The 115,343-nt window shown below is 58.4% G+C and carries 86 protein-coding genes and 41 pseudogenes (2 of these 127 cut by a window edge); 84 read left to right on the top strand and 43 right to left on the bottom strand.

All coding sequences use genetic code 11. From position 1 onward, the window contains the following. Positions 1-806 (bottom strand): annotated as a pseudogene (hmpA, locus tag AC6I8M_RS00945) (NO-inducible flavohemoprotein); it reaches 380 nt to the left of the window's first position. Between the two features lie 337 nt (positions 807-1,143). Between hmpA and glyA the strand changes: the two are divergent. The 3 genes from glyA to AC6I8M_RS00930 all read left to right on the top strand — a co-directional run bounded on the left by glyA (position 1,144) and on the right by AC6I8M_RS00930 (position 3,332). Beyond that, entirely contained in the window at positions 1,144-2,397 is a 1,254-nt protein-coding gene (glyA, locus tag AC6I8M_RS00940) for a serine hydroxymethyltransferase (RefSeq protein WP_010617645.1), read from the top strand. A 207-nt stretch (positions 2,398-2,604) separates the two neighbouring features. Further along, complete coding sequence (locus tag AC6I8M_RS00935) at positions 2,605-3,090, top strand: MFS transporter (protein WP_498013627.1); 486 nt, start codon at positions 2,605-2,607, stop codon at positions 3,088-3,090. Continuing rightward, positions 3,036-3,332: an MFS transporter gene (locus AC6I8M_RS00930; RefSeq protein ID WP_498013626.1), complete on the top strand. Its 297-nt coding sequence runs from the start codon at positions 3,036-3,038 to the stop codon at positions 3,330-3,332. Before AC6I8M_RS00935 ends, AC6I8M_RS00930 begins: the two co-directional genes overlap by 55 nt. Here the strand turns inward: AC6I8M_RS00930 and csiE are convergent. Continuing rightward, a pseudogene (gene csiE, locus AC6I8M_RS00925) lies at positions 3,329-4,577 on the bottom strand (stationary phase inducible protein CsiE). The gene AC6I8M_RS00930 and the pseudogene csiE overlap by 4 nt on opposite strands. Positions 4,578-4,734: 157 nt before the next feature. On the opposite strand from csiE, the gene AC6I8M_RS00920 reads away from it, so the two are divergent. The 3 genes and pseudogenes from AC6I8M_RS00920 (at position 4,735) to AC6I8M_RS00910 (ending at position 7,544) form a co-directional block, all read left to right on the top strand. Further along, on the top strand, positions 4,735-5,361 hold the full coding sequence (locus tag AC6I8M_RS00920; protein ID WP_010617643.1) for a DUF1007 family protein: 627 nt from the start codon (positions 4,735-4,737) through the stop codon (positions 5,359-5,361). Then, positions 5,352-6,330: pseudogene (locus AC6I8M_RS00915) on the top strand (nickel/cobalt transporter). Before AC6I8M_RS00920 ends, AC6I8M_RS00915 begins: the two are co-directional and overlap by 10 nt. A 200-nt stretch (positions 6,331-6,530) precedes the next feature. Continuing rightward, on the top strand, positions 6,531-7,544 hold the full coding sequence (locus AC6I8M_RS00910) for a hypothetical protein (RefSeq protein WP_498013625.1): 1,014 nt from the start codon (positions 6,531-6,533) through the stop codon (positions 7,542-7,544). Between the two features lie 52 nt (positions 7,545-7,596). Here AC6I8M_RS00910 and suhB read toward each other — a convergent pair whose 3' ends face one another. After that, a complete protein-coding gene (suhB, locus tag AC6I8M_RS00905; RefSeq protein ID WP_010617640.1) occupies positions 7,597-8,400 on the bottom strand; it encodes an inositol-1-monophosphatase in 804 nt (267 codons plus the stop codon). 122 nt (positions 8,401-8,522) lie between these two features. Here suhB and trmJ point away from each other — a divergent pair. The 5 genes and pseudogenes from trmJ to sseB all read left to right on the top strand — a co-directional run bounded on the left by trmJ (position 8,523) and on the right by sseB (position 13,300). Continuing rightward, positions 8,523-9,266: pseudogene (trmJ, locus tag AC6I8M_RS00900) on the top strand (tRNA (cytosine(32)/uridine(32)-2'-O)-methyltransferase TrmJ). A gap of 110 nt (positions 9,267-9,376) precedes the next feature. Continuing rightward, a complete protein-coding gene (gene iscR, locus AC6I8M_RS00895) occupies positions 9,377-9,874 on the top strand; it encodes a Fe-S cluster assembly transcriptional regulator IscR (protein ID WP_010617639.1) in 498 nt (165 codons plus the stop codon). Positions 9,875-9,963: 89 nt separating this feature from the next. After that, positions 9,964-11,136 (top strand): IscS subfamily cysteine desulfurase, encoded by a 1,173-nt coding sequence (locus tag AC6I8M_RS00890; protein WP_010617638.1) that lies wholly within the window; start codon positions 9,964-9,966, stop codon positions 11,134-11,136. A 57-nt stretch (positions 11,137-11,193) separates the two neighbouring features. Next, a pseudogene (pepB, locus tag AC6I8M_RS00885) lies at positions 11,194-12,480 on the top strand (aminopeptidase PepB). 52 nt (positions 12,481-12,532) lie between these two features. Further along, entirely contained in the window at positions 12,533-13,300 is a 768-nt protein-coding gene (sseB, locus tag AC6I8M_RS00880; RefSeq protein WP_010617637.1) for an enhanced serine sensitivity protein SseB, read from the top strand. A 206-nt stretch (positions 13,301-13,506) separates the two neighbouring features. Here sseB and sseA read toward each other — a convergent pair whose 3' ends face one another. Beyond that, positions 13,507-14,346 (bottom strand): 3-mercaptopyruvate sulfurtransferase, encoded by an 840-nt coding sequence (gene sseA / locus AC6I8M_RS00875; RefSeq protein WP_022548309.1) that lies wholly within the window; start codon positions 14,344-14,346, stop codon positions 13,507-13,509. Positions 14,347-14,493: 147 nt separating this feature from the next. Here sseA and AC6I8M_RS00870 point away from each other — a divergent pair. The 14 genes and pseudogenes from AC6I8M_RS00870 to AC6I8M_RS00805 form a co-directional block, all read left to right on the top strand. Next, positions 14,494-19,373, top strand: a pseudogene (locus AC6I8M_RS00870) (alpha-2-macroglobulin family protein). Positions 19,374-19,400: 27 nt separating this feature from the next. Next, positions 19,401-21,670, top strand: a pseudogene (gene pbpC, locus AC6I8M_RS00865) (peptidoglycan glycosyltransferase PbpC). A 169-nt stretch (positions 21,671-21,839) separates the two neighbouring features. Further along, positions 21,840-22,271: a nucleoside-diphosphate kinase gene (ndk, locus tag AC6I8M_RS00860; protein WP_010617635.1), complete on the top strand. Its 432-nt coding sequence runs from the start codon at positions 21,840-21,842 to the stop codon at positions 22,269-22,271. Positions 22,272-22,451: 180 nt separating this feature from the next. Then, a complete protein-coding gene (gene rlmN / locus AC6I8M_RS00855) occupies positions 22,452-23,621 on the top strand; it encodes a dual-specificity RNA methyltransferase RlmN (RefSeq protein ID WP_021506556.1) in 1,170 nt (389 codons plus the stop codon). Between the two features lie 125 nt (positions 23,622-23,746). Continuing rightward, complete coding sequence (locus AC6I8M_RS00850; protein WP_010617633.1) at positions 23,747-24,265, top strand: pilus biosynthesis protein PilW; 519 nt, start codon at positions 23,747-23,749, stop codon at positions 24,263-24,265. Between the two features lie 17 nt (positions 24,266-24,282). After that, positions 24,283-25,302, top strand: coding sequence for a cytoskeleton protein RodZ (gene rodZ, locus AC6I8M_RS00845; protein WP_010617632.1), 1,020 nt, complete (start codon positions 24,283-24,285; stop codon positions 25,300-25,302). A gap of 38 nt (positions 25,303-25,340) precedes the next feature. Then, a complete protein-coding gene (gene ispG, locus AC6I8M_RS00840; RefSeq protein ID WP_058948694.1) occupies positions 25,341-26,462 on the top strand; it encodes a flavodoxin-dependent (E)-4-hydroxy-3-methylbut-2-enyl-diphosphate synthase in 1,122 nt (373 codons plus the stop codon). A gap of 105 nt (positions 26,463-26,567) precedes the next feature. Then, on the top strand, positions 26,568-27,842 hold the full coding sequence (gene hisS, locus AC6I8M_RS00835) for a histidine--tRNA ligase (RefSeq protein ID WP_010617631.1): 1,275 nt from the start codon (positions 26,568-26,570) through the stop codon (positions 27,840-27,842). 39 nt (positions 27,843-27,881) lie between these two features. Continuing rightward, the gene (locus tag AC6I8M_RS00830; protein WP_010617630.1) at positions 27,882-28,499 is read left to right on the top strand and encodes a YfgM family protein; all 618 of its coding nucleotides are present in this window, start codon (positions 27,882-27,884) and stop codon (positions 28,497-28,499) included. A 19-nt stretch (positions 28,500-28,518) separates the two neighbouring features. Then, positions 28,519-29,700: an outer membrane protein assembly factor BamB gene (gene bamB / locus AC6I8M_RS00825; protein WP_010617629.1), complete on the top strand. Its 1,182-nt coding sequence runs from the start codon at positions 28,519-28,521 to the stop codon at positions 29,698-29,700. A 177-nt stretch (positions 29,701-29,877) separates the two neighbouring features. Next, the gene (gene der / locus AC6I8M_RS00820; protein WP_010617628.1) at positions 29,878-31,368 is read left to right on the top strand and encodes a ribosome biogenesis GTPase Der; all 1,491 of its coding nucleotides are present in this window, start codon (positions 29,878-29,880) and stop codon (positions 31,366-31,368) included. Positions 31,369-31,453: 85 nt separating this feature from the next. Beyond that, positions 31,454-31,682, top strand: a pseudogene (locus tag AC6I8M_RS00815) (zinc ribbon domain-containing protein). Positions 31,683-32,001: 319 nt separating this feature from the next. Further along, positions 32,002-32,199, top strand: a complete 198-nt coding sequence (locus AC6I8M_RS00810; protein ID WP_022548299.1) for a hypothetical protein — start codon at positions 32,002-32,004, stop codon at positions 32,197-32,199. After that, positions 32,199-33,553, top strand: a pseudogene (locus AC6I8M_RS00805) (outer membrane protein assembly factor BamB family protein); the annotation flags it as partial. The gene AC6I8M_RS00810 and the pseudogene AC6I8M_RS00805, both read left to right, overlap by 1 nt. 86 nt (positions 33,554-33,639) lie before the next feature. On the opposite strand, the gene AC6I8M_RS00800 reads toward AC6I8M_RS00805, so the two are convergent. From AC6I8M_RS00800 to xseA, 4 genes and pseudogenes are all read right to left on the bottom strand, one after another. Next, on the bottom strand, positions 33,640-33,822 hold the full coding sequence (locus tag AC6I8M_RS00800) for a con-10 family general stress protein (RefSeq protein WP_058948695.1): 183 nt from the start codon (positions 33,820-33,822) through the stop codon (positions 33,640-33,642). 102 nt (positions 33,823-33,924) lie between these two features. Continuing rightward, a complete protein-coding gene (locus AC6I8M_RS00795) occupies positions 33,925-34,254 on the bottom strand; it encodes a protealysin inhibitor emfourin (protein WP_010617626.1) in 330 nt (109 codons plus the stop codon). Then, positions 34,251-35,264, bottom strand: a pseudogene (locus AC6I8M_RS00790) (M4 family metallopeptidase). Before AC6I8M_RS00790 ends, AC6I8M_RS00795 begins: the two are co-directional and overlap by 4 nt. Positions 35,265-35,388: 124 nt before the next feature. Beyond that, positions 35,389-36,756, bottom strand: a complete 1,368-nt coding sequence (gene xseA, locus AC6I8M_RS00785; RefSeq protein ID WP_010617624.1) for an exodeoxyribonuclease VII large subunit — start codon at positions 36,754-36,756, stop codon at positions 35,389-35,391. 168 nt (positions 36,757-36,924) lie between these two features. Between xseA and guaB the strand changes: the two genes are divergently transcribed. Together guaB and guaA are read left to right on the top strand one after the other, a co-directional pair. Further along, positions 36,925-38,391, top strand: a complete 1,467-nt coding sequence (gene guaB, locus AC6I8M_RS00780; protein ID WP_010617623.1) for an IMP dehydrogenase — start codon at positions 36,925-36,927, stop codon at positions 38,389-38,391. A 72-nt stretch (positions 38,392-38,463) separates the two neighbouring features. Beyond that, on the top strand, positions 38,464-40,044 hold the full coding sequence (gene guaA / locus AC6I8M_RS00775; RefSeq protein WP_010617622.1) for a glutamine-hydrolyzing GMP synthase: 1,581 nt from the start codon (positions 38,464-38,466) through the stop codon (positions 40,042-40,044). A 124-nt stretch (positions 40,045-40,168) separates the two neighbouring features. Here guaA and AC6I8M_RS00770 read toward each other — a convergent pair whose 3' ends face one another. Next, the gene (locus AC6I8M_RS00770; RefSeq protein WP_010617621.1) at positions 40,169-41,080 is read right to left on the bottom strand and encodes a LysR family transcriptional regulator; all 912 of its coding nucleotides are present in this window, start codon (positions 41,078-41,080) and stop codon (positions 40,169-40,171) included. Positions 41,081-41,282: 202 nt separating this feature from the next. On the opposite strand from AC6I8M_RS00770, the gene AC6I8M_RS00765 reads away from it, so the two are divergent. The 3 genes from AC6I8M_RS00765 (at position 41,283) to AC6I8M_RS00755 (ending at position 43,056) form a co-directional block, all read left to right on the top strand. Further along, on the top strand, positions 41,283-41,621 hold the full coding sequence (locus tag AC6I8M_RS00765) for an ester cyclase (RefSeq protein ID WP_010617620.1): 339 nt from the start codon (positions 41,283-41,285) through the stop codon (positions 41,619-41,621). A 20-nt stretch (positions 41,622-41,641) separates the two neighbouring features. Then, a complete protein-coding gene (locus AC6I8M_RS00760) occupies positions 41,642-42,562 on the top strand; it encodes an NADP-dependent oxidoreductase (protein ID WP_498013624.1) in 921 nt (306 codons plus the stop codon). A gap of 125 nt (positions 42,563-42,687) precedes the next feature. Then, complete coding sequence (locus AC6I8M_RS00755; RefSeq protein WP_010617618.1) at positions 42,688-43,056, top strand: hypothetical protein; 369 nt, start codon at positions 42,688-42,690, stop codon at positions 43,054-43,056. A 6-nt stretch (positions 43,057-43,062) separates the two neighbouring features. On the opposite strand, the gene AC6I8M_RS00750 is transcribed toward AC6I8M_RS00755, so the two are convergent. From AC6I8M_RS00750 to AC6I8M_RS00740, 3 genes are all read right to left on the bottom strand, one after another. Beyond that, positions 43,063-43,239: a type 2 periplasmic-binding domain-containing protein gene (locus tag AC6I8M_RS00750; protein ID WP_010617617.1), complete on the bottom strand. Its 177-nt coding sequence runs from the start codon at positions 43,237-43,239 to the stop codon at positions 43,063-43,065. Next, a complete protein-coding gene (locus AC6I8M_RS00745) occupies positions 43,240-43,503 on the bottom strand; it encodes a LysR substrate-binding domain-containing protein (protein ID WP_010617616.1) in 264 nt (87 codons plus the stop codon). It abuts the gene before it with no gap. Between the two features lie 67 nt (positions 43,504-43,570). Continuing rightward, the gene (locus AC6I8M_RS00740) at positions 43,571-43,972 is read right to left on the bottom strand and encodes a LysR family transcriptional regulator (RefSeq protein ID WP_010617615.1); all 402 of its coding nucleotides are present in this window, start codon (positions 43,970-43,972) and stop codon (positions 43,571-43,573) included. A gap of 140 nt (positions 43,973-44,112) precedes the next feature. On the opposite strand from AC6I8M_RS00740, the gene AC6I8M_RS00735 reads away from it, so the two are divergent. The 5 genes from AC6I8M_RS00735 (at position 44,113) to AC6I8M_RS00715 (ending at position 48,258) form a co-directional block, all read left to right on the top strand. Continuing rightward, positions 44,113-45,342 (top strand): amidohydrolase family protein, encoded by a 1,230-nt coding sequence (locus AC6I8M_RS00735; protein WP_498013623.1) that lies wholly within the window; start codon positions 44,113-44,115, stop codon positions 45,340-45,342. Between the two features lie 53 nt (positions 45,343-45,395). Further along, a complete protein-coding gene (locus AC6I8M_RS00730) occupies positions 45,396-45,803 on the top strand; it encodes an MFS transporter (RefSeq protein WP_498013622.1) in 408 nt (135 codons plus the stop codon). A gap of 39 nt (positions 45,804-45,842) precedes the next feature. Beyond that, a complete protein-coding gene (locus tag AC6I8M_RS00725; protein WP_010617612.1) occupies positions 45,843-46,583 on the top strand; it encodes an MFS transporter in 741 nt (246 codons plus the stop codon). A 10-nt stretch (positions 46,584-46,593) separates the two neighbouring features. Beyond that, positions 46,594-47,358, top strand: a complete 765-nt coding sequence (locus AC6I8M_RS00720) for an SDR family oxidoreductase (protein WP_058948699.1) — start codon at positions 46,594-46,596, stop codon at positions 47,356-47,358. A gap of 123 nt (positions 47,359-47,481) precedes the next feature. Further along, positions 47,482-48,258: a DUF3750 domain-containing protein gene (locus AC6I8M_RS00715; RefSeq protein WP_022548296.1), complete on the top strand. Its 777-nt coding sequence runs from the start codon at positions 47,482-47,484 to the stop codon at positions 48,256-48,258. 54 nt (positions 48,259-48,312) lie between these two features. On the opposite strand, the gene AC6I8M_RS00710 is transcribed toward AC6I8M_RS00715, so the two are convergent. From AC6I8M_RS00710 to ppk1, 6 genes and pseudogenes are all read right to left on the bottom strand, one after another. After that, positions 48,313-48,492 (bottom strand): GDFGVC terminal motif YodC-like protein, encoded by a 180-nt coding sequence (locus AC6I8M_RS00710; protein ID WP_010617609.1) that lies wholly within the window; start codon positions 48,490-48,492, stop codon positions 48,313-48,315. 47 nt (positions 48,493-48,539) lie between these two features. Continuing rightward, positions 48,540-49,872, bottom strand: a pseudogene (locus AC6I8M_RS00705) (magnesium transporter). A gap of 124 nt (positions 49,873-49,996) precedes the next feature. Next, positions 49,997-50,182, bottom strand: coding sequence for a YfgG family protein (locus tag AC6I8M_RS00700; protein WP_022548292.1), 186 nt, complete (start codon positions 50,180-50,182; stop codon positions 49,997-49,999). 198 nt (positions 50,183-50,380) lie between these two features. After that, positions 50,381-50,980, bottom strand: a complete 600-nt coding sequence (gene tehB, locus AC6I8M_RS00695) for a tellurite resistance methyltransferase TehB (protein ID WP_010617607.1) — start codon at positions 50,978-50,980, stop codon at positions 50,381-50,383. A 27-nt stretch (positions 50,981-51,007) separates the two neighbouring features. Beyond that, entirely contained in the window at positions 51,008-52,531 is a 1,524-nt protein-coding gene (gene ppx, locus AC6I8M_RS00690; protein WP_010617606.1) for an exopolyphosphatase, read from the bottom strand. Between the two features lie 5 nt (positions 52,532-52,536). Next, on the bottom strand, positions 52,537-54,597 hold the full coding sequence (gene ppk1 / locus AC6I8M_RS00685; RefSeq protein WP_010617605.1) for a polyphosphate kinase 1: 2,061 nt from the start codon (positions 54,595-54,597) through the stop codon (positions 52,537-52,539). Positions 54,598-54,780: 183 nt separating this feature from the next. Here ppk1 and AC6I8M_RS00680 point away from each other — a divergent pair. Next, positions 54,781-56,804: pseudogene (locus AC6I8M_RS00680) on the top strand (ABC transporter permease subunit). Positions 56,805-56,816: 12 nt separating this feature from the next. Continuing rightward, positions 56,817-57,583: pseudogene (gene pstB / locus AC6I8M_RS00675) on the top strand (phosphate ABC transporter ATP-binding protein PstB). Positions 57,584-57,667: 84 nt separating this feature from the next. On the opposite strand, the gene purN reads toward pstB, so the two are convergent. After that, entirely contained in the window at positions 57,668-58,306 is a 639-nt protein-coding gene (gene purN / locus AC6I8M_RS00670) for a phosphoribosylglycinamide formyltransferase (RefSeq protein ID WP_010617602.1), read from the bottom strand. Beyond that, positions 58,303-59,343, bottom strand: coding sequence for a phosphoribosylformylglycinamidine cyclo-ligase (gene purM / locus AC6I8M_RS00665; protein ID WP_010617601.1), 1,041 nt, complete (start codon positions 59,341-59,343; stop codon positions 58,303-58,305). The genes purN and purM overlap by 4 nt, the downstream gene beginning before the upstream one ends. 239 nt (positions 59,344-59,582) lie before the next feature. Between purM and upp the strand changes: the two genes are divergently transcribed. The 3 genes from upp to hda all read left to right on the top strand — a co-directional run bounded on the left by upp (position 59,583) and on the right by hda (position 62,470). Continuing rightward, positions 59,583-60,209 carry a uracil phosphoribosyltransferase gene (gene upp, locus AC6I8M_RS00660; protein ID WP_498013621.1) on the top strand — a complete coding sequence of 209 codons (627 nt, stop codon included), beginning with the start codon at positions 59,583-59,585 and terminating at the stop codon, positions 60,207-60,209. Between the two features lie 186 nt (positions 60,210-60,395). Further along, positions 60,396-61,676: a uracil permease gene (gene uraA / locus AC6I8M_RS00655; protein WP_498013845.1), complete on the top strand. Its 1,281-nt coding sequence runs from the start codon at positions 60,396-60,398 to the stop codon at positions 61,674-61,676. Positions 61,677-61,768: 92 nt separating this feature from the next. After that, a complete protein-coding gene (gene hda, locus AC6I8M_RS00650; protein WP_041387204.1) occupies positions 61,769-62,470 on the top strand; it encodes a DnaA inactivator Hda in 702 nt (233 codons plus the stop codon). Here hda and arsC read toward each other — a convergent pair. Further along, positions 62,467-62,814, bottom strand: coding sequence for an arsenate reductase (glutaredoxin) (gene arsC, locus AC6I8M_RS00645; protein ID WP_010617597.1), 348 nt, complete (start codon positions 62,812-62,814; stop codon positions 62,467-62,469). The genes hda and arsC overlap by 4 nt on opposite strands. A gap of 145 nt (positions 62,815-62,959) precedes the next feature. Beyond that, the gene (gene bepA / locus AC6I8M_RS00640; protein ID WP_498013620.1) at positions 62,960-64,423 is read right to left on the bottom strand and encodes a beta-barrel assembly-enhancing protease; all 1,464 of its coding nucleotides are present in this window, start codon (positions 64,421-64,423) and stop codon (positions 62,960-62,962) included. Positions 64,424-65,120: 697 nt separating this feature from the next. Here bepA and AC6I8M_RS00635 point away from each other — a divergent pair. The 10 genes and pseudogenes from AC6I8M_RS00635 to AC6I8M_RS00590 all read left to right on the top strand — a co-directional run bounded on the left by AC6I8M_RS00635 (position 65,121) and on the right by AC6I8M_RS00590 (position 70,979). Continuing rightward, positions 65,121-65,726 (top strand): DsrE family protein, encoded by a 606-nt coding sequence (locus AC6I8M_RS00635; RefSeq protein ID WP_010617595.1) that lies wholly within the window; start codon positions 65,121-65,123, stop codon positions 65,724-65,726. A 46-nt stretch (positions 65,727-65,772) separates the two neighbouring features. Further along, a pseudogene (locus tag AC6I8M_RS00630) lies at positions 65,773-65,877 on the top strand (ABC transporter substrate-binding protein); the annotation flags it as partial. Beyond that, positions 65,877-66,713: pseudogene (locus AC6I8M_RS00625) on the top strand (ABC transporter permease); the annotation flags it as partial. The pseudogenes AC6I8M_RS00630 and AC6I8M_RS00625, both read left to right, overlap by 1 nt. A gap of 18 nt (positions 66,714-66,731) precedes the next feature. Beyond that, positions 66,732-67,534, top strand: a pseudogene (locus AC6I8M_RS00620) (ABC transporter permease). Then, positions 67,531-68,442: pseudogene (locus AC6I8M_RS00615) on the top strand (ABC transporter ATP-binding protein); the annotation flags it as partial. The pseudogenes AC6I8M_RS00620 and AC6I8M_RS00615, both read left to right, overlap by 4 nt. A gap of 90 nt (positions 68,443-68,532) precedes the next feature. After that, positions 68,533-69,339, top strand: a pseudogene (locus AC6I8M_RS00610) (phosphodiesterase). A gap of 166 nt (positions 69,340-69,505) precedes the next feature. Then, positions 69,506-69,720: pseudogene (locus tag AC6I8M_RS00605) on the top strand (diguanylate cyclase); the annotation flags it as partial. Further along, positions 69,719-70,138, top strand: a pseudogene (locus AC6I8M_RS00600) (SDR family NAD(P)-dependent oxidoreductase); the annotation flags it as partial. The pseudogenes AC6I8M_RS00605 and AC6I8M_RS00600, both read left to right, overlap by 2 nt. A 12-nt stretch (positions 70,139-70,150) precedes the next feature. Continuing rightward, a complete protein-coding gene (locus tag AC6I8M_RS00595; protein ID WP_058948670.1) occupies positions 70,151-70,453 on the top strand; it encodes an EthD family reductase in 303 nt (100 codons plus the stop codon). A gap of 214 nt (positions 70,454-70,667) precedes the next feature. Then, positions 70,668-70,979, top strand: a pseudogene (locus AC6I8M_RS00590) (cupin). A 19-nt stretch (positions 70,980-70,998) separates the two neighbouring features. On the opposite strand, the gene AC6I8M_RS00585 reads toward AC6I8M_RS00590, so the two are convergent. After that, entirely contained in the window at positions 70,999-71,484 is a 486-nt protein-coding gene (locus AC6I8M_RS00585) for a winged helix-turn-helix transcriptional regulator (protein WP_010617894.1), read from the bottom strand. 124 nt (positions 71,485-71,608) lie between these two features. Here AC6I8M_RS00585 and AC6I8M_RS00580 point away from each other — a divergent pair, with 124 nt between their 5' ends. Together AC6I8M_RS00580 and AC6I8M_RS00575 are read left to right on the top strand one after the other, a co-directional pair. After that, entirely contained in the window at positions 71,609-72,823 is a 1,215-nt protein-coding gene (locus AC6I8M_RS00580) for an MFS transporter (RefSeq protein WP_498013619.1), read from the top strand. Then, positions 72,820-73,706: pseudogene (locus AC6I8M_RS00575) on the top strand (EamA family transporter). Before AC6I8M_RS00580 ends, AC6I8M_RS00575 begins: the two are co-directional and overlap by 4 nt. 139 nt (positions 73,707-73,845) lie before the next feature. Here the strand turns inward: AC6I8M_RS00575 and AC6I8M_RS00570 are convergent. Beyond that, positions 73,846-74,337 (bottom strand): annotated as a pseudogene (locus AC6I8M_RS00570) (methyl-accepting chemotaxis protein); the annotation flags it as partial. Positions 74,338-74,505: 168 nt separating this feature from the next. On the opposite strand from AC6I8M_RS00570, the gene corA reads away from it, so the two are divergent. Next, the gene (corA, locus tag AC6I8M_RS00565; RefSeq protein ID WP_498013844.1) at positions 74,506-75,474 is read left to right on the top strand and encodes a magnesium/cobalt transporter CorA; all 969 of its coding nucleotides are present in this window, start codon (positions 74,506-74,508) and stop codon (positions 75,472-75,474) included. A 79-nt stretch (positions 75,475-75,553) separates the two neighbouring features. Here corA and AC6I8M_RS00560 read toward each other — a convergent pair whose 3' ends face one another. Then, positions 75,554-76,288, bottom strand: a complete 735-nt coding sequence (locus AC6I8M_RS00560) for an SDR family oxidoreductase (RefSeq protein ID WP_010618170.1) — start codon at positions 76,286-76,288, stop codon at positions 75,554-75,556. Between the two features lie 160 nt (positions 76,289-76,448). Here AC6I8M_RS00560 and AC6I8M_RS00555 point away from each other — a divergent pair. Further along, a pseudogene (locus AC6I8M_RS00555) lies at positions 76,449-77,382 on the top strand (AraC family transcriptional regulator). A 1-nt stretch (position 77,383) separates the two neighbouring features. Here the strand turns inward: AC6I8M_RS00555 and AC6I8M_RS00550 are convergent. From AC6I8M_RS00550 to AC6I8M_RS00540, 3 genes and pseudogenes are all read right to left on the bottom strand, one after another. After that, entirely contained in the window at positions 77,384-77,515 is a 132-nt protein-coding gene (locus AC6I8M_RS00550; protein WP_318285020.1) for a hypothetical protein, read from the bottom strand. Positions 77,516-77,544: 29 nt separating this feature from the next. Further along, entirely contained in the window at positions 77,545-77,676 is a 132-nt protein-coding gene (locus AC6I8M_RS00545) for a hypothetical protein (RefSeq protein WP_318285019.1), read from the bottom strand. 194 nt (positions 77,677-77,870) lie between these two features. Next, a pseudogene (locus AC6I8M_RS00540) lies at positions 77,871-78,573 on the bottom strand (SDR family oxidoreductase). Positions 78,574-78,677: 104 nt separating this feature from the next. Here AC6I8M_RS00540 and AC6I8M_RS00535 point away from each other — a divergent pair. The 8 genes and pseudogenes from AC6I8M_RS00535 (at position 78,678) to AC6I8M_RS00500 (ending at position 83,742) form a co-directional block, all read left to right on the top strand. Continuing rightward, entirely contained in the window at positions 78,678-79,568 is an 891-nt protein-coding gene (locus AC6I8M_RS00535; RefSeq protein ID WP_010618165.1) for a LysR substrate-binding domain-containing protein, read from the top strand. Between the two features lie 271 nt (positions 79,569-79,839). After that, a pseudogene (locus tag AC6I8M_RS00530) lies at positions 79,840-80,310 on the top strand (M20 metallopeptidase family protein); the annotation flags it as partial. A gap of 16 nt (positions 80,311-80,326) precedes the next feature. Continuing rightward, positions 80,327-80,971 carry a transporter substrate-binding domain-containing protein gene (locus AC6I8M_RS00525; protein ID WP_010618162.1) on the top strand — a complete coding sequence of 215 codons (645 nt, stop codon included), beginning with the start codon at positions 80,327-80,329 and terminating at the stop codon, positions 80,969-80,971. A gap of 9 nt (positions 80,972-80,980) precedes the next feature. Next, positions 80,981-81,112, top strand: coding sequence for a transporter substrate-binding domain-containing protein (locus tag AC6I8M_RS00520; protein ID WP_498013843.1), 132 nt, complete (start codon positions 80,981-80,983; stop codon positions 81,110-81,112). A gap of 12 nt (positions 81,113-81,124) precedes the next feature. Beyond that, a pseudogene (locus AC6I8M_RS00515) lies at positions 81,125-81,843 on the top strand (ABC transporter permease). Positions 81,844-81,852: 9 nt separating this feature from the next. Continuing rightward, a pseudogene (locus tag AC6I8M_RS00510) lies at positions 81,853-82,534 on the top strand (ABC transporter permease). Further along, on the top strand, positions 82,534-83,142 hold the full coding sequence (locus AC6I8M_RS00505; RefSeq protein ID WP_058948668.1) for an ATP-binding cassette domain-containing protein: 609 nt from the start codon (positions 82,534-82,536) through the stop codon (positions 83,140-83,142). Before AC6I8M_RS00510 ends, AC6I8M_RS00505 begins: the two are co-directional and overlap by 1 nt. A gap of 210 nt (positions 83,143-83,352) precedes the next feature. Beyond that, the gene (locus tag AC6I8M_RS00500; protein WP_010616681.1) at positions 83,353-83,742 is read left to right on the top strand and encodes a response regulator transcription factor; all 390 of its coding nucleotides are present in this window, start codon (positions 83,353-83,355) and stop codon (positions 83,740-83,742) included. Here AC6I8M_RS00500 and AC6I8M_RS00495 read toward each other — a convergent pair. Both AC6I8M_RS00495 and AC6I8M_RS00490 read right to left on the bottom strand, forming a co-directional pair. After that, positions 83,739-83,957, bottom strand: a pseudogene (locus tag AC6I8M_RS00495) (sulfate ABC transporter permease); the annotation flags it as partial. The gene AC6I8M_RS00500 and the pseudogene AC6I8M_RS00495 overlap by 4 nt on opposite strands. A 104-nt stretch (positions 83,958-84,061) precedes the next feature. Beyond that, positions 84,062-84,982 (bottom strand): extracellular solute-binding protein, encoded by a 921-nt coding sequence (locus AC6I8M_RS00490; RefSeq protein WP_010616679.1) that lies wholly within the window; start codon positions 84,980-84,982, stop codon positions 84,062-84,064. 308 nt (positions 84,983-85,290) lie between these two features. Here AC6I8M_RS00490 and AC6I8M_RS00485 point away from each other — a divergent pair, with 308 nt between their 5' ends. After that, positions 85,291-85,551: a hypothetical protein gene (locus AC6I8M_RS00485; protein WP_498013618.1), complete on the top strand. Its 261-nt coding sequence runs from the start codon at positions 85,291-85,293 to the stop codon at positions 85,549-85,551. Between the two features lie 175 nt (positions 85,552-85,726). After that, a pseudogene (locus AC6I8M_RS00480) lies at positions 85,727-86,662 on the top strand (NAD(P)-dependent alcohol dehydrogenase). Positions 86,663-86,742: 80 nt separating this feature from the next. On the opposite strand, the gene AC6I8M_RS00475 reads toward AC6I8M_RS00480, so the two are convergent. Both AC6I8M_RS00475 and AC6I8M_RS00470 read right to left on the bottom strand, forming a co-directional pair. Beyond that, positions 86,743-88,482, bottom strand: coding sequence for a DUF2534 family protein (locus AC6I8M_RS00475; RefSeq protein ID WP_498013617.1), 1,740 nt, complete (start codon positions 88,480-88,482; stop codon positions 86,743-86,745). Between the two features lie 65 nt (positions 88,483-88,547). Further along, positions 88,548-88,964: a DUF2946 domain-containing protein gene (locus AC6I8M_RS00470; protein WP_022548345.1), complete on the bottom strand. Its 417-nt coding sequence runs from the start codon at positions 88,962-88,964 to the stop codon at positions 88,548-88,550. 291 nt (positions 88,965-89,255) lie between these two features. Between AC6I8M_RS00470 and AC6I8M_RS00465 the strand changes: the two genes are divergently transcribed. Both AC6I8M_RS00465 and AC6I8M_RS00460 read left to right on the top strand, forming a co-directional pair. Next, entirely contained in the window at positions 89,256-89,477 is a 222-nt protein-coding gene (locus AC6I8M_RS00465) for a type II toxin-antitoxin system prevent-host-death family antitoxin (protein WP_022548344.1), read from the top strand. Further along, the gene (locus AC6I8M_RS00460; RefSeq protein WP_022548343.1) at positions 89,474-89,851 is read left to right on the top strand and encodes a type II toxin-antitoxin system death-on-curing family toxin; all 378 of its coding nucleotides are present in this window, start codon (positions 89,474-89,476) and stop codon (positions 89,849-89,851) included. Before AC6I8M_RS00465 ends, AC6I8M_RS00460 begins: the two co-directional genes overlap by 4 nt. A 6-nt stretch (positions 89,852-89,857) precedes the next feature. Here the strand turns inward: AC6I8M_RS00460 and glsB are convergent, their stop codons facing one another. Continuing rightward, complete coding sequence (gene glsB / locus AC6I8M_RS00455) at positions 89,858-90,781, bottom strand: glutaminase B (RefSeq protein ID WP_058948667.1); 924 nt, start codon at positions 90,779-90,781, stop codon at positions 89,858-89,860. A 336-nt stretch (positions 90,782-91,117) separates the two neighbouring features. Between glsB and AC6I8M_RS00450 the strand changes: the two are divergent. Continuing rightward, positions 91,118-91,631 (top strand): annotated as a pseudogene (locus tag AC6I8M_RS00450) (chloride channel protein); the annotation flags it as partial. Here the strand turns inward: AC6I8M_RS00450 and AC6I8M_RS00445 are convergent. Further along, positions 91,618-91,893: pseudogene (locus AC6I8M_RS00445) on the bottom strand (IS5 family transposase); the annotation flags it as partial. The pseudogenes AC6I8M_RS00450 and AC6I8M_RS00445 overlap by 14 nt on opposite strands. A gap of 63 nt (positions 91,894-91,956) precedes the next feature. Here AC6I8M_RS00445 and AC6I8M_RS00440 point away from each other — a divergent pair. Both AC6I8M_RS00440 and alsE read left to right on the top strand, forming a co-directional pair. Continuing rightward, positions 91,957-92,478, top strand: a pseudogene (locus AC6I8M_RS00440) (PTS transporter subunit IIC); the annotation flags it as partial. Between the two features lie 49 nt (positions 92,479-92,527). Continuing rightward, positions 92,528-93,208, top strand: a complete 681-nt coding sequence (alsE, locus tag AC6I8M_RS00435; protein WP_498013616.1) for a D-allulose 6-phosphate 3-epimerase — start codon at positions 92,528-92,530, stop codon at positions 93,206-93,208. Between the two features lie 138 nt (positions 93,209-93,346). Here the strand turns inward: alsE and AC6I8M_RS00430 are convergent, their stop codons facing one another. Then, entirely contained in the window at positions 93,347-94,639 is a 1,293-nt protein-coding gene (locus AC6I8M_RS00430; protein ID WP_498013615.1) for an aspartate aminotransferase family protein, read from the bottom strand. Between the two features lie 172 nt (positions 94,640-94,811). Between AC6I8M_RS00430 and AC6I8M_RS00425 the strand changes: the two are divergent. Next, positions 94,812-95,584 (top strand): annotated as a pseudogene (locus tag AC6I8M_RS00425) (DeoR/GlpR family DNA-binding transcription regulator). A 78-nt stretch (positions 95,585-95,662) separates the two neighbouring features. On the opposite strand, the gene AC6I8M_RS00420 reads toward AC6I8M_RS00425, so the two are convergent. Further along, the gene (locus AC6I8M_RS00420) at positions 95,663-96,433 is read right to left on the bottom strand and encodes a glycosyltransferase family 9 protein (RefSeq protein WP_195910845.1); all 771 of its coding nucleotides are present in this window, start codon (positions 96,431-96,433) and stop codon (positions 95,663-95,665) included. Positions 96,434-96,958: 525 nt separating this feature from the next. Continuing rightward, positions 96,959-97,756 carry a formate dehydrogenase accessory sulfurtransferase FdhD gene (fdhD, locus tag AC6I8M_RS00415; protein WP_010618506.1) on the bottom strand — a complete coding sequence of 266 codons (798 nt, stop codon included), beginning with the start codon at positions 97,754-97,756 and terminating at the stop codon, positions 96,959-96,961. A gap of 176 nt (positions 97,757-97,932) precedes the next feature. Here fdhD and AC6I8M_RS00410 point away from each other — a divergent pair. The 3 pseudogenes from AC6I8M_RS00410 to selB all read left to right on the top strand — a co-directional run. Beyond that, a pseudogene (locus AC6I8M_RS00410) lies at positions 97,933-98,010 on the top strand (hypothetical protein); the annotation flags it as partial. A gap of 2 nt (positions 98,011-98,012) precedes the next feature. Continuing rightward, a pseudogene (locus AC6I8M_RS00405) lies at positions 98,013-98,358 on the top strand (L-seryl-tRNA(Sec) selenium transferase); the annotation flags it as partial. Next, positions 98,355-100,100 (top strand): annotated as a pseudogene (selB, locus tag AC6I8M_RS00400) (selenocysteine-specific translation elongation factor). The pseudogenes AC6I8M_RS00405 and selB, both read left to right, overlap by 4 nt. 48 nt (positions 100,101-100,148) lie before the next feature. Here selB and glyS read toward each other — a convergent pair. Continuing rightward, positions 100,149-102,218, bottom strand: coding sequence for a glycine--tRNA ligase subunit beta (glyS, locus tag AC6I8M_RS00395; protein ID WP_010617869.1), 2,070 nt, complete (start codon positions 102,216-102,218; stop codon positions 100,149-100,151). 9 nt (positions 102,219-102,227) lie between these two features. Then, positions 102,228-103,133: a glycine--tRNA ligase subunit alpha gene (gene glyQ, locus AC6I8M_RS00390; protein WP_010617868.1), complete on the bottom strand. Its 906-nt coding sequence runs from the start codon at positions 103,131-103,133 to the stop codon at positions 102,228-102,230. Between the two features lie 203 nt (positions 103,134-103,336). Here glyQ and AC6I8M_RS00385 point away from each other — a divergent pair. Continuing rightward, a pseudogene (locus tag AC6I8M_RS00385) lies at positions 103,337-104,211 on the top strand (acyltransferase). On the opposite strand, the gene AC6I8M_RS00380 reads toward AC6I8M_RS00385, so the two are convergent. Genes AC6I8M_RS00380 through xylA form a run of 3 tightly spaced genes read right to left on the bottom strand, consistent with a single transcriptional unit; the run spans position 104,196 to position 107,965 of the window. Beyond that, positions 104,196-105,128, bottom strand: coding sequence for a GlxA family transcriptional regulator (locus tag AC6I8M_RS00380; protein WP_010617866.1), 933 nt, complete (start codon positions 105,126-105,128; stop codon positions 104,196-104,198). The pseudogene AC6I8M_RS00385 and the gene AC6I8M_RS00380 sit on opposite strands and share 16 nt — an antisense overlap. A 54-nt stretch (positions 105,129-105,182) precedes the next feature. Continuing rightward, entirely contained in the window at positions 105,183-106,625 is a 1,443-nt protein-coding gene (gene xylB / locus AC6I8M_RS00375) for a xylulokinase (protein WP_058948672.1), read from the bottom strand. 17 nt (positions 106,626-106,642) lie between these two features. After that, positions 106,643-107,965 (bottom strand): xylose isomerase, encoded by a 1,323-nt coding sequence (gene xylA / locus AC6I8M_RS00370; protein ID WP_010617864.1) that lies wholly within the window; start codon positions 107,963-107,965, stop codon positions 106,643-106,645. A 360-nt stretch (positions 107,966-108,325) separates the two neighbouring features. Between xylA and xylF the strand changes: the two genes are divergently transcribed. From xylF to AC6I8M_RS00345, 5 genes and pseudogenes are all read left to right on the top strand, one after another. Beyond that, positions 108,326-109,318 (top strand): D-xylose ABC transporter substrate-binding protein, encoded by a 993-nt coding sequence (xylF, locus tag AC6I8M_RS00365; RefSeq protein WP_010617863.1) that lies wholly within the window; start codon positions 108,326-108,328, stop codon positions 109,316-109,318. A gap of 27 nt (positions 109,319-109,345) precedes the next feature. After that, positions 109,346-110,866, top strand: coding sequence for a xylose ABC transporter ATP-binding protein (locus AC6I8M_RS00360; RefSeq protein WP_010617862.1), 1,521 nt, complete (start codon positions 109,346-109,348; stop codon positions 110,864-110,866). Continuing rightward, a pseudogene (locus AC6I8M_RS00355) lies at positions 110,859-112,027 on the top strand (sugar ABC transporter permease). Before AC6I8M_RS00360 ends, AC6I8M_RS00355 begins: the two are co-directional and overlap by 8 nt. Positions 112,028-112,120: 93 nt before the next feature. Beyond that, a pseudogene (locus AC6I8M_RS00350) lies at positions 112,121-112,261 on the top strand (XylR family transcriptional regulator); the annotation flags it as partial. A gap of 158 nt (positions 112,262-112,419) precedes the next feature. Further along, a complete protein-coding gene (locus AC6I8M_RS00345; RefSeq protein WP_010617859.1) occupies positions 112,420-112,665 on the top strand; it encodes a hypothetical protein in 246 nt (81 codons plus the stop codon). Between the two features lie 12 nt (positions 112,666-112,677). On the opposite strand, the pseudogene AC6I8M_RS00340 reads toward AC6I8M_RS00345, so the two are convergent. Continuing rightward, positions 112,678-113,142: pseudogene (locus AC6I8M_RS00340) on the bottom strand (Rrf2 family transcriptional regulator). A gap of 398 nt (positions 113,143-113,540) precedes the next feature. Between AC6I8M_RS00340 and AC6I8M_RS00335 the strand changes: the two are divergent. The 5 genes in view from AC6I8M_RS00335 to AC6I8M_RS00315 are tightly spaced (at most 38 nt apart) and all read left to right on the top strand, a layout consistent with a single transcriptional unit that may run on beyond the window. Next, positions 113,541-114,023 (top strand): response regulator, encoded by a 483-nt coding sequence (locus tag AC6I8M_RS00335; protein ID WP_010617856.1) that lies wholly within the window; start codon positions 113,541-113,543, stop codon positions 114,021-114,023. Positions 114,024-114,036: 13 nt separating this feature from the next. Then, a complete protein-coding gene (locus tag AC6I8M_RS00330; RefSeq protein ID WP_010617855.1) occupies positions 114,037-114,174 on the top strand; it encodes a LuxR C-terminal-related transcriptional regulator in 138 nt (45 codons plus the stop codon). Beyond that, positions 114,171-114,809, top strand: coding sequence for a type 2 periplasmic-binding domain-containing protein (locus tag AC6I8M_RS00325; RefSeq protein WP_010617854.1), 639 nt, complete (start codon positions 114,171-114,173; stop codon positions 114,807-114,809). The genes AC6I8M_RS00330 and AC6I8M_RS00325 overlap by 4 nt, the downstream gene beginning before the upstream one ends. Then, positions 114,734-115,216 carry a transporter substrate-binding domain-containing protein gene (locus AC6I8M_RS00320; protein ID WP_010617853.1) on the top strand — a complete coding sequence of 161 codons (483 nt, stop codon included), beginning with the start codon at positions 114,734-114,736 and terminating at the stop codon, positions 115,214-115,216. Before AC6I8M_RS00325 ends, AC6I8M_RS00320 begins: the two co-directional genes overlap by 76 nt. A gap of 38 nt (positions 115,217-115,254) precedes the next feature. Next, positions 115,255-115,343, top strand: the beginning of a protein-coding gene (locus tag AC6I8M_RS00315; protein ID WP_072216105.1) for a response regulator. 934 nt of this gene lie beyond the right edge of the window; 89 of the gene's 1,023 nt are visible here — the first part of the coding sequence; the start codon lies at positions 115,255-115,257; its stop codon lies off the right edge, out of view.

Genomic DNA, 115,343 nt, shown 5'->3' with positions numbered 1-115,343 from the left:
CGCCTGCTGAGATCAGCGTCACCGGCGTCTGCGCCGCTGCCTGCAGGAAGAAATCCCCGGCCGGCGCGGCGCACTGCACGATATCGCCGACCTTCGCATGCTGATGCAGCCAGCCGGAGACGCTGCCCTGCGCTTCGTGCTTCACCGCAATGCGATAGGCTTTGCCATCCGGCAGATGCGTCAGCGAATACTGGCGGTGCTGAATATAGTCGCTGTCCGCCGGGCGCAGACTGATGGTCAGATACTGACCGGGCAGGAAGTCCGCCACCGGCTCTCCATCATTCGGCACCAGCTCAATGCTATTTGATCACCGAGCTCTGCGCTGTAATCGCACGGATGCGGAAATCGCGCGCTCCGCGCCAGCCGCCGACCTTTTCTTCCGACGCACGGTAAATCGCTGCTTCACGCTGGATAAACACCTCAGCCAGCACGCCATAGGCTTTGCCCCACGCCGCCAGTACCTCATCGCCTAGATTAAACAGCTCTTTAATCGTCGCCAGCAGGTTTTCCCCGACAATCGCGTACTGCGCCGGCTGAATATTCAGGCTGGCATGCTTCTGCGCAATTTTCTCCACCGCCGGCAGCAGCACCGCGAGGTTTTCCAGATTGCTGCCGTACGCGCAGATCGCGTTAAACAGCGCTTCACGCTGATTGCCGCTGCGCTGGTTGTTCATGTTAAACACGTTCTTCAGCTCGGGATGCTGCGTCAGCATCCGCTGATAAAAGTGACCGGTCAGCTGCGGGCCGAGTTGAGCAATTGCGGGCAGGGTAGATTTCACGGTGGCGATGGTTTGCGCGTCGCGCATGGGCTGATCCTCAGGGTAATCTTGAACATGTTTTTTAAATGCATGTTATTCCTGTTGCCGCGCACTGTAAATCCCCCGTTTTGTCTGGGGTGACGAGTGACAATCTGCTGCCGGGCGCGCAAAGCTGAAAAATTTTCCCGCTGCTGATGAACAATTATCCGGTTTTCTTCCCCGGCTAAAAAGCGTAAAAATCCCGTGCCAGCGCCTTGCCAATCGTTTGCGTAAAAAAAGGGGATTGGCGCTACCGTCCCCTGGCAAAACCGTTTACACTGTTGGCCTTCGCCCCCTAGCCGGGGCTTAAACTGCCGTTAAAAAGTTGCTGAGTCAGGAGATGCGGATGTTAAAGCGTGATATGAACATTGCCGATTATGATGCCGAGTTGTGGCAGGCTATGGAGCAGGAGAAGGTGCGTCAGGAAGAGCACATTGAACTGATTGCTTCGGAAAACTACACCAGCCCACGCGTTATGCAGGCGCAAGGTTCACAGCTCACCAACAAATATGCCGAAGGCTATCCGGGCAAACGCTACTACGGCGGATGTGAATATGTTGATATCGTTGAGCAGCTGGCGATCGATCGCGCCAAAGCGCTGTTCGGCGCGGATTACGCTAACGTGCAGCCGCACTCCGGCTCCCAAGCTAACTTCGCGGTGTACACCGCGCTGCTGCAGCCGGGCGACACCATTCTGGGCATGAACTTGGCACACGGTGGTCACCTGACCCACGGTTCGCCGGTCAACCTGTCCGGTAAGCTGTATAACGTTATCCCTTACGGCATCGATGAAACCGGCAAAATCAATTACGAAGAGCTGGCCGAACTGGCGCAGACCCACAAGCCAAAAATGATCGTGGGCGGCTTCTCTGCTTACTCTGGCGTGTGCGACTGGGCAAAAATGCGTGAAATCGCCGACAGCATCGGCGCATGGCTGTTTGTTGATATGGCCCACGTTGCCGGTCTGATAGCTGCTGATGTGTACCCGAACCCGGTACCGCACGCGCACATCGTAACCTCGACCACGCACAAAACGCTGGCCGGTCCGCGCGGTGGCCTGATCCTGGCGAAAAACGGCGACGAAGAGCTGTACAAGAAACTTAACTCCGCGGTGTTCCCGGGTGGTCAGGGCGGCCCGCTGATGCACGTTATCGCCGGTAAAGCCGTAGCGTTCAAAGAAGCCATGGAGCCGGAGTTCAAGGCTTATCAGCAGCAGGTCGCGAAGAACGCCAAAGCGATGGTGGAAGTGCTGCTGGAGCGCGGTTACAACATCGTCTCAGGCGGTACTTACAACCACCTGTTCCTGATCGATCTGGTGAGCAAAGGCCTGACCGGTAAAGAGGCGGATGCCGCTCTGGGCCGCGCCAACATCACCGTGAACAAAAACAGCGTGCCTAACGATCCGAAGAGCCCGTTTGTGACCTCTGGTGTACGTATCGGTACTCCAGCAGTGACTCGTCGCCGCTTCAAAGAAGCGGAAGTGCGCGAACTGGCGGGCTGGATCGCTGACGTTCTCGACAACATCAACGACGAAGCTACTATCGAGCGCACCAAACAGAAAGTGCTGGATATCTGTGCCCATCTGCCGGTTTATGCCTGATAAGCGCTAAACCGCAGTGAGAAGAAGAATGGCGCAAGCCATCCTTTTTTTATTCCCTTTCGCAGTCTGCTTTGAGAAAGTAACGGCCATTCCGCGCACGGCGGAGCGTCAACAGAAGGAAACAGGACCATCGGATCGGCCAGGTGGCTGGGACTGAGCCACTTCACCTACTTTTTCTGCTATGGCATCTATCTGCCGTTCTGGAGCGTGTGGCTGAAAGGCAACGGGCTGGATGCGGAAAAAATTGGCCTGCTGCTCGGCTTGTGGCATGGTGGCGCGCTTTGCCGGCAGCCTGTTGATTGCCTCGCAGGTGAAAAATCCAGCACAGCTGATTGTTGCGCTGCGCCTGCTGGCGCTGGTGACCTGTCTGTTCGCGCTCGGTTTCTGGCTCAGCAGCCAGTGGCTGTGGTGCTGCTGGTAATGATTGGTTTTAACCTGTTCTTCTCACCGGTGGTGCCGCTGAGTGATGCGCTGGCGGCCACCTGGACACAGCAAATCGGGCTGGCCTATGGGCCGGTACGGCTGTGGGGCTCGCTGGCGTTTGTTATTAGCTCGGCGCTCACCGGTATGCTGGTCAGTGCGTGGTCATCCCAGGTGATTCTGCTGCTGCTGAGCGCTGGCGATGCTGTCCGGCGTGTGTGCGCTGGGTTCGCTGGACGCTGCTGGGCGCCAGCACTGCGCTACCGCTGTTGATTGTGGCGCAGATTCTGCACTGCGGCAGCTTTACCGTCTGCCATCTGGCGGCGATGTGCTTGATCGCCGCGCGTAAAGGCGCAGAGGTGATTCGTCTGCAGTCACTCTATTCGGCGCTGGCAATGGGCGGCGGCATCGCGGTGATGACGATGGTTTGCGGCGTACTGTTTACTCACCTGCACGGCCAGCTGTTCTGGGTGATGGCGCTGCCGGCGCTGTTCCTGCGGCCACGCGCGGCTTAAGACTCCAGCAGCTGACGAATGCGCTGCTGCTGGTGAGCGCTCAGCGGCAGCTCAGCGGCGGCGAGTAGAGCGGCAGGGCGGTGGCGTAGGGCGTAACCACCAGCGCCACATCGCGCGGTGCGCCCTCACGCTGAAAGTGCAGCATATCCTGATAGGTAATATTGATCGGCAGCAGCGTCATTTCCCGCAGCAGCTGCTCCAGCAGCTGTTCCAGCGCCGCGTCAGCGCCGGTCAGTAACAGCACCTGTTTCTCCTGTAGCGCGCTTTCCTGCATCAGCCAGCCACCAAACTCCGCCACCAGGCTCACTTCTTCCGCGCTAAACTGCGTGCCGAAATCGCTGCTGAAGAGCTGCAGCGCGCGCGCCGTGGTACGCAGCAGGCGCGGATAGAGACGCGCCACGTCCAGCGCCACGCTGTTATCAATCCCGATGGCAAAGTGGCTGCGATCCAGCGCCTGCGCTAGGTGAGTATAAAGCTGCAGCTTCAGCTGCTGCTGATTTTTGATGCGCGTCTGCGCCAGTTGCTCAAAGCGGGCGATCAGGGCTTCCACCGCGGCCATCAGCTTGTGTGCCTGACTATCCGCCAGCTGGCTGCCGTCTGGCGCGTGAATCAGGCTGAACAGCAGCGTCCAGAAATCGGTTTCGCTGACATCCGGTGCCAGATGGCAACGTTTCTGCCAGTGATGGATCACGTCATCCGCTGCGCTACGTTCAATCTTCGCCGCCAGCCAGGCGCGCTGGCGCTCGCTGAACAGCGCCGTCTGACGCTGACACAGCGCATATTTCATGAAGATTTGCAGAAACAGCCGGTCGCGTGGCGTGAAATCGCGCGCCAGCCGCAGGCTGCAGTGCTGGATCAGCGCCTGCAGATTGGTTTCATCCCACAGTGCTTTCTCAATTTTCAGCACCTTCAGCCGCTGGCGCAGTGCCGGCGCAAAATGGGTGCAGACGAAATCCTGCGACAGGCGCGGCGCAGCCAGTGCAGCAGGCACAGGCGCCGGTCCAGTTCCGTGCCATGAATGCGAAAGCTGCCATCCACCATCTGGTGTAATTCCAGCTGGTGAAAGCGCTGTATCTCATCTCCGACATCCGCGATATCCTGTCGGGCGACAACAGGGTCCACGCCATTCAACTGGCAAAGCTTTTTAAGCGTTAACGCGGGAGCAGGCAGAAACAGCAGCAACAGCAGATGGCAACGACGCTGGGCGCTGCTGAAGAGGGGAGCAGTAGAATGCGCTGAACTCATCAATCGTGTTATCCGCAAGTCATTTTCAGCTAAGAATAGCCAACTCCACGCGCTGACCCTAGCCTTTGTCATGACTTTTGTTCAGAGCTTCAGGGCGGGTCACAGTTTTTTCTGGTCCGGTATCCTTCTGACTTTAAAATTTGTTACTTTATAACATATGAAAATTGCACTCGTTAGCTTTACGCTGTTGTTCAGCGGCGCCATGTGGTCGCATCCACACAGCTTTATTGATATGCAGACCGAACTGCTCGGTAAGGACGATCATCTCAGCGCGATGAAGATGGTATGGACCATGGACGAGATCACCTCCGCCGATCTGCTGTACGATGCCGGCAACGCCAAACCCGGCGAGGTGGTATGGAAAAAGCTGGCGGCGCAGGTGATGGCCAATGTGCTGGGCCAGCACTATTTTACCGAAGTGTGGCAGGATAAAAATCGGGTGAAATTTCTCAACCTGCCGCAGGAGTATCAGCTGTCGCGCAAGGGCAACAAAGCGGTGCTGGAGTTCATTGTGCCGTTCGGTGAACCACAGTCGTTAAGCGCCAGGCAGTATCGCATCCAGACCTTCGATCCCAGTTACTTTGTTGATATGTATTATGACAATCCGCAAGCCATCACCATGGATGAGACCGTGAAAGCCCATTGCCAGTTTGACTTACACACACCCAAACCGGATGACTCGCTAAAACAGTACGCGCTGTCGCTGGATAAAGCTGACGCACCGCCCGAGGATATGGATCTCGGCCAGCAGTTTGCCCAGACGGTAACCCTGACATGTCGTTGATTTCACGGCCTGGCGCTTCCCGTCGCTGGTGGCCGCTATGGCTGCTGGCCGCGCTGCTAATGGTCGCGGGCGCGCTGCTGTGACTGCACTGGCCGCAGATTCTGCTGCAAAGCGTACTGTGGCAGAAAGTTCTGCACCGTGAGATGACGCAGCTCCTGCAGCAGGTGGCGCAGCAGCCGCAGCAGGCCGGTGTCACGCTGATGCTGTTTAGCCTTGCCTATGGCGTGCTGCATGCGCTGGGGCCGGGCCACGGCAAAGTGGTGATCAGCACCTTTCTCGCCACCCATCCGGCGCAGCTGAAAACCAGCATGAAGCTGATGCTGCTGGCAGCGCTGTTGCAGGGCGCGGTGGCGATTGGTCTGGTGACGCTGATGCTGGTGGTGCTGCAAACCTCCTCGCGCCAGCTGCACCTCACCAGTTACTGGCTGGAGAAAGGCAGCTATTTGCTGGTGATGGCGCTCGGCGTCTGGGTGGGCTGGCGCGCGCTGCAGGGGTTACGCCGCGCGTTCCGTCCGGCGACCGGGCTACAGATTCGCGCGGTACGGCCGCATCATCAGCACCATGCATGACTGCGGCTGCGGTCATGCCCACCTGCCGAGCGCGCAACAGCTGGCCGGTGCGGTGAGTGGCAAAACCCAGGCGCTGGTGGTGCTGTCGATGGGGCTGCGGCCCTGCTCCGGTGCCATCATGATGCTGTTGTTTGCCAAAGTGATTGGCGTGTATGGCTGGGGCGTGGCCTCGGCGCTGACCATGGCGCTGGGCACCGCGCTCACCGTGTCGCTGCTGGGTTTGCTGGTGCAGCGCTCGCGCGTGCTGGCGGTGCGCCTCGGCAGGGTCAGCAGCAAGGGGGCAGCGCAATGGTTGTTGCCTGCCGTGATGCTGGCTGGCAGCCTGCTGTTGCTGCTGGCCGGCTTTATTTTATGGCACAGTGCTACTCCCGGCTTCGGTGGCGGTCTGCGTCCTTTTTAATTAATACGCTTAAAAAAATAAGCGCAGCATATTCCCTGAATATGCTGCTTTTTTTTTGCCCGCGACGCAGAGTTTAATTTCTCTTGCCCGACGATCTGGCGAAAAGAGTTTTCTCTGTCTACGCTAGATAATATCAAAAAGGACAGGGTGTGCTCTTATATGCGTTACTCTTTATCGTCAATGTTTGTGAGGAAATAAATATGCCTGAAACCTGGACTAATAATGGCAGCACGGAAACGGTGGTGGAAACGCAGGGCGGTTTACCGTTGAAACGCATTTCCTGGAGTGCCGTATTTGCAGGGGTGATTGCGGCATTAATCATTCATATTTTACTGGGGCTGCTGGGAACCGCGATCGGCGCCACGACCATCGATCCCCTGCAGGAACAAAATCCGCTGGAACACCTGGGGACCGGGGCGCTGATTTGGACCGGCGCCAGCATGCTGATTGCGCTGGCGGTCGGTAGTTACGTTGCCGGACGGCTGGCTCAGCGCGAAGGTGCGCTACACGGTCTGCTGATGTTTGGTGTCAGTACCCTGATTACGCTGTGGCTGGCGATTTCACTTGCCAGCGGTATTATCGGCGGCGCCTTTAATATTTTAGGCTCCGGTTTTAATGCCCTGGGGAACGGTATTTCTGCGGTAGCGCCATCGGTGACCAATATGGCGAAAGAGAAGCTGCAGGAAAATAATATCAACCTGGATGATTTGCAAAATGAATTGCAAACCACGCTGCGCCAGACCGGCAAACCGGAACTGCAGTCGGAAAATTTACAGCAGGATGTAAATAGCGAAGCGAATAATGCGCAAAACCAGGCGAAACAGACGGCACAGAATCCACAGAATGCCGACAATGATATTGCCAATTGGATCCGTGGTGTACTGAGTCGCCATGCCGATACGCTGCAGGCTGCAGACCGCGATGCGCTGAAAAACATTATTAAAGCGCGGACCGGAAAAAGCGATCAGGAAGCGGAGCAGATCGTTAATCAGACTGAGCAGAGCTATCAACAGGCGATGCAGAAATATCAGCAGCTGAAGCAGGAAGCGGAGCAGAAAGCGCGTGAAGCAGCAGAGAAAGCAGCGGCGGCAACGGCGAAAGCCAGCTGGTTTGCCTTCTTCATGATGCTGATCGAGGCGGTGCTGGCGGCGGTCCTCGGTGGTGTCGGTCGGCGTACCCAGCCGCGCACCGTGTTAACCCACGAGCGTCGGTAGTACACGAGCGTCGGTAATAAAAAAAGCGGCTGAATCAGCCGCCTTTTTTTGGTTAGCGCTTCAGCGCTTCGCTCAGTTCCTCGCGCATGCTCGCCAGCATCGCCTTCACCACACGCGGGTTACCGGCCACCAAGTTGCCAGACAGCATATAGCCGTGGTTACCGGTGAAATCGGTCACCAAGCCGCCCGCTTCACGCACCAGCAGTTCACCGGCAGCAAAATCCCATGGCTTCAGGCCAATTTCAAAGAAACCGTCAACGCGACCTGCGGCCACATAGGCCAAATCCAGCGCAGCAGAGCCGGTACGGCGGAAATCAGCGCACTGGGTAAACAGTTTTGCCACGATGTTAATGAACGGCGTGGCATGCTGCTTCAGCTTGAACGGGAAGCCGGTAGCCAGAATGGTGCCGTCGAGGTCACGCGCCGTGCTGCCGCGCAGGCGATGGCCGTTAAGCTGAGCGCCCTGACCGCGTACAGCGGTGAACAGTTCGTTACGCATTGGATCGTAAACCACCGCCACTTCGGTGCGGCCTTTGATGCGCACGGTGATAGAAACAGCAAAGTGGGGCAGACGTTTGATGAAGTTGGTGGTGCCATCCAGTGGATCGATTACCCATTGAACATCCTGATCGTCGCCCGCTAGCTCACCGCTTTCTTCGGTGATGATGGTGTGTTGCAGGTAGGATTTGCGAATCACTTCGACAATCAGACGTTCTGCGTCGCGGTCAACATTGGTAACGAAGTCGTTGGTGCCTTTCTGGCTGGCTTCGACGGCGTCCGGGGTTTCATAATTCTTGGCAATTAAATTTCCGGCCTTGCGCGCTGCGCGCACGGCGATGTTGAGCATCGGATGCATCGGTATCTCTCACTGGATGTTAAAGAACGGGGTGAAAACGGCTCGGAGTATATCAGGGTGTTCAGCAAATGTCCTGCTTTTATGTTAGGATGCGCGCCATCATTTCCTTATCGCTATCTATTATGATGCAAAATATCCGAATCGTACTGGTAGAAACCTCGCACACCGGCAACATGGGTTCCGTTGCCCGCGCCATGAAAACCATGGGCTTAAGCAACCTGTATCTGGTCAATCCGCTGGTGAAACCGGACTCGCAGGCCATTTCACTTGCTGCCGGTGCCAGCGATGTGATCGGTGAGGCGAAGATCGTCGATACGCTGGATGAGGCCATTGCCGGCTGCAGCCTGGTGGTCGGCACCAGTGCCCGTTCGCGCTCGCTGCCGTGGCCGATGCTTGACTCGCGTGAATGCGGCATCAAAAGCGTGGAAGAGGGCCAGCAGGCGCCGGTAGCGCTGGTGTTTGGTCGCGAGCGCGTGGGCCTGACCAACGAAGAGCTGCAGAAGTGCCACTATCATGTCGCCATTCAGGCCAACCCGGAGTACAGCTCGCTCAACCTAGCGATGGCCGTGCAGATTATCGCCTATGAAGTGCGCATGGCGTGGCTGGATGCGCAGGAAAAAGCCAGTCCGCAACCGCAGTACGAAGCGTCACCGTATCCGCTGGTTGACGATCTGGAGCACTTCTATCAGCACATTGAGCAGATGATGCTGAACAGCGGCTTTATCCGCTAGGGCACACCGAGCCAGGCGATGAGCAAACTGCGTCGCCTCTATACCCGTGCGCGTCCGGAGCGCGACGAACTAAACATTCTGCGCGGCATGCTGTCGTCGTTTGAAAAACCCAAAAACGACAAGGGTAATAGTTGAGTAAAACACCAGGTTAAATAGTTGAGAGAAATACTCTGGAATGTCAGACTAGCCTCCATTCTTCAGATAACCCGCCGACTCGCTGGCGGACGCTTACGAGGTTGTATGCTATGAGACTGACATCCAAAGGACGTTATGCCGTAACCGCTATGCTGGACGTTGCCCTGCACTCGCACGAGGGCCCGGTACCGCTGGCTGATATTTCAGAGCGTCAGGGCATTTCGCTCTCCTATCTGGAGCAGTTATTCTCGCGTCTGCGTAAGCACGGGCTGGTGGCCAGCGTGCGGGGTCCCGGTGGCGGTTATCTGTTAGGCAAAGACGCTGGGGCGATTGCAGTTGGCGCGGTGATCACCGCGGTGGACGAATCCGTTGACGCCACCAAATGCCAGGGTAAAGAGGGTTGCCAGGGCGGCGAGCGCTGCCTGACCCACGTTCTGTGGCGCGACCTGAGCGAGCGCATCAGCTATTTCCTCAACAACATCACGCTGGCGGAACTTGTTAATAACCAGGAGATCCTCGACGTGGCCGTTCGCCAGAACAGCGTTGATAACCGTCGCTTCCAGCAGCATCGCGTGCAGGAAACCATCAACGTCAATCTGCGCGCCTGATCCTCTCTCGTTCAGCCTCTGCTGTTAACCCAAGAGGGGCTGAATCGTGCTATAAAGACGTATGATTTTTTATACGGAGTTTTAGCGCAATGAAATTACCGATCTACCTGGATTACGCAGCGACAACGCCTGCGGATCCGCGTGTCGCCAGCAAAATGATGCAGTTCCTCACTTTGGATGGCACCTTCGGTAACCCCGCTTCCCGTTCCCACCGTTTTGGCTGGCAGGCTGAAGAGACCGTTGACGTGGCGCGCAACCAAGTTGCCGAACTGATCAACGCCGATCCACGCGAAATCGTGTTTACCTCCGGTGCCACAGAAGCCGATAACCTAGCGCTCAAAGGCGCGGCGCAGCAGCATCAGGCGCGCGGTAAACACATCATCACCAGTCAGACCGAACACAAAGCGGTGCTCGCCAGCTGTGCCCAGCTGGCGCGCGAAGGCTTTGACGTCACCTTTCTGCAGCCCGGCGCGGACGGCATCGTCACGCCTGCCATGCTGGAAGCGGCACTGCGCGACGACACCGTGCTGGTGTCGCTGATGCACGTCAATAATGAAACCGGCGTGATTCAGGACATCGCCGCGCTGGGCGCGCTGTGTCACGCGCGCGACATCCTGTTCCATGTGGACGCCACGCAAAGCGTGGGCAAACTGCCGCTCGACGTCAGCGCGCTGCCGGTGGATTTGATGTCGTTCTCGGCGCACAAGCTGTACGGGCCGAAAGGCATCGGCGCGCTGTGGGTGAGACGTAAACCAAAACTGCAGATCGACGCACAGATGCACGGCGGCGGTCACGAGCGCGGCATGCGTTCGGGAACCTTGCCGGTGCACCAGATTGTCGGTATGGGCGAAGCCTATCGCATCGCGCGCGAAGAGATGGTGGACGAGAGCGCGCGCCTAGCTACGCTGCGCCATCGTCTGTGGCAGGGCATCAGCACGCTGCTAAGCGATGTGCAGCTCAACGGTTCACTCGAACAGGGCGCGCCGAACATCCTCAATATCAGTTTTGCCCACGTCGATGGCGAATCGCTGATCATGGCGCTGAAAGATCTGGCGCTGTCGTCGGGATCCGCCTGTACCTCTGCCAGCCTTGAAACCTCCTATGTCCTGCGCGCCATGGGCGTGGATCAGCAGCTGGCTTACAGTTCGCTGCGCTTTTCGCTGGGGCGCTTTACCACGCAGGAAGAGATCGATTATGCCATCGGAGTGGTACATAAGGCGGTAACGCGCTTACGGGCGCTGACGCCGGCCACTTCCCGCTAAATTTTCGCCCTGCGCCGGTCAGTGCGCAGGGATAACAAACGCAAACGGAGCCACGCGATGACAACACAACCAATGACGATTACGCTCAGCTCCTAGGCCGCCGACGCGCGCTGGGGCGAGAAAGCCTTGCTGAGCAGCAATGAAAGTGGCATGACCGTTCACCTGACCGGTGCCGATGCGCTGATGAGCATTCAACGTGCCGGACGCAAGCTGGACGGCCAGGGCATCCGCCACGTCGCGCTGAGCGGCGAAGGCTGGGATCTGGAGAAATACTGGGCGTTCTGGCAAGGTTTCCGCAGCCCGAAAGGCCAGCGTCAGGTCGAATGGCCGGCGCGGAGTGATGCCGATCAGGCAGAATTTGATCGGCGCCTGAAGATTGTTGATTGGGTGCGCGAACCATCAACCTGCCAGCGGAAGATCTGAGCCCGGAGCAGCTGGCGCACAGCGCAATCGATCTGATCAGTGAAGTGGGCGGTGACGCGGTGAGCTATCGCATCACCAAAGGTGAAGATCTGCGTGAGCAGGGCTATGCCGGGATTCATACCGTGGGCCGCGGCTTGACGCGTCCGCCGGTGCTGCTGGCGCTGGACTTTAACCCTGGCGGTGACGACAGCACACCGGTGTACGCCTGCCTGGTGGGCAAAGGCATCACCTTTGATACCGGCGGCTACAGCTCTGAAGCAGAGCGCGTTTATGGATTCGATGAAATCCGACATGGGCGGCGCAGCAACGGTGACCGGTGCACTGGCACTGGCGATTGCGCGCGGTCTGAATAAACGCGTGAAGCTGTTCCTGTGCTGTGCCGATAACATGGTGAGCGGCAACGCGTTCCGCCTCGGCGACATCATCCGCTATCGCAACGGGAAATCCGTTGAAGTGATGAACACCGACGCCGAAGGGCGTCTGGTACTGGCCGATGGACTGATCGACGCCAGCGAACAGCGTCCGCAGCTGCTGATTGATGCGGCCACGCTGACCGGTGCCGCGAAAACCGCGCTGGGCAACGATTACCATGCGCTGTTTACCTTTGACGACGTGCTGGCGGAGTCGCTGCTGGGCAGCGCCACCAGCGAGAACGAAGCTTTCTGGCGTCTGCCGCTGGCCGAGTTCCACCGCAACCATCTGCCGTCCAGCTTTGCCGATCTGAATAACATCGCCAGCGCAGCCCACGCGGCGGGCGCCAGCAGCGCTGCAGCGTTTCTTTCGTGGTTCGTCAGCAACTATCAGCAGGGCTGGCTGCACATTGACTGCTCCGCGACCTATCGCAAAAGCGCGGTGGATCAGTGGTCCGCCGGTGCGACAGGCCTTGGCGTGCGTACCATTGCCAATCTGTTACTGAAATAATCCCGACCACGGCAGGCTGCAACCTGCCGTCTTTTTTGGAAGCCTATCCCTTATGAGTAACCGTCTTGAAGAGGTGCTGAAGCTGGCGGCCACCGAGCCTGCGCACCGTCCGGAATTTTTTCAGCTCCTGCTGGAGGCCGATGTCTGGGTGCCAGGCGAAAGTCCCGCGGAGCAGTTTGATGCCACCTCGCCGGTAGAATTACAGCACTGGGAGAAAGAGGGCGGCGGCAGCGTGATCCCTTTCTTTACCTCAGAAGAAGCGATGAGCGAAGCCATCCAGGGTGAGCAGCCGTACCTGCGTTTACCGACGCGCACGCTGTTTGAAATGACGCTGGGCGAAACGCTGTTTCTCAATCCAAAACTGCCGGCCGGCAAAGAGTTTTCACCCGGCGAGATCGCGCATCTGCTGGGCGAAGAGGGCAGTGCGCTGAGCCAGCAAACGGTGCTGGAGGGCGGTCATGCATTGCTGCTGTCCGAAGTGGCCGAGCCGCCAGCGCAGATGATCGATTCGCTGACCCAGCTGTTTGCGAAATACAAACAGGTGCGTCGCGCCTACGTTGCCAGCATTCGTGAGCGTGCCGATGAACAGCCAAATTTGCTGATTGGGATTGAAGCCGACAGCGATATTCATGCGATTATTCAGGCGGCCGGCAGCGTGGCGACCGATACGCTGCCCGATGACGCGCCGATTGATATCTGTGAAGTGGTCAGTAACGAGCAGGGCGTCAGCCATTTCTTCACCGCGCACATTACGCCGTTTTATGAGCGCCGCTGGGGCAGTTTCCTGCGCGATTTCAAAGGCAGCCAGCGGATTATTTAGTGCCGGTGCGCATCAGTGCGCCGGTAAATCGCACCGATGTTATCCAGGTGCGCATAAATGCGTCATTAAAATTGCACCGATTTCCCCCAGGGGCGCATAAATGCGCACCCTACATGTAGGGTCGCCGTTTACGGCGACCGGATACACGCACAACATCCGACAACGCGCACCTTGCGGCGACCGGCTACGCGCACCAAACTCGCCACTTATTTCTCAATCGGTAAATCGTCGCGGCTGCCCCATTCTCCCCACGAACCGTCGTACAGCGTCACATCACGAACGCACAGCGCGGTCAGCGCCAGGATCACCATCACCGCCGTCACGCCGGAGCCGCAGCTGGCGACAATCGGCTGATCCAGCTTAATGCCTGCCTTTGCAAACAGATCGCGCAGCTCGGCGGGCGGTTTCAGCTCACCGTTGGCCACCAGATCGTTCCACGGCATATTCAGGCTATGTGGGATATGGCCGCGCAGCAGACCCGGACGCGGCTCATCCACTTCGGCATTGAAACGGTTGGCAGCGCGCGCATCGACAATCTGCGCGCCGCCCTCGTGGCTGATCCGCAGGACATCGGTCAGGCGCTTTACCTGGCTGCTGTCGTACTGCGCGTCAAACTCGCCTTCAGGCAGATTTACCGGACCGGTTGCCAGGCTGAAGCCAGCGGCTTTCCAGCCCTGCAGGCCGCCCGCCAGAACCGACACCTGTTCACAGCCAAAGGCGCGCAGCATCCACCAGGCACGCGGCGCGGAGAACAGATTGCCTTCGTCGTATACCACCAGATGTTTATCCTGGCTAATGCCCAGCTCGCGCATAGCCACGGCAAAGGTTTCTGCGCGCGGCATCATGTGCGGATACGGACTGGTGTGATCGGACAGCGCTTCGATGTTGAAAAAAGGCGCATCCGGCAGATGCCCGGCCAGATACTCCGCCGTGATATCGCGCACCGCTTCCTGACCTGGCGGCAGCATGCGGGCATCCAGCACCTGCAAACGCTCTTCGTGGTAATGTTCATTCAACCAATCAGCGGACACAAACATGACTGTCATAGCAACCTCTTCTCCATCAGCGGCAAAGGCCCAGTGTCCGGGAATGTGAAGGCTATCTCAAGGGTAACATTGCTAAAGTTGGCGGCTTGATGCTGAAATTGCTCAGCACAACACGTTTAACCTTTTGGGGCTGGTGAGGGAATTACCATGGCAAGATGTGTAAAACGACTGCTGTTCAGCGTGCTGATCGGCGGCGCATTACTGGGCGGCGCGCAGCCGTCGCTGCAGGCGGCTGATACGCCTGCGCCGCAGGCCGCGACACGCTCTCTCGCGGTGAGAGACCTTTCCGAACTGCAGCTGGACGGCGCGGCGGCGCTGGTGCTGACCTTTAACCGCGCGCTCGACGGTCAGCAGGATTTCAACCACTGGATCAGCCTCACCGACGACAGCAGCGGCAAGGTCGACGGGGGCTGGGAGCTGGCGCAGAACGGCAAAGTGCTGCGCTTCCGCCATCCGCAGCCGGCGCGCAAGCTCACCGTCACCGTCAATGCCGGCCTGAAGGCCGCGGATGGCAGTGCCTTAGCCAGCCCATTCAGCCAGACGCTCACCACGCGCGACATCCAGCCGATGGTCGGTTTCGCCAGTCGTGGCTCGCTGCTGCCGCTGCGCCTGGCGCAGGGACTGCCGGTGCTGGCGCTCAACGTTAACCAGATCGATGTTGATTTCTTCCGGGTGAAAAATGCCACGCTGGCGGATTTTCTCGCCCAGTGGAATTACGGCAACAATTTGTCGTACTGGGAATCGCGCGATCTGCTGAAAAACGCCGATCTGGTCTACAGTGGCCGGTTCGATCTCAACCCGGCACGCAATACGCGGGAAAAAATGCAGCTGCCACTCGGCGACGTCGCGGCGCTGAAACAGCCGGGTGTCTATCTGGCGGTGATGAAACAGGCCGGCACCTACAACTACACGCAACCGGCGACACTGTTCACGTTAAGTGACATTGGTTTGTCGCTGCATCGCTTCCCGGACCAGCTCGAACTCTTTAGCCAAAGTCTTGCCAGCGGTGCGCCGTTAAAAGATGTCACCATTCAGCTACTGGATGAAAAAGGCCAACAGCTGGCGAGCGGCAGCAGCGACAGCGATGGTCATCTGCGTTTACCGGCTAACGCCAAAGGCAAGCTGCTGCTGGCGACCAGTAAAGGCCAGACTTCGCTCATCGACCTTAATCGCCCGGCGCTGGATCTGGCCGAATTCCCGATTGATGGCCCGCAAGGCTACGACAAACAGTTCTTCATTTTTGGCCCGCGCGATCTCTATCGCCCCGGCGAAACGGTCATCGTTAATGCTCTGCTGCGCGATGCCGATGGCAAACCACTGCCGCCGCAGCCGGTGAAAGCTGAAGTGGTGCAGCCGAATGGTGAAGTGGCACAAACCTTCGTCTGGCAGCCAGAGAACGCCGTTTATCAACAACGTTTTGCCTTACCAACCTCGGCGATGACCGGTAAATGGACGCTGCGTATTAACAGCGGCGACAACCAGCCGCGCAGTTGGCCGTTCAATGTAGAAGATTTCCTGCCAGAACGGATGGCGCTGTCGCTTAAAAGCAACACTCAGCCACTGTCGCCAGATGCCGACGTCACCTTTAATGTCGAAGGTCGCTATTTGTATGGCGCGCCAGCGGCAGGCAACGAATTGCAAGGCCAGCTGTTCCTGCGTCCGGCGCGTGAAGCGGTCGCTGCGTTGCTAGGTTATCAGTTTGGCGACATCACTGAGGAACTGAAACGTAGCCTTGATGATGTGGATGAAAAGCTGGACGACAGCGGCAGGCTGCAGCTCAAGGTCGAAAGCTGCTGGGCGGAGAGCCTCTCTCCGCTCAACCTGATTTTGCAGGCCAGCCTGCTGGAGACCGGCGGTCGTCCGGTAACGCGGCGCGCCACGCAAGCGATCTGGCCTGCGGCCGCGCTGCCGGGCATTCGTCCGTTGTTCAACAGCGAGTCGGTGTACGACTATCGCACCGATCGTTATAACGATGAGCCAACCGTGCCGGAAAACAGCCTCGCCGAATTTGACGTGGTGTACGCCAATGCGCAGGGCGAAAAGCTGGCGGCGCAGGATCTGGATGTGCGTTTGATCCACGAACGTCGCGACTACTTCTGGAGCTTCTCTGACAGCGAAGGCTGGCAGTCGCGCTTTGACCAGAAAGATCTGCAGGAAGAGCAGCAGCGCATCAGCATTGCGGCGGGCGGCAGCCAGAAAGTCAGCTTCCCAGTGGAGTGGGGCACCTATCGTCTTGAAGTGCATGCTGGTGACAACATCGTCAGCAGCGTGCGTTTCCAGGCAGGTTATTGGTGGCAGGACAACACCAACGGCACCGGCGCGCTGCGTCCGGATCAGGTCAAACTGAAGATCGACAAAGCCGCCTATCAACCCGGCGATACCGCGCGTGTCACGATGGAATCCCCTGCGGCCGGCAAAGGCACCTGATAGTGGAGTCGAGCAGCGGCACCTTGTGGTGACAACCGCTGGATGTGCCGGCGGGCGGCGCAACCATTAATGTGCCAGTCAGTGCGGAGTGGAAACGCCACGATCTGTATCTCAGCGCGATTGTGGTGCGCGACGGCGACAAAGCGAACGGCACTACGCCAAAACGCGCGGTCGGGCTGCTGCATCTGCCGATGGCAACCGCCGCGCGCCGCCTCACGCTGGCGCTTGAGGCACTGGACAGGATTCGGCCGGAACAAACCGTGAAAGTAAAGGTTAAAGCCCGCCGCGAGGGCGGCGAACTGCCTAAACAGGTGCAGGTGTTGCTGTCGGCGGTGGACAGCGGCGTGCTGAGCATTACCGACTATGCCACCCCCGATCCGTGGAACGGCTTCTTTGGCCGCAAGCGCTACAACGCCGATCAGTATGACGTGTTCGGACAGCTGATCGAGGGCGGTGGCAAACTGGCGGCGCTGCGTTTTGGCGGTGACGAGGATGATGCCGATGCGCTGTCGCGCGGCGGTAAAAAGCCGGTCACCGAGGCGCAGATTGTGGCGCAGCAGCTGCAACCGGTGACGCTGGACGCCAGCGGCGAAGGCACGCTGGAACTGCCGGTACCGGCCTTCAACGACGAGCTGCGGCTGATGGCACAGGTGTGGAGCGAAGACAGTTTCGGCGCGGCCGATCGTAAACTGGTGGTCGCCGCACCGCTGGTAAGCGAACTGGCGACGCCGCGCTTTCTTGCCAGCGGCGATCAATCAACATTGGCGCTGGATTTGACCAACCTCACCGATTAACCTCAAACGTTGAACGTCGCGGTTAACGCCAGCGGCTTGATTGCACTCAACGGCCAAATCCCGGCCAAGGTGCAGCTGGCGAAAGGGGCGCGTACCACACTGGCGATTCCGCTTAAAGCGCAGGACGGTTTTGGTGAGGGCGACGTGCAGGTGACCGTTTCGGGGCTGAGCCTGCCGAACGAGACGCTGGCACCGAGCGTGCACCGCTGGAAGATTGGCGTGCGTCCAGCTTATCCGGCGCAAACCCTGAGTTTCGATAATGTGATGCACAGCGGGCAGCGCTGGCAGGTGATGGCGAGCGCTTTCAACGGCCTGCAGGCCAGCAACGCTGAGCGGCCAGCTGTCGCTGAGTCCTCAGCCACCGCTGAATATCGCCAGCTACATCAGCCAGCTTTACGCTTATCCCTATGGCTGTCTGGAGCAGACCGCCAGCGGCATCTGGCCTTCACTCTTCACCAATCACGCACAGCTCAGCGCGATGGGCATCAAAACCAGCAGCGATGAGGCGCGCCGCGCGGCAATTGACACCGGCATTGCCCGCTTGGCCGGCATGCAGCGCGGTAACGGCAGCTTTGGCCTGTGGAGCAAAGAGAGCAGCGAGGAGTTCTGGCTCACCGCTTACGTCACTGACTTCCTGCTGCGCGCCAGCGAAGCGGGCTACAGCGTGCCGGAGGGCGTGATTAATCGCGCCGACCAGCGCCTGCTGCATTATTTGCAGGATCCGGCACAAATCGAAACCAGCTGGAGCAGCGATGCCGATGCGCTGCGTTTTAGCGTGCAGGCCTACGCAGGGCTGGTGCTGGCGCGTCAGCAGCAGGCACCGCTTGGCGCGCTGCGGGCGCTGTATGACAAACGTGCTCAGGCGAAGTCCGGACTGGCGCTGGTGCAGCTTGGCGTGGCGCTGCAGCAGATGGGCGATACGCAGCGCGCGCAGCTGGCGCTGATGCAGGGCATCGAGCTGCAACGGCAGCCTGACATGTGGCTGGGCGATTACGGCAGCCCGCTGCGTGACCGCGCGCTGACGCTGGCGCTGCTGACGGAAAATCAGCTGCTGACGGAGCAGCAGGGGCCATTGCTGATTGAACTGGCGCAAACGCTGCACGGGCAGCGCTGGTTCTCCACCCAGGAGAACAATGCGCTGTTCCTCGCCGCGCGGACGCTGCAGCAGCATCAGGGTGAGGCCTGGCTGGCCACACTGCAGGACCAGCCGCTGCGCAGCGATCGGCCGCTGAGTCTCGGGCTTAGCGCCCAGCAATTGCTGCATGGCCTGACGGTGACCAGCGACACACCGTCGCCGCTGTACGGCACGCTCAATGTGGTCGGCTATTCGCGCAGCGCGCCGTCACCGGTCTGCAACGTGCTCAGCATCAGTCGCGAATACTTCACGCTGGACGGCAAACCGGCCGTCTCAATAACCTCAGGAGCGGCGAGCTGCTGGTGGTGCGGATCAGGGTGGGTGCCAGCCAGCGCGTCAGCGATGCGCTGGTGGTGGATCTGCTGCCGGCCGGGCTGGAGCTGGAAAATCAAAACCTGAGCGACAGCAGCGCCAGCCTGGGCGACAGTGCCGATGCGCTGAAAGAGAGCATGATGCACATGCAGCAGGCCAACATCAAACATCTTGAGTTCCGCGACGATCGCTTTGTCGCCGCGCTGGCGCTGGATGGCTACACGCCTGGCACGCTGCTGTATCTGGCGCGCGCGGTGACGCCGGGCAGCTATCGTCTGCCGCCATCGCAGGTGGAGTCGATGTATGTGCCCGCGTGGCGCGCCATCGGCACCACGCCGAAAAAACTTCATGTGCGTTAAGCGCCCGTGACGCTGCGCCACCGACGCCTGTGCGGGCTGGCGCTGCTATCACTGCTGCTGGTGGGCGCAGTATAGCTGCTGGACCGGCTCGATCCGCTGCCGCTGCGCCAGTTACAGCCGGCGCGGGTGGTGGTAGCGGAAGATGGCACACCGCTATGGCGCTTTGCCGATCGACAGGGCGTGTGGCGCTATCCGGTGACGCTGGAGGAGGTGTCACCGGCCTATATCGAAGCGCTGCTGACCTACGAAGACCGCTGGTTCTGGCACCATCCCGGCATTAACCCGCTGGCGATAATGCGCGCCGTCGGGCAAAACCTGCTGCAACACGACATTGTCTCCGGCGGCAGCACGCTGACCATGCAGGTGGCGCGGCTGATTGATCCGCAGCCGCGTACCCTGCGTGGCAAAGTGGTGCAGGCGTGGCGCGCGCTGCAGTTGGAGTGGCACCTGTCGAAGCGCGAGATCCTCACGCTGTATCTCAACCGCGCCCCGTTTGGCGGCACGGTTGAGGGCGTCGGCGCCGCCAGCTGGATGTGGCTGGGCAAACCGGCGTCGCAGCTTACCCGTGGCGAGGCTGCGCTGCTGGCAGTGCTGCCGCAGGCACCCAGCCGTTTGCGCCCGGACCGCTGGCCGCAGCGCGCTGAAGCTGCCCGCAATAAAGTGCTGGATCGCCTGGCGCAGTATCAGGTGTGACCGGCGCAGACCGTCGCCGAAATCAAACAGGAGCCGGTATGGGGCTGCCGCCGCGTCAGCTGCCGCAGCTGGCACCGCTGCTGGCGCGCCGGCTGCTGTCGCTGTCGGCCGACAGCAAAATTACCTCCACGCTGGACGTGTCGCTGCAGCGCGAACTGGAGAACCTCGCTGCGTCGCTGCAAACCCGGCTGCCGCCGCGCACCTCGCTGGCACTGCTGGTTGTCGACCACAGCACCATGAAGGTGCGCGGCTACGTCGGCTCGGTGTCTTTTAATGACGACAGCCGCTTTGGCCATGTGGATATGATTGCCAGCGTGCGTTCGCCGGGATCGCTGCTCAAGCCGTTTGTCTACGGCATGGCGCTGGATGATGGCCTGATTCATGGCGAATCGCTGCTGCAGGATGTGCCACGTCGCTTTGGCGACTATCGTCCCGGCAATTTCGACAGCGGCTTTCACGGCCCGGTCAGCGCCAGCGAAGCGCTGCAGCGTTCGCTCAACCTGCCGGCGGTGCAGCTGCTAGAGGCGCTTGGACCGAAAAACGTCGCCGCGCGGCTGCGCAACGTCGGCCTGAATCTGCGCTTTCCTGCGGGCGGCGAACCGAATCTGTCGCTGGTGCTGGGCGGCACCGGCGCGCGGCTGGACGACATTGTCGCGGCCTACAGCGCCTTTGCCCGCCACGGTAATGCTGCGCAGCTGCGCTGGCTGCCGCAGCAGCCGCTGCTACAGCGCCCGTTACTGTCGCCTGGCGCGGCATGGATTGTGCGCCGCATCCTCGTCGGTGAGGCGCAGCCAGCCGCCAGCGGGGCGGTCGCCGATATCGTGCCGCTGGCGTGGAAAACCGGCACCAGCTACGGCTATCGCGATGCCTGGAGCGTGGGTATCACACCGCGCTATCTGATTGGCGTCTGGGTGGGCAGGCCGGATGCCACGCCAGTTGCCGGCCAGTTCGGTTACGCGTCGGCGGTGCCGGTAATGCAGCAGGTTAACCACCTGCTGGCGGGACACCTGCCGGCGCGCGGCGTGCCAGGCGATCCGCGCCCGGCGACGGTCAGCGCCGTCAGTATCTGCTGGCCCGGCGGCCAGCCGTTACCCGCCGGCGACGAGAACTGCCGGCAGCGGCGTTACAGCTGGGTGCTGAATCAGACCGTGCCGCCAACGCTGCTGGCGCCGGGGCAGGAGGGGGTCAATGGCTTACGCCAGCGCTTCTGGCAAAACAGCAAAGGGCTGCGCGTGGCGGCGGATTGTCCGCATGCGCAAAGCCGGGAACGAGTGATGTGGCCGCTGCCGCTGGAGCCGTGGCTGCCGCCGGTGGATGCGACCTGTCCGCCGCTGAATCAGGGGGACAGCGCGCCGCTGCTGGTGACCGGCGTGATGAATAGCCAGCGCGTGCAGCCGCTGCCCGGTAAGGTCGTATTGCTGCTGCCGGTGGCGGTACAGGGCGGGCAGGGTACGCAGCGCTGGTGGTTTTTAAACGGGCAGCCGGTGGAGGTTGCGGCGGGAAAAAGCAGCGCCTCGCTGGTGCTGCGCGAGCCCGGTCGCTATCAGCTGGTGGTGATGGATGAGGCCGGGCAGCTGGCTTCGGTGTCCTTCACGCGCGGCTAAACGCAGCGCTATAGCATATTTTTTGTGTGTTTGCCCCGACAGAAATCAATTATTTTCAATAATTCCTCTCTTCACTCATAGGCAAGGCGCGCCGATCTCCCTATAATCGGCGCGTTTTCTTACCGGGAGCGGGTTCCCGGTTTCTTCAGGATGCTAATCAGAGGTAATCATGGCAATTGAACGCACTTTCTCCATCATCAAACCAAACGCCGTCGCTAAGAACGTGATTGGTGCTATCTACAACTGTTTCGAAAGCGCTGGCTTCAAAATCGTTGGTGCGAAAATGCTGCACCTGACCAAAGAGCAGGCTGAAGGCTTCTACGCGGAGCACAAAGGTCGTCCGTTCTTTGATGGTCTGGTTGAGTTCATGACTTCTGGCCCGGTTGTGGTATCTGTTCTGGAAGGCGAAAACGCTATCCAGCGTCACCGCGATCTGATGGGTGCAACTAACCCGGACAACGCGCTGGCCGGTACGCTGCGTGCTGACTACGCAGACAGCTTCACCGAAAACGCCACTCACGGTTCTGACTCTGCAGAATCTGCGGCACGCGAAATCGCTTACTTCTTCGCAGAAAACGAAGTCTGCCCACGTACCCGCTAAGTGCGCGGTAGCGGACAGGCGTCTTTACACCTTGTAACCGGTGGCTAAGACGTTCCCCTGGCATCACGCAGCAGATGTAGTACAATTATGCGCCCTTGTTGAGCCTGGCTCAGCGAGGGCGCTGTTTTTTCCTATTCTTAACCAGAGCCGTAACGTGTAACAACGAGGCCAGAGAACATTATGTCCGAACAGATTGTGACTCCGTCGTCCGCTTCCCCCGTGGTTGTTTCCCCGAAAAACGAAAAAATTAACCTGCTGGATCTTAACCGTCAGCAGATGCGCGAATTCTTTGTCGAGATGGGCGAAAAGCCGTTTCGTGCCGATCAGGTCATGAAGTGGATGTACCACTACTGCTGCGATGATTTCGAGCAGATGACAGACATCAATAAAGTGCTGCGTGGCAAGCTGATGCAGCGCGCTGAAATTCGTGCGCCGGAAGTGGCGGAAGAGATGCGCTCCAGCGATGGCACCATCAAGTGGGCGATTCGCGTCGGCGATCAGCTGGTGGAAACCGTCTATATCCCGGAAGCTGACCGCGCCACGCTGTGCGTCTCCTCGCAGGTTGGCTGTGCGCTGGAGTGTAAATTCTGTTCGACCGCGCAGCAGGGCTTTAACCGTAACCTGCGCGTGTCTGAAATTATTGGTCAGGTATGGCGCGCGGCAAAAATTATCGGTGCCGCTAAAGTTACCGGCCAGCGTCCGATCACCAACGTGGTAATGATGGGCATGGGCGAGCCGCTGCTCAACCTCACCAACGTGGTGCCGGCGATGGAGATCATGCTGGATGACTTCGGTTTCGGTCTCTCCAAACGTCGCGTGACGCTGTCGACCTCGGGCGTAGTGCCAGCACTGGACAAGCTCGGCGATATGATCGACGTGGCACTGGCGATTTCGCTGCACGCGCCGAATGACACCATCCGCGATGACATCGTGCCAATCAACAAAAAGTACAACATCGAAGCCTTCCTGGCGGCGGTGAAGCGCTACATTGGCAAATCCAACGCCAATCAGGGGCGCGTGACGATTGAGTACGTGATGCTGGATCACGTCAACGACAGTACCGAACATGCGCATGAGCTGGCGGCGCTGCTGAAAGAGACGCCGTGCAAAATCAACCTGATTCCGTGGAACCCCTTCCCGGGCGCGCCGTATGGCCGCAGCTCGAACAGCCGTATCGACCGCTTCTCCAAAGTGCTGATGGAGTACGGTTTCACCACCATCGTGCGTAAAACGCGTGGCGACGACATTGATGCCGCCTGTGGTCAGCTGGCGGGCGATGTCATCGACCGCACCAAGCGTACGCTGCGTAAAAAAATGGCCGGTGAAGCCATCTCTGTGAAGGCGCTCTGAAAGATCGCGCCCGCTGCTACGCATCGGGCGTCAGGCATGGCAGTCTCTGCGCTGAACTGACAGGGAGAGACTGAGATGCGTAAAGGATTACCCGCCGCGCTGCTGGCCGGCTTTGTTGTAACCGGGTGCCGCTGGCGCTTGCGCGCGTCGCGCAGGCACAGCAGAATAACGCCCGGACGCGCCATTACTACCAGCGCGCGCAGCAGTTAGCGCCGCTGAATGGTTTTGTGGCTAACAATTACGGTGCGTTTCTCTGCGGTTTGAGGCAGTATGACGAAGCGCATCAACAGTTTAAGCTGGCAACTGAAGCGCAGCACAGCGACGCCGCTCAGGATGCCCTGCTGTTTTCGGGCTATTGTTACCTGCAGGCGGGAGAGGATCGCGCCGCACGCCAGCAGTTCGATCTCGCGCTGGATGCCGCTCCGGATCAGGGCAGTATGCTGCTGACGGAAGTGGAACGACGGCTTGAACAGCAGCAGTGGGCTTCAGTGCCGCTGCTTTTAGAAGTTTACCATCAGCATTTGCCGGCAACGGCAGAGAGTCTGGGGTTACAGATACGTTTCGCCGCGCAACAGGGAAACGCTGCTGACGTTACACGTTATGGCGACCGGTTGGCGCGAAGTTTTCCACAATCGATACAGTAACCAGCGTTATTTAGCTAATGAATACTGAAGCCACTCAAGAGAATTCTGCAGTACATTCCACAGGTGAACGCCTGCGTCTGGCCCGTGAGCAGATGGGGCTGACCCAGCAAAACGTCGCTGAGCGCCTGTGCCTGAAACTTTCTACCGTGCGTGATATTGAAGAGGATAAATCCCCGGCTGATTTGGCCTCGACCTTCCTGCGCGGCTACATTCGCTCTTATGCGCGTCTGGTGCATGTACCTGAAGATGACCTGCTGCCGATGATGGCGAAGCAGGCTCCGGTGCGTGCGGCGAAAATTGAGCCGATGCAGAGCTTCTCACTGGGTAAGCGTCGTAAAAAGCGTGACGGCTGGTTGATGATCTTCACATGGCTGGTGATTTTCGTGGTGGTCGGACTGACCGGCGCCTGGTGGTGGCAGAACCATAAAGCCTCGCAGGCGGATCTGGTGTCGATGGCTGACCAGAATGGCAGCAGCAGCGACAACAGCCAGTCGATTCCGCTGGGTGACAACAGCACGGACAGTGCCGCCGACAGCGACACTAACGCGGCCGGTACGCCGATTGACACCGGTGCCGGTGCGGTCAGCACACCAGACAACGCTGGCAGCACTAACACTGCGCCAGCAGCAAACAGCAGCGCGGCAACCAGCAGCGACAACGCGGTGGAGTCTCCGAGCCAGGCGCCGATTGATAACGCACCGCCAGCGGCCACCTCACCGGCGCCGGCCAACAGCGTGCCGGCAGGCTCAATGCCAACCGGTACCGCTGCCGTCAGCCAGCCCGCGGGCGCTCCTAACGCCGTGGTGATGAACTTCAAAGCTGACTGCTGGCTGGAAGTCACCGATGCGACCGGTAAGAAGCTGTTCAGCGGATTGCAACGTAGCGGCGGTAAACTCAGCCTGACCGGCACCGCTCCGTATCTTCTGAAAATTGGCGCTCCGGGTGCGGTTGACGTGCAATACCAGAATCAGCCTGTTGATTTAAGTCGTTTTATCCGTAATAACCAAGTTGCCCGTCTGACGCTGGGTGCGCAATAACGCGCAGCGCGCTTTCCGGGTAATTGTGGAGAGAGAATATGCATAACGAAGCACCCATTATCCGTCGCAAATCTACACGTATTTACGTCGGCAAGGTGCCGGTTGGCGATGGCGCGCCTATCGCCGTTCAGTCAATGACCAACACCCGTACCACGGACGTCGAAGCCACGGTGAATCAGATCCGTCAGCTGGAGCGCGTCGGCGTGGATATCGTGCGTGTGTCCGTGCCCACCATGGATGCGGCGGAAGCCTTCAAACTGATTAAGCAGCAGGTCAACGTGCCGCTGGTAGCGGACATTCACTTTGACTACCGCATCGCCCTGAAAGTGGCCGAGTACGGCGTCGATTGCCTGCGCATTAACCCGGGCAACATCGGTAACAACGAGCGTATTCGCCAGGTAGTGGATTGCGCCCGTGACCACAATATTCCGATCCGTATCGGCGTTAACGCCGGTTCGCTGGAAAAAGATCTGCAGGAAAAATACGGTGAGCCAACGCCGCAGGCGCTGCTCGAATCTGCGATGCGTAATGTTGATCACCTCGATCGCCTCAACTTTGACCAGTTCAAAGTGAGCGTCAAAGCCTCCGATGTGTTCCTGGCGGTGGAATCTTACCGTCTGCTGGCAAAAGCCATCGATCAGCCATTGCACCTTGGCATCACCGAAGCCGGTGGCGCGCGTGCGGGGGCCGTGAAATCGGCGATCGGCCTTGGCCTGCTGCTGGCGGAAGGGATTGGCGATACGCTGCGTATTTCGCTGGCCGCCGACCCGGTTGAAGAGGTTAAAGTCGGCTACGACATCCTGAAATCACTGCGTATCCGCTCACGCGGCATCAACTTCATCGCCTGCCCGACCTGTTCGCGCCAGGAGTTTGACGTCATTGGCACGGTGAACGCGCTGGAAGAGCGGCTGGAAGACATCATCACGCCGATGGACGTCTCTATCATTGGCTGCGTGGTGAACGGCCCCGGCGAAGCCACGGTCTCGACGCTCGGCGTCACCGGCGGCAACAAGAAAAGCGGTTTCTACGAAGATGGCGTGCGCCAGCGCGATCGCCTCGACAACAATGACATGATCGATCAGCTGGAAGCGCGCATCCGTGCGAAAGCCACCATGCTGGACGAGAGCCGCCGCATCAACGTGCAGCAGCTGGAAAAATAAACGACGGTGTGCGCCCGGCGCACGCCAGTTGTGATTGAACCTGTGCGGTTTCATCCTCATAAGGTATGAGGCCGGACAGGTTTTTTTGTATTAAGAGATTCTAACGTGGCGAAGAATATTCAAGCGATTCGCGGGATGAACGATTACCTGCCGGCAGATACCGCCATCTGGCAGCGTATTGAAGGCACCCTGAAGCAGGTGCTGGCCAGCTACGGCTACAGTGAAATCCGTCTGCCAATCGTCGAGCAAACCCCACTGTTCAGCCGCGCGATCGGTGAAGTCACCGACGTGGTTGAAAAAGAGATGTACACCTTTGAAGACCGCAACGGCGAGAGCCTGACGCTGCGTCCGGAAGGCACCGCAGGTTGCGTGCGCGCCGGTATCGAACATGGTCTGCTGTACAATCAGGAGCAGCGCCTGTGGTACATCGGTCCGATGTTCCGCTACGAGCGTCCGCAGAAGGGGCGCTATCGCCAGTTCCACCAGATGGGTGTGGAAGTGTTTGGCCTGCAGGGGCCGGACGTGGACGCCGAGCTGATCATGCTGACCCATCGCTGGTGGAAAGCGCTGGGCATTGCTGACCACGTTGAGCTGGAGCTGAACTCCATCGGTTCACTGGACGCGCGCGCCAACTACCGCAGCGCGCTGGTGGCCTTCCTCGAACAGCATGAAGAAGTGCTGGACGAAGATTGCAAACGCCGCATGTATACCAATCCGCTGCGCGTGCTGGACAGCAAAAATCCTGATATTCAGACGCTGCTTAACGACGGGCCGACGCTGGGTGAATTCCTCGACGAAGAGTCACGTGAACACTTCAGCGGCCTGTGCGCGCTGCTCGACGATGCCGGCATTAAATACCGCATCAATCAGCGCCTGGTGCGCGGCCTCGACTACTACAACCGCACCGTGTTCGAATGGGTGACCAGCAGCCTCGGCTCGCAGGGCACCGTGTGCGGCGGCGGTCGCTATGATAGTCTGGTGGAGCAACTGGGCGGCCGCGCGACGCCGGCGGTCGGTTTTGCCATGGGGCTCGAGCGTCTGGTGCTGCTGGTGCAGGCGGTGAATCCGGAATTTGAACCGACGCGCATTGTTGATGTCTATGTTATCGCTTCGGGGCAGGGCGTGCAGTCCGCCGCGATGCAACTGGCGGAAAAACTGCGTGATGCCGACCCGGCGCTGAAGCTGATGACCAACTTCGGCGGCGGTAACTTCAAAAAGCAGTTTGCCCGTGCGGACAAGTGGGGCGCACGCATCGCGCTGGTGCTGGGCGAAGACGAAGTGAAAGCGGGCCAGGTGGTAATTAAAGACCTGCGCACCGGCGATCAGCAGACGCTGGCGCAGAGCGACGCCGCCGCGACGCTGCACACGCTGTTGCAGTAAGCGCAGCACTGCAACAGGCATTTTAAGGAGAGGGATTGCGTGGAAGTTTACAGCAACGAAAACGAACAGGTTGATGCGCTGCGTCGCTTCTTTGCCAATAATGGCAAAGCGCTGGCGGTCGCGGTCATCGTCGGTATCGCTGCACTGGGCGGCTGGCGTTTCTGGAGCAGCCATCAGGAAGGGGCGGACAAAGCCGCGTCGGCGCAGTATCAGCAGCTGACCAGCGCCATGCAGGTAGACAAGCCGCAGACGCTGGAAGCGGTCGCCAGCTTCGCCAGCGAGAACAACAACACCTACGGTGCGCTGGCCGCGCTGGATCTGGCTAAACAGTACGTTGCCGCCAATCAGTTAGACAAAGCCATCACGCTGTTACAGAGCGGGCTGACAGACACCAAAGATGCCAATCTGCAGGCGGTGATCAACCTGCGTCTGGCACGCATTCAACTGCAGCAAAACCAAGCCGATGCCGCCCTTACTACCCTGAACAATGTGAAGGGTGATGGCTGGACAGCCATTGTGGCGGACATTCGTGGCGAAGCACTGCTGAGCAAAGGCGATAAGCAGGGCGCCCGTGATGCCTGGAGCAAAGGTGCGGAATCGCAGGCTTCTCCTGCGCTGAAGCAGATGCTGCAGATGAAGATGAATAACTTAAGTTAAGCCAGTCAAGAGAGCGCACATGGAATTACGTAAGTACCTGCTGCTAGGGCTAATGTCAGTCACTCTGCTCAGCGGTTGCTCGCTGTTCAGCGGCGAAGAAGATGTAGTGAAAATGGCCCCGCTGCCGAAGGTTGAAAACCAGTTCACGCCGGAAACCGCGTGGAGCACCTCGGTCGGTGACGGCGTGGGTGATTTCTACTCCAATCTGCATCCCGCCTGGCAGGACGGCACCGTGTATGCCGCCGACCGCTTCGGTATCGTGAAAGCGCTCGACGCCAGCAACGGCAAAGAGAAGTGGAAAGTGAACCTCTCTGAGAAGACCGGCTTCTTCTCGAAAAACATTTCGGCACTGCTGTCTGGCGGTATCACGGCCAACGGCGATCGCCTCTACATCGGTAGCGAGCGGGGGCAGGTATTTGCCCTGAACAGCAGCGACGGCAGCATTGCCTGGCAGACCAAAGTGGCCGGCGAAGCGCTGTCGCGTCCGGTGGTCAGCGATGGTCTGGTACTGATTCACACCAGCAACGGTATGCTGCAGGGGCTCGATCAGGGCAGCGGCGCGGTGAAATGGAGCGTGAATCTGGATATGCCAGCGCTGTCGCTACGCGGTGAATCGGCGCCCGCGGTGGCGTTCGGCGGCGCGATTGTCGGCGGCGACAACGGTCGCGTCAGCGCGGTGATCATGAACCAGGGCCAGCTGATCTGGCAGCAGCGTATCTCCCAGCCAAGCGGCGCTACCGAGATCGATCGTCTTAACGATGTCGACACCACGCCGGTGATCGTCAATGGCGTGGTCTATGCGCTGGCCTACAACGGTAACCTGACGGCGCTGGATCTGCGTTCCGGTCAGATTCTATGGAAGCATGAAATCGGCGGCGTCAAAGATCTGATCGTCGATGCCGGTCGCATCTGTCTGGTGGATCAGGATGACCGCGTGATTGCGCTGAACGCCGATGGCAGCGTGGCGATCTGGCGTCAGAGCGATCTGCTGCACCGTAACCTGACGTCTCCGGTGCTGTTCAACGGTTACCTAGTGGTTGCCGATAGCGAAGGCTACGTGCACTGGATCAATACCCTAGATGGCCGCTTCGTGGCACAGCAGAAACTGGACAGCGACGGCTTCCAGACCGAGCCGGTCGTGGCCGGTGACAAGCTGTTGATCCAGGCGAAAGGCGGTGAGGTCTACGCCATCACCCGTTAAGGCGATGGCCCGACGGGCAGCGTTTCGCACGCATTGATACGGCTCCTGATTCGTCAGGGGCCGTTCTGTTTTTAGTCAGGCATGATATTCTTGGCGCCTGCGGCCTGAACCTGACGGCAAATGCCGTTATAATCACGCCATTCGGGCGATTTATTTTTAATAACTGAGGCAAGTGTTATGGTACCTGTGGTCGCGCTGGTTGGGCGTCCCAATGTGGGGAAATCCACGCTGTTTAACCGCTTAACGCGCACACGTGATGCGTTAGTGGCCGATTTCCCTGGACTGACTCGCGATCGCAAATATGGTCGCGCCGAAGTGGAAGGGCGCGAATTTATTGTTATCGATACCGGCGGTATTGATGGCACCGAGGAAGGTGTGGAAAACCGCATGGCGGAGCAGTCGCTGCTGGCGATTGAAGAGGCCGATGTGGTGCTGTTTTTAGTCGATGCGCGCGCTGGCGTCATGCCGGCGGATCAGCAGATCGCCAATCATCTGCGTTCGCGCGATAAAGCGACGTTCTTCGTTGCCAACAAAACTGATGGTCTCGATCCGGATGCTGCGGTGCTGGACTTCTACGCGCTCGGCCTGGGTGAGATTCACCCGATTGCCGCGTCGCACGGTCGTGGCGTCACCAGCCTGCTGGAAACCGCGCTGCTGCCGTGGATGGATGATATCGCGCCGCGGGAAGTCAGCGAAGAGGACGAAAACGAAGCCTACTGGGCCACGTTAGCCGCCGAAGAGAACGGTGAAGCGCTGGAGGAAGAAGAGGAAGAAGCCTTCGATCCGACCGGTCTGCCGATCAAACTGGCGATTGTGGGTCGTCCGAACGTAGGTAAGTCAACGCTCACCAACCGTATCCTCGGTGAAGACCGTGTGGTGGTGTACGACATGCCGGGCACCACGCGCGACAGCATCTACATTCCGATGGAGCGTGATGACCGCGAGTACATTCTGATTGATACCGCGGGCGTGCGTAAGCGCGGCAAAATCACTGATACGGTGGAAAAATTCTCCGTAATCAAAACGCTGCAGGCGATTGAAGATGCCAACGTGGTGATGCTGGTGATCGACGCGCGCGCGGGCATTTCCGATCAGGACCTGTCGCTGCTCGGCTTTATCCTGAATAGTGGGCGCTCGCTGGTGATTGTGGTCAACAAGTGGGATGGCCTGTCGCAGGAGATTAAAGATGAAGTGAAAGATACGCTGGACTTCCGTCTCGGCTTTATTGACTTCGCGCGCGTGCACTTTATCTCGGCACTGCACGGCAGCGGTGTGGGCAACCTGTTCGAATCGGTGACGGAAGCGTACGACTGCTCGACCAAACGCGTAAATACCTCAATGCTGACGCGTATCATGAACATGGCTGCTGACGACCATCAGCCGCCGCTGGTGCGTGGCCGCCGCGTGAAACTCAAATATGCGCATGCCGGTGGTTATAACCCGCCGATTGTGGTGATTCACGGTAATCAGGTGAAGGATCTGCCGGATTCTTACAAGCGTTACCTGATGAACTACTTCCGCCGCTCGCTGAACGTGATGGGAACGCCGATTCGCATCCAGTTTAAAGAGGGTGATAACCCGTATGCGGGCAAACGCAACCGGCTGACACCAACCCAGCAGCGTAAGCGTAAGCGTTTGATATCGCATCTGAAGAAAAACAAACGCTAAACATGATGAGGGCCCGGATGGGCCCTCTTTTTTTGGCGTAACATCCGGTTTTGCCACGGTCATTAGCCACGATTCCGGAGTCATCATGCTCACACCATGCCCTCACTGTCAGCAACCGCTCACTTACAGCGAACAACGCTTCGACTACCCGCACTGCCAGTATCATTTCACCGCGCTGGCCTGCTGTCCCGACTGCCAGCAGCCGCTGCAGGTGCTGAAAGCGTGCGGTGCCATAGATTATTTCTGTACCCACGGTCACGGGCCTGATCTCCAGCAGGCGCGTGCATTATCGCCCGGAAGACGTCATGGAATGAGGGTTTGCGATAGCGCGAAGTGGCGCTGGCTGCTCGCTTCGCGCTGCGTTTGTAGCAAAAATGCTATTGCCCAGTAACTACCGCGTTATGGATGTTCACTTTTAATTGTACCGGGTGGTACAATCCTGCCCGTCTTGTCGCGAATGCCAGCGGATGTTGATCCTGTGGCCTCGCTCACAAGCGCTGCATAACGGGCGTAGCTCCCATATAAAATAAAGCGTAACGGATAACTTCCTGTCCCTGCTCAGTCAGGAAGACATTGACCGGCAGCTCCCGCATTCCGGCCGCCGCGCGTTGTTTTTTCAGGAGAGTTTGTGTTATGGCAGAAAATTCCGCTCGTCCCGGTAAAGGGTTGAGTCTCTGGTCCGTGTTATTTGGGCTGGTCCTGTTGGCGATCGGCCTGTTCTTCGCGATCGGTGGCGGTAAACTGGTGGCCTTGGGCGGCAGCTGGTACTTCCTCATTGCCGGTATCGTCATGTTACTGTCGGCGATTCAGTTCTTTCGCCGTAAATCCTAGTCGTGGTGGGCGGTCGCGTTGCGGATAACGTACAGACAGACATGCCTGGCGGCGTTCTGCGTGGCTTCGACGTCATCACCGGCCAGATGCGCTGGGCGTTTGACCCGGGCAATGAAGATCCAAACGCCGTGCTGATGCCGGGTCAGGATTACACCCGCAGTACGCCAAACTCATGGGCGCCAATCTCTTACGATCCGGCGATGAACACCGTGTTCCTGCCAATGGGCAGCTCATCGGTGGACCTGTGGGGTGCCAACCGTACCGCGCTGGATCACAAATATGGCGCGTCGGTGCTGGCGCTGGATGCCACCACCGGTAAAGAGAAGTGTGTGTATCAGACGGTCCACAATGACCTGCGGGACTTCGACCTGCCAATGCAGCCGAGCTTGGTGGACTTCCCGATGAAGGATAGCACCACCAAACCCGCGGTGGTGATCGGCGGGAAAACCGGCATGATCTGGGTGCTGGATCGCCAGACCGGCAAGCCTTTGACCAAAGTTGAAGAGCTGCCGATGCCGCAGGGCCATATCCCGAACGAGCAGTACACCAAAACTCAGCCGCACTCCGTGGAAATGCCAAACATTGGCAATCAGAAACTGACCGAGTCAGACATGTGGGGTGCCACGCCGTTTGACCAGCTGGCTTGCCGTATTGCCTTTAAAGGCATGCGTTATGACGGCCTGTTCACCGTGCCGGACACCGATGTTTGGCTCAGCTTCCCAGGCTCGCTCGGTGGCATGAGCTGGGGCAGCATCTCGTTCGATCCGAACAACCAGTACATGTTCGTCAACGATATGCGTCTCGGCCTGTGGGTGCAGATGATTCCGCAGGACACCACCAAATCGGCTGCCAGCAACGGCGGTGAAGCGATCAACACCGGCATGGGTGCGGTACCGCTGAAAGGCACGCCGTACGCAGTAAACAAAAACCGCTTTATGTCACCGCTGGGCATTCCATGTCAGGCACCGCCGTTCGGTACGCTGTCAGCCATCGACATGAAGACCCGTCAGATTGTGTGGCAGGTGCCGGATACCGGTCCGTTTGGTATCAAAATGCATGCGCAGATGCCGGTCGGTATGCCGACGCTGGGCGGTACGCTGGCAACGCAGGGCGGTCTGGTATTTATTGCCGGCACCCAGGATTACTACCTGCGCGCCTTTGACAGCTCAACCGGTAAAGAAGTGTGGAAAGCGCGTCTGCCGGTGGGCAGCCAGGGGGCAGCCAGGGCGGACCAATCAGCTATGTTTCGCCGAAAACCGGCAAACAGTACATCCTGATCTCCGCAGGCGGCGCGCGTCAGTCGCCGGATCGCGGTGATTACGTGATTGCTTACGCGCTGCCCGACAGCAAGTAAGCCGCAGTGAAAGAAAGGCCGACATCATGATGTCGGCCTTTTTTATTAACCCTCCGTGGCGTACTCCTTCCTGTAAGGATCCTTACTTACTTCTGCTTATAGGGGCGACGGCTTTTTTGCCCTCCTTTTCTTTTAGCTTCCCTGGCTCTCTCAGGATCGTTCCTGAAATTGCCCCCACTGACTTTGCCGCCCGCGCTACCGGCTTCCCTGGCGCGCTTCAGGTCCTTTGCAAAGTTCCCGGCACCGCCTCGTTGCTTGGTTTGTGTCATAGCAGAGACCTCATCTAAGGGTATTTTCTTTGATGTGGACTAGCTAGCCACGTTATCCAGTATAGTCAGTTAGTTACGGCGATGCTGTGGGAACTGTCTAAGTTATTCTTCGCCGTCGCGCCACAGCGCCTGCAGTTCAGGAGGCGCGACGTTTTCCGGAATCAGGATCACAATCGTTCCTGCTTCGCGGTGGGTCGTGTAACTAATCTGGATGCGGAAATAGCGCTGGTCGCCGCGCCCGATGCTGGCGGCCTGTTCCTCCGGCTCGCCCAGCGGCAGCGCCTGCTCCAGCACGTTGCACACGCGCTGCTTCTGCGGTTCCGGCAGCTGCGCCAGCGCAAATCGCCGCTCGCTGCGCAGGCCGGGGATAAATGCAATGCCGCCTTCACGCGCCAGCTCAATGATGGCGTCATCGGTCAGCTGAATATTCACCTTACACCTACCTCGTGCCACGCGGACCGGATCGCCTGTGCCACCGTATTATCAAAACGTTTTGCGGCATGCTGTACGGTAAAGCGCGCAAAGGTGCTGAAATCGGCATCCTGCGGCAGTTCCTTATCGCACAGCGTGTCGTATCATGCCTGACCGGCCCGTTCCCAGGCAAAGCCGCCCAGCGCGGATGCCGCCAGATAGAAGGCGCGATTGGGAATGCCGGAATTAAGATGCACGCCACCGTTGTCTTCGCGCGTGTCGATATAGTGGTCCATATCGGCAGGCTGCGGATCTTTGCCGAGCAGCGGATCGTCATAGGCGGTACCGGGCGCGGACATCGAGCGCAGGCCGCTGCCCTTAATACCCGCCGCCAGCAGCCTTTCGCCGATGATCCAATCGGCCTGATCGGCGCTTTGTTTGAGGTGATACTGCTTCACCAGCGAGCCGAACACATCGGACATCGATTCGTTGAGCGCACCCGCCTGCTGGAAGTAAATCAGCCCGGCTTCGGTTTCGGTCACGCCGTGCGTCAGCTCGTGCGCGACCACATCAATGGCAATGGTAAAGCGATTGAAAATCTCACCGTCGCCGTCGCCAAATACCATCTGCTGGCCATTCCAGAAGGCGTTCTGGTACTCCTTGCCGTAATGCACGATGCCATCCAGTTTCAGGCCTTTGTTGTCCAGCGAGTTGCGCTGGTAGATCTGCCAGTAGAAATCATAGGTGATGCCGAGATAGTTCCACGCTTCGTCGGCGGCGACGTCACCGTTACCGGGCTGGCCCTCCTCACGGATCAAGGTGCCGGGCAAATTTTGCGTATTACCCGCATCGTAGATAGCGCGCAGCACGCTGCCGGGCTGCGCCGTGCTGGCTGCGCTGGTGGTGTGGGGATGTTCCGCCATCAGCTGTTGCACGTGGGTGAGGGTGCGACGCGCGTAATCCTGCTGTGCGCCGGAACAGTTATCGATGATGTTTCGCAGAATGTACGGAGGAATAACGCTGTAAGGCATGTCGGACTCCCTGACGGATGGGTATGTCAGAAAGTATAGACCCGCTTATCAATCGCGCGCCGCTGCGCCTGCAGCCCGCGCGATTTACGGGGTTTATCAACCATTTATGAGGCTGAAAAGATAATCATGCCTTACGGCTGCGCGTCTTCTGCGGTTGTAACGCCGTCACCTGACTCTCCACCCAGCCGTCATCCAGCCGGGTACGCAGCAGATCGCCGGTATGAAGCTGACGGGTCTTTTTCACCACCTGACCTTGAGAATCGGTGGTGACGCTAAAGCCACGCGCCAGCGTCGCCAGCGGACTCACGCCTTCCAGCTGTGCTGCCAGCGCACCAAAACGCTGCCGGCTGTGATTGAGCTGTTTTTCCATACCCTGCTGCAGCCGGTAGTGCCACTGCTGTAACTGCTGCTGAGCGCGCAGAATACGTTCCTGCGGCTGCTGGGATTGCAGGCGCTGCAGCAGGCGATCCTGCTGGCGATTCGCCAAGCGCAGCCGCTGGTCGACCGCTTCCTGCAGACGACGCTGCAGCTGGAGCAGCGTGGTTTGCTGACGCGCCAGGCGCAGCTGCGGATGCTGCTGTTGCAGACGATGCTGCAGCCGGGTGAAGCGGCGCTGCTGCTGCGCCACGTAATAATCCATCGCCATCTCCATGCGCTGCTGCTGAGACTGCAAACGGCGCAGCAGCTCGATCTGGTTGCGGCTGACCAGTTCGGCAGCGGCAGAAGGCGTCGGCGCGCGCAGATCGGCAACAAAGTCGGCGATGGTGACATCGGTTTCATGCCCAACGGCGCTGACGATCGGCAGGCGGCTGGCAAAAATGGCCCGCGCCACGCGCTCGTCGTTGAAGCTCCACAGATCTTCCAGTGAACCGCCGCCGCGACCGACAATCAGCACGTCGCACTCGTCACGCTGGTTGGCCAGCTCGATGGCGCGCACGATAGCAGCGGGCGCATCAACGCCTTGCACTGCCGTCGGATAGATCACCACCGGCAGCGAGGGATCGCGGCGATGCAGCACGCGCAGCACGTCGTGCAATGCCGCGCCGGTGGCGGAGGTGATCACTGCCACCTGGCGCGCCGGCTCCGGCAGCGGTTGTTTAAACTGCTGGTCGAACAGGCCCTCCGCCGCCAGCCGGGCTTTCAGCTGCTCAAACTGTTGCTGTAGCAGCCCTTCACCGGCCGGATGCATGCTTTCGATAATCAGCTGATAGTCGCCGCGCGGCTCATACAGCGTGATGCTGGCGCGCACCAGCACCTGCTGACCGTGCTGCGGGCGAAAGCTGACGCGTCGATTACTGTTGCGGAACATGGCACAGCGCACCTGCGCGCCATCGTCCTTCAGGGTGAAGTACCAGTGACCGGAAGCGGGCTGAGTGAAATTGGAGATTTCAGCGCTGAGCCACACCAGGCCCATCTCATTTTCCAGCAGTTGGCGCACCGTGGTGTTCAGGCGGCTGACAGTAAAAATATTGGCGGTTGGCGGTAGCGACATGTGATGAGGATCAAATTTCAAATCAGAGGGTTAATTAACCGATACTACATGCCTGCCCCGGAGGATCAAGACTTTTTCCGAAAAAACACTGGAGGCAACCGATTTCGGCCTGTATAATGCCGCGGCAATATTTTATCTGTTTTAAACACCCCAGGTGGAGATATTGCAATGTTAAGAATCGCGAAAGAAGCCCTCACATTTGACGACGTCCTGCTCGTTCCCGCTCACTCCACTGTTTTACCCAACACGGCCGATCTCAGCACCCAGCTGACCAAAAATATCCGTCTCAACATTCCTATGCTGTCTGCAGCGATGGACACCGTGACCGAAGCCGGTCTGGCGATTGCGCTGGCGCAGGAAGGCGGTCTGGGCTTTATCCACAAAAACATGTCGATTGAGCGCCAAGCGGATGAAGTTCGCAAGGTGAAAAAACACGAAAGCGGCGTCGTAACGGAGCCACAGACCGTGCTGCCAACCACCACGCTGGCCGAAGTAAAAGAGCTGACCAAACGTAACGGCTTTGCCGGTTATCCGGTGGTCAACGCTGACAACGAGCTGGTGGGCATCATTACCGGTCGTGACGTGCGCTTCGTGACCGATATGACGCTGCCGGTGACCGCCGTCATGACGCCGAAAGAGCGCTTGGTGACGGTGAAAGAGGGAGAAGCGCGTGAAGTCGTGCTGCAGAAAATGCACGAAAAACGCGTCGAGAAAGCGCTGGTTGTTGACGACAGCTTCCACATGCTGGGCATGATTACCGTTAAAGATTTCCAGAAAGCCGAGCGTAAACCTAACGCCTGTAAAGATGCGCAGGGTCGTCTGCGCGTCGGTGCCGCGGTGGGTGCCGGTGCCGGCAACGAAGAGCGTGTTGATGCGCTGGTCGCCGCGGGCGTTGACGTGCTGCTGATCGATTCCTCTCACGGCCACTCCGAAGGCGTACTGCAGCGTATCAGTGAAACCCGCGCAAAATATCCGAACCTCGAAATCATCGGCGGCAACGTGGCGACCGGTGCAGGCGCACTGGCGCTGGCTAACGCGGGCGTGAGCGCGGTGAAAGTGGGCATCGGTCCGGGCTCCATCTGTACTACCCGTATCGTTACCGGCGTTGGCGTACCGCAGATCACGGCGGTATCCGACGCGGTTGAAGCGCTGGAAGGTACTGGTATTCCGGTCATCGCTGACGGCGGTATCCGTTTCTCTGGCGACATCGCCAAAGCCATCGCAGCTGGTGCGTCGGCGGTAATGGTCGGCTCAATGCTGGCCGGTACCGAAGAATCGCCGGGCGAAATCGAACTCTATCAGGGCCGTGCGTTCAAATCCTACCGCGGAATGGGTTCACTGGGCGCAATGTCCAAAGGCTCGTCTGACCGTTACTTCCAGAGCGATAACGCCGCCGACAAACTGGTGCCGGAAGGTATCGAAGGGCGCGTCGCCTATAAAGGCCGCCTGAAAGAGATCGTGCACCAGCAGATGGGCGGCCTGCGCTCCTGCATGGGCCTGACCGGTTGCCCGACCATCGACGATCTGCGCACCAAAGCCGAGTTCGTGCGCATCAGCGGCGCCGGCATCAACGAAAGCCACGTGCACGATGTGACCATCACCAAAGAGTCACCGAACTACCGCATGGGTTCATAATCCCGTAAGATTTCCCGCCCGGCTCCAGCCGGGCGCTTTTATTATTAAGTCCATCCCAATGGAAACGCCTCAATGACGACTGAAAATATTCATAAACATCGTATTTTGATCCTCGATTTTGGTTCTCAGTATACGCAGCTGGTCGCGCGCCGCGTGCGTGAGCTGGGCGTCTACTGCGAACTCTGGGCGTGGGATGTCACCGAAGAGCAAATCCGCCAGTTCAACCCGAACGGCATCATCCTGTCCGGTGGTCCGGAAAGCACCACCGAGCACAACAGCCCGCGCGCGCCGGAATATGTGTTCAACGCTGGTGTGCCGGTGCTGGGCGTGTGCTATGGCATGCAGACCATGGCGATGCAGCTGGGCGGTAAGGTTGAAGGCTCGAACGAGCGTGAATTTGGTTATGCGCAGGTTGAAGTGACAACCCCGAGCGCGCTGGTGCGTGATATCGAAGATGCCATCAGCGCGGCGGGCAAACCGCTGCTCGACGTGTGGATGAGCCACGGAGACAAAGTCACGGCGATCCCGGCAGACTTCGTGACTGTTGCCAGCACCGAAAGCTGCCCGTTTGCCATCATGGTCAACGAAGAGAAGCGTTTCTACGGCGTGCAGTTCCATCCGGAAGTGACGCACACCCGTCAGGGCCTGCGCATGCTGGAGCGTTTTGTGCGCAACATCTGCGGCTGTGAAGCGCTGTGGACGCCAGCTAAAATCATCGAAGATGCGGTAGAGCGCATCCGTGAGCAGGTGGGTGAAGACCGTGTGATTCTCGGCCTGTCCGGCGGCGTGGACTCGTCCGTGACCGCGATGCTGCTGCACCGCGCGATTGGTGAGCGCCTGACCTGTGTGTTCGTCGATAACGGACTGCTGCGTCTGAATGAAGCTGAGCAGGTGATGGACATGTTCGGCGACCACTTTGGTCTGAACATCGTGCACGTTGCGGCAGAAGGGCGCTTCCTCGACGCGCTGGCGGGCGAGAACGATCCGGAAGCCAAACGTAAAATCATCGGCCGCGTGTTCGTGGAAGTGTTCGACGAAGAAGCGCTGAAGCTGACCGACGTGAAGTGGCTGGCGCAGGGCACCATCTATCCGGACGTGATTGAGTCGGCGGCTTCGACCACCGGTAAAGCGCACGTGATCAAATCGCACCACAACGTGGGCGGTCTGCCAAAAGAGATGAAGATGGGCCTAATTGAGCCGCTGAAAGAGCTGTTCAAAGATGAAGTGCGTAAAATCGGTCTGGAACTCGGCCTGCCTTACGACATGCTGTACCGCCATCCATTCCCGGGCCCGGGTCTGGGCGTGCGCGTACTGGGTGAAGTGAAGAAAGAGTACTGCGACCTGCTGCGCCGTGCTGATGCCATCTTTATCGAAGAGCTGCGCAAAGCCGATCTGTACAATAAAGTCAGCCAGGCCTTTACCGTGTTCCTGCCGGTGCGCTCTGTCGGCGTGATGGGCGATGGTCGTAAATACGACTGGGTGGTTTCCCTGCGTGCTGTCGAAACCATCGACTTCATGACGGCCCACTGGGCGCACCTGCCGTACGACTTCCTCGGCCACGTCTCCAACCGCATCATCAACGAAGTGAACGGCATTTCTCGCGTGGTTTATGACATTTCAGGTAAACCGCCCGCGACGATTGAGTGGGAATAACGTCCGCTCTGGCAACCGCCAGCACATAAAAGCAGTAAAGTAACTCTAAGCCCGCGTAAATGCGGGCTTTTTTATCCTGCCATCTTTCGCATCGCCCGATCCGCGCAGAATCCAGATACAGCGCCTACAGCCGCGCCGCCTGTTGCTCAATAAATTCCCTGAACCACTGCTGGGCGGGATGCGCGTCGCTGCGCCGGTGCCAGATCAGGTTAAACACCATTTCGGGCAACGACAGCGGTGGAGGGAACAGCACCAACTGGCGACTGGCCTGCGCATGCAGCGCCACGCGCTTCATCACGGTCGCCGTCATATGGGTTTGCGCCACGATAGATGGCACGGCAAACATCTGCTGCAGCGTCAGTCCCAGCCGACGCTTTTTACCCTGCTGCGCCAGCACCTGATCAACCAGGCCGTACAGTTCACCTTCCGGCGAGACGAGAATATGCGGCAGCGCTAGGTAACTCTCCATATTCATGCCGCGTCTGGCCGCCGGATGGTTGCTGGCGACGATGGTGACGAATTCGTCGCGCAGTATGGGCCGGGAGATGATGCGGCTATCGCTGTGGGTGGGCATGACGCCGATGGCGACATCAATCGTGCCGGCATCTAACAAATCGACCGCGTGATCGCGGTTGGTAAACGCCTGCACATTCAATGACACGCTAGGGGCGGCGTCCGGTAGCGCCTGCATTAACGAAGGCAGCAACACGAAAGTCGGATACTCTGACACGCCCAGCTTGAAATTTATTTGCGCTTTTTCCGCTGCAAACGCGGGCTTTGCCACCAGCGTCGCTTCGAGCTGGCGCAACGCCTTGGCGATGGGGCCGGACAGATCGCGCGCACGCGCGGTCGGCAGTAAACCCTCCGCGCTGCGCATGAGCAGCGGGTCACCGAACAGGGTGCGTAATCGCGACAAAGCGCCACTCATCGCCGGCTGGCTGACGCCCACCTGGGTCGCCGCCCGCATGACGTTGCGCTCGTTCATCAGCGCGTCAAAAGCCACTAACAGATTGAGATCGATCCCATGAAAATCCATATGGCAAATAATTACTCATATTGAATATTTGCTGGACGAATTATAGGGCACTGCGCAAAATTCCACAACCAACCCCCACCTGAAAGTGAATAACGATGAATCCAGCAGCAGAAATACGTGCAACGGCTGAAAATTGAACGACAGGCGGTAGAGACGCTCTATCAGAGCCTTCAGCGACAACAACCCCGATCTGGTCGATAGCGTGCTGGCACCGTCATGGGAGGACATTCCGCTGGCGCCGGGACAGGCGGCCGGGCCGGAAGGCATCAAGCCCATCATTCGCATGCTGGCGCAAGCCTTTCCGGACGTGCAGATCGTGGTGCATGACATGATTCAGGAGCTTGGCCGCATCGCGGCGCGGGCGGAAATCAGCGGCACCCATCTCTGCGAAATTTTCGGTATCGCGCCGACCGGTAAAAAAGTGAGCTTCCGTCTCCATGAGTTCCATGTGCTGGAGGACGGCCGTCTGATCACCACCTGGCACATGGAAGATTGGTTTGGCTTGTTCCTCCAGCTTGGCCAGTTTCCGCCACAAGCCTGAATCAGACCGGAGAGTTGATAATGAAAGCAGCATTGATTGATACGTTTGGCCCAGCGGATGTGCTGACGATTGGCGAACGTCAATTACGCGCCGCCAGTCCGGATGAGGTGACGGTGCAGGTTGAAGCGGCGAGTGTTAACCCACTGGATGTGAAAATCATCTCAGGGCACATGCAGCAGGTTTTCCCGGTGGAACTGCCTTACGTGCCGGGCATGGATTTCTGCGGCGTGATTACGGCGGTTGGCGAGCGCGTGAACCATTTAAAAGCGGGCGATCGCGTATTCGGGCGCACGCCACCGGGCGCAGGCGGGGCTTTTGCACAAAGCCTGGTGATTGCCGCCGATGACGTATGTCTTGTCCCGGCGGCGATGAGTGCTGAACAGGCCGCGGCGCTGCCTACCGCGTTTGGCTCCGCGCAGCAGGCATTGTTCGATGTGGGCCAGCTCCAGCGTGGAGAGCGCGTGCTGATTCACGCCGCAGCGGGTGGCGTCTGCAGCATGGCCGTCCAGCTGGCGCATCAGGCGGGCGCTGATGTCATCGCCACGGCGTCTGCTAAAAACCACGCGCTGGTGACCAGTCTGGGTGCCGACGAGGTGATTGATTACCGCACGCAGGACTTCGCAGCAACGCGCGACATCGACCTAGTGATGGATAGCGTCGGCGGTGAAACGCTGAGCCGCTCCTGGTCCGTGCTGCGCGCCGGCGGTCGCATTGCCACGCTGGTGGAGTTCGGCATCACGCCTGCCAGCGGCCATCGCGGTGAGTTTGTGTTCTTCGCCAACGCGACGCCGTATCTTGCCCGGGCGAGCAGCCTGTTCCAGGCCGGGCAGTTACAGGTCATCACCGACGCTATCTTTTCGCTGGATGATGCGCGCTCCGCGCTGGAAAAGGTGGCGACCGGCCATGCGCGCGGCAAAGTGATTATCCGCGCCACCCCTTAACGCTTGGCGTCATGTCGCAGCATAAACGCGCCCGCTACCCCGCGGGCGTTTGTTTACCGGTTTGTCGCGGAGGATAAGGATGTGTTAATAATCTGGCGTTAACGGCAGAGGCTTCAGGAGGAAACGTGCTGTTTAATTTCAGAGCCGCGGACAAGCGCGCGACACCCGGCAAACGCCCGCTGACATCCATCATCATTCTCTATCTTGTGATGCTGTGCGGCACGACTTTTCTCGCTTTTCTGCCGCTGATTTGTGCGATGGGCGCGGGATATGTCGCCAGTCTGGCGGGTTGCCAGCTGGACGAAGGCAACGTGCATGCCTGTTACATCATGGGAGAAGATCGCGGCCAGTTGCTGTATGAGTTAGGCGTCATGGGCTGGTTCCTGCTCGGCACGATTCCCCTGGGGGGGATACTGTTTTTACTCGCGACGCTCACCTTCATCATTCAACTGGTGGGTTATTACCGGCAAACACGCTCTGATGGTAATCGGTAATTCGCGTCAGCTCTGTTCCGCACAAATCTCCAGACAAAACCCGAGAAATGCCTCCACCGCCGCCGGCGCCAGACGGCGCGAGGGCCGGGTAATAAACAGCGGATAAGTTTCGTCAGGCCAGTCGGGGAAAAGTTCTACCAGTTCACCGCTGGCGATCAGATGTTGCACGCTCAGCGCCGGCACCTAGGCTACGCCGGCACCGCCGACGCACGCCTGTACCATTAAATCCGGATCGGTGGTAGTCAGATGGCCGTGGGTAGCTACCGTCAGCCGCTGCGTGCCACGATGAAACTCCCAGCTAAAGGGCTTATTGCTGCGCGGATCGATGTATTGCAGACAATTGTGCTCAGTCAGCTGCTGCGGCTGCGTCGGGCGGCCACAGCGTGCCAGATAGTCCGGGGCTGCCACCGTCAGGACGCGCGTTTGTAACAGCAGGCGTGAGGTCATGGTGGACGGCGGCTACGGCCCGAAACGCACCGCAACATCAATACCTTCTGCCACCAGATCGCCCACATCAGGACTGCTGCAAAATCGTCAGTTCCAGATGCGGATAACGGGCACGCAGCAGCGGCAGCTTTGCCGCCAGCACATAGCGGGAAAACAGCGGATTCAGGCTCACGCGCAGCGTACCGCGCACCGTCACGGCGGCGCCGGAGACGTAGTTTGCTGCTTCTTCAATCCCTTCCAGATGCGGCGCCGCCCGCTCATACAGGCTGGCACCTTCGCTGGTGAGATGCAGGGTGCGGGTGGTGCGATCCAGCAGGCGCACGCCGAGACGCTGTTCCAGTCGTGAAATCGCACGGCTGACGCCCGAGGCGGACAACCCCAGCACTTCGCCGGCACGGCTGAAGCTGCCGGCTTCAACCACGGCTGCCAGCACGCTCATGCCGGATAATAGTCGGCCATCAAAACTCATCCTGTTCTCCATCTTTGATTTTTAGCAAAGATCATTTGCCTGAGCCTACCTTTATCAAAAATGCGCTGCAACTTATTGTGTGCCCCGAAACGCGACCGGCACTGACCGCCGGATTCCTGATCCCTTTTGAGGAGAATGTTATGACTGTACGGCGCACCCTTTTTAAAGGCGGCACTATCCTGACGCTGGACGCCAGCGTGCCCGACCTCGTCTGTGGCGATGTGCTGATTGAAGACGATCGTATTGCCGCCGTGGGGGAAAACCTTTCCGCCGACGATGCGCAGGTGATTGATGTCCGCGGCCATATCGTGATGCCGGGCCTAGTGGATGCGCATCACCATATGTGGCTCGGTGTGATGCGCCGCCTGATGCCCAACGTTGACGATCTGTTTGCCTATATCGATGTGGTGGCAGAAACGCTCGGCGCGCATTACCGTCCGCTGGATATGTACCTCAGCACCCGGCTGACGGCGCTGGCTTGCCTGGATGCCGGTATCACCACGGTGATTGATGCCTGCCACAGTTCACGCAGTCCGGCGCATACCGATGCGGTGCTCGACGCGCTGCAGGAGAGCGGTATTCGTGCGCTGCACATGGTTGGCGCAGCGATGGATAAGCAGGCTTCCAGCGATTATCTGCCGGGCGATCTGGCACGTCTAGCCAGCCGCTGGAACCACGCCGGCAGCCGTGTGCAGGTTGGCCTGTTTGGCCAGCTCAACTTGGCGTGGTGGCGCGTGGGGCGCGAGCTGGATATGCGCATTCTCACCGAGTTTATTGGTGACCTAGCGCAGCTGCCGGCGGAGTTCGCCCAACCCGGCTTGCTGGGTCCGCACAACATTTTCAACCACTGTACGCGCGTACCGGCGCACACCTGGCAGCAGGCGGTCGATCGCGGAATAACGCCGGCGCTCGGTATCGATCTCGATACCGCCTTCGGCAGCGATCTGTTCGGTGAAATGCAGGCGCTGTTTAACCAGCAGCGCTCAGCGATGCGCTATCGCCGCTTCCGGAGCGAAAGCGACGTACCGGCACCGATTAGTGTGGAAGCCGTACTGCAGTCGGCAACGATTAACGGCGCGCGTGCGGCCGGGCTGGAGCAGCAAACGGGCACGCTCACGCCAGGTAAACAGGCCGACGTTATTATGCTGCGCACCGATGGTATCGGCGTTTTCCCGCTGACCAGCGTGACAGCAACGGTGGTGCAGGCGGTGCAACGCGCCGATGTTGATACCGTTATGGTGGCGGGTGAACTGCGTAAACGTCATGGTCAGTTGCTCAACGTCGATGTGGCACAGCTGAACGCGGAAATCACCGCCTCGCGCGACTATCTGCTGAATGCCAGCGGCTATCACCATCCTTTGTTTGCCTGATTTACCGCAGCGCGGCGGCCTGCCGCGCTGTCTGTTCATTTATGGAGGCTGTTATGTCTGCATTAAGCGCGCAGGCTGAAGCTGCGCATTTGTCGCGACCGGCGACCGGCGTGATTGCCGCGCTGTTTTGCGGTTATCTGGTGGTCGGGTTGCCGCTGCCGGTAATCCCGCAGTTTATCCATCAGCATCTCGGTTTCAGCAACCTGTGGGTCGGGCTGGTGATTGGGATACAGTTTGTCGCCACTGTGCTGACGCGCGGTTACGCCGGTCAACTGACCGATCGCGTTGGCGGTAAGCGCTCGGCGCTGCAGGGCGCGGCGGTGCGCGCGCTGGCTCGCGTGCTGTACTGGCTGGCCGCGCTGCCGGGCTTTTCACCGGCGGTCAGTCTGTCGCTGGTGATTGCCGGACGGCTGGCGACGGGTATGGGCGAAAGCCAGTTCGTCACCGGCTGCGTGGCCTAGTCAATCGCCTCGGTCGGGCCACAGCGTGCCGGTCTGTCGATGTCCTGGACCGGCATCGGCATGTTTGCCGCGCTGTCGCTCGGTGCCCCTGCCGGCATGATGCTGTATCAGCACGTCGGCTTAGCGGCGGCGATGCTGGCCTGCATCGCGGCTCCGCTGTTGGCGGCGCTCATCGCCACGGCTGCCAGCGGTTATCGCGCGGTCGGGGGGACACGTTTGCCGTTCTATCGGGTGATTGGCCGCATCTGGCGTGAAGGCTGTGGCCTGATGCTGCAGGGCGTCGGACTGGCTGGCCTGACGGCCTTCGCCTCGCTCTACTTCGCCGCGCGTCACTGGCAGCTGGCCGGCTGGGTGATGACCGCGTTTGGCGTTGGTTTTATCGCCGTGCGCCTAGTGCTGGGACATCTGCCGGATCGCATTGGTGGCTACCGTGTGGCGGCTTATTCACTGCTGGTGGAGGCGCTGGGGCAGATGCTGCTGTGGTTTGCGCCTGACGAAACGCTGGCGCTCACCGGCGCGCTGATTACCGGTCTTGGCTGTGCGCTGATCTTTCCCGCCCTCGGCGTGGAAGCGCTGAAGCGCGTGCCGCCTACCAGTCGCGGCAGCGCCATGGGCGCCTTCGTTGCTTTTCTCGACATCGCTTATGGTATTTCCGGACCGATTGCCGGTGCCATCGCCAGCCACTTCAGCTATGCCGCCGTCTATCTGTTTGGTGCGGCCTGTGCGCTGCTCGGTGCGCTGCTGGCGCTGACATCGCGCGCCGCTTCACTTCACGCTTAAGGTGTTTTCCATGTCATGTATTTTTATTTCCGGTTCATCCACCGACCTCGGGCTGATGGCGGCTGAACTGCTGGTTGAGCAGGGCCATCAGGTGGTGCTGCACGGACGCAACGCCGCGCGTGCCCGCGCGGCGCAGGAGGCGCTACCGCAGGCTGAAGCCGTGGTCAGCGGCGACGTGATGACCATCGCCGGCGCCCGCAGTGTGGCGCAGCAGGTTAATGCGCTCGGCAGATTTGATGCGGTGATCCACAACGTGGCGGTTGGCTATCGCGAGCCTTATCAGTTAACCGCAGATGGCCTGCCGCATCTGTTCGCCATCAACACGCTGGCACCCTATATTCTTACGGCGCTGATTGAGCGGCCGCAGCGGCTGATTTACCTCAGCTCCGGCATGCATCATCATGCCGAAGCTAACCTGGATGATATTTTGTGGCAGCGGCGGCGCTGGCACGCTTTGCAGGCTTATGCTGAGAGTAAACTGCATGATGCCATGCTGGCGTTTGCCATCGCCCGGCGCTGGCCGCAGGTATACAGCAACGCGCTGGAGCCAGGCTGGGTACCGACCAAAATGGGCGGTGCCGGTGCTCCCGACGATCTCGATCAGGCGCATCATACCCAGGTGTGGTTAGCCAGCGCCGATGAAGCGCGGGTAAGCGGGGAGTACTTTTATCACCGTCAGGCGCTGGCGGCTAATCCACAGGCGCGCAATCCACGGCTGCAGCAGCAGTTGTTGGCGATATGCGCCGATATCAGCGGTATCGCCCTGCCTGACTAAGGAAAAATCAACTGACCGGGCACCGCAACGCATTTTTTGTCCACCGCATAGTTGGTGAATACAGACGCTGCCGTTTCGGCGCATCATGGCGGGAGCGTTTTTTCACCACCGGGATGTCCATGCATGTTGACTGTTAAAGCTGTTTTACTCTCTTTTCTCTGTGTGTTGTTACTGTCGCTGGCGGCCAGCCTGGCGCAGGCGACGCGCAGCGGTGAGTTCACCACCGAACGCGGCGGCTGGGCGACGGCGCGCCGTGATTCGGCCGGGCTGGCACCGGATCCGCAGCGCTTTGCCAGTGAGGCGATTGTGCAGGTGTATGCCGCGCCGACCTACGGCTGGAAAGGTGCGGTGGCCGTGCATCCGTGGATTATCTTTAAGCGCGCCGGAGAAACCCGCTACAACCGTTATGAGGTGATCAGCTGGGGCAGCGGCGATAAAGTGCGCCGCAACAGCAATCTGCCGGACGGCTACTGGTACGGTGCGCGTCCGCGTTTGCTGGTGTCACATCGCGGTGCGGCTGCGCAGGCGATGATCCCGCAGATTGAAGCGGCGATTCAATCCTATCCGTGGCCCAACACCTATCATGCGTGGCCGGGCCCCAACAGCAACACTTTCCTCGCTCACATTGGCCGTGAAGTGCCGGCGCTGAAGCTCGATTTGCCCGCCAATGCCATCGGTAAGGATTTCCGTTCGCTGCTGCATCCGCTTGACCTGCCGCCATCCGGGCGCGGCGTGCAGCTGTCGCTGCTCGGCGTGCTGGGCGTCACGCTGGGAGCAGAAGAGGGCGTGGAGGTGAATCTGCTGGGACTGAATCTGGGGCTGGATTTCACGCCGCTGCGCCTGCGGCTGCCGTTTATCGGCGGGGTGGGGCAGGATAATTTACAGAAGGATAAGCCCTGAGACGGCGCCGTGCCGCGACAGCATCTGTTCGCGGGCGGCGCGGGCTCGCAGCCGTTAACACACGCCGAAATCCCCGTCTTCATGATAGAGATTGACGCTGTCGGCCTTCACCTCGATCTCTTTTTTGATCGGATCGTCAACGCGGGCACACCACAGCGTATCGCCCGCAACGCGCAGCACCTGCATTTTTGGACCACCGGTTTTCGCCTGCACAAAATCATCCACGTTAAACATCACTGCTCTCCAGTTGATTAGGGATCAACGCTGATTGTAGCTGCGCTTTAGTGGCCGTGCAGCAGAAACAGCGTGGCCAGACCGAGGAAGATAAAGAAGCCGCCGGTATCGGTGATGGCGGTGATCAGCACGCTGGAGCCGACCGCCGGGTCGCGTTTGAGTTTGGTCATGATGAGCGGAATCAGCACACCCATCAGCGCCGCCAGCAGCAGATTCAGCACCATCGCCAGCATCATCACGCCACCCAGTTGCAGGTTGTCGTACATCAGCCAGGTCACGCCGCCCATGATGCCGCCCCAGAACAGGCCGTTAAGCAGCGCCACGCCCAGTTCGCGCACAATCAGAAACGAAAAGTTGCCGGGTTCAACCTGATGCAGCGCCAGCGCGCGCACGATCATGGTAATAGTCTGATTGCCGGTGTTACCGCCAATGCCGGCGACAATCGGCATCAGCGTGGCCAAGCGCCACCAGCTGCGAAATGGTGTCCTCAGACAGGCCAATGACGCGCGAGGCGGTAAACGCCGTGCACAGGTTGACGGCCAGCCAGGTCCAGCGCTTTCTTACTGCTTTGCGCACCGGTGCAAACACGTCTACCCTGGCTGATGCCGCCCATCTTACGGATGTTGCTTTGGTTCTCTTCGTTCACCAGGTCAATCACATCTTCCACGGTGATACGGCCAATCAGCTTGCCTTTGGCATCGGTCACCGCAGCAGAAATCAGGTTATAGCGTTCGAAGGCGCTGGCGGCTTCTTCCGCTTTGTCATCCAGCAGGAAAGTGGTGGGGCGCGCGTTCATCACCTCAGCCACCAGCGTTTTAGGCTTGTTGAGCAGGATATCGGTCAGCGCCAGTTCACCCAGCAGCTAATTGTGTTCGTCGGTGATGAAGATTTTATCGGTGCCGTCCGGCATGCTTTTGCGCTTGCGCAGAAAGCGTTGCACCGTCGCCAGCGTCACGTCTGAGCGCACGGTCAGGATATTGAAGTCCATCACCTGGCCGACGCGATCGCGATCCAGCTCAATCACGTCCAGCAGTCGGGCGCGCAGGATTTCGCGGTCGGTCATCTCTTCCGTCAGGCTGGCCCACACGGTTTCGGAGGCCTCCACCAGCACGCGACCGCGCTGCTCATACGGCACCAGGCGCCACAGCGCCAGACGCTCCTCTTCCGGCAGCGCTTCGCGAATGTCCGCCAGGTCGGCCGCGTGCAGCTGCGGCAGTTCATGCTCCAGCTGCTGACGCCAGCCAGTAATTTTGCGCAGTTCGGCGGCGTTGAGGTCGACGGATTATCCAGCAGCACATCGACTAAATTGTGCTCGCTGAGCAGAAGGTGCAGAATTCGCTGGCGGGTTTCTGATAGTTGTTGTGCGTGCAAAGCAGATATAACGCGTCCTTTGTGTCTGTAAAGTCAGGTCAAAGTGTAGCGCGTTGCGGGTAAAGTGGGCGTAACAAGCAGTATTGCCGCGGCGGACAATGTGATGGCAGAGCGACGATGACCCGCAAATTCCTTAGCGCGTCTCGCTGGTGCTCAGTGTGACCGGTTCAGGTGCGGCTTTCTTTTGCTGATGATGCTCGATGGCACCGGGAATAATGAAAATCAGACGGCCAACCAAAATAAAGAAACTGATCAGCAAAACGATGCGGGTCATGGTACCGGTTTTGGGACGTCTTCGTGCAGAGATGGCGCTATTCACGCGGGGTGGTTCCTGTCAAAGCCCGGCTGGGCGGTGGCAACATTTAGTCACAACCCGACCGGGAGGTCAACTGCTGCGTGAAAAATGAGCAGGAAAGGTTAAGGTTGCCTTGATCGATATCAGCCGCCGGGCGAAGCATGCGTCATCGACTCTGTAGGGGCGCCATTTATGGCGACCGAACCATCATGATGCCAGACATCAGTAGCTGGCTTTCTGCGCCAGCAGGGTAGCGAAGCGATACTTAATGCGCTGGCCGTGTTCATCGCGGCGATGCAGTTCACCGACCTCTTCGTTGTACTTCACGATGTGCCAGTTACGGTAATAATGGCTCAGCTCGCCCGATTTAAAGGTAAACGGGAAATTTTGCGTGTTGGGATAATCGTCGGTGCTCATCGCCGCCACAATCAGGTTGTAACCGAACTTGCGCGTGCTGGCCTGCATATCGGCGATCAGCTGCGGAATGGTCGCCGGCTGCAGGAACATCATCACCACGGTGGAAAACACAAACTGATAATCACCGTTGAAACGCACCTGATTTAGGTCGCACTGTTCGGTATGTATCTGCTGCAGCTGCTCTTCCGCGATGATGCTGTTAAGGCGTTCCAGGCTCTGCGGGTTGTTGTCCCAGGCGGTAACAGCAAAACCGTGCTGATTAAACAGCAGGCTGTTACGGCCCTGGCCGCAGCCGAGGTCCAGCACTTTACCCACTTCCAGTTTTGGCAGCGCGGCCAGCACTTCGGAGTGGGGCGGCGTCAGACCGTATTTCTCCGCAAAATAGTTATCGGGGCGTGTTGTCATAGTGCTATTGCGGACCTAAAGCCCGCGTTACTCCTCTTCCAGCATCAGTTTCCAGCCGGTGACGTCATTCCAGTAAGCCTGCTCCCGCTCCAGATCCAGCTGAACCAGCGTGTTCTGGCTGAGGAAACCGGCCGGGAAAGTCAGCGTCCAGTGACCATCGTCGGTGCTCAGCTTCAGCGTGTCGGGGCGCGTGGTGGCCTGACGCTGATTGTTCAGCAGGGTGCCGAGCCGCAGCAGGAAGATCATCGGCAGGAACTGTTTCTTTTTAAACAAGGTGAAACGCGGCATCTCATCCTGCCTCACCGCTTTACGGTGGAAGCGTACCAGCGTGGCCAGCAGCATCTGTTGATCCTGATTAAAGCCCGGCATATTGGAGTTCTGCAGAATGTAGGCCGAATGGCGCTGCATACCGCTGTGGTTGATGGTCAGCCCGACTTCATGTAGCAGCGCTGCGCACTTCATCAGCGCCGTCAGCTGGGGATTGGCCAGCTTCGGGTTCTGCTCCAGCCACTGGCTGTACAGCTGTTCGGTGGTTTCCAGCACGCGGCGCGCCTGGTAGCTGTCGATGGCGTAATGATTCGCCAGGCTCTGCGCGGTACGGCTGCGGATATCCTGATGACGGAAGCGGCCCTCCATCTCATACAGCACGCCTTCACGCAGTGCGCCATCCGACAGGCGCAGCTCGCGAATGGCCAGCGCGTCAAACACGCCACACAGAATCGCCAGCCCAGGCACAAACACTGCCTTGCGCTCATCCGACAGCCCCGGCAGGCTCAGGGCAGCAAAGGATTTATGCTTCAGCACTTCGCTCACCAGCATGTCGAGGTTTTCCGGCGTCACGCGCTTCTCTTTCTCGCCCATAGCCAGCAGCACTTCACAGGTCGCTTTGATACTGCCGGACGCGCCCAGCGCATATTGCCAGCCCTGCAGACGGTACTGCCACGCCAGCGTTTCCAGCTTTTGCGCGGCGGCCAGCCGGGCGCGGCGGAAATTCTCTTGGCTAATCTCGCCTTTCGGGAAGTAGAGGTTGGCGAAGCTGACGCAGCCCATGCGGCGACTCTCCACCAGCTGCGGCTCAAAATCTTCGCCGATCACCAGCTCGGTCGAACCGCCGCCGATATCAATCACCAGCTTGCGGCCTTTCTCCGACTGCGTGTGCTCAACGCCCATAAAGATCAGGCGCGCCTCTTCATTGCCGGAAATCACCTCAATCGGATAAGGGATGACCTCCGCGGCGCGCTGCAGAAACTCTTCCGCGTTGGACGCGATGCGCAGCGTGTGCGTACCGACGATGGTGACGTTGGCGGCACTGAACCCCTGCAGGCGCTCGGCAAACAGCGCCAGGCAGCTTAGTCCGCGCTCCATCGCCTCTTCACTCAGGCGATTTTGCGCATCCAGCCCGTCGGCGAGGTGCACGCGCTGTTTCAGGCGTCCCAGCACCTGCATGGCGCCATCAACCACACGGGCAATCACCATGTGGAAGCTGTTCGAGCCGAGATCGATGGCGGCAAATTCCTGCGGTTTCGGCGTACTTTTATGGGAGATTGGCATAGGCGTTATTCGGGTTGTTCCAGTTTCTTGATGTAATCGTAAATCGCCAGCTGCGAGCGCATCTTCTTGCGATTGCCGCGCGGAACATAACGGTTACTCAATTCTTTGTCTACGATGCGGGCTTTTACCGTATCACTTAACAGAATGGCAATGATATCCAGTATGCGCTGTTTCAGGCGCGGATCGAGCACAGACACCGCCACTTCGATACGATAATCGATGTTGCGCGTCATCCAGTCCGCCGACGACAGGAATACTTTTTTATCGCCGCCGCTTTCAAAAATATAGACGCGGTCGTGCTCGAGGTAGCGGTCAACGATACTGGTGATGCGAATATTTTCACTGATGCCCGGCAAATCGGGGATCAGCGAGCACATACCGCGCACCAGCAGGTTGATCTTCACGCCAGCCGATGAGGCGGCATACAGCCGATCCACCAGACCATTGTCCACCAGGTTGTTGATTTTTAGCGTAATGCCGGAAGGATTGCCCTGCTGCGCGTTGGCAATCTCGTTATCAATCAGCTGATACAGCATGGCGCGCGAGTTTTGCGGCGACACCATCAGGTGTTCGAACGTCACCGGGCGATACGGGTTTTCGATAAAGTTAAATACGCGGCGGACTTCGTTGGTGATGCGCGCATCGGCGGTCAGCAGCGAATAGTCGGTGTAAATACGCGCGGTTTTTTCGTTGAAGTTGCCGGTACCGATGTGGGCGTAACGCACTACTTCCTCACCCTCGCGGCGGGAGATCAGGAACAGCTTGGCGTGAATCTTCAGGCCGGGCGCCGAGAAGATCACGTGCACGCCCGCTTCGGTCAGCCGCTTCGCCCAGCGAATGTTGGCTTCTTCATCAAAGCGCGCCTGCAGCTCGACCACCACCGTGACCTTTTTACCGTTGTAGGCGGCGTGGATCATCGCATCCATAATGCGCGAATTCTTGGCCACGCGGTAAATGTTGATCTTGATGGCCAGCACGGTCGGGTCGAACGACGCCTGACGCAGCAGCTCCAGCACGTGCTCAAAGGTGTGGTACGGATAGTAAAGCAGCACATCGCAGTTGCGGATGGCGTCAAAGCCGTTGCGGAAGCCATCAAAACCGATATGACGAATCTGCGGCAGCGGGCGATTTTCCCGGTTGGCTTTGCCCACGTTCGGGAAACCGATGAAATCTTTGAAGTTATGATAACGGCCGCCCGGCACAATCGAGTCGTAGCTGGAGATCGACAGCTTATGGCGCAGCATTTCCACCATCGCATCGGGCATATCGCGCTGATAGACAAAGCGCACCGGCTCGGCGGTCAGGCGCTGTTTCAGGCTGGAGGACATCAGCTCCAGCAGGCTGGATTCCATCTCCGTGACCAAGTCGTACTCGGCGTCGCGCGTCATTTTCATTGAGTAGGCGTTCAGCGCGTCGTAATCAAAGAAGCCTTTAAAAATCTCATCAAGGCAGTAGCGCAGAATGTTATCCAGCAGAATCATTGGCTTGCGACGGCGCGGCGATTCTGCCGGCAGATTCACAAAGCGCGGCACTTTATCGGACGGGATCTCCAGCAGGGCGTAACGGATTTCTTCGCCGCGGATAATCTCAACCGCCAGATAGGTGTAGTCGTCTTTCAGGAACTCAATCAGGTCGGTGTCGTGGTTGATCAGAATTGGCGTGACGTGCTGGCGCAGCTGATACTTAAAGTAGTAGCGCAGCCACTCCTGCTGATTGGGTGACAGCTGGCGCTCGTTAATCAGGAAAATCTGGTTGCGCGCCATCTCCAGCAGCAGGTCGTTATACAGCGCATCGAACTCCTGATCCGATTTCTGTACCCGCAGCTGAATCTTTTTCAGCAAATGACGCAGGGTTGTGGGCGTCCCCTGTTCTTCGCCAATCAGAATGCGGCGCTTGAGATCGGCAAAGCGCACTTTGTAAAACTCTTCCAGATTGTTGGAATAGATGCCGAGAAAACGCATGCGCTCAATGAGCGGATTGCTTTTATCAGCGGCTTCCTGCAGCACGCGTTCGTTAAAGGTTAACCAGCTTAGTTCTTTTTCTATATACAGCTTTTCCTGACCCATTTTGACTCCGTGATGCTGTTGCTGGACGGAATGTCCGGCGGAATAAACGCAAAATTGCGGTTCCGCTCAGTGTCCTCCACCATTATGGCGAGAGTATGGCAGCCTTGTCCAACCTCAACAGTTGTCTTATCAATCAGCTACGGGCAACATAGCGGCATAACTTCAAGGGTAACTCTGGCCTGCATGAGCATAAATCGTATTCCTGTCCACTTTAGTGACCGTCGTCGACGCGCCATCGATCAGTTCGTGCGCCGCATCGTCACGGCCTGCGGTGTGGGAATTTTACTGCTGATGCTACTGCTGTTCTTCTGGCTGATCTGGGTGGTGATGCCGCTGTTCAGCGCGCCGGGCATGCAGCCGACGCTCAGTCAGCAGCTGTGGGACAAAGCCCCGGCGCTGGCGCTGAACGGCCAGCCGCAGGCGGCAGTGACCAGCAGCAACGGCAGCAGCGTATTGCTCAATATGCAGGGCGATCTGTTGCTGATGCAACCGCTCATCCACGGCCAGCACGGTGAATGGTATTTCCCGCTGGGCGATTGGCCACTGCATCTGCCGCAGGGCGCGGTCAGCCAGATGGCGCTGGCGGTGCTGGGCGATCATCAGTGGCGCATCGCCGCACAAACGCCGGCCGGTATCAGCCTGCTGACCTTTTCCGGCCAGAAAAGCGTCGACCAGATTGTATTGCCCGGTGAGCAGGCGGACCTGATGCGGTTGTCGCCGGACGGCACGCTGCTGTACACCAGTGCCGGACGGCTGTTGCGGGTGTGGCAGTTTACGTCGCAGGGCGCGCAGCTGCGGGAAACCCAGACGCTGACTCAGCAACCGCGCAGCCTGCAACTGCTGGCGGGCGGGCGCAGCTTACTGATTCAGGATCCGCGTGGCATTCAGCAATGCTTTGCCATCACCGGTGACCACGGGCCACGGCTGCAGCAGATTCACACCTTCACGCACAGCGCGGGTGCGCTCGGCATCGTGCCCGAGGCGCAGCGGCGCGTTTTTGCCAGTTTTGACGCGCAGGGCGTGGTGCGCCTGTTCGCCAGCAAGCAGACGGGCCCGATTGTCACGCGTCAGCTGGCCGCGGGCATCAGCGCGCTGGCGTTGTCTCCGCGCGGCGATAGCCTGATCGTGGAGCGTGCCGGACAGTGGCAGCAGTTTGCGCTGGATAATCCGTGGCCCGATTTCAGCTGGCGCAATCTGTGGCAGAAAATCTGGTATGAAAACTATCCGCAGCCGGACTGGGTATGGCAGTCCACGGCCGCCGGCGACAGCTATCAGGCCAAATTCAGCCTGATGCCGCTGGTGATCGGCACGCTGAAAGCGGCGTCGCTGGCGCTGCTGTTTGCCACGCCGCTGGCGCTGGCGGCGGCGATGTATACCGCATGGTTTATGTCGCCGAGCCTGCGCCGCTGGGTCAAGCCGGGCATTGAAATGATGGGCGCGCTGCCGAGCGTGGTGATTGGCCTGAGCACTGGCGTGTGGCTGGCGCCGCACACATCAGCCGCGCACTGCCCGGCGTGATGCTGCTGCCGCTGGTGCTGGCCGCCACGCTGCTGGTGTGCGGCGTGCTCAGTCCGCGTTTGCCGGCGCGCTGGCGGCGGCCCGGTTTTGAAGTGCTGCTGCTGATGCCGCTGCTGTTACTGGTGACGTTACTGACGCTGTGGCTGCCGACACTGTGGTGGCCGCAGATGGGCGAACAGCTAGCGCACTATGAGCAGTGTAATCTGCTGGTGGCGGCGCTGGCGATGGGCTTTGCGCTGGTGCCGCTGATCTTTACCCTAGCGGAAGATGCGCTGTTTAGCGTGCCGGTGGCGCTGGGGCAGGGCTCGCTGGCGCTGGGCGCGACGCAGGCAGAAACCCTGTGGCGCGTGGTGCTGCCGCTGGCGGTGCCGGCAATGCTCACCGGCCTGAGTCTGGCGGTGGCGCGCGCCGCCGGCGAAACCGCACCGCTGATACTGGTGGGCGTGGGCAAAATGGTGCCAGAGCTGCCGGTCGATGCGGTGTTTCCTTACCTGCATCTTGACCGCAAATTTATGCATCTCGGTTTTCAGATTTACGATCTGGCCTTCCAGAGCCCGAACATTGACGCCGATCGACCCTTGGTTTATGCCACTGCGCTGCTGCTGGTGGCGATTATTCTGTCGCTTAACCTGCTGGCGATGGTGCTGCGCCATCGGCTGCGCGAGCGCTACCGGCTTATGACGCACTAATAAGGTTTACACATGACGCCCGATTACGCTATTGCGCTCACCGTTAATCAGCTGTCGCTGTGGTACGGCGAACGCCAGGCGCTGAATAACATTGATTTGCAGATCCCGAAGCATCGCATCACGGCGCTGATTGGTCCCTCCGGCTGCGGTAAATCGACGCTGCTGCGCTGCTTTAATCGTATGAACGACGTGATTGATGGCTGCCGCATGGAGGGCGAGATTCTGCTCGACCGCCACGCGGTAATGCAGGCGAACCAGGATCTGCCGGCGCTGCGGCGGCGCATCGGCATGGTGTTCCAGCGCCCCAATCCGTTCCCCAAGTCGATCTATGAGAATGTGGTTTACGGTCTGCGTTTGCAGGGCGTGCGCGATCGTCGCGTGCTGAATGAGGCCTGCGAGCGCGCGCTGCGGGCGGCGGCGCTGTAGGGCGAAGTGAAAGATCAGCTGGGGCAGAATGCGCTAACGCTGTCGAGCGGTCAGCAGCAGCGTCTGGTGATTGCGCGCGCCATCGCCATCGAGCCGGAAGTGCTGCTGCTGGATGAACCCACTTCGGCGCTGGACCGATCTCGACGCTGGTCATTGAAGAGTTGATGATCACGCTGAAGCAGCATTTCACGCTGGTGCTGGTGACGCACAACATGCAGCAGGCGGCGCGCGTATCCGATTACACCGCGTTTATGCATAACGGGCAGCTGGTGGAGTTTGATGAAACCGACCGGATTTTCACCGCACCGCAGGCGCGGCGCACCGAGGATTATATTACCGGCCGGTTTGGGTAGAGAGGGGCGTTGTTCACGTGGTCGCCGTGAATGGCGATCCAGGGAGATGCCCCGTAGGGTGCGCATTCATGCGCACCTGGTCAATCAATCGTGCGCATAACCTTCCGGCGGCAGCGGTTCGCCATCTAACCACGCTTTTCCCGCACGCATCTGCAATCGTCCTTCAACAAACCAGTTGATCACCAGCGGATAAATCGCGTGCTCCTGATGCTGCACGCGGGCGCTGATCTCAGCTTCGTCATCGTCGGCAAATACCGGCACGCGCGCCTGCAGAATGATCGGTCCACCGTCCAGCTCGTCAGTCACAAAATGCACCGACGTACCGTGTTCCGCGTCCCCATTCGCCAGCGCCTGGCGATGCGTATGCAAACCGGGATATTTCGGCAGCAGCGACGGATGAATATTCAGCAGACGGTCGTGATAGTGCGCGACAAACGCCGGACTCAGAATGCGCATATAACCGGCCAGCACCACCAGATCCGGCGCATAAGCGTCGATCTGCTGCATCAGCTGGCGGTCAAAGGCGTCGCGATCGGTGAAATCCTGCGCGGACAGCGCGTGAGCAGGCACGCTGGCCTGCTGCGCACGCGTCAGACCATAGGCCGAGGCTTTATTACTGAAAACGGCAGCCACGCTGCCGTTGATACGCCCGCTCTCGCAGGCGTCGAGGATGGACTGAAGATTGCTGCCGTTGCCGGAGATCAGTACAACCAGTTTCTTCATGGGTTAATAACCACACGCTCTTCGGCATCTGACGCGTTAATCACGCCAATTTTCCACGCCTGCTCGCCAGCTGCGGTCATCAGCTGTACCGCTTTGTCGGCGTCGGCCGGACTCAGCGCAATCACCATGCCCACGCCGCAGTTAAAGGTGCGGTACATTTCGTGACGGCTGACATTACCGGCCTGCTGCAGCCAGCTGAATACCGCCGGCCACTGCCAGCTTTTTTCGTCAATCACCGCCTGGGTGTTATCCGGCAGTACGCGCTTAATGTTTTCCCAGAAGCCGCCGCCGGTCAGGTGAGCAATGGCATGCACGTCCACCTGCTCAATCAGGCTAAGGATATTTTTCACGTAGATGCGGGTCGGCGCCAGCAGGTGATCGGCCAGCGGTTTGCCTTCCAGCTGTTTGGTGGTGGGATCGGTCTGGCTGACTTCAAGAATTTTACGCACCAGCGAGTAGCCGTTAGAGTGCGGACAGCTGGAGCCCAGCGCGATCAGCACGTCGCCATCCTCCACTTTGCTGCCGTCGATGATCTCGGATTTTTCCACCACGCCGACGCAGAAACCGGCCACGTCGTAATCTTCGCCGTGATACATGCCCGGCATCTCAGCGGTTTCACCGCCGACCAGCGCACAGCCCGACTGCAGACAGCCTTCAGCGATACCGGTGATCACCGCTGAGGCGGTATCCACATCCAGCTTGCCGGTGGCGTAATAGTCGAGGAAGAACAGCGGCTCAGCGCCCTGTACCACCAGATCGTTCACGCACATTGCCACCAGATCGATGCCGATGCTGTCGTGGCGTTTGAGATCCATCGCCAGACGCAGCTTGGTGCCGACGCCATCAGTTCCGGAGACCAGCACAGGCTCGCGGTATTTCTGCGGCAGCGCACACAGCGCGCCAAAGCCACCCAGTCCACCCATAACTTCCGGGCGGCGGGTTTTCTTTACTACGCCTTTAATACGGTCAACCAGATCGTTACCAGCATCAATATCAACACCGGCGTCTTTGTAGCTGAGAGAGGTTTTGTCGGTCACTGCGGAATCCCCACGCGATTGCGGTTGGTGGCAAAAATTAAGCGCGGCAATTCTACCAGCGCAGGCAAACGTTTGCGAGTCCCATCTCAGGGCACCTTTGCAGCGTGCTGATTTTTCGCTAATCCTTATTCTCAGGCGATTTGCGCACGTTACCTGACCAATCACCGGTGGCGCGGCGGTAAAAAGGCAGTATAATCCGGCGATTTTTTTTAGCTCAACTCAATTCCGGGAGAATAATCATGAAGATCGTGGAAGTCAGACACCCGCTGGTCAAACATAAACTGGGCCTGATGCGTGAGCATCATATCAGCACCAAGCGCTTCCGCGAGCTGGCCTCGGAAGTGGGCAGCTTACTGACCTATGAAGCCACCGCCGATCTCGAAACCGAGCGCGTGACCATTGAAGGCTGGAACGGTCCGGTCGACGTCGATCAAATCAAAGGCAAAAAAATTACCGTCGTCCCGATTCTGCGTGCTGGCCTTGGCATGATGGAAGGTGTGCTGGAACACGTACCGAGCGCGCGCATCAGCGTGGTGGGCGTTTACCGTGACGAAGAAACGCTGGAGCCGGTGCCTTACTTCCAGAAGCTGGTCTCAAACATTGAAGAGCGTATGGCGCTGGTGGTTGATCCGATGCTGGCGACCGGCGGCTCGATGATCGCTACCATCGATCTGCTGAAGAAAGCCGGCTGCAACAGCATTAAAGTGCTGGTGCTGGTGGCCGCGCCGGAAGGCATTGCCGCGCTGGAGAAAGCGCATCCGGACGTTGAGTTGTACACCGCGTCAATCGATCAGGGCCTGAACGAGAAGGGGTACATTATCCCGGGCCTCGGCGATGCCGGCGACAAGATTTTCGGAACCAAATAAATAAACCAGCCGGCCAGAGAGTCGGCTTTTTTTGGCAAAAACACCAACAAATAATCCCGAGTAATTTGGATTAGAGCAAGGCGGCAAGCAAGTTCATCCCGATGAGCTTACATAAGTAAGTGATTCGGGTGAGCGAGCGCAGCCAACGCCGCTATAAGCCAAAGAACGAAGGGAAGGGGATAAATGATGACTCGCAGAGCCATTGGCGTTAGCGAACTCCCGCCACTGTTGCAAACCATTCCGCTCAGCCTGCAACACCTGTTCGCCATGTTCGGCGCCACCGTGCTGGTGCCGATTCTGTTCCACATCAACCCGGCTACCGTGCTGCTGTTCAACGGTGTCGGCACGCTGCTGTATCTGTTTATCTGTAAAGGCAAAATCCCGGCCTATCTTGGCTCCAGCTTTGCCTTTATCTCGCCGGTGTTGCTGCTGCCGCTCGGTTATGAAGTGGCGCTTGGCGGCTTTATCCTGTGCGGCGCGCTGTTCTGCATCGTGGCGCTGATTGTGAAGAAAGTCGGCACCGGCTGGCTCTATGTCATGTTCCCACCGGCCGCGATGGGTGCCATCGTGGCGGTTATCGGTCTCGAACTGGCTGGCGTGGCGGCGAATATGGCCGGGCTGCTGCCCGCTGACGGCACCACAGCGGACAGTAAAACCATTATTATTTCGCTGGTGACGCTGGCGGTGACGGTGTTTGGCTCCGTGCTGTTCCGTGGCTTCTTCGCCATTATCCCCATCCTGATTGGCGTGCTGGTCGGCTATGCGCTGTCGTCGGCGATGGGTATCGTTGACTGGAGTACGGTGGAAAACGCGCCGTGGTTTGCGCTGCCGACCTTCTACACGCCGCGCTTTGAGTGGGCCGCCATGCTGACCATCCTGCCCGCAGCGCTGGTGGTGATTGCCGAGCACGTGGGTCATTTAGTGGTCACCGCCAACATCGTGAAGAAGGACCTGATTCGCGATCCGGGCCTGCATCGCTCAATTTTCGCCAACGGCCTGTCGACCATGATCTCCGGCTTCTTTGGTTCCACGCCAAATACCACCTACGGTGAAAACATTGGCGTCATGGCGATCACCCGCGTTTACAGCACCTGGGTGATCGGCGGTTCGGCGATCTTCGCCATTCTACTCTCCTGCGTCGGTAAACTGGCGGCTGCGATTCAGGCGATCCCGGTGCCGGTGATGGGCGGCGTGTCGCTGCTGCTGTATAGCGTGATCGGCGCTTCCAGTATTCGCGTGCTGATTGAATCCAAAGTCGACTACAACAAAGCGCAGAACCTGATCCTCATCTCGGTGATCCTGATCATTGGCGTCAGCGGCGCGAAAGTGCACGTGGGTGCCGCCGAGCTGAAGGGCATGGCGCTCGCCACCATCGTCGGCGTTGGCCTGGCGCTGATTTTCCGTGTAATCAGTTTGTTACGTCCGGAAGAGGTGGTGCTGGACGCGGAAGAAAAACGCGAGCTTTAAAGGATCCTGCGGGCAGGGAAGCCCGGTTCATCTCTGCGGAGGATCGTGATAAACTTGCCCGGTTTTCTGCCCGCTCATCCGTTGAGGTACTTCTGAACACGCCGGCACAGCTTTCACTGCCACTCTATCTACCCGATGATGAAACCTTCGTCAGTTTCTGGCCGGGGGAAAATCCGTCACTGCTGGCGGCGCTGCAGGGCGCGCTGGCGCAACAGCACGGCAGCTATCTCTACTTCTGGTCGCGCGAAGGCGGTGGCCGCAGCCATTTGCTGCACGCAGCCTGTGCCGAAATGTCCGCGCGCGGCGAAGCGGTGGGTTACGTGCCGCTTGATAAGCGCACCTGGTTCGTGCCGGAAGTGCTGGAAGGCATGGAGAATCTGGCGCTGGTGTGCATTGATAATATTGAGTGCATCGCCGGCGAAGCCGAGTGGGAGATGGTCATCTTCGATCTCTACAACCGCATTCTGGAAACCGGCAAAACCCGCCTGCTGATCACCGGCGATCGTCCCCCGCGTCAGCTCAATCTGGGCCTGCCGGATCTAGCGTCACGTCTCGACTGGGGACAAATTTACCGCTTACAGCCGCTGTCCGACGAGGACAAACTGCAGGCGATGCAGCTGCGTGCCGGCCTGCGCGGCTTTGAGCTGCCGGAAGACGTAGGGCGTTTCCTGCTGAAACGCCTCGACCGCGAAATGCGCACGCTGTTTGACACGCTTGATCGTCTCGATCGCGCTTCGATCAGCGCACAGCGCAAGCTGACCATTCCATTCGTTAAAGAGGCGCTGGGGCTTTAGAGAATCTCCAGTACCGCTTCCGGCGGACGACCAATGCGTGCGCGGTCGCCCTGAATCACAATCGGCCGCTCGATCAGTTTTGGATGCTCCACCATCGCCTGTAACAGCTGTTGTTCGCTGAGATCGTTACTGGCCAACCCCAGCGTTTTATAGATTTCCTCGCCACGGCGCATCAGCTCGCGCGCGCTGTGCATGCCCAGCTGTTGCAGCAGCGTTTTCAGCGTGTCGATGTCCGGCGGCGTGTCGAGATACAGCACCACCTGCGGTTCAATGCCCTGTTGCTGCAATAGCGCGAGGGTTTCGCGGCTCTTTCTGCAGCGCGGATTGTGATAAATACAGACCATGTTTTTTATCCTGCGTAATCCATTGTTGCCAAGTGCGCATGAATGCGCACCCTGCGAATAGATGAAATGGTTTATCTGACGACCGTAGGGTGCGCATTCATGCGCACCGAAATCCTGCCGGCCATCCACCAACGTAACCGGCTATTTACCCTTTTTCATACTGCTTAAAACGCCGCTGTAACTCGCGGAACTGATCGATACGCGCATCGTAACGCGCCTGCTTCAGGCTGCCGAGCGGCACCTGGGCGCTGGCGCTGCTCAGGGAGGTGATGGCCTGATCGAGCTGGCCGTTCAGCGCCAGACTTTCGGCCCGTGCCGAAAGCTCCTCATCGCGCAGCCCCTGCGCGGCTGAGGCCTGCGCCAGTAAATCCCATGCGTTGAGATCGTCAGGGTGCGCAAAGGTGTAGCGGTTAAGGATGCGACTGGCGTTGGCCGGCTGCTTCGCCTCGACGTAGGCGTTCGCCAGGTTAAGCTGCAGCACCGGACTGGTCTTGCTGCCGCGGGCGGCGTTCAGCATGCTGATGGCCTGCTGCGGCTGATTCAGACCGATGTCGATATCGGTCATGATATCAAGGAACCAGAGGTTATCCGGTTGCTTCGCCAGCAGCGGCGCGATGGTCTTTTTCGCATTGGCAAAATCTTTCGCCTGCAAAAACTGCACCGCTTTGCCGTACTGCGCCGCGTGCTGTTCCCGCGTGTTGCCTTTGGCGTACTCATTCAGCAAGTCGTCAGTAAGCTGATTGCGGCCGGTGGCGAACATACCCAGCGCGCGTACCTTCGCCATATAGAAATCCTGGGACGACTGCACCACCATCGGACGCATCTGGTTGGCGCGGTTGCGCGCGTCGGCCAAGCGGCTATCGGGCAGCGGGTGCGTCAGCAGAATTTCCGGTGGTTTTGACGATAAGCGGCTTTGATCGGCCAGCTTCTGCAGAAACGCGGGCATCGCCTGCGGATCGAAACCGGCGCGCTGCAGCACCTGAATGCCGATGCGATCCGCTTCCTGTTCATTGCCCTGCGTGAAACTGATGATGCCCTGCTGCGTACCTGCCAGCGTACCGGTCAGTGCCGCCATTCCGGCCTGCGGGCTGGCCAGCGCCAGCAGAATCGAACCCAGCGCGCCGACCCAGTTGAGCGAGGCGCTGCGCTTTTGCTCTTCCATGGCCCGCGCCAGATGGCGCTGCGTCACGTGCGAAATTTCGTGCGCCATCACCGAGGCCAGCTGGCTTTCGTTATCGGTATAGCGGAACAGCGACGAGTGCAGCACCACATTGCCGCTAAAGAAGGCGAAAGCGTTGAGCTCGTCATTCTGAATCAGGAAAAAGTGAAACGGCGTGCGCACTGAATGGGCGTGTGCCACCAGCCGCTGGCCGAGTTCATTGATGTACTGATTGAGCAGCGGATCGTTAATCAGTGGCGCGCTGGCGCGCAGCTGGCGCACGTAGAAGTCGCCAATCTGCAGCTCCTGATTAATTGAGAGCGTGGAGCCTGCCGTGGTGCCCATGTCGGGCAAATTGTCGCTCAGATCGGCGCGGACACCGACCGCAGGCGTGAGCAGCAGCGCAGGAATAAGGGCCGCCAGCACTGATTTTTTCAACCGGTTAAACATGCCTTGATCCTGTAAAAGTCTCCTGCCATTGGACAGGAAAGTCATGCCAATGTTCTGTGGCGGCGTTTCCTTTTCTGCCGCGGCTCTATCTTAACCACAGTGAGGATACAAGCAAATGCCGCCGTCACATTAAAGTGATGGCAAAGAATGGCTGACTGACGCGAAATTTGTAGCAAAAAATTGAATAGCGAAAAGGCAAAAGAAAAAGGCGCAGCGCACTGATGAAATTAAAGTTACGTAAAGTTGCTCAAAATAATTGAATCTGGCATGGTTTTTTCCAAGTTTACTCTGAAAAACACGCCTGAAAACCCACGGTTGGCCCGCTTTATCCATCAGCAATTTTTATCGTGCTACTCTGGCCCTGCGTCACAAGCCCAGAAATGAATGGTCAGGTTTTGCTCACTGGTCAACTGGCGTTGCGCGATGACAGTACTAACCCGCACGATGGGGAGCTGTCATGTGCTGTCCATCCATCTCCATATTTACTGCCGGTGTTTCCGGCCAGCTATTTTTCAACTCGCCCGCACAGCTCAATCAACAGCCTTATTCAATCAGCTGGCGCGATGATTTTTCCTGGCAGCCAAACGCCGGACAGCCCGCCAGTACAGGCGTTTTGCCCGCCGCGCGCTGTGGTATAGATAAAGCACTTTTTCAAACGGACTGTGAATTAACGCGCAGTGCATGCCGGAGAGTTTCTATGCGTTCTGTTGTTTCCTATGCCCTGATTGCCATCGTGGGTGGGATGGTCGGTGCCGCCGTAATCAAAAGCGATGACCTTTACCAGCGCATCGCGGGCCATTTTTCCGCTGAACCTGCCGATCCGGACGGGTTCTGGAGCACGCCGGCGGTCGCGGGCTACGGCAAAATTAATTATGAAGCCGACGCCGCGTTTAAACCGGCGGTGGGGCTGAGCAACAAAGTGGTATTCCAGCTGACCCGCAATGAAGGCGATATCAAACGGCCTAACCTCGGGCTGGAGCGCGTGGCGCACGTGGTCAATCGGTACATCGCCGCTGGCGTACCGGCCGAACAGCTGCAGTTTGTGGTGTCGATGACCGGCGATGCCACGCCCGCCACGCTGGATAACGCGCATTTTAAGCAGTTTTACGGCGTCGGTAACCCCAACCTCGCGCTGATTGGCGCGCTGAACAAGCTGGGCGTCAAAGTCTCGGTGTGCGATCAGTCGGTGGCGTTCCATCACTATCCGCGCGACTGGATCGACCGGTCGGTGATTCATGCATTGTCCAGCCCGACCACGGTGTCGACGCTGGAAAATCAGGGCTATGCCTTTTTACAGATGTAATCGCGTCTTTGGTTAAGGAGAAGTGTCATGCGTCCAGCATCCTAATTTCCTGCCGGACAGCGAGTATGCGCGTGCGCAAACCGTTGACTATCAGCAGATGGCGGCTGCGCAGAAAGCCTTCTCGGCGCGCTATCTGAGTGAGATTCGCTGATGGCGATGACGGACACCCTAGCGGCTTCGTGCCGCCGGACACCGCGCCTGGCCGGCAGTCGCTGGCTATGGCTGACGCTGCCGGCGCTGCTGTTCTTCTGCGTCTTCTGGCTGCTGCCGTTTGTCCGGCTGCTGCAGATGGCAATGCAGGACGACCGCAGCACCCGGCACAGCGGCTACTGGACGGTACTGACGCAGCCATACTACCTGCTCAGCCTGCTGAACACCGTGCTGCTGTCGCTCGCCGTCACGCTAGTGACGCTGGCCATCGCCGCGACAGTCGGCTGCTTCCTGGCGCGCCAGCGCTTTATCGGACGCAGCACGCTGCTGGCGCTGCTGACGTTTCCGCTGGCCTTTCCTGGCGTGGTGGTGGGATTTCTGGTGGTGATGCTGGCGGGCCGTCAGGGACTGCTGGCGCAAATCAGTCTGTCGCTGTTCCACGAGCGCTGGATGCTGGCTTATTCGTTTACCGGCCTGTTTATTGGTTATCTCTATTTTTCACTGCCGCGCGCCATCATCACGCTGGTGGCGGCGAGTGAAAAACTCGACCGTTCTCTCGAAGAGGCGGCGCGTTCGCTGGGCGCCAGTCAGTGGCGCATCACCTGGGATGTGATTGTGCCGGGGCTGCAGCCGGCGCTGCTCTCCACCGGCGCGCTCTGTTTTGCCACCAGCATGGGTGCGTTCGGTACCGCGTTTACTCTGGGCACCGATCTGGCGGTGCTGCCGCTGACCATTTACGGCGAATTCACCAACTACGCCAATTTCGCTACCGCCGCCGCGCTGTCGGTGGTGATGGGCGGCGTCGCCTGGCTGGCGCTGATGCTGGCGCGCCGACTGGCCCATCAGGATGGTGACATGAGACGTCGCGGCCTGTTCAGCCTGCAACTGCTGGTCACCGTGCTCACCGCGCTGTTCATGATCGTGCCGGTGGTGCTGTCGATGCTGGCCGGCGTGACCAACAACTATTTTACCGGCCTGCGCAGCGGCCTGACGCTGAAGTGGGTGACACAGGTGTGGCAGCTTTACGCAGACACCTTCTGGCTGTCGCTGCTGATTGCGCTGGCCTGCCCTGCTGATCACACTGCTGATCGGCGTGCCGGCAGCGTGGGGGCTGTTAAAAGCGCCGCGGCGCTGGGCGGCGCGCATCGAAGAGTGCCTGATGCTGCCGGTTGCGCTGCCGGGCCTCGCCACCGCGCTGGGCATCATCCTGCTGTACGGCCAGTTCTCCGGCCTGCGCGATAGCTGGCTGTTCATTCTGATCGGTCACGTGCTGTTTACCTTGCCGTTTATGCTGCGCCCGGTGCAGGCGTTGGAGATGCCGCGGCTGGAAGAGGCGGCGGCTAGTCTCGGTGCCAGCCTGTGGCAGCGCTTTTTTACCGTGGTGGTGCCCAACTGTCGCAACGGCATTCTCGCCGGGGCGTTTATGGTGATCACGCTGTCGGTGGGCGAGTTCAACATAACCTGGATGCTGCATACGCCGCTGACAAAAAACGCTGCCGGTGGGGCTAGCAGACAGCTATGCCTCAATGCGACTGGAAGTGGGATCGGCCTACACGCTGATCTTTATTCTGCTGATTCTGCCGCTGCTGCTGATGCTCAACGCGGTCAATCACTGGCTCAACCGTACGCTCACGCGTGCTGATAAGGAGGCGGCATGAACCCTGCGGCCGTAACCGTTACGCTGCGCAACTGTGCGCGGCACTTTAATCACCAGCTGGCGCTGCAGCCGCTCGATCTGACGGTGCAGCCTGGCGAAACCCTAGTGCTGCTCGGTCCGTCCGGCTGTGGCAAAACCACCACGCTGCGCATCATCAGTGGCCTGGAGCGCTGTGACGACGGCGGCGAAGTGTGGTTTGACGATCATAACGTGACCGCCCTGCCGATTGAGAAACGCAACGTGGGCATGGTGTTCCAGAACTACGCGCTGTTTCCCCATCTCAACGTGGCGCAGAACGTCGCCTACGGCCTGAAAGTGCAGGGCGTGGCGCGCGCCGAACGCGACGCGCGCGTGCAGGAGATGCTGGCACTGGTGGATCTCAGCGCACTGGCGCAGCGCAGCATCGACAAGCTGTCAGGCGGTCAAAAGCAGCGCGTAGCGCTGGCTCGTGCGCTGGCGGCGCGTCCGAAGGTGCTGCTGTTTGATGAGCCGCTGGATGCGCGCCTGCGCGATCGGCTGCGGCTGGAGATTGGCGCGCTGCTGAAACAGCTGGCGATCACCGCCGTATACGTCACGCACGATCAGCAGGAAGCGATGGCGCTGGGCGATCGCATTGCCGTGATGGAGCAGGGTCGTCTAGTGCAGATTGATACGCCGCAAAATATTTACCAGCGCCCGGCGTCACAGTTTGTCGCGGATTTTGTCGGCGCGATTAACTGTGTCGGGGTCGATGCGCACGGCAATCCGCAGCATTTCTGCCGCCCGGAGGATGTGCTGCTGGCGGCGGACCAGCGCTACGCACGCCCTGGTTTCATCCTCGGGACCACCTTTCTCGGCGCAGCGCAGCGGCTGAGCATTGATATCGGGCTGGCGGCGCCGATCCAGGTTGATCGCCACGCGCGCGAAGCCTAGCACGCCGGCCAGCCGGTAAGCTGGACGCTGGCGCAGGATGCCGCGCTGCACTTTTCTGCCTGATAAGGAGCTGTTGTGACTGACGCAATGACGCTGATTGCGCAAATCAGCGATTTACACATCAAGACCCATGGTCGTCTCTCCTATAAAAAAGTCGATACGCACGCCGCGCTGCTGCGGGTGATCGACACGCTGAATCAGCTGGTGCCGCGACCGGATACGGTGGTGATTACCGGCGACCTAGTGGATTTTGGCACTGCGGAAGAGTACCAGACGCTGCGCGAGGCGCTGCGCCATCTGCAACTGCCGTTCCTGCTGATGCCGGGCAATCACGACGATCGCCAGCAGCTGCGCGCCGCGTTTCCGAAGCATCATTACCTGCAGCACGGCGAAACGCTCAACTGGCAGATGCGTGTGAATCATCTGCAGCTGCTGGCGCTCGACTCCAGCGTGCCGCATCAGCCGTGGGGCGACATCGATGACGCACAGCTGCAATGGCTGGCGCGTGAACCTGATTTGCCGACGCTGGTGCTGCTGCATCATTCGCCGTTCCTGAGCGGCATTGGCCATATGGATCGGCAGCCGCTGCGCAATCCGGCGGCGCTGGCCGCCATCGTTGGTCAGCATCCCTAGGTTGAACGGGTGTTGAGCGGCCACTTGCACCGCTCGGTGCAGGCGCGTTTTGCCGGTACGCTGGCCTGCGTGGCGCCCGGTGTGTCGCATCAGGTGGCATTGGATTTGCGTGACAACGGTCCGGCGAACTTTGTGCTGGAACCGCCGGGTTTTCTGCTGCATCGCTGGCAGCCGCAGCAGGGGATGAGTACGCATCTGTGCGCGATCGGCGATTATCCAAGACCGTGGCCGTTTTACGATGCGCAGGGTTTAATTGATTAGCACCAGTAATAGCACAATAAAAAAGCGTTCCTGAGGGTCTGCGTCGTAGTCAATTTGGCTCAGAGGTGTACAATTGTCTGTTACCTCACCAAGGTAAACGCCTCCAATTATAACAAGATAGTCAGGCACGCTAACTTATGAAGCTACTCACCAGGGCGGTTGCGCCATGTTAACGCGCATCCGGCCAAAAACTGCTCTGCGCACGCTGATTGCGCTGCTGGCGATCACCAGTATCGTCATCACAATGGCTAATACGCTGTACGCCACCAAGCTGGCGCGGCCACCACCGAAGTTTTTTTCTAGCTGGCGCAGTCGCAGCTGCACTACAGCGCCAATCAGCTGGGTAAAGATTTCGATAATCCCGAACTGCTGCAGCAGCAAGCAATTTGACATCAATGTGCTCGGGCCGCTGCTGGTGACGGGCGCCGCCGTGCCACATATGGGCAAGGGCAGCAGCATTATCAACATCAGCTCATTCGTGACGCGGGTATTTCTGGCGGAGAGCGCTATCTACAGCGGCAGCAAAGGCGCGATTGATGCCATTACCGGCGTGCTGGCGCGCGAACTCGGCCCGCGCGGTATCCGCGTCAACGCGGTCAATCCGGGATTAATCGAAACCGAAGGCACGCACAGCACTGGCGCGATGGGATCGGAGTTTCAGCGCTGGAACGAAAGCCAGACGCCGCTTGGCCGTATTGGCCAGGTGCAGGATATTGCGCCGATTGTGGCTTATCTCGCTTCCGACGATGCCGGATGGGTGACGGGCGAGGTGATGATGGCGTCAGGCGGCATGCGTTAACGGGAGAAAAGGATGCATCAGATGATGGTGGTGTGCGTCGGCGATGAAACCCATCGCTTTGACCGCAACTATTATACCCACACGCATCTGCCGTTGGCGCTGGCGTGCTGGCAGGATTATGGGCTCATTTCGGCGGAAGCGTTCTATCCCGCTTCAGACCGCAGCGGCTGGCTCTCCATCGGTGTTTACACGTTTGCCTGTCAGCAGGATGTAAACCGGGCGCTGGAGTCCGAACAAACCAAAAGGGTCATGGCAGATGTGGTGCATTTTACCGACGCCACCACGGTGATTCGCAGCCATTTCATTCCCTTCTGAACGGCAGCGACGCCGCCGCGCGGTTATGCCCTCCGTTCACCGGTTTGATAGCCTGCTTAATGAACTCATTGTGCGTTAAGCAGGCATCCCGGCAGCAAAAACGGGACGCGCTGGTGCCAAATCAGGACAAGCCAATCCCTGAATCTGGTACGCGGCGCTGCCTTTTGCTATTTCATGTGTGAGCTATCACCGCAGCAGCACACAGGATGCAAACATGAATTTTTACAGCAGCAGAGAATTTACGGGTCCCAAAGCCTGGGAGTCTCAGCATATTGCCAGCTTCGAAAAAACCAGCGTTAAACTGCACTAGACCGATCAACCCTACAAATGGCATATCAATGATGGACAAGAGGTGTTTGCCGTTATGGATGGTTGCGTTGACATGTTCTACAAACAAGCGGGTGAAGTGAGAACCAAACGATTAACCGCCGGCGATATTTTTTATGCCAGCGAAGGCACTGAACACGTCGCACATCCGCAGGGCGTAGCCCGGGTGCTGGTGATTGAACAAGCGGGATCGGTTTGATGCGACTCCTCAACCCCAGTTATTTCAGGATCGACGAAGCCTGATCAGCGCGATTACCGGCTATGACGCGCTGGCGATGACAGTCGGCGGGATCGAGTCGTTCTCCCCGGGCAGAATACACTGCCAGTTCAGGTAACGGTTCGCCGTTGGTGTTATCCAGCAATACCGAGTGAATTTCGCCTTTTTCAAACAGATAACGCTCTCCCCACTGGCGCATTGCCACGACGATTGGGAAGACGGCTCGTCCCCGTTCGGTCAGCAAATATTCCTTATAGGCGCTGCCATCTGACGCCGGACAACTCTCAAGCACACCGACTTCAACCAACAGTTTCAGCCGTGAAGCCAGGATATTTTTTGCCAGCCCAAGGTTTTTCTGGAAATCACTGAAGCGGCGCACATCATCAAACGCTTCACGGATGATCATCAGACACCAGCGTTCGCCAATCAACTCCACGGTCCGGGCGACCGGGCATTCGCTGGTTCTGAGCGCTTCCTGTTTGGCCATCTTCTCTCTTACTCTGCTGATTTACTGACGGCAGCTTAGCCTTCAGCAAAACAAGTTGCAAAAAAAACGCCGCTGATACTTATAGAATAAAACGGTTTCAAAAAAAACCACACAGGGATGCAACATGACTTGCACCAGTGATACCCCTGCAACCTCTGAGGCGCCTCTTTCTCCGCCGACGACCTCAGTGCTGTCGCCTCACATCATTTTTTTGTTCTCACTGACCTGCGCGCTGGCTGTCGGCAATGTCTATTCTGCCCAGCCATTGCTGGAATCAATCTCCGCAACGCTGCAGGTTTCGCCCGGCACCATAGGCCTTGTCATCACGGCGGCAACGCAGGCGGGTTATGCCATGGGATTGTTCTTGCTGGTGCCGCTCGGCGATCGCTTTGATCGCAAAAAGCTGGTGGTCACACACCTGCTGTTTTCGGTGCTGGCACTGATCGCTGCGGCGTTAGCAGAGAGTTTTCTGGCGCTGCTGGTGGCGATGCTGCTGGTGGGTGTGATAGCGGTGGTGACGCAAACCGTGGTGGCGTGGGCCGCTATCCTGTCGGCACCGGCTCAGCGTGGCAAGGTGGTAGGCAGCGTTACCAGTGGTATCGTCATGGGAATACTGCTGGCGCGCTTGGTCTCTGGCATTATCGCCGATATCGCCGGCTGGCGGGCGGTGTATATAACCTCAGCCACGCTAATGTTGCTGATTACCGTGCTGCTGGTGAAAGTGATACCTGCTGCCGGTCTGCAGAACACAGCCACTTCCGTGGCCGGGCTGCAGTGGTCTGTCCCGCGTCTTTTCGTCACCGAGCCTTTGTTGCGTCAGCGCGGCGCGCTGGCTCTGCTGATTTTTGCCGCGTTCAGCATGTTGTGGAGTTCCATGGTTTTGCCGCTCACGGCCATGTCGCTTTCCCATACGCAAACAGGGCTGTTTAGTCTGGCTGGGATAGCCGGAGCGCTGGCGGCTTCCAGAAGTGGCGCCTGGGCTGACAGGGGAACAGGACAGCGCGCCAGCGGATGCGCACTGGTTTTACTAACGCTCTCGTGGCTCCCCATCGCCTTCACGCAGGCCTCTTTATTGTTGCTGGTTATTGGCGTGCTCATGCTGGATTTCGCCGTGCAGACGGTGCATGTCATCAACCAGAGCATGCTGATTGCCGGCAAACCCGCTATCACCAGCCGGCTTATCGGTGCCTATATGTGTTTTTATGCGGCAGGCAGCGCGCTGGGCGCTATTACTGCCACCCAACTCTATGCGCACTGGGGATGGTATTCAGTGTGCGGCGGGGGTGCACTGGTCAGTGCCTGCGCACTTATTCTCTGGTATGGAACACGTCAACCATGAAATTATCACACCTGCTGCTGGCCATGGGTATTACCGCAATCTGGGGCATTAATTTTTCGGTGATTAAATTAGGGCTGCACGCCATCGATCCTTTTATTCTGGCAGGGCTGCGTTTTACGCTGTGTGCCATCCCGGCGCTATTCTTTATTAAAAAACCTGACGTCCCGTGGCGCTACCTTATTGGCTATGGACTGGTGTTCGGCATTGGCTTGTGGGGCCTGGTCAATCTGGGGATAAAAACCGGGCTTTCGGCGGGGATTGCATCGCTGGTGCTGCAGTTCAGTGCCTTTTTCACTTTGCTGCTCGGCAGTTATGTATTCAAAGAACAGCTCAGCCGCTATCAAATCGTCGGCTTTGTGCTGGCATGCAGCGGATTGATGAGCATTGTGTTTATTACCGACGGCTCTGTGACGTTTGCCGGGTTGCTGCTGGTGCTGGCGGGCGCAATAGCCTGGAATATTGCCAATATCATCATGAAAAAAACCGGCACGAAGCAGGTATTCGCGTTTCTGGTCTGGTCGAGCGCCTTTTCGCCGCTTCCGCTTTTTCTGCTGGACGGATTAATTAATGGCAGTACGGGCTATAGCGTATTAATCAGCCATATGGATACCCGTGCGATATTGTCCATTCTGTTTCAGGTCTACCCAATACGTTATTAGGCTACTGGATCTGGAATTCATTGCTTAAACAGTATCCTGTATCTACGGTCGCGCCATTATCGCTGCTAGTGCCGGTATTCGGCATCCTCGGTTCGATGATGATATTTGGTGAAGCTATTTCTCCGATGAAAATCGTGGCGCTGATACTGATTATTACCGGACTGTCGGTTGGGTTGTATGGACAGCGAATCAAACGCTTTTTCATCCAGCAACCGGTCAGGTAACGCCGTTGTAGTCGGACCATCAGTGTCGTAACGCAACTGCTGGAGTTGCCGTGATGACAACAAGTGATGCGAAAAACAAACCGCGCGGGGCTGACAAGAGCGGGCATCGCGCCCGCTCTCTCTGTCAGTGAAAATCCGCTTACTGCACTACGAAACGTGCGACCGAGCCTTCCAGTGTCGACGCCTGATCGCGCAGTGCGCTGGCGGCGGCCGATGATTCCTGCACCAGCGCGGCGTTCTGCTGCGTTACGCTGTCCATCTGAACGATAGCGACGCCGACCTGCGAAATCCCGCGATTCTGCTCATCGGATGCCTGCGCGATTTCGGCGAGGATGCTGGTTACGTTGCCGACGGAATGCACAATTTCATCCATGGTTTTACCGGCCTGACCCACCAGCTGTGAACCACTGCTGATACGCGCGACCGATTCGCCAATCAGGGTTTCGATCTCTTTGGCCGCCTGAGCGCTGCGCTGCGCCAGACTGCGCACCTCGCTGGCGACCACGGCAAAGCCGCGTCCCTGCTCACCGGCGCGTGCCGCTTCTACTGCTGCGTTTAACGCCAGGATGTTGGTCTGGAAAGCAATGCTGTTAATGACGGTGGTGATTTCGGCAATTTTGCCCGAGCTGGCGCGCCATTGATACTCGTAATCATCGGTGCGGCTGTGATGACGGCGCTGCTGCGCTATTTTGGCGTGCCGTAAGCGGCGGAGAGATGGCGAGCGCAAAGATGACGGCGCACTGGCACCTGCTTTGCAGCTATGATTAGGGATAGTGAGTACAACAAGGACAACGCGAAAATGGTGATTAACTGCGTGGTGTATCGCCACGGCAAACGCGAAGAGCATGTCGAAGTCGATCAAATCAGCGAAGTGCTGAAAGAGGAAAAATCGTTCGTCTGGCTTGGCCTGTATCAACCCGATCCGGCGTTCATGCAAACGCTGCAGGAGGAGTTTAGTCTGCATGAGCTGGCAATTGAGGATGCGCTGGTGGCGCATCAGCGGCCCAAGATTGAGCAGTACGGTGAATCGGTATTTATCGTGGTGAAAACCGCACACATGGAAGAGCGCCAGCGCATCAGCTTTGGCGAAACCCACTTTTTCCTCGGCAAAAATTTTCTGATTACCGTGCGTCACGGTTCGGTTGAGGGCTATAAAGCGATCCGCGCCAAAGCCGAGAAAAATCATGCCATGCTGTGCCAGGGACCCGGCTATGCGCTCTACTGCATTCTCGATTTTATCGTCGACAACTACAGCAAAATCACCGAATCGCTGAGTGAACGTATTGCTGACCTAGAAGACGGCATGTTCACGACCCGCTTTGACAGCGTCACGCTGGAGAATGTTTACCATTTGCGGCGGCAACTGCTGTCGTTGCGCAATGCGGCGATGCCGGTCACAGAGATCTGCCCGCAGCTGGTGCGCTTCCATGAAGATATCATTCCGAAAAATCTGCGCGCCTATCTGCGCGACGTGCAGGATCACGCGCACCACGTAATGATTGATACCGAAGATATGCGCGAAACGCTGGCCAGCGCCATGCAGGTGAATCTGGCGCTGGTCTCGGTTCAGCAGAGTGAGGTGAATAAAAAGCTGGCCGGCTGGGGGGCAATCCTGATTCTGCCGACCATCATCTTCAGTATGTACGGTATGAACTTCTCAGACATGCCAGAGCTGCACAGCCACTTTGGCTATCCGGCGGCGCTGGCGGTCACGCTGGTGATCTGTTTCGTTATGTGGTGGCGGCTGAAAAAAGCGGGCTGGCTGTAACCGTGATGGCCTGCGCGCGCTGTCACCAGACGCGCAGGCTAGGGCGATTTCAGCCTGAAATCGCCATGCCCAATCCGCCTTAATGTGCGCTGGCAGTAGGGCGCACCGTGATCTCATTGACATCAACTTCGCCTGGCTGATTAATGGCCCAGCTCACCGCCTGCGCAATGGCTTCGGGTTTTAACGCAATCTGCCGATAGCTCTGCATGGCCACGCGAGCGGTCTCGTCAGTGATGGTGTCCGCCAGTTCCGATTCCACCACGCCGGGATTAATTACCGTCACACGCAGCTGGCGCGATTCCTGACGCAGGCCATCCGAAATGGCGCGAACGGCGAATTTTGTGGCGCAGTATACTGCTGCCGTCGGCGATACCGCCAGCGCACCAATCGAGGCGATATTGATGATATGGCTGCTTTGCAGCGATTCCATGACCGGCAGCACGGCAGCGATGCCGTACAGTACGCCACGCACGTTGACGTCGAGCATACGGTCCCATTCATTCACCTTCAGCGAACTGAGCGGCGACAGCGGCATAACGCCGGCATTGTTGATCATCACATCAACCCGACCATATTTATCGCGGGTAAAATCGGCCAACTGCTGCGTATCGGCACGCTGCGTCACGTCGGTGGCCAGATAATCCAGTTGCGCGCCGCTGGCACGCAGTTCATCACACAGTATTGCCAGCCGATCGGTACGGCGCGCGCCCAGCACCAGTTTATGCCCCTGACTGGCCAGCAGACGCGCTATCGCTTCGCCGATGCCGCTGCTGGCGCCGGTCAGAATAATCACTTTCGCATTGGAATGAGACATGGTGGTTTCCTCGTGTTGGTTGACGAGGCTATTGTGGAAAACGCGGGCTAAAGCGAACAGACCGGATTGTGGCGCATCATTGCCTGATTCTCTCGTCACTGTTGTGTGCAGGGAAGAAACCTGGCTATGCTTTGCCTGAACCTCTCACCGGAAACCCGTTATGTCGCAATCCGTACAACAGCAGACCTGCGCGCTGCTGCGCCAGCTGGCACCGCAGGAAGGTTACACCGCTTCACTGCTCGACAGCGTGCGCTTTATGCGTGCCGACCGGCAGTGGGCGCGCACGCCGGTTCTTTATGAGCCGAGCATCATCATTATCTGTCAGGGCTCGAAGCGGGCGTTTCTTGCCGACAAAATGTATCGCTACGACGCGCAGCACTATCTGGTGTTGTCGGTGCCGCTGCCGTTCTCCGCTGAGACTGAAGCGACCTCGGCCGAACCGTTGCTGGGACTGGCTATCCGTCTGGATGCGGCCACGCTGGCGCGACTGGTGACGCAGGTCGCAGCGGCAGACATTCCGCTGGCGGAAACACCGGCCAGCATTATTTCGACGCCGGTAAATGAGACGCTGGCGGACAGCACGCTGCGCCTGTTGCAGGCGCTGAGCGATCCGCTGGAAGCGCAGGTTTTAGGCCCGGCACGGGTGGAAGAGATTTGCTTTCGTGTGCTGCTGGGTGAGCAGGGCGGTGCGGTGCGCGCAGCGCTGACCTATCAGGGGCATTTTGGCCGCATCGCGCGAGCGTTTGCAGCGCATTCATGCTGACTGGCAGCAACCGCTGGATGTGCCGCATCTGGCCAGCGAAGCGGGCATGAGCGTTCCGCGCTTCCATCTGCATTTCAAAAGCGTCACGCAGACCTCGCCGATTCAGTATCTTAAGTCGCTGCGGCTGCATCAGGCGCGTTTGATGATGATCCGCGATAATCTCACCGCCGCCGGTGCCGCCGCACGCGTCGGTTATGAAAGTGATTCACAGTTTAACCGGGAGTTTAAGCGGATGTTTGGTCGCACCCCGGCTGACGAGGCACGGATGATGAAACGCGCATTTGCACTGCTGCCGCCGGAACAGTTATCCGCGCGGCTACAGGCACATTAGGTCAGTACGCAATGACGGTTGCCGCCACCACGCCAATCCAGAACAGCAGGCTGGCAGCCAGTGCCAGCTGGCACAGTAACCGGCGGGAAAAACTCAGCAGCGCACTGAGGCGCGGCGATAACATTAATACCATAATCATCCCTAACAACAGCCAGCAACTAATCAGCGCTGCCCCATCACGGCAACCACCAGCAGAATCCAGAAAAATGCACAGCCCGTCAGTAGAAAACGCCAGACAAGATGGCGTTCGGGAGTCAGCAGCGTGTTCAGACGCATACGGAGAAGCAGTGGCATAGCGACCTCAAATCAGAAAGTTTTACAGGGAATATCCGGCAGCTGAGAACAGAAAATTCTGTCAGCGAATAAGAACATTCTGACGTGTTGTAAGGCCGCGAAACGACAAGACCAGTCTTGAAAACTCATCAGCAGGTGCGGTAGCCACAGCGGACATCAGGTGCCGCTGTGGCCATCAGGCACAGCAAAGCCGATTACACGCTGCGCGTGACGCCGCCGTCCACGCGTATATTCTGCCCGGTGATATATGCCGCGCCGGGCGAAGCAAGAAATGCAATGTCAGCCGCCACTTCTGCTGCAGTGCCGTAGCGCTGCATGGGCACGCTTTCGCGCCGTTCATCCGTTTTCGGCAGGCTATCAATCCAGCCTGGCTGGACGTTGTTGATACGAATATTCTCAGCTGCGTAGGTGTCGGCAAAAATTTTACGGAAAGAAGCCAGACCAGCACGGAATACGGCCGAGGTCGGGAACAATTCGGTGGGTTCAAACGTCCATGCCGATGAGATATTAATGATACTGGCCACCCTGCTGCTGCATAATCGGCGTGACCAGACGTACAGCGCGCACCACGTTGAGGAAGTAGGTTTCCATTCCCTGCTGCCACGCGTCATCACTTAATTCGAGGATCGGCGCGCGCGGACCGTGACCGGCACTGTTAACCAGCACGTCGATACGTCCCCAGCGCGCCAGAGTGGCATCAATCAGTTGCTGCAAATCGTCTACTGACTGATTCGAACCAGTAATGCCGAGCCCGCCCAGACGATTCGCCAGCGCCTCGCCTTTACCGGATGAGGAAAGAATCGCGACCCTGAAACCCTCGCTGGCCAGTTTCTCCGCTGCCGCCGCGCCCATACCGCTGCCACCCGCGACAATCACCGCAAATTTTTCTACTGTCATGTGAATAACCTCATAAAATAAAAAGCCTGTCATGCCAGTATAATGGCCGGGAGATACAGCAGAGAGTCAGCTCAGCTGGCAATTGACGATAGGAAAACTACAGGATGAATCAGGGCTTTCAGGCATTACCGTCGCTGAATGCGCTACGGGTATTTGAAGCCGTGACGCGGCACCTTAATTTTCGCCTCGCCGCTGAAGAGCTCGGCGTGACGCAGGGTGCGGTTGCGCAGCATATTCGCGGTCTGGAGGCCAGCCTGGGCCTGAAACTGTTCGATCGGTTGCCGCGTTCGCTGGCGCTGACCGCTGCCGGTGCGGGCTATGCGGTGCACATTCGACAGGCGTTTGAGCTGATTGATGAGGCCACGCGCACGCTGCGCCCGGAGCCGGATCGCCTAGCGCTGAGCGTAACGCCGACCTTTGCCAGCCGCTGGATGCTGCCGCGTTTACCGGCATTTACCGCGGCCTGGCCGGATATCGATCTGCGCGTACTGGCCTCTGAACGGCTGGTGCAGTTCCACCATGAAGGCGTCGACCTAGCGGTGCGCTATGGCCGACCGCCGTTTGGTAGCGGCCTGGAGGCCACGCTGCTCTTCAGTCAGACGGTGCTGGCGGTGGTTAGCCCGGCGCTGCTGGCACAAAACGGTGATGCAGCGCAGCCAGAAAATTGCCTGCGTTATCCGCTGCTGCATGATGGCCACCACCTGTGGCCGGCGTTTATGTTCCCCGGCCAGTCGCTGCAGCATCAGCATCATCTGCGCTTCAACCAAACGGCGCTGGCGCTGGAGGCGGCGCTGAGTGGTCAGGGTATCGCACTGACCAGCCCGCATTTTGTGCAGAACGATCTGGCCAGCGGTCGGCTGGTTCCCGCCTGGCATCGTGAGATGCCCGTTGATACCGGCTGGTATCTGGTGGCTCCGCGTCGCCCGCGTGAGCAGGCAACAGTGAGCGCGGTTCTTGCGTGGCTACTCAGTCAGGTGGACCAGAGCAAAGATTGATGGCTGAGCAAAGCGATGCTTTTATGTTCAATAACAAAATCAGTAAAACTGATGTTCGCCTCCGAATTATGAATGTTATAACTGACTGAGCATGCATTTTATAAGGTTTATCCTGCACAGGCAGGGTTTTAGAAAAATATCACGCAAATTCAGCAATTAAGGTAAGGAATTGTGCGTTAAAATCGACTGAGGGCTGTGAATAAATAAAACGCTGAATTTCATAAAAATGCCATAACGGCCAGGCGACAGCCTGCATAACCGTATTACCACCATGACCGATCATAAAATTCTTTTAGCCAAGGATATCAGCGCCAGAAGTGAAAGCATGCAGGCGCACCTCATCGCCATCCGGCGCGATATTAACGCACATCCGGAGCTCGGTTTCGACACCGTCCGCACCGCAGCCATTGTGGAACAGGAGTTGCTGCGCCTGGGGCTGACGCCGCAAACCGGCGTGGGCCGCACCGGCGTGATGGTGGACATTACCGGCGCGCAGCCCGGCAAGACCGTGCTGCTGCGCGCCGATATGGATGCGCTGCCGATTCATGAGCAGACCGACCTGCCGTTTAGCAGCATCTGGCCGGGTAAAATGCATGCCTGCGGCCACGATATCCATACTGCCACGCTGCTCGGCGTCGCGGCAATTCTGGCGGACCTGCGCAGCCAGCTGCACGGCACGTTGCGGCTGATTTTTCAGCCGGCGGAAGAGACGCCGGAAAGCGGCGCGCAAGCAATGATTGCTGCTTGCTGCTGCCGCTGTGGTTCAGGCAAAAGATTTCGGCACGTTAAAATTCGCCACCGAAGCGGCCTATCCGCCGTTTAACCAGTCCACGCCGAGCGGCAAAATTGTCGGCTACGAGCCCGATATGGTGGCCGAACTGGCGAAACGCGCGGGGTTCAAATATGAAATCGTCGCGCAGAAATGGTCAGGACTGATCCCCGGCCTCGCTGATGGCAAATATGATGCGGTGGTCGATGCCGTCACCGTGACGCCAAAACGTGAAGAAGTGGTGGATTTTACCCATCAGTACACCGTGAGCGTTTCGGGCTTCGTCACGCTGAAGGGCAGCGCAGTGGATACCCTGCCGGGCAACGGTGAAGTGGTACAGGCTACCGATGAAGCCGGTATGAACAAAGCCATCGACGCGCTGAAGGCGAAGTTCAAAGGCAAAACCATTGCGGTGCAGGTCGCTACTATTCAGGCCGATTTCCTCAACAAATACCTCGGTGATGTCGCGACTATCCGTACCTATCAGGCCGGCCCGGAAACCTTCGCCGATCAGCTCAACGGCCGGGTTGATGCGGTCATGGCATCGCGCACCAACCTCAATGCTTATGTGAAAAAACACGCGGATACGGTAAACAGCACCGGTTATGGCTTTGTTGGCGGTGTGCTGGGCTAGGGCTCGGCGATTGCCATTCGTAAAAACAATCCGGAGCTGAAAGCCGCGCTGGATCAGGCGCTGGTGTCGATGATCAAAGACGGCACGCTGAAGCAACTGTCAGAGAAATGGTTCGGCGAGAACGTCGCGCCTGCGGAATAATGCTGAGCGCTTATGACTATTGACTGGCAACTGTTAGATTTTGGTGACGAAGGCTGGGGCGGCGTGCTGCTGGACGCCGTCACGGTAACGGTCTCGCTGTGTGCGTGGCTGCTGGGCGCGATGCTCGGCAGCCTGCTGTGCTGGATGCAGATTAGTGGCGGCCGCTGGTAGCAGCGCCTTGCCAGCAGTTACATCACGCTGTTTCGCGGCGTGCCGGAGCTACTGGTGATCTACCTGTTCTACTTTGGTGGCAGGCCGGTGGTGGGGTTTATCGGTGAAGCTATCGGCCTGCAGGGACCGTTTGACGTTAACGGCTTCGTTGCTGGCGCGATCGCTATCGGACTGATTTCCGGCGCTTATCAGAGCAGCGTATTTCGCGGCGCGTTTTCCGCGATTCCCGCCGGCACGCTGGAAGCCGCTACGGTCACCGGTATGGGGCGTTTTATGCTGTTCCGCCGCATGATTGTGCCGCAGGCGCTGCGCACCGCACCGCGCTGCCGGGCATGGGTAATCAGTGGCAATCGGTGATTAAGGAGTCGGCGCTGGTATCGGTGACCGGGCTGGTGGAAACCATGAACCAGATTTCCACCGCGTCAAATTCCACCCAGATGCCGTTTTTCTTCTACAGCGTAGGCGCGGTAATTTACCTGATTATCACCACCTGTTCAGATTTCTTGTTCCGCTATGTGGAAAAAGTGGCCATACGCGGGCAACAACGCGCGCGGTTGTAAGGAGCCACGATGGATTTCACCTTTTTACAGCACACGCTGGCGGCGCTGCTGCGCGGACTGCCGCTGACGCTCAACCTAGCGGTATTGTCACTGCTGGGCGGCGGGTTACTGGCGCTGCTGCTGAATCTGCTGCGTCAGCATCGCCTCGGCAGCTACGTTACGCGTTTTTATGTCTGGCTGTTCCGCGGTACGCCGCTGCTGATTCAAATCTTCATGATTTACTATGGCCTCGGCAGCCTGCCGGCGGTGCGCGAAAGCGTGCTGTGGCCGCTGCTGCGTGAGCCCTACTGGTGCGGGTTAATTGCGCTGATTCTGAACGACGCTGCCTACACCGCTGAGATCCTGCGCGGCGGACTGAATGCGGTTAGCGTGCAGTCACTGGAAGCGGCGAAAGTGTGCGGCATGTCGCGCTTCACCACGCTGCGGCACATCACGCTGCCGCTGGCGGTGCGACAGGCGCTGCCGGCCTACAGCAATGAGATCATCTCGATGATCAAATCCACGTCGCTGGTAAGCACTATCAGCCTGATGGAGATGACCGGCATCGCCGACTCCATCGTGTCAGAAACCTTCCGCGCTGGAGGTATTTATCAGCGCGGCGATTATCTATCTGCTGCGGACCGTGCTGGTGAGCAAAGCGGTGGCGCTGCTGGAGCGCCGTTTGTCCCCTTATCAAGCTGGAGCACGTTAATGAACAAACCCACTATTGCCCTGAGCCATCTCAGAAAAAGTTATAGCGGGCATGAAGTGCTGCATGACATCAGCCTGACGGCGCAGGATGGCGACGTTATTTCGCTGATCGGCGCCAGTGGTTCCGGTAAAAGTACGCTGTTGCGCTGCATCCCGTTTCTTGAAGTGCCACAGGCCGGTGAGATTGCCGTGGGCGATGAAGTGGTCACCCTCGATAACGCGGACGAAAAGCTGAGCCGTGAACAGCGCCGCCGCATCAAGCTGATGCGCATGCAGCTCGGTTTTGTGTTTCAGGGCTTCAATCTGTGGCCGCACAAAACCGTGCTGCAGAACATTATTGAGGCGCCGATCCATGTGCAAAAGCGCAGTCATCAGGAGGCCGTTGCTGAGGGCGAAGTGCTGCGCGTCATCCGCAGCCTAGCGGAAGAGGGGCGCACCATGATTATCGTCACCCACGAAATGGGGTTTGCGCGCGATGTATCAAACAAAGCGGTGTTTCTGCATCAGGGCAAAATCGAAGAGTCCGGATCGCCGCAGCAGGTGTTAAGCGAACCGATCTCGGCGCGCTGTCGCGCTTTTGTCAGCAGCCACCTGCAGCGCAACAGCTAACCAGATTTGTGCCAATGGTGTTCTAAGCCAAATTATGGAAAAATCGCACTCCCTCAACGGAGGGCTTTTTTATCGGCGCAGGGAAGGTGCACGTTGTCGCGCACTTCACGTCCATCGATAACCAGCTACCGTCAGGTCTGGCTGTTGTTGCGTCACCGCGCGACAGAGAGGGCCGAAATTTTCCTCATTTTTCTACAGGCGGAGTACGCAATGGGCGCGAAAGTGTGGTTAGTGGATGATGATGTATTCGTGCGCGAGTCGCTGGGATTTCTGCTGCGAACCGTGGACTACGAGGTCGCCGACTTTGCCGACCTGGCATCGTTCGAAACCGCCGCCGCCGGTCAGCAATCCGTATGCGGCTGTCTGCTGCTTGACATGCGACATCTAGAGAGCAGCGGCCTGAGCTGGCTGGCCCGGCAGGGTGCACGCCATCCGCTGCTGCCGGTGATCATCATGACCGGGCACGACACGCTGGAGGCCTGCCGGCGCTTGTTTGCTCAGGGCGCCTTTGCCTTTTTCACCCGGCCGCTGGAGATTGAACTGCTGCTGGAGACGGTCCAGCTGGCGATGCGTGAGAGTGAGCAGCGCGCCAGCCTCTAATGCCGCGCCGTGTTGCCGGAAAGCGCGCGCCGGGAAGTCAGCGCACACAGCAGCGGCACCGGCAGGGTAAACAGCAGTAACAGCCACAACAGTACATACACCGCATCCACTCCATCGTTTTGCAGATTGTTGTACAACTGCGCCGGCATTCCGTGGGGAAACCAGGCGAAAATCATCACAATGCCGAATTCGCCCATCACCCGCACCCACGCCAGCCGCAGGTGTTGCCAGTGTGTGACACCCGTCAGGGTGACAAACGGCACGGCCAGCAGCACCAGGGCGGGCAGCGATAGCCACAGCGCGGTAGCATGGCGGACTGTCATGGGGTATAAAGCCCATCGCCCTTCGGTGCGGCGTAGCCATGCTGTTTAAACAGCGCCTGTCCTGACTGACTCAGCATGAAATCTACAAAGGCTTTGCCAGCGGCAGTACCGTGCGGCACGTTCCTGAGCACCGCCGCGTAATAGACCAGCGGCTGGGTGTGCAGCACTTTATCTTTACCCTGGCTGTCTTTGACACTAAAACCGACTGTGTCGTACCACTTTGTCGCCATCGCCGGATTGCTGAGGTTGATTTCATCGGGCAGCGCAATGTAAGGCAGATGGGCAGAGATCACTTCGCTTTCATAGCCTGCAGTCGCATCCACCTGACCGCTCTCGAGCCGCGTCAGCAAGCCACCTTCCAGATGGGTTTGCGCTGGATTCTGGTAACCGCCGAGAATGTTGTCAGTGATGCCGGGCTGCCGGTAATACTTCTGCGCCAGTAGCAGGGTGAAAATAATGTTCTGGCCTTTTGGATCGTTTACCGGATCGGTCCGGCCAAATTTCAGACCCGGCGCTGCCAGCAGCTGAAGCCAGCGACCATCGTTGCCTTTGGCTGCGGCAAACTGCGGCGCAAACGGCCCTTTTGGGTTGTAGGCGATCACCATGCTGGTGCTGGCTACCGGTACTGCGCTGTCGATCAGCCCGGCGTCTTTCAGGATCTGCATCGGTCCGGGAGTAATAGACACGAACACGTCAGCGGTGATTTTTTTGCTCGCCAGCAGGCGCGCCATGCCGTAAGCCCCTTGGCCCTGACCTTCATACTTACCGTCATGCTGTTGTGCAAATGCCGGGCCCAGTGCCTGTTCCATCACTTTTCCCATCGAACCGGCATAAGTCACGCGGATATCCAGGGCGGCCTGCGCCTGTAAACTCAATCCGCCGGCGGCAGTCAGTAACAGTAGGGTAAGCGTCTTCACGCGGAGATTCCTTTTCGCTAATAAATGAGTAGATAGCGATTATCTGAATTCTCCGTTTTAGCGCAAGGTAAAATCTGTTGCGAAATCCTGCGGTCGCGCGCCAGCGCCGGGTTTTAATGCCATTTCAACGCGCGCTGAGAGAAAAAAATTCATTTACCGATCCGCGAGCTACCGCAAACGCAGGCGGCCAGCCGTCTGCTGGTTAAATAAGCGGCTATAGTTATCCCAGTTGGATTATTTTGCGTGCCGCTGGGCGTGCACCTTTTCCTCATTTGCCTGGAGCCCGTTACTACGTCACGAGGTTTAACGTGTTTGCCGATCTTTCCTGGAAAATCATTCATCAGGTCATCAACCAAACCATCGCTGAGATGGTCGATGAACAGCAAACGCTGGACGTGCTAAGCCTGCGCAGGCGCTTAAGGGAAATGGCGGAGAACGAAACCAACGAGGAGATGGTGCTGTGTTACTGGCAGGCCAGCAAAGTGCTGACGCGTTTGCCGCCCACCGTCACCGCCAGCCAGCTGATTGAAGAGGCGCGCCACGCTTTCCGCAGTCCGCCAGCCAGCTGATTGAAGAGGCGCGCCACGCTTTCCGCAGTCCGCCCAGTCACGATTCGCTTTAACGCGAAATGCTTTTCGTTCCCCGTAGCGCTTAACAGGCCCTAATTGGCTGAAATTTAATCATAATCATGCAATACGCTCTGCTAGACTTCCTGGGTTAACAACGCTGAAACAGAGGACAGTAATGAAAATCAAAAGTTATGCTGTATACAACGCCGGTGATGCGCTGGTACCGTACGAGTACGAAACCGGTCCGCTGGCGGCGGAAGAAGTGCTCGTTGAGGTCGATTACTGCGGTGTGTGCCATTCTAATTTGTCGATGATTGATAACGAGTGGGGCATTTCCTCTTATCCGGTAATTGCCGGTCACGAAGTGATTGGTCGCATCAGCGCCCTCGGCGATGCGGCGCAGGATAAAGGTTTGAAGGTCGGCCAGCGCGTGGGTATCGGCTGGACCGCGAAAAGCTGCCAGCACTGTGATGCCTGCATCAACGGCGAGCAGGTCAACTGTGAGAACGGTTCAGTACCCACCATCATGAACAAAGGCGGTTTCGCCAGCTATCTGCACGCCGACTGGCAGTAGGTAATTCCGCTGCCTGAATCCATGGACATCACCTCTGCCGGTCCGCTGCTGTGCGGGGGGATGACCGTGTTTAAACCGCTGCTGATGCACCATGTAACGGCTACCAGCCGCGTGGGCGTCATCGGTATTGGCGGCCTCGGCCACATGGCGATCAAGCTGCTGCGCGCCATGGGTGCCGAAGTCACGGCGTTCAGCTCGAATGCCAGCAAAACCGAATCCATCAAAGCCATGGGCGCCGATCGCGTCGTCAACAGCCGCGATCGCCAGGCGCTGGCTCCGCACGGTAAGTTCCACACCGTGGGCGCGGTGATGAAGCCGTTTGAGGTGCCGGCGTTCAGCCTGATTCTGGGCGATCGCGCGGTAACGGGTTCTTCTACCTGTTCACCGGGCCAGCTGCGTAAACTGATGCGTCTGGCGTCACGCGCCGATGTGGCACCGCAGGTGGAAGAGTTCCCGATGTCAAAAATCAATGAAGCGCTGGATCACGTACGCGCCGGTAAAGCCAATTACGGCGTGGTGCTGAAGGCCGATTTCTGAGTCGGAATTTGAGGCGGATAATACGCTGACACTGGTCAGGCAAAACGGCGGATAGGGAATTATCCGCCGTTTTTTACGCCTTATCCCTGCGAATCATCCTTTTCGCCGAGGAAAAAATACCACAGCGGAATCGACATCAGCGCGGTGAACACCGTGGTGTAAAGCGCGATCATAAAGCCCTGCGTCAGATACATGGTTAGCGTCCAGTGGCTGAACGGGATACCGTATTGATCGATCACGCCGCCGATAATAGCATTACTCATCACCGTACCGACAATCAGCGCCAGAATAAACAGCCCACGCAGGTAGTAACGCATCTCCTTGCGTTTCACCATGAAGCGCGCTCGCACGATACCGAGCGGCGACTGCTGCGCGGCGAGGATTTCCGCTTCGCTCATCGGCGCCCGCTGTTGTCTGCGCCAGCGCAGTACGTCCACCAGCACGAAGGCCAGCAGGCTGACGCCCATCACCGGCAGGGCATAATCGAGCGCCAGCGCCAGCATCAGGCAGACACCTTTGGCATAGTGCGGCAGCGCCAGCCAGCTTGCGCTCAGGGTTTGCGCCGGGCTGGCCTGATCCAGAGCCGGGCGGCGCAGCCACCACATGCGATAACCCAGCACAATCATGCTGCACAAACCCAGGCCAAACAGCGCCAGCAGCAGCTGATTAGGCCAGCCAAACAGCACGCCCATGTGCGCATCGACGCCCCAGCGCGTCAGTTTTGCCACCAGCGGGAAGCGATCAAACCAGACGTGATCGACAATCGCGAAGCTGTGTGGATTCACGGACACCGCATCCACCTGCGTGGGCCAGCTGCGATCAATCTCACTAACCGTCCAGGCTTTACCCTCGCTTTTCGGCTGGCGCAGCTCGACTTTAGCCGCGCGGATGCCATCCTGACGCGCCGCCGCCAGCACGCGATCCCAGTCGTCGTCGGCGGCATTTGCCGGCAGTGACTTCGCCGGCTGCGCCGCCGGTTTCGCCATCGACGACATCTGCATGCTGGTCATGTCCATGTCCGGCATACTGCGGTGATCGGCGTGGGGATCGGCCGGCGCGGCGGGGGCATCACCGCTGAGCGCAGTATTCACCTGTGGCGTCAGCCAGTTAAGTTCGGTGCGCATCTTATCGATATTGCTACCTGCCCATTGTGACCAGGTGAGGCCGGTAACGGAGAAGAACAGCAGCCCGAGCAGCAGCGTCAGCCCTAGCGTGATGTGCCAGTGCCGGGTAAAGGCAAACCCCTTTCGTACGGTTTTCAGCCGGCGTTTTGGCCGCGTGCCCAGCCACAGCAGCACGCCGCCCAGCGCGGCCACCCACAGCCAGCTCGCCGCCAGTTCGCTGTAGTTGCGACCAAAGTCGCCGAGTAACAGACTGCTGTGCAGCAGATCGAGCGTGGTGCGCAGCGGCAACACGCCACTGGTGCCGTATACCGTCATATCGCCGGTCACTTTGAGGCTGTAGGGATCGATAAACACCGCGCGCGACTGCGACGGACCGAGTGTGGCATCGCTGAACTGTACGCGCGTGGTATCGCGCGCGGCGGGCGCGGGTCGAACCGCATAAATGTGCTGATTTTCTCCCGCATAGGCGCGTGCCGCGGCGATCTGCGCCGAGAGCGGTTGCGCATTGCCCTGCGGCTGCGCGGTGAGCGCATCGGCGTAGATCAGATTTTCCAGCTGCGGCGTCAGCACATAGAGCGTGCCGCTGAGCGCCGCCACGAAGATGAACGGCGCGACAAACAGGCCAATATAAAAATGTAAGCGGCGTAGCAGATTAAGCACCGCGCCGCGCGGTGCTGCAGAGTGAACAGCAGACAAAGCCGTCTTCCTTCCGATAAGAGAATGTCAGGGCACAGCCCAGGCGTTGTGCCGATTAATGAGATTCAGCAGGAAAGAAAAGCCGGTGGCGCGCGCGGACGATGTGTTCCGCTGAAGCGGCGCGGCCGGGGTGCCACCAGCAGCGGCAGCGGTGGGGCGCGCGAGATCACCAGCATCAGCCAGATGAACGGGATAAACACCCACATCATCAGCGGAACATGCACCAGCAAATCACAATAGCCGCAGGCAAATTCGCCGTCGTCCATGTTGTGATGCATCATGCCCGGCATCGCCATCTCCATCGGCATATCGTGATGGTGCATTGGCATGGCAGATGTATGGCTATGCGACGGCACGGGGGCAATGCGCGTTTGCCGCTCCAGCAGCGTTTTCGACACAATCGGCGCGACGAACAGTAGCAGCACTGCCACAATGGCGACGCAGGCGGTCAGGCGCTGGCGAAAGTGATAGGAAAACGTCATGGCAAATACTGAGTGCTTCAACAAATGAGGCAAAAGTGTAACGCGATTGCCGCACAAGGGTTAATAAAAGTGAGGCTGGTAGCGACAAAATTCGCACCTTTTGAAAAGGGTCACTTAACGTGGTGCGTTTGTTAACTTAATTGCAACCTGATGAGTACATTAGAGAAACACTCTAAGCTGTACAGCGAGATCTGGCTGCCAGCAACGATGTGCTACAATCAACGGTGTTTTCTGTTGTTGTTGCAACGGTGTGGAACCTGTACTATTGACCTGTACAAGTCGGAGGCCGTTATGAATAAATTCACCTATACCAGCGCGCGTGAGCATTTTTCTCAGGTGCTTGACCAGGCTATTGCGGGCGAAGCCGTGGAAATCACACGTCGCAGCGGCGATTCTGCCGTCGTCATTAGCAAAGCGCATTTCGATGCTTATCGTAAAGCTGCGCTTGATGCAGAGTTTGCCGAACTGATCGGGGAGTTTGATGCCTCAAATCAGGCGCTGGCCGATAGATGAATCATGTTTCAGCCGATGAAGTCATTGCCCTTCACGATTATGTGTTGAGACGTTATGCCGGTGTTACGGGAATGCAGGATCCGGGCCGTGCGGAAGCCATCGTTACCCGAGTCATTAATCGGCAGTTTTATGAAGGTGTGCAGGATGTATACGAGCTCGCTGTAACCTATTGGGTTGCTATTTCTCGTGGTCACATTTTTGCTGACGCTAATAAACGGACTTCTCTCAACGTCACCATGCTGTTTCTGAAGCGCAACGGTGTAAAGGTGCATGATCGGCCAGAGTTAGTTGAGCTGACCGTTATGGCTACCACAGGTGAAGCGGGCATTGACGATCCTGCCCGCGCATTACGCTCATTCTTTAGCGCTCACTAACCCGCATCAAAATATCGATCGCCCCAGCCGCTCCGTGATTTTTTCCAGCATGGCGGTGCCGGCCAGCGAGTTACCGGAATGATCCAGCGCCGGTGACCAGACGGCAATACTCATCTCACCGGGAATCACTGCGACAATTCCGCCGCCTACGCCGGATTTAGCCGGCATGCCCACGCGCCAGGCAAACTCACCGGCGCCGTCGTACATGCCGCTGGTCATCATCAATGCGTTAACCTGCCGCGCCTGGCGTGCAGAGATCACCGCCCACTCATCATTCAGCGTGCGGCCGTGATTGGCTAGATAGAGAAACGTGCGCGCCAGTTCGCTGCAGCTCATCGCCAGCGAGCAGTAGTGAAAGTAGGTTTCCATTACTTTACTGACGTCGTTATGAAAGTTGCCAAACGACTTCATCAGCCAGGCAATGGCGGCGTTACGCGCCGAGTGCTCATATTCTGAACGCGCGACCGCACGGTCATACTGAATGTCCGGCTGCTGTGCCAGACGACGCACAAACTCCAGCATGCGCTGACGCGGCGCGGTGAGCCGGCTTTCCAGCAAATCGCACATCACCAGCGCGCCGGCATTAATGAATGGATTGCGCGGCTTTCCCTGTTCCAGTTCAAGCTGCACCAGCGAATTGAATGCCTGGCCGGATGGCTCTTTGCCCACGCGCTGCCAGATCTCGGCGTCCTCGTACAGCGTCAGCGCGACGCTAAGCGACAGGACTTTGGAGATGGACTGGATTGAAAAGCGCGTGCCCGCATCGCCGGCCTGATAGCTGCGTCCATCGGCGGTGGCAATGGCGATGCCCAGTTGATCGGCATCCACGCCGGCCAGCGCCGGGATATAATCTGCCACTTTGCCCTGACGGGTGAGGGGGCGTACGTCCGTGACAATCTCTTCAAGCAAAGCATTACTGAGTTCCGACACCTTCTGGCTCCGGGGTGACTAATCCTGGCGCGATCATGGTGATTTGTCGTCGGCGCGTCAATCCACCGCGCAAAATTCTGTGAGCGTGCTGCAGCAAGCCTGCACCGCATTGCGGATTTTCTGACCGGTTTGTTGCGCCCGATCGCAACCCAGCCTGGCGCCCACGCCACATCGCGCGGCCTGAGGTAAAATTATGTTGCGAATGATTGAGTTACCGATCAGGCAATTTTGGTTATGCTAAGCCCAAACTCTTTCCGGCGCAGCCGATGCGCTCAACTGTTGTAATTGAGGATGACGATGTCTGCCTTACCTGATGCCACCGAGCCTGCCAACGCGATGCGCGGCGGGCGCTTTATGCTGCTGCAAAAACTGCTGCGACGCGATAAAACCCCGCTGGCATTGCTGCTGCGGCCGCGCTGGTCGGTATTCTCACCGGGCTGGCGGGTGTGGCTTTCGATCGCGCGGTCAATTTTATTCTCCACCTGCGGATCGGTTGGCTGACGGAGCGTGCGGATAACCTGGCTATGGCGTTGCTGAGCGCGTTTTTTATTTCGGCGCTGCTGGGCGGCATCGGCTATTTTCTGGTGCGGCGCTTCGCGCCGGAGGCGGGGGCTCGGGCATTCCGGAAATTGAGGGCGCGCTGGAAGAGCTGCACCCGGTGCGCTGGTGGCGCGTGCTGCCGGTTAAATTTATCGGCGGCATGGGCGCGCTGGGATCTGGCATGGTGCTGGGACGCGAAGGACCCACAGTGCAGATTGGCGGCAACATCGGCGGTATGTGCCTGAATCTGTTTCGCGTGCGCGATTCAGAATCGCGTCATACGCTGCTGGCGACCGGTGCGGCGGCGGGGCAGAAGAAAGTAACCTGTTGAAAATAATGTTAATCACTCCCGATTTAGACCATCGATTAAAACGGTTATAAACGGTCTTCCATGGGCCATATCGCTCAGGCAAATAGCGCCATGGTGCGCCTGAACACAGCACCCAGAACATGCCGTTGATGATCATACGATGTTCAGCCCATGGACGTCCGGCCCGTGGTGTTGCTGGTTCAGCAGGTAATAAGGGCTGGATGATAGTCCATGCTTCATCGGGAAGGTCGTAGCGAGCCATAGTTCAATGTGTTGTGGAAACAGGTAGTTACTATATCTCAGGTGATTAAGGGACACAGCCTAGGTGAGTGGCGGCCAGAACTTCATCGTCTTTGCCATTATCCAGTCGATCACCTTTGCTGTGGGTGTTTACATCATTCTTGCCGGTGTACGCATGGTGATTGCGGAGATCGTCCCGGCGTTCAAAGGCATCGCCGATAAACTGGTGCCAAACGCTAAACCGGCGCTGGATTGCCCGACGGTCTTCCCGTTCGCGCCGAACGCCGTGATCATCGGCTTCCTGTGCAGCTTCGCCGCCGGGCTGATCAGCATGTTCCTGTGCCCGCTGTTCGGTCTGAGCGTGATTGTGCCGGGCCTAGTGCCGCACTTCTTCTGCGGCGCGACCGCTGGCGTCTACGGCAACATCACCGGCGGACGGCGCGGTGCCATCATCGGTTCCTTTGTCCAGGGTCTGCTGATCTCCTTCCTGCCCGCCATTCTGCTGCCGCTGATGGGTGACCTTGGCTTCGCGTCCACCACCTTTGGTGATACGGACTTCGGTATCGTCGGCATTGTGCTCGGCCATATTATTTCGTTCTTCCATTGATGTCACAGACAGCGCCTGCGGGCGCTGTCTGCGTAATGAGGAAATCAGCATGAACGCCCGCTTTTCACCGTCCCTGATGTGCATGGATTTGACCCGCTTCCGCGAGCAGATCGAAGCGATGAACGCCAGCGCCTCATTCTATCATGTCGATATTATGGATGGCAGCTATGTTAAGAATATTACGCTGTCGCCGTTCTTTATTGAGAACCTGCGTAAAATTACCGATGTACCCATTGATGTGCATTTAATGGTGAACCACCCGGAAGATATTATTCCGATGTGCATTGACGCCGGCGCGGATATTATCCGTTTCCATCCGGAGACGGCGAATAACAAAAATTTTCGCCTGCTGACGCAAATTAAAGAGGCCGGCCGTCGCTGCGGCGTGGTGCTGAATCCGGCTACGCCAGCCGACAGCATTCGTGAATATGCGCATCTGCTGGATAAAGTGACGGTGATGTCAGTCGATCCCGGTTTCGCCGGGCAGACATTCATTCCGGAAACGCTGAACAAGATTCGCCAGCTGATCGCCATGCGGGAATCGCACGGTTATCACTATCTGACCGAGATCGATGGGTCGTGCAATGCGCGCACCTTTAAGCAGATTGCCGCCTCGGGCGTCGACGTGTTTATTGTCGGCACCTCCGGCCTGTTCAATCTCGACGATGATGTAGCGCAGGCGTGGCAAAAGATGGAGCAGATTTTTGCGCAGGAAACTGCAGCGGCGTGATGTCCTTTCACGCCCTGCCAGATGCGCATCAACGCGCATCTGGCACATTATGCTGTCGGGTTGCCATTCATGGCGACCTGGATATCTGAATAATTAACGCCCCAGCTCTGTCAGCGACTTATCCAGCGCTCCCACCAGTCAGTCGATATCACCGCTCTGGAACGCCAGCGGCGGACGCAGTTTCAGCACGTTGCCGTACGGCCCGGCCACCGACGTCAGCACATGGTGATCGCGCAGCTTCTCGATCAAATCCAGCGCCAGCGCTTTGTCCGGCGTCTTACTGGTGCGATCCTGCACCAGCTCAAACCCAATAAACAGCCCGGCACCGCGCACATCACCAATGCAGTCATGGCGATCCATCAGCTTCTGCAGCTCCGCCAGCAGCTGCGCGCCGACCACGCGGCTATGCTCCTGCAGCCCCTCTTCCTGAATCACCGTCAGTACCGCCTGCGCAGCGGCCATCGCCACCGGGTTGCCGCCGAAGGTATTGAAATAAGGGATCTCATCGCTGAACGCTGCCAGCACGTCGCTTTTCGCCAGCAGGCCGGAAACCGGAATACCGTTGCCCATCGGCTTACCGGTGGTGACCACATCCGGCACCACGCCGTGACGGGTAAAGCCCCAGAAGGCATCGCCGGTGCGGGCAAAGCCAGGCTGCACTTCATCGGCGATAAAAATTCCGCCGTTAGCATGCACCACATCCACCGTTTGCTGCAGGAAACCCCGCGGATTAGGCAGCACGCCGTCGGAGGAGAAGATCGAATCGGCGAGGAAACCGGCGAATTTAATGCCGTGCGCTTTCATGTCATCAATCTGCTGTTGAATCTGGTCGGCGAACCATGCCCCGAGGTCGGGCGCATCGACGCGATAAGCATCCGGCGGTGGCACCAGGCGGGTGGTCGCTGCCAGCGGCTGACCACTGCCGAGTGCCGGTGACGCGCCAGAGGTCAAATCACTGGTACCGTGGTACGCCTCCTGCGAGATAATAATACCGGTGCCACCGCTCCAGGCGCGCGCCACGCGAATCGCCAAATCGTTGGCTTCTGAGCCGGTACACATATACATGGCGCGGTCGATGGCTTCTGGCGTGGTCGCCAGCAACGCTTCGCTGTAATCAAGAATGCGCTCGTGCAGATGCGTGTGCGTGTTCAGCATCTTCATCTGCTGATTCACCGCCTCAATTACCGCCGGATGGCAGTGGCCGATACTCGCCACATTGTTGTACACATCCAGATATTTATTACCCGCCGCATCCCATAAATACTGCCCTTCGCCGCGCACCAGATGCACCGGCTTGCGATAAAACAGACGATACGATTCGCCCAGCACTTTGCTACGCTTGTCCGTCAGAGTGTGGGTGGCCGGATCCAGCGCGTCGGCGTGTTCGGCGCGAAAACTGTTGGTATCCATGATGGTGGAACGTGTAACCATGGTAACTCCCGTTGCGAAGGTGAAAGGGGTGTTTGCAGCCTGATCTCTGCGAACATCATGCCTGCTTCAGTGAAAATGCAACCAAATACACAAATACAACTAAATACACATGACGCCACGATGACACTCAGGTAAGCTTAGGCCCAGCTTCGCTCTCCCACAGGGAAACGTCATGCTGCAGGAAACCCGTTTACATCGCATCCGCGCGCTGCTGAGCACGCAACATCAGCTCAGCACTGAACGCATCATCAAAGAGCTGGGTATTTCACGGGAAACGGCACGGCGCGATATCATTTCGCTTGAGGCACAGGGGCTGGCGCGCCGCGTATATGGCGGTCTGGTTGCGCTGGAGAGCCCGCCGGAGCCGCCGCTGCAGGTGCGCCGTAACGCACAGGCCAGAGAGAAACGCGCGATTGCCGCCGCGGCGGTACAACATCTGCAACCCGGCCAGACGCTGTTCCTCGATGCCGGCACCACCACCACGCTGCTGGCTGAAGAGCTGCGCACTATGTCCGGCCTGACCATCATCACTAACAGTCTGCAGGCGGCACTGGCGCTCAGCGCGGCCGAAGAGCATGAAACCCTGAATAACCAAGTGCTGCTGCTGGGCGGCATGATGATGGCCGGCGCGCAGCAGACGCGGGGAGAAATGACGGTGGGGGAAATTTATCGATATCGCGCCGACGTGGCGCTGCTGTCACCGGTCGGCATCGATGCCCGAAACGGCGCCAGCAGCTTCCATCCGCATGAAGCGCCATCGCGCACGCCATGGTACAGCAGGCCAGCCGCACCCTGCTGCTGGCGGATCACAGTAAACTCGGCGTGATCAGCCGTACCCAGTACGCCCCTATCGGCGATATCGATCTGTTGATTTGCGACGGCGGCGCGGCAAAGCCCGGTGCGCTCAGCGCTCTGCAGCAGGCGTTAGCGGTGCAGGTGGTGTAAGGAACTGCCCGATGCACGGTCACCGTACTGACGGCACGGTGACATCATCGATTATGGCTGAACCAGCGTCTGGATTTTTTAGCTTATTTTCTCAACCAGCCGTCCGTCATTTTTAAAAACAAACTCATCAGAAAATATCTGATGGCCGTTACTGTAGCCAGACGACCACAGCTGATTATTTTTCAATGAGTCCTGATAAATGCCAACCAGTGCTTTGTTATAAGCCGCCGAGATATGCACCACGGCGGTATCGGGAGTAATCACGCAATCACTTTTCTTAACCGCAGCGAAAGCGTGATACAGCGAGGGAACGCGGTATAACTTCGCGGGGTGCAGCGACGCCTGCTCCAGCGCGCCTTTGTGATCGAGCACCACGATATTGGTGGCCGCATTGTGCCTGACAATCGCCCCGATTAGTTCATTCAGCTGCTGCTCAGAGAGGTCACGATCGGCATGACTGGCATAAATATTGATTAAAATATTGTGCTCATCAGCGGAAAACATGCCGGACTGATGAATTTCGGCATCAATTCGCTCAGGATAAAATATTTCATAATTTAGTCCATCAACCGTCTCAACCTTAAGATAGTCAAGAACCGCACGATAGATATTTTTAACGTGGTTATTAATGTGATCGAACTGAATGTTGATATCGTAGGGTTTAAGCCAGCCAGGTTTGTTGAAACCCAGCGTCATTTTAGGATTGATATCAGCAATCATTTTGGGCATATACAGAGCGGTTTGCCAGATAGCCGTATCGATCAATAAATCGTAAGCATTGTCTCTCAGAGAGGGTAACGACATCACTCCCGATGGCGGTGTCATATTTATCGCGCTGATGACAATCACTAAAACTTTCCGAAAGATAGATCTTTTGGATATACGGGTTATGTCGGAAAAGGCTCTCATTCTCCTTTACTGCCAGAATATCTACACCATACCCGGCTTCAAACAGCGTTCTGAGAAAACACGTAGAAACGATAGCATCGCCTATTTTACCATTCATTGCGAACCAGCAGAATGGATTTAATATCCTGTCTATTCTGTTTATGGCCTGAAGACTTTTTCCATTTCCTTGCTGCAAAATAAAGATCAAGAGAATATTTAATCTCTTTCTTTAAATAATTACGCCTGCGATTCAGCTGCCGCAGCTTTTTAATTAAAGCCATAATGGATATATTATTATTGATTGAGACGTTAATGATAGCGCATCAACATCTTCATTCCTATCGAAAAGAATGTCACATTAAAAACTATTGCATGCATATTATTTAGCAGGCTAACCAGAAAAAGCGTAGCGTAATAAAAGATTGCCTGACACATCCCTGTACGCCGCACGCCGCGAACGGTGAGATTCCCGGCATGTATCGCTCATCAACCGTTGATCAGACGCTGCGGATGGCTGTACACCGTGGCGCGTCCCGGTTTAGAAAAACCGACCAGCGTCAGGTTACAGCGCTCGGCCACCTCAACGGCCAGCTGGGTGGCAGCCGAGACGGCAAACAGAATCTCTACGCCACACATGGCAGATTTTTGCACCATCTCATAGCTGGCGCGGCTGGAAACCAGCACCGCGCCCTGCTGCCAGTGCTGCTGGCTGCGCTGGCCAAGCAGCTTATCCAGCGCCACGTGGCGACCCACGTCTTCGCAGCCGCCCTGCAGTTCGCCCTGCGGCGACATCCACGCGGCGGCGTGCGTACAGCCGGTCAGATTGCCGATGGGCTGGAAATCGCGCAGCTGTGCCAGCCCGTTATCGAGGCAGGCCAGATCGAAGGTCTGCGTAAACGGCAGCGGCTGCAATGGCTTGCCGATTTGATCCAGCTTCTCCATCCCGCATACGCCGCAACCGGTGCGGCCCGCCATGGCGCGACGCTGCGCCTTCAGCGCCATAAAACGTCGGCTGGAGAGTTCGATCTGCACTTCGAACCCATTGCAGCCCGGCACCACATCCATGCCATAGATCTCGCCGGGTTGCTCAATAATGCCTTCGGAGAGCGAAAAACCGAGCGCAAAAGCCTGCAGATTATCCGGCGTCGCCATCATCACCACGTGTGAAATGCCGTTGTAGACCAGCGCAACCGGCACTTCCTGCGCCAGCCAGTCGCTTTCCGCTTCGGTAATCGCGTGGCGCTGCCATACGGTGGTCTGGCTCAGTCCTGCGATCTCATTCACATTCTAGTTACTTTTTTGCTGTTTCGCTTTCACTTCTTTCGTCTCGCATAACAACCACATTAAAGTAGTGGTAATATCAGGTCGCTTTTGACGCAATCCTGCGTGGAGCCATTCTGAACCCCGGCTCCATCCAGCGCAAAAAAAATATTACAGCAATGTCGACTCAAGGATTACCCATGAACGTCAGCCGAAGAAAATTCTTCAAGATCTGTGCTGGCGGTATGGCAGGAACCACGACAGCCCTGCTCGGCTTTACGCGCTGGCGACACTGTGCCTGCTGACGCGCAGCGCGCACGATATTCTGCAACAGGCCGAACGTCTGATGCCGGCGCTGGAGCACGCCTTCAGCGCCGATTTTTCGCTGGCGATCGCCGCCTGTTCCTCGCAAATTGGCAGCGGTTCGCTGCCGGTCGAACGTCTGCACAGCTTTGCCATCACCTTTACGCCGCGCGACGGTCACGGCAGCCAGCTCAACGCACTGGCGCAGCGCTGGCGCCAGCTGGCACGCCCGGTGATTGGCCGCCTGCAGGAGGGGCAAACTGTGGCTGGATTTACGCTGCCTTGATGACGAAGCCGCCCTGATACGGACCTTAGTACCATGATTATTGCCACGGCCGGACATGTCGATCACGGTAAAACTGCGCTGTTGCAGGCCCTGACCGATGTTGATGCCGATCGCCTGCCGGAAGAGAAACGGCGCGGCATGACCATCGATCTCGGTTATGCCTACTGGCCGCAGCCGGATGGCCACACGCTGGGCTTCGTTGATGTGCCTAGCCATGAAAAATTTCTCGCCAACATGCTGGCCGGTATCGGCGGCATTCATCATGCGCTGCTGCTGGTGGCCTGTGACGATGGCGTGATGCCGCAGACGCGTGAGCATTTACAACTGCTGAGCCTCGCCGGACAGCCGCCGCTGAGCGTGGCGCTCACCAAAGCTGACCGCGTCGACGCCACACGCATCGCGGAGGTGCAGCAGCAGGTCGCGCAGCTAACGCAGCAGCTCGGCTGGCCAGCAACAGCGCAGTTTGTTACCAGCAGCCATACGCAGCAGGGCATTGAAACGCTGCGCCAGCACCTCAGTAGCCTGAACGCACCGGCGTTTGAGCCTGGCCGCCGTTTCCGACTCGCCATCGACCGCGCTTTCACGCTGAAAGGCACCGGGCTGGTGGTCACCGGCACCGCGCTGAGCGGTGAAGTCAATGTGAGCGACACGCTGTGGCTCAGCAGCCTGAACCTGCCGCTGCGCGTGCGGGCGCTGCATGCGCAGAACCAGCCGGTGACGCGCGCGCAGGCAGGCGAGCGCATCGCGCTGAATATCGTCGGTGACGTGGAGAAAGCACAGATTACGCGCGGCGACTGGCTGCTGGCGCAGCCACGTAACCGGACGCTTAACGCAGCTCACGGACGATGTGGCTGAACTGGTGCTCAGCCAGCCGCTGTGGCTGGCGGAAAACGATCGGATAATTATCCGCGACAGCAATGCGCAGCACACGCTGGGCGGCGGACGCGTACTGCTGTGCGACAGCAAAAAGCGCGGTAAACGCCAGCCGGACTACCTGCAGTGGCTACAGCAGCTGGCCGCGGCGCGGGATGACAGCGCCAGCCTGCAGGCGCATCTGGCGTATGAACCGGCCGCGTATGACGAGCTCGGCTGGGCGCGCCAGCTCACTGCGCCGGCGCTGGACGCGCTGCTACTGCCGCTGGATCCGGTGCGACTGGGTGCCAGCCTGATGAGCGACACAATGGCCAGCGCCTGGCAGCAGCGTTTGCAGGAGGCGCTGAGCGCCTTCCACCAGCAGCACCCGGAGCTGCCGGGCATCGGCCACGATAGCCTGCGCCGTGTGGCGGTGCCGCATCCGCCGGCACCGCTGGTGCTGGGATTAATCGACCAGATGCTGGCACAAGGCGAGCTGCTGCAGAAACAGGGCTGGCTGCACCTGCCCGACTTCGCGCCGCGCTTTAATCCGCAGGAAGCCACGCTGTGGCAGCAGGTCGAGCCGCTGTTCAGCGACCAGCCGCTGTGGGTCCGCAATATTGCCGATGCGCTGCAGCAGGATGAAGAGCAGATTCGCCGTTTATTGCTCACCGCGGCGCGTCTCGGTCATATCACGGCGATCGCTACTACCGCAGCGCGCAGATCCAGATCTTCGCCGATCTGATTCGTCAGCGCGCGGCCGCCGGAGGCAGCACCAGCGCCGCCGACTTCCGCAACCAGCTGGGTACCGGCCGCAAAGTCGCGGTGCAGATTCTGGAATTCTTTGACCGCAGCGGCTTTACTCGCCGTCGCGGTAACGATCACCTGCTGCGCGACGCGCGCCTGTTCACCCCTTCTGCCGCGTGAAAAAAAAGGGACGATTGCTCGTCCCTTCGGTTCACTTCTGCACATCGCTTACTGCAGCAGCGAAATGTCCGCCACCTGCAGGAACAGCTCGCGCAGTTGCGCCAGCAGCGTCAGGCGATTGATACGCACGGCTTCGTCATCGGCATTCACCATGACGTTGTCGAAGAAGTTATCCACCGCTTCGCGCAGCTGCGCCAGTTCCACTAGGGCATCCTGATAGCGGCCTTCCGCAAAGTACGGCTGCAGCTTGTCGCCCAGCGCGGTGACAAAGGTCGCCAGCTGAATTTCAGCGTTCTCTTTCAGCAGGGACGCCTGCACGCTGTCGTTCAGGGTTTCGGTGGCTTTCGCCAGGATATTCGACACGCGCTTGTTAGCCGCCGCCAGCGCCGAGGCCGCTTCCAGCGTACGGAAATGCGAAACCGCCTTCATACGTGCATCGAAATCGGCCGGACGGGTTGGACGACGCGCCAGCACCGCCTGAATGGTGTCAACGCTGTGGCCCTCTTCCTGATACCAGGCGCGGAAACGACCCAGCATGAAGTCGATGACATCATCGACCACGTTGGCGTTGCTCAGCTTGCTGCCGTACAGGCGCACCGCTTCTTCCGTCAGGGTTTGCAGATCGAGCGGCAGGTTCTTCTCAACGATGATACGCAGCACGCCCAGCGCGGCACGACGCAGCGCAAACGGGTCTTTATCGCCTTTCGGATGCTGTCCAATGCCGAAGATACCGGCCAGGGTATCCATTTTATCGGCAATCGCCACTGCGCAGGCCACCGGGCTGGACGGCAGATCGTCACCGGCGAAACGCGGCTGGTACTGCTCGTTAAGTGCGACCGCCACATCTTCCGCTTCACCATCGTGGCGCGCGTAGTGCATGCCCATCACACCCTGGGTGTCGGTGAACTCGAACACCATATTGGTCATCAGGTCGCACTTCGACAGCAGGCCGGCGCGCGTGGCGTGATTGACATCAGCGCCAATCTGCGCGGCAATCCAGCCGGCCAGCGCCTGAATACGGTCGGTTTTGTCACGCAGCGTACCCAGCTCTTTCTGGAACAGCACGGTTTCCAGACGCGGCAGGTTATCTTCCAGACGCTTTTTGCGGTCGGTGTTGAAGAAGAACTCGGCATCGGCCAGACGCGGACGCACCACTTTTTCATTACCGGAAATGATCTGCTGCGGATCGCGCGATTCAATGTTGGTGACGAAGATGAAGTTTGGCAGCAGCTGGCCGTCTTCGGCGTAAACCGGGAAGTATTTCTGATCCCCTTTCATGGTGTACACCAGCGCTTCAGCCGGTACCGCGAGGAACTTCTCTTCAAACTTCGCCGTCAGCACCACCGGCCACTCCACCAGCGAAGCCACCTCTTCCAGCAGTCTATCGCTCAGGTCGGCTTTACCGCCCAGCTGCTGCGCGGCGGCTTCGGCATCGGCTTTGATTTTGGCTTTACGCGTGACGTAATCGGCGATCACTTTACCGCGCTCCTGCAGCAGCTGCGGATATTGATCGGCATTGTCCAGCGTCAACTCCGGCTCGCCTATGAAGCGATGGCCGCGAATGACGCGATCGGACTGAATGCCGAGGATGGTGGCCGGAATCAGCTCATCACTCAGCAGCAGCGTCACGGTGTGCACCGGACGCACGAACTGCACGTCGCTGGCGCCCCAGCGCATCAGTTTTGGAATCGGCAGCTTGCTCAGCGCGGTCGCGACCATCGCCGGCAGCAGCGCCTGCGCGCTTTCGCCTTTTACCGCAGTACGATGCACCAGCCACTCGCCTTTGTCAGTGCTGAGACGCTCAGCCTGCTCTACGGTGATGCCGTTGCCACGTGCCCAGCCTTCTGCCGCTTTGGTCGGCTTGCCTTCGGCATCAAACGCCGCAGCGACGGCCGGGCCGCGCTTTTCCACTTCGCGATCGGGCTGCGCTGCCGCCAGCTGTGCCACCTTCAGCGCCAGACGACGCGGTGCCGCAAACCAGCTGACGTCGCCATGCGCCAGACCGGCGCTATCGAGCTCAGCGGTAAAGTGCGCAGCAAAGGCTTCTGCTAGGCTGCGCAGGGCTTTCGGAGGCAACTCTTCGGTGCCAATTTCCACTAGGAAAGTTTTATCAGTCATGGCTGCCTCTTACTTATTACGGTTGCACATAGGGAAGCCGAGTGCCTCGCGGGAGGCATAATAGGCTTCCGCCACGGCTTTCGTCAGGGTGCGGATACGCAGGATATAGCGCTGGCGCTCGGTTACCGAGATCGCCTTGCGCGCATCAAGCAGGTTGAAGCTGTGCGCGGCTTTGAGAATGCGCTCATAGGCCGGCAGCGGTTTTTCCAGCACCAGCAACTGCTGTGCCTCTTTTTCATACTGCTCGAAGCAGCTGAACAGGAAATCGACGTCGGCGTACTCAAAGTTATAGGTCGACTGCTCCACTTCGTTCTGGTGGAACACGTCACCGTAGGTGGTTTTGCCGAACGCGCCGTCGCTCCAGGTGAGATCGTACACGCTGTCCACGCCTTGGATGTACATCGCCAGGCGCTCCAGACCGTAAGTGATCTCGCCGGTCACCGGCTTACACTCCAGGCCGCCTACCTGCTGGAAGTAGGTGAACTGCGTGACTTCCATGCCGTTCAGCCACACTTCCCAGCCGAGTCCCCAAGCGCCCAGCGTTGGGTTTTCCCAGTTATCTTCGACGAAGCGAATGTCATGCACGCCAGGGTCGATACCGAGCTCTTTCAGCGATCCGAGGTACAGCTCCTGAAGGTTGTCCGGGTTCGGCTTAATCACCACCTGGAACTGGTAATAGTGCTGTAAACGGTTCGGGTTTTCACCGTAGCGGCCATCGGTGGGACGGCGCGATGGCTGCACGTAGGCGCTCGCCATCGGCTCTGGCCCGAGAGCACGCAGGCAAGTCATAGGGTGAGAAGTGCCAGCGCCCACTTCCATGTCCAGCGGTTGGACGATGGTGCAGCCCTGACGCGCCCAGTAATCCTGCAAGGTCAGGATCAGGCCCTGAAAGGTCTTGGTATCAAACTTTTGCATGTTGAATTCGCACGCGATACGGGTGGATTAAAAAAGAATGCGACAGTATACCCTTTGACCGCGCATTGTGCAGCCGGAAATCCTGGCGTAGGCGGGTACGGTTGTGCGGCGGTTAACAGAGAGCTCCGAAATCCAGGCTGCGGGGTTGTTGGCCCGCTGTGCACTGGCTACCCTTCTTCGCACGGAGTACGCACGAGGAAGCCATGTCGCAAAAAATCTGCTGGATTGATAACTTACGCGCGGTCGCCTGTCTGATGGTGATCGTCATTCACACCACCACTTGGTACATCACCGGACCGATGGCGGTCACCGGTCCCGGCTGGGACGTCGCCAATCTGCTCAACTCGGCTTCGCGCGTCTGCGTGCCGCTGTTCTTCATGATTTCCGGTTATCTGTTCTTTGGTGAACGCAGCGCGCAGGGCCGCCATCTGCTGCGCATTGTGCTGTGCCTGCTGTTCTACAGCGCCGTCGCGCTGGCCTACATCACCTGGCTGACGCCGATCAGCGAAGGTCGATCGCTGCTCAAGCTATTGCAGAAGCCGGTGTTCTACCATCTTTGGTTCTTCTTCGCCATTATCGGCATCTACCTGCTGTCACCGCTGATTCAGGTGAAAAACGTGCCGCCGCGCTATGTGGCATTGCTTGGACGGGCGATTGGCGTGATGGATACGGACAGGCGCGGCATCAGCTGGCTGGCCGGGCTGAGTTTTATCGCCTGCGTCATCGGTATCGCGCTAGGCACCAGACAGATGCTGAAGATTAACGGCGCGTTTAATGACACTTGGTATCTTTACTGTGGCCCACTGGTGTTTATCGTGGCGATAAGCCTGCTGGTGCTGTTTAAAAATGTGCTGAACCACCGGCCGCTGCCGCTGCTGGCGACCACTTCACGCTATTCGCTGTCAATTTATGTTATGGTTTCCATGCGCTGTTCATTCACTATCTGCGTACCCATCATTACGACGATATGTCGCGGCCGTGGATGGATCTGCCGTGGGTCTTTGGCGTAACCCTGCTGGGCAGTCTGCTGCTGGCGATGTTGCTGAAACGCGTGGACAAGCATCATCTGGTGAGCTGATCGTCCCAGCGCTGCCGGGCGCGACGCAGCTGGCGTGCCGAGGAGAACCCGGCGGCCAGCGCCGCTTTCTCCGCCGCTTCCCCCTGCTGCTGGCGCTGGCGCGCAATCACCAGCCGCAGCTGCTCGTGGTATTCCCGTACGCTGATACCCAGATGCTGGCGAAACAGCCGCGTTAGATGGCGCTCGCTGACGTGGGCACGTTCGGCCAGCGCGCCCAGCGACCAGTCATGTTCCGGATGCGCAATCATCGCGTCCTGCGCGCGATGAATCGCCGGATGCAGATGATTACGATAACGCAGCCATGACGACAGTTGCGGATCGTCACCCGAGCGGCGGAACCACACCACCATCTCCCGCGCCACCGTTAGCGCCTGCCGCGCGCCGCACAGACGGTTGATCAGGTGTAGCGCCAGATCGATACCTGCAGTAATTCCCGCGCTGGTCCAGATCCCGGCATCTTCCACAAACACGCGGTTGTCTTTCACCAGCGCAGCCGGCGCGGCAGCTTTCAGGCGCGGCAACACGTCATGGTGCGTGGTGCACTGTACGCCATCCAGCAAGCCAGCCTGCGCGGAGAGCAGCGCGCCGGAGCAAATACACACGAGGGTAATGCGCCGCGTATGAATCGCGCTGCGTTGCTGGCGCAGCCAGTCGCGCGCCTGCCCGGCTGCCTCGGTATCGAACCAGATGCGGGAATCGAACACGCCGGGCACAATCAGCAGACTGTTATCGGGTAGCGTGGCGGGCAGCGGTGCAATATCAGCAATGGTCATGCCGGTCGAGCAGGTGACGCTCGCCTGCGGGCCGATGTAGTGCAGCGCAAAATGTCCGCCCGCCAGCTGCAGCGTCTCTGCCGGCCCGGTAAGGTCGAGCGCCATAATGCCCTGCAGGACAAGAAAATAGACGGGCTGCGGCATGGTGGGTTCCTCAGGCAATGAAGGGGTGACGATGGGCGAAGATGCATAGCCAAATCAGGACATCAGTGGCAACAGCTGCTGGTATAGCTGCGCAAAGCGCGCACGGCGCGGCTGATAGGTCTGATGCTGCGCGGCGTCCGGCTGATGGCGCTGCACTAACGCCGTTGCCGGCCATTCGCTGGCCGGATCCACCGCCAGCTGCGCCAGACGCGCGGCACCGAGCGCCGGCCCCACCTCGCCGCCGTGACAATAATCCAGCGTCAGTCCGCTGATGTCCGCCAGCATCTGCCGCCAATACGCGCTGCGCGCACCGCCGCCAATCAGCATCACCGTGTTGGGCAGTACGCCACACTCATGCACCGCATCCATGCCTTCCGCCAGCGCAAAGCCCACGCCTTCCAGCACCGCGCGCGCCAGTTCCGGCCGGCCGTGCTGGTGCGTCAGGCCAAAGAAAGCCCCCTGTGCCTGCGGATTATTGTGCGGCGTGCGCTCGCCGGAAAGATAAGGCAAAAACCACACCGGCGTGGCCTGCGCGCTGGCGCGTTCAGCTTCAACCAGCAGGTGCGGCACATCATTGCATCCGGTCAGCGCAGCGGCCCAGTCCATGCAGGCGGCGGCACTCAGCATCACCGACATCAGATGCCAGCGCTGCGGCAGCGAATGACAGAAACTGTGCACGGCGCGTTGCGGATTGCTGAGATAGCCTTCGCTCACCAGAAAATAGACGCCGGAGGTGCCGAGCGACAGCATGCCCTGCCCTGGCTCAACCATGCCAACGCCTACGGCGCCAGCCGCATTGTCGCCGCCGCCGGCTACCAGTGGCACCGGCTCCATCCCCCAGCGCGCCGCAATTTCCGGCAGCAGCGTGCCGGTAATCTGGTTGCCCTCAAACAGCTGCGGCATGTGGCTGCGGTCCAGCCCGCACGCCGCCAGCATTGCATTGCTCCAGTCGCGGTGTGCCACATCCAGCCACATCGTTCCCGCCGCATCTGACATATCGGTGGCGAAATCGCCGCTCATCCGCCAGCGCAGATAATCTTTGGGCAGCAGCACTTTTGCTACCTGCGCAAATATCGCCGGTTCATGCTGCTGCACCCACAACAATTTGGGCGCGGTAAAACCCGGCATCATCAGGTTGCCGGTAATCTGACGCGACGACGGCACGCGCTGCTCCAGCTCGTGACACTGCGCGCTGCTGCACCCATCGTTCCACAGTATCGCCGGACGCAGCACCTGATGTGCTGCATCCAGCAGCGTCGCGCCGTGCATCTGGCCGCTAAAGCCGATGGCGCTGACGTGGCGTAAATCGTGCTGCTGTGCCAGCGCCTGCATGGCACTATCGGTGGCCTGCCACCAGCTCTCGGGATCCTGTTCACTCCATAGCGGCTGCGGACGCGTCACCTGCAGCGGCGCGCTGGCCGTTGCCTGAACCTGGCCGTGCGCATCCAGCAGCGCCACTTTAACGCCGGAGGTGCCTAAATCGATCCCGATAACCATGCTTCGCTCCCGATGGATTAGAAATTATACAAGTAATGATTCACCAGATTTTCCAGCTGCTCCTGGCGTCCGCTGCGATGCTGCGGATTGAGTTGCAGCTGCTGAGCATGCGCCGCAAGCGAGGCAAGAGAAAACTCGCCTTTCAGAATTTGCTGGCCGAACTCACCATTCCAGCCGCTGTAGCGCTGCGCCACGCGCTTATCCAGCTCGCCATCGCTCACCATACGTGCCGCCACTTTCAGTGCCAGCGCCATGGTATCCATCGCGCCGATGTGGCCATAAAACAGATCGTATTTGTCGGTGCTCTGGCGCCGTACTTTGGCATCAAAGTTTAAGCCGCCGGTGGTGAACCCGCCCGCTTTGAGGATCTCGTACATCACCAGCGCGTTTTCTTCGACGCTGTTCGGGAACTGGTCGGTATCCCAGCCGCACTGGCTGTCACCGCGGTTGGCATCGACCGAACCGAAGATGCCCAGCGCAATCGCCGTCGCAATTTCATGATGGAAAGAGTGACCCGCCAGCGTGGCATGGTTGGCTTCCACATTCACTTTGATCTCTTTTTCCAGGCCAAACTGCCGGAGGAAACCGTATACCATCGCAACATCAAAGTCGTACTGGTGTTTAGTCGGCTCCTGCGGTTTCGGCTCAATCAGCAGCATCCCCTGGAAACCGATTTTATGCTTGTGCTCCACCACCATCTGCATGAAGCGCCCGATCTGCTCGCGCTCCTGCCGCAAATCGGTATTCAGCAGCGTTTCGTACCCTTCGCGTCCGCCCCACAGCACATAGTTTTCACCGCCCAGCGTCTGCGTCGCCTGCATCGCGCTGCACACCTGGCTGGCTGCCCAGGCGAAAATTTCCGGATCCGGGCTGGTCGCCGCGCCGGCCGCATAGCGGGGATGCGTAAAGCAGTTCGCGGTGCCCCACAGCAATTTGACGCCGGTTTCCTGCTGTTTTTCCAGCAGCTTATCTGTTATTACCGCCAGGTTTTCCTGGTAGCTGCGCAGCGAATCGCCTTCCGGTGACACATCGACATCATGGAAGCAGTAATAGGGCACGTTGAGTTTGTAAAAGAACTCGAACGCGACATCCGCTTTGAGCTTCGCCAGCTGCAGCGCATCGCCATTTTTCTGCCACGGGCGATCAAAGGCACCGACGCCGAACATATCCGCCCCGTTCCAGCAGAACGTGTGCCAGTAACAGGCGGCAAAACGCAGGTGTTCCGCCATGGTTTTACCCAGAATCACTTCCTGCGGATTGTAATGACGAAACGCCAGTGCGTTAGTGGTATTGGCCCCTTCATAACCAACGCGCTCAAGCTGGTCGAAATAAGCGTGCATGTTGTGCTCCTTAGCATCAGACCCGAATGGTCAGCAGTGAAGCGTTATTTTGCGGAGGCGTGAGCGTTCAGCTCAATTACGATATTTCACACTGAACTTAAGATAATTATTATTTGTGAGGCAGCTCACAAATCCATGTATTTAATTACATCGCGTGCCGGCGCGCAGCGCCGCTGCAAGATTTAACAGATGGCCGCGTAAAATTTCGATCGCGCTCAAAGAATCACAAATAAACAAAAAAACGTATTATAGAAGGATAAAAATCAGTAATTGATGTTGTTCACGTCGCGGGGCAACAATTCATCCGCCCTGGTTCATAGCCTTACAACGACAATAGCCTCAACCTATAGGATGACCATGATGAAAATGAGACACACGCTGTTAGCCCTCAGCGCTGCACTGGCCCTGTTCAGCCACGCCGGGCTGGCGAAAGAAGTAAAAATCGGTATGGTGATCGATGATTTACGTCTGGAACGCTGGCAGAAAGCCCGGGACATTTTTGTCAGCCAGGCGGAAAAGTCTGGAGCCAAAGTATTTGTCCAGTCGGCCAACGGCAATGAAGAGACACAAATCTCGCAGATTGAAAATATGATCAACCGCGGTGTCGATGTGCTGGTCATCATTCCTTATAACGGTCAGGTATTGAGTAATGTGGTGGCCGAAGCGAAACGCGAAGGCATTAAAGTCCTCGCTTATGACCGCATGATTAATAATGCTGATATCGATTTTTATATCTCTTTTGATAATGAAAAAGTCGGTGAACTTCAGGCCGAAAGTCTGGTTAAACAGGTACCTAAAGGGAACTACTTTTTGATGGGCGGATCGCCGGTGGATAATAACGCGCGTCTGTTCCGTGCCGGCCAGATGAAAGTGTTAAAACCTTACATCGATAACGGCAGCATCAAAGTGGTGGGCGATCAGTGGGTTGATGCTTGGCTGCCAGAGAATGCGCTGAAAATCATGGAAAACGCGCTGACCGCTAACAGCAACCACATTGATGCCGTCATTGCCTCCAACGATGCCACCGCCGGTGGGGCCATTCAGGCGCTGAGCGCGCAGGGACTGGCGGGTAAAGTCGCCATTTCTGGTCAGGATGCCGATCTCGCCGCCATCAAACGCATCATGAACGGCACGCAAACCATGACGGTGTACAAACCCATCACCGAACTCGCCACTGAAGCGGCAAAAATTGCGGTGGAACTGGGCGATGGCAAAACGCCCGCCAGCAACAGCAAGCTGAATAATGGCCTGAAAGAGGTTCCGTCGCGCCTGCTGAAGCCTATTCCGGTCAACAAAGACAACATCGAAAGCACCGTGGTGAAAGACGGCTTCCATAAACAGAGCGAACTCTAAGCGCCTGAAACGCGAAGGAGCAGATCGATGCTGCTGGAAATGAACAACATCACCAAGCGTTTCGGCGCGGTGAAACCGCTGGATGCGGTCAGTCTGCGGCTCGAAGCCGGTGAAGTCATGTCGCTGTGCGGTGAGAACGGCTCGGGCAAATCGACGCTGATGAAAGTGCTGTGCGGGCTTTACCCGCACGGCGAATTTGACGGCGAAATTCGCTTTGCCGGCGATCGCATCGAGGCGCAAACCATCCGCGACACCGAGCGCAAAGGCATCGTGATTATTCATCAGGAGCTGGCGCTGGTGCGGCAGCTTACGGTCATGGAGAACATTTTCCTCGGTGCCGAGCTGGGTCGCTTCGGTATGGTCGATGATGAAACCATGACGCTGCGCTGCCAGCAGCTGCTGGAGCGGGTCAAACTTAACGTTTCGCCTGCCACCAAAGTTGGCGAGCTCGGCCTCGCCCAGCAGCAGCTGGTAGAGATCGCGCGGGCGCTGAATAAGCAGGTGCGATTGCTAATCCTTGATGAGCCGACCTCGTCGCTCACCGAACAGGAAACCGAAGTGCTGCTTGGGATTATCAATAACCTGCGCGAGCACGGTATTGCCTGCATCTACATCTCCCACAAGCTTAATGAGGTCAAAGCGATTTCGGACACCATCTGTGTGATCCGCGATGGTCAGCATATCGACACACGGCCAGCGGCCGGGCTGAGTGAAGATGACATCATCACGATGATGGTGGGCCGCGAGCTCACCGCGCTCTATCCGCACCAGCCGCACGAGATCGGCGAAACGGTGCTGAGAGTAGAAAACCTCACCGCCTGGCATCCGGTCAACCGCCACGTGCGCCGCGTCAATAATGTGTCGTTCAGCCTGAAGCGCGGCGAAATTCTCGGTATTGCCGGGCTGGTAGGTGCAGGACGCACCGAAACGGTCCAGTGCCTGTTTGGTGTCTGGCCCGGTCGCTGGCAGGGCGAAATCTGGATTAATGGCCAGCCGGTGAAGATCGACGATTGCCGGGCAGCGATTGCGCACGGCATCGCCATGGTGCCGGAAGATCGGAAAAAAGATGGCATCGTGCCACTGATGGGCGTGGGGAAAAACATCACGCTGGCCGCGCTGGATCAATATAGCCATCGCTTTTCCACGCTGGATGAAGCACAGGAGCAGCAAGCGATCAACGATGCTATCCGCCGTCTGCGTGTCAAAACCTCCTCACCCGAACTGGCGATTGGCCGCCTCAGCGGTGGCAATCAGCAAAAAGCGATCCTCGCCAAATGCCTGCTGCTCAATCCGCGCATTTTGATTCTGGATGAACCGACGCGCGGCATCGACGTCGGCGCACGCCAGGAGATCTATCTGCTGATTAACGCGCTGGTGCAGCAGGGCATCGCGGTGATTGTTATCTCCTCCGAACTGCCTGAAGTGCTGGGCCTGAGTGACCGCGTATTAGTGATGCACGAAGGGCAAATCAAAGCCGATCTGATTAACGACAACCTGACTCAGGAGCAGGTCATGGAAGCTGCCCTGCGGAGCGAACATTATGCTTAAAACTGAAAGTAGCCAGAGCCTGTCCGGTACCCCGGGCAAGCAAGCGCCGGGCAAGTTTCCGCGCTTCAATCTGCAAGTGCTGGTGATGCTGGGAGCGATTGTGCTCATCGCTCTGTTCTTCACCTGGACCACCGACGGTGCCTAGCTTAGCCCACGCAACGTCTCTAACCTGCTGCGCCAGACCGCCATCACCGGCATCCTCGCGGTGGGCATGGTGTTTGTCATTATCTCGGCGGAAATCGACCTTTCCGTCGGTTCGATGATGGGCCTGCTGGGCGGTGCCGCGGCCATCTTTGACGTCTGGCTCGGCTGGCCACTGCCGCTGACCATCGTGGTAACGCTGGTGCTTGGCCTGTTGCTGGGCACCTGGAATGGCTGGTGGGTCGCGTACCGTAAAGTGCCCTCGTTCATCGTTACGCTGGCGGGCATGCTGGTGTTTCGCGGCATTCTGGTTGGTATCACCGATGGCACCACCGTTGCGCCAACGACGCCGGCGATGTCGCAGATCGGGCAAAGCTATTTGCCCGGCGGCGTCGACTTCGCCGGTTTGGCACTGTTTATTCTCTGGCAATGGCGGCTGCGGCTGCGTCGCCAGCAGCTGGGGTTATCACAACCTGCCGCCAGCGGCACGGTGGCACGCCAAGCGATTACCGCCGTCCTAGTGCTGGGTGCCATCTGGTTACTGAACGATTACCGCGGCGTGCCGACACCGGTCCTGCTGCTGGCACTGCTGCTGCTCGGCGGCATGTTTATGGCCACGCGCACCGCCTTCGGACGACGGATTTACGCCATCGGCGCCAACATTGATGCAGCGCGCCTGTCGGGCATCAACGTGGCGCGCACCAAGCTGGCGGTGTTCGCCATCAACGGCGTCATGGTGGCTATTGCCGGCCTGATCCTCAGCTCACGTCTTGGTGCTGGCTCGCCCTCGGCGGGCAATATTGCCGAACTGGACGCCATCGCTGCCTGCGTGATTGGCGGCACCAGCCTGGCGGGCGGCGTCGGTTCGGTGGCCGGCGCGGTGATGGGCGCGTTCATCATGGCGTCTCTGGATAACGGGATGAGCATGATAGACGTGCCGACATTCTGGCAGTACATCGTCAAAGGGCGATTTTACTGCTGGCGGTGTGGATGGATACGGCCACGCGCCGCCGGGTGTAATCGCGTGGGCGATCACAATGTGGCGCAAACAATTTCTGCTGCCTTTTCCGCCGTGCTATGCAATGCGCAACAGGTTTAAGGGAGCGCGCCACGATGCACGAAAAACGTTACCGTATTACGCTGCTGTTTAACGCCAACAAGGTGTATGACCGCCAGGTGGTGGAAGGGGTCGGCGAGTATCTGCAGGCTTCGCAAACCGACTGGGATATATTCATTGAAGAGGATTTCCGCTGCGCCAATCGTCACAAAGGAGAAAATCGATGCATGCCTTTTTACTCTCTGACACGGGTGTGTGCTTGGCGATTGCGCTGGCCTCAGCCAGCATCGCGATGACCATGACGCAGACCGAATTGTTTGCATGTTTGCGCGCCTGAACCGCACGCAAACATGCCTTGCTCGGCCATCTGTTTCACTGTTTCTATTGCCTGAGCCATTGGGTGGTGTTTGCCGCGATGCTGATTTACCACCCAACGCTGCTGAACAGCGGTTGGCCGCTGGTCGACTGGATCATGACAGCCTTCATCACGCTGACGCTGACCACGTTTGTCAGCGGTATGATGTTTAAAGTGTTTCAGGCCGCCGTCACCACGCATGTGATGAAGCATGACGCGCAGATCAAATTGCAGAAGCAGGATTAACGGCCGCGCCGGTTAGTCGCTGCAGCGCGGAAAGGTGTGCGGATCCAGCCCAAGGCTGGCCATTTTTTGCAGGTAATCTTCGGCGATGTCCGCCACGGTAATCTGGCTGAAGCGCTGCAGCAATAGCGCTTCGGCTTCACCAAGCGCCTGGTCGAGCCGGGCGTCTACCGCATGTTCCACCAGGCAGGGCGAAGGCTCGGCCGCCGGGCCAATACTGAACAGCGCCGGTGAGCCAATGGCCTAGTACACATTCAGCAGCGTGATATCGCGCAGATCCGCGCGCAGCTCCCAGCCGCCGCCGTGCCCCTTTTCCGACACCAGATAACCCTTTTCACGCAGTCCCGACATCATGCGACGCACTACCACCGGATTGGTGCCGAGCATTTTTGCCATGGCATCGGATGTGGCGCGTTTAACGTGACGATCAAGATGAATGAGCGCGTGCAGCGAGCAGGACAGGCGGTTATCGCGTGGCATGGACGTTTCCTCTGAAATTCCCGCTACTGTAGCAAACCACGCTGGCGGCAACAATTTATCCCGGCTGAGCGTGAATGACGCCCTGACCAAACATCCGCGTTAATCATGCTGCCAATGGGAAAAGGCAGACCGCCACAGTAAAAGCCATTACGATGGAAAGGAGATTTGACATCTGTTAATTAATTAATAAACTGATTTAAAGAAACGGAATATTTATTTCCCATAAGAAAAGACAACGCCCCTGAGCGGAATAATCACTTCCCTTTTAAAATTAAAATCACCTTGTAGGACATGGACTACAAATAATTATTTTATTGTTCTTGATCATACGCAATATATAAAATTCAACGAGCGACTAAAGTTTGTCCTGTCATTTACTCATCAGGAAAATGTTAACTATGGCTCAGATCGTTGTGGTTGATGACCATCCGATCGCGCGGATGGCCGTTCGTTATTTGCTGGAACAAAATGGACATACGGTGCTGGCCGAAAGCGCCGATGGCCGGGAAGCGGTAACGCTAATTCAGCAGCAGCAGTCGGATATCGTCATCATTGATATCGACCGGCCGTCGCTGGACGGAATTGAAGTGGTTAAGTCGTTGCGCGGTCAGAGTTTTCCAGAAAAAATCATCGTTATTTCCGGAAAAAATGAAAACGTGTATGCCGTGCAGAGCCTGCGCAGCGGCGCCAATGGCTTTGTCAGTAAAAAAACAGATATGCCAGAGATCGCCAGTGCTATTCAGGCGACACAACGTAGTTACGGTTATTTCCTGCTGGGCGGTTTTATGCAGCAAATGGAGCAGGACAGCACGCTGGCGGAGAAAAAAATGATTGAATCGTTGTCACCACAGGTGGTTTTAGGTTTTTCATCATATTATTAAGAGCCTGAATAATATGCGCATCGCGGCGCGGATGGGCGTCAGTAATAAAACTGTCAGTACCTATAAAAGCCGGTTAATGGATAAACTGCACTGCAAAACCATGAGTGATTTATTTGCTTTCGTGCACCGCAATCAAATGGAAGCCTCATGATCCGTCTGCTGATGTTGATCGGACTGGTGCTGTGCTGCAGCCCCACAGTGGCGCAGCCGATGCCACAGCTCTATATTCCGCTGGAGCGGGAACCGCTGGCACCGCTGATACCGCAACTGTCTCAGGATGACTGGCAGGCATTGCGTCAGTTGCCCACGCTGCGCATTGCGCTGTGGGCGCCCGATATTCCGCCTTATCTCACCTTCCTTGATATGTCATCCGAGGAAAAAAACGTGGAAGGCGTATTTGCTGATTACGCCCGGCTGATTAGCCAAGCACTTGGCATGCGGATAGAGATGCTGCGCTATGCCGATCGTGACGCGGCGCTGGCCACTATCGCTGCCGACCAGGCTGATATGCTGTTTAGCAAAGCCAGGAACGCTGTGCCCGCCAACGCCCAGCTGGACGCCTCACAGAATCTGCTGATCAACCGACCGGTGGTGGTGACCCAGCGCGCGCCATGCAGCCGGTGCCTTATGCAGCGCCAGTCAGACTGGCGGTGGACCAACACTATCTCAGCGACAACGCAATCCGGGCGCAATTTCCTCAGGCGCAAATCATGCGTTATGCCTCCAGTCGCGTCGCACTGTCGGCGCTGGCGACCGGCGAGGCGGATTACGCGCTCGATAATCTGACCTCCGCCAGCTTTTTAATTGAACGCAACTACCTTAATCAGCTGGCGCTGGCCGACATTCTCGCCCCACGCGCGCAGAATGCCAGTCTGCTACTGGTCAGTCAGCGCAGGCCGGTACTGCTGCGTGCGATAAATCGCGTCATAGCGGCGATCCCCGCAGAGCAGCATCGCGCGATCTCACGCCAGTGGACGCAGCGCCCGGACATCTGGCGTCTGCAGCAGCCTCTGGCAGGGTACGCCCGAAGTGACGGCCAGCAGCTGGCCACTGTATCGCGCGCCATTTTATGCGCTGGCAGCCGTCGTCTCCCTCGCCTGCCTGCTCTGGGTGTATCAGCGCGGCCGGGAAATCCGCCGCCGCCGCCGGGCGCAGCGGCAATTGCAGATCGCCCGCGATCGTGCCGATCGTGAAAATCAGGCCAAAAGCCGCTGGGTTGCAACCGTGAGCCATGAGATTCGCAATCCGGTCAACGCGATCGCTGGAAATTGAAGTGCAGGATAGCGGCATTGGCATCAGCGAACAGGAGCAGCAGCAGCT

The sequence above is a fragment of the Type-A symbiont of Plautia stali genome, from assembly GCF_059731155.1.
This window is presented reverse-complemented; position numbering and strand designations above follow the sequence as displayed.

What these genes read in the sequence shown, in the direction of transcription:
- glyA (WP_010617645.1), top strand. Translation starts at nt 1,144, where the DNA reads ATGTTAAAGCGTGATATGAACATTGCCGATTATGATGCCGAGTTGTGG.
- AC6I8M_RS00920 (WP_010617643.1), top strand. Translation starts at nt 4,735, where the DNA reads ATGAAAATTGCACTCGTTAGCTTTACGCTGTTGTTCAGCGGCGCCATG.
- AC6I8M_RS00910 (WP_498013625.1), top strand. Translation starts at nt 6,531, where the DNA reads ATGCCTGAAACCTGGACTAATAATGGCAGCACGGAAACGGTGGTGGAA.
- suhB (WP_010617640.1), bottom strand. Translation starts at nt 8,400, where the DNA reads ATGCATCCGATGCTCAACATCGCCGTGCGCGCAGCGCGCAAGGCCGGA.
- iscR (WP_010617639.1), top strand. Translation starts at nt 9,377, where the DNA reads ATGAGACTGACATCCAAAGGACGTTATGCCGTAACCGCTATGCTGGAC.
- AC6I8M_RS00890 (WP_010617638.1), top strand. Translation starts at nt 9,964, where the DNA reads ATGAAATTACCGATCTACCTGGATTACGCAGCGACAACGCCTGCGGAT.
- sseB (WP_010617637.1), top strand. Translation starts at nt 12,533, where the DNA reads ATGAGTAACCGTCTTGAAGAGGTGCTGAAGCTGGCGGCCACCGAGCCT.
- sseA (WP_022548309.1), bottom strand. Translation starts at nt 14,346, where the DNA reads ATGACAGTCATGTTTGTGTCCGCTGATTGGTTGAATGAACATTACCAC.
- ndk (WP_010617635.1), top strand. Translation starts at nt 21,840, where the DNA reads ATGGCAATTGAACGCACTTTCTCCATCATCAAACCAAACGCCGTCGCT.
- rlmN (WP_021506556.1), top strand. Translation starts at nt 22,452, where the DNA reads ATGTCCGAACAGATTGTGACTCCGTCGTCCGCTTCCCCCGTGGTTGTT.
- rodZ (WP_010617632.1), top strand. Translation starts at nt 24,283, where the DNA reads ATGAATACTGAAGCCACTCAAGAGAATTCTGCAGTACATTCCACAGGT.
- ispG (WP_058948694.1), top strand. Translation starts at nt 25,341, where the DNA reads ATGCATAACGAAGCACCCATTATCCGTCGCAAATCTACACGTATTTAC.
- bamB (WP_010617629.1), top strand. Translation starts at nt 28,519, where the DNA reads ATGGAATTACGTAAGTACCTGCTGCTAGGGCTAATGTCAGTCACTCTG.
- der (WP_010617628.1), top strand. Translation starts at nt 29,878, where the DNA reads ATGGTACCTGTGGTCGCGCTGGTTGGGCGTCCCAATGTGGGGAAATCC.
- AC6I8M_RS00810 (WP_022548299.1), top strand. Translation starts at nt 32,002, where the DNA reads ATGGCAGAAAATTCCGCTCGTCCCGGTAAAGGGTTGAGTCTCTGGTCC.
- AC6I8M_RS00800 (WP_058948695.1), bottom strand. Translation starts at nt 33,822, where the DNA reads ATGACACAAACCAAGCAACGAGGCGGTGCCGGGAACTTTGCAAAGGAC.
- xseA (WP_010617624.1), bottom strand. Translation starts at nt 36,756, where the DNA reads ATGTCGCTACCGCCAACCGCCAATATTTTTACTGTCAGCCGCCTGAAC.
- guaB (WP_010617623.1), top strand. Translation starts at nt 36,925, where the DNA reads ATGTTAAGAATCGCGAAAGAAGCCCTCACATTTGACGACGTCCTGCTC.
- guaA (WP_010617622.1), top strand. Translation starts at nt 38,464, where the DNA reads ATGACGACTGAAAATATTCATAAACATCGTATTTTGATCCTCGATTTT.
- AC6I8M_RS00770 (WP_010617621.1), bottom strand. Translation starts at nt 41,080, where the DNA reads ATGGATTTTCATGGGATCGATCTCAATCTGTTAGTGGCTTTTGACGCG.
- AC6I8M_RS00760 (WP_498013624.1), top strand. Translation starts at nt 41,642, where the DNA reads ATGAAAGCAGCATTGATTGATACGTTTGGCCCAGCGGATGTGCTGACG.
- AC6I8M_RS00745 (WP_010617616.1), bottom strand. Translation starts at nt 43,503, where the DNA reads ATGACCTCACGCCTGCTGTTACAAACGCGCGTCCTGACGGTGGCAGCC.
- AC6I8M_RS00740 (WP_010617615.1), bottom strand. Translation starts at nt 43,972, where the DNA reads ATGAGTTTTGATGGCCGACTATTATCCGGCATGAGCGTGCTGGCAGCC.
- AC6I8M_RS00735 (WP_498013623.1), top strand. Translation starts at nt 44,113, where the DNA reads ATGACTGTACGGCGCACCCTTTTTAAAGGCGGCACTATCCTGACGCTG.
- AC6I8M_RS00730 (WP_498013622.1), top strand. Translation starts at nt 45,396, where the DNA reads ATGTCTGCATTAAGCGCGCAGGCTGAAGCTGCGCATTTGTCGCGACCG.
- AC6I8M_RS00725 (WP_010617612.1), top strand. Translation starts at nt 45,843, where the DNA reads ATGTCCTGGACCGGCATCGGCATGTTTGCCGCGCTGTCGCTCGGTGCC.
- AC6I8M_RS00720 (WP_058948699.1), top strand. Translation starts at nt 46,594, where the DNA reads ATGTCATGTATTTTTATTTCCGGTTCATCCACCGACCTCGGGCTGATG.
- AC6I8M_RS00715 (WP_022548296.1), top strand. Translation starts at nt 47,482, where the DNA reads ATGTTGACTGTTAAAGCTGTTTTACTCTCTTTTCTCTGTGTGTTGTTA.
- AC6I8M_RS00710 (WP_010617609.1), bottom strand. Translation starts at nt 48,492, where the DNA reads ATGTTTAACGTGGATGATTTTGTGCAGGCGAAAACCGGTGGTCCAAAA.
- tehB (WP_010617607.1), bottom strand. Translation starts at nt 50,980, where the DNA reads ATGACAACACGCCCCGATAACTATTTTGCGGAGAAATACGGTCTGACG.
- ppx (WP_010617606.1), bottom strand. Translation starts at nt 52,531, where the DNA reads ATGCCAATCTCCCATAAAAGTACGCCGAAACCGCAGGAATTTGCCGCC.
- ppk1 (WP_010617605.1), bottom strand. Translation starts at nt 54,597, where the DNA reads ATGGGTCAGGAAAAGCTGTATATAGAAAAAGAACTAAGCTGGTTAACC.
- purN (WP_010617602.1), bottom strand. Translation starts at nt 58,306, where the DNA reads ATGAAGAAACTGGTTGTACTGATCTCCGGCAACGGCAGCAATCTTCAG.
- upp (WP_498013621.1), top strand. Translation starts at nt 59,583, where the DNA reads ATGAAGATCGTGGAAGTCAGACACCCGCTGGTCAAACATAAACTGGGC.
- uraA (WP_498013845.1), top strand. Translation starts at nt 60,396, where the DNA reads ATGACTCGCAGAGCCATTGGCGTTAGCGAACTCCCGCCACTGTTGCAA.
- arsC (WP_010617597.1), bottom strand. Translation starts at nt 62,814, where the DNA reads ATGGTCTGTATTTATCACAATCCGCGCTGCAGAAAGAGCCGCGAAACC.
- bepA (WP_498013620.1), bottom strand. Translation starts at nt 64,423, where the DNA reads ATGTTTAACCGGTTGAAAAAATCAGTGCTGGCGGCCCTTATTCCTGCG.
- AC6I8M_RS00635 (WP_010617595.1), top strand. Translation starts at nt 65,121, where the DNA reads ATGCGTTCTGTTGTTTCCTATGCCCTGATTGCCATCGTGGGTGGGATG.
- AC6I8M_RS00595 (WP_058948670.1), top strand. Translation starts at nt 70,151, where the DNA reads ATGCATCAGATGATGGTGGTGTGCGTCGGCGATGAAACCCATCGCTTT.
- AC6I8M_RS00585 (WP_010617894.1), bottom strand. Translation starts at nt 71,484, where the DNA reads ATGGCCAAACAGGAAGCGCTCAGAACCAGCGAATGCCCGGTCGCCCGG.
- AC6I8M_RS00580 (WP_498013619.1), top strand. Translation starts at nt 71,609, where the DNA reads ATGACTTGCACCAGTGATACCCCTGCAACCTCTGAGGCGCCTCTTTCT.
- corA (WP_498013844.1), top strand. Translation starts at nt 74,506, where the DNA reads ATGGTGATTAACTGCGTGGTGTATCGCCACGGCAAACGCGAAGAGCAT.
- AC6I8M_RS00560 (WP_010618170.1), bottom strand. Translation starts at nt 76,288, where the DNA reads ATGTCTCATTCCAATGCGAAAGTGATTATTCTGACCGGCGCCAGCAGC.
- AC6I8M_RS00550 (WP_318285020.1), bottom strand. Translation starts at nt 77,515, where the DNA reads ATGGTATTAATGTTATCGCCGCGCCTCAGTGCGCTGCTGAGTTTTTCC.
- AC6I8M_RS00545 (WP_318285019.1), bottom strand. Translation starts at nt 77,676, where the DNA reads ATGCCACTGCTTCTCCGTATGCGTCTGAACACGCTGCTGACTCCCGAA.
- AC6I8M_RS00535 (WP_010618165.1), top strand. Translation starts at nt 78,678, where the DNA reads ATGAATCAGGGCTTTCAGGCATTACCGTCGCTGAATGCGCTACGGGTA.
- AC6I8M_RS00505 (WP_058948668.1), top strand. Translation starts at nt 82,534, where the DNA reads ATGAACAAACCCACTATTGCCCTGAGCCATCTCAGAAAAAGTTATAGC.
- AC6I8M_RS00500 (WP_010616681.1), top strand. Translation starts at nt 83,353, where the DNA reads ATGGGCGCGAAAGTGTGGTTAGTGGATGATGATGTATTCGTGCGCGAG.
- AC6I8M_RS00470 (WP_022548345.1), bottom strand. Translation starts at nt 88,964, where the DNA reads ATGACGTTTTCCTATCACTTTCGCCAGCGCCTGACCGCCTGCGTCGCC.
- AC6I8M_RS00465 (WP_022548344.1), top strand. Translation starts at nt 89,256, where the DNA reads ATGAATAAATTCACCTATACCAGCGCGCGTGAGCATTTTTCTCAGGTG.
- AC6I8M_RS00460 (WP_022548343.1), top strand. Translation starts at nt 89,474, where the DNA reads ATGAATCATGTTTCAGCCGATGAAGTCATTGCCCTTCACGATTATGTG.
- alsE (WP_498013616.1), top strand. Translation starts at nt 92,528, where the DNA reads ATGAACGCCCGCTTTTCACCGTCCCTGATGTGCATGGATTTGACCCGC.
- AC6I8M_RS00430 (WP_498013615.1), bottom strand. Translation starts at nt 94,639, where the DNA reads ATGGTTACACGTTCCACCATCATGGATACCAACAGTTTTCGCGCCGAA.
- glyS (WP_010617869.1), bottom strand. Translation starts at nt 102,218, where the DNA reads ATGACTGATAAAACTTTCCTAGTGGAAATTGGCACCGAAGAGTTGCCT.
- glyQ (WP_010617868.1), bottom strand. Translation starts at nt 103,133, where the DNA reads ATGCAAAAGTTTGATACCAAGACCTTTCAGGGCCTGATCCTGACCTTG.
- AC6I8M_RS00380 (WP_010617866.1), bottom strand. Translation starts at nt 105,128, where the DNA reads ATGCCGCAGCCCGTCTATTTTCTTGTCCTGCAGGGCATTATGGCGCTC.
- xylB (WP_058948672.1), bottom strand. Translation starts at nt 106,625, where the DNA reads ATGGTTATCGGGATCGATTTAGGCACCTCCGGCGTTAAAGTGGCGCTG.
- xylA (WP_010617864.1), bottom strand. Translation starts at nt 107,965, where the DNA reads ATGCACGCTTATTTCGACCAGCTTGAGCGCGTTGGTTATGAAGGGGCC.
- xylF (WP_010617863.1), top strand. Translation starts at nt 108,326, where the DNA reads ATGAAAATGAGACACACGCTGTTAGCCCTCAGCGCTGCACTGGCCCTG.
- AC6I8M_RS00360 (WP_010617862.1), top strand. Translation starts at nt 109,346, where the DNA reads ATGCTGCTGGAAATGAACAACATCACCAAGCGTTTCGGCGCGGTGAAA.
- AC6I8M_RS00335 (WP_010617856.1), top strand. Translation starts at nt 113,541, where the DNA reads ATGGCTCAGATCGTTGTGGTTGATGACCATCCGATCGCGCGGATGGCC.
- AC6I8M_RS00330 (WP_010617855.1), top strand. Translation starts at nt 114,037, where the DNA reads ATGCGCATCGCGGCGCGGATGGGCGTCAGTAATAAAACTGTCAGTACC.
- AC6I8M_RS00325 (WP_010617854.1), top strand. Translation starts at nt 114,171, where the DNA reads ATGATCCGTCTGCTGATGTTGATCGGACTGGTGCTGTGCTGCAGCCCC.
- AC6I8M_RS00320 (WP_010617853.1), top strand. Translation starts at nt 114,734, where the DNA reads ATGCGTTATGCCTCCAGTCGCGTCGCACTGTCGGCGCTGGCGACCGGC.